This is a genomic window from Rhizobium sp. BK512 (assembly GCF_014194915.1).
GTDB lineage: Bacteria > Pseudomonadota > Alphaproteobacteria > Rhizobiales > Rhizobiaceae > Rhizobium.
Window position 1 is genome coordinate 2,046 of the sequence record NZ_JACIAS010000001.1, and the last position, 108,635, is coordinate 110,680.

Below are 108,635 nucleotides of genomic sequence, written 5' to 3' on the forward strand. Positions count from 1 at the left end.
GGAGGAAGATGGCGGGTGCGGTTGGCGCCCGGAGCCCCCTCATCCGCCCTTCGGGCACCTTCTCCCCGCGGGGTAGAAGGGGTGTCGCGGCAAGGCCTTCCTTCCGATCAAACGTACTTCTCCGGATATTGCGGCTGCCCCCTTCTCCCGGACGGGGAGGAAGATGGCGGGTGCGGTTGGCGCCCGGAGCCCCCTCATCCGCCCTTCGGGCACCTTCTCCCCGCGGGGTAGAAGGGGTGTCGCGGCAAGGTCTTCCTTCTCATCAGACGTTACTTCTCCGGATATTGCGGCTGCCCCCTTCTCCCCGGCGGGGAGAAGGTGCCCGAAGGGCGGATGAGGGGGCTCCAGGCTCAACCTTGTCAGTCGTTTGACAGGACCCGGGCGCTCACTCCGGCTCCGCGCCACGAATTCCACCGGCCGGAGATCGACCCAAACACATCATCGCCACGCGAGTATTTCTCCATCACGCACCCTTCCTGACGCGTCTCCGCAACAATGCTAAAGTAAAATCCTCAAGCAATAGTCTGTGGGCCAAGTATCCGGAGGGGGATAGAATGAAGCTGACAAGAAAACAGTTCGGCATCGGCATGGTTGCCGCAGGTTTCGGGGCGGGAATGACTGCGCAGGCAACCGAAGTGCCGGGCCAGGCCGCCAAGCCTCCGGCCGGGAACAAGCCTGCGGAAAACCTGCCGACGACGCCGATGGCGGCGCATCAGGCGAGCTATTTCTTCAAGAATTCCGCCTTCGAATATGTGCTCCTGACCAGCCTCGGGCGCGCCTATCACCAGGGCGGCAATGTCGGCAAGGTTCTCTATCTCACCCGCCAGATCGAGGACGGCAATTTCGACAGCGCCTACAGCGCGATGATGTCAGCCGGCGACGAGGCGCTGACGATTGCGCAGGATTCGCTCTCCGGCGGCCACAAGGAAAGCGCCCGGCAGGCACTGCTCTGGGCGCAGAATTATTATGACAGCGCCACATACTTCGCCGATGGCACCGGCGATCCGACGAAGATCACCGCCGCCTGGCAGAAGATGGACGATTGCTGGCTGAAATCGCTTCCGCTCTTCGATCCGCCGATCGAAGAAGTGAGCATTCCCTATGAGAATACGGCGCTGCGCGGCTTCTATTTCCGCGGCAAGGGCACTGCGCAGAAGCGCCCGCTGCTGATCCTCGTCAATGGCAGCGATGGCTCGGCTCTCGACATGTGGATGATGGGAGCGGCCGGCGGCACCGCGCGCGGCTATGATTGCCTGACCTTCGACGGGCCGGGCCAGGGTTATGCGCTCTGGAAACAGGGCATGCCCTTCCGCCCGGATTTCGAGCATGTGGTGACACCGGTCGTCGATTTCGCGCTGACGCTGCAAGGTGTCGATCCCGCGCGCATTGCGATCCAGGGCATCAGCCAGGGCGGCTATTGGGTGCCGCGCGCCGTCGCCTTCGAAAAACGCATCGCCGCCGCGATCGCCGATCCCGGCGTGACCGACGTCTCCGCCTCCTGGACCGCCAGCCTGCCGCCGCCGATGCTGGCGCTGCTGAACGCCGGCAGGAAGGACGAATTCGACGGCTATATGGCCAAGATGCTGGACCCGGCGACGAAGAACGCGCTTGCCTTCCGTATGCGACCCTATGGCACCAGCTCCTATTTCGACGCCTTCAAGGCGACGATGGCTTACCGGCTGGATGATGTGGCTGACAGGATCACCTGCCCGATGCTGATTACCGAGCCCGCCAACGAGGCCTTCTGGCCGGGGCAATCGCAAAAGCTCTACACGATGCTGACGGGGCCGAAGACGATGGCCGCCTTTGCGGTATCCGACGGGGCCGATCTGCATTGCGAGCCGGGCGGATACGGGCTGAGGGATCTGCGGGTATTCAACTGGCTGGACAAGGTTCTGGCGTGAGAACCGGGTTCTTTCGAACGATTGAGCCTCAGAACGACATCACCGCGCGGAACACCTGGCCACCCAGCGGCGTTTCCCCATCTTCACCACCGGAGGAGGGTTTCCCATGAGCATTTTCAACCGCATCAAGCGCGCCATTTTCGGCGAGGCGCAAGCCACCGAGGCCGCAGCGCCCGCCGCTCCCGCCAGCGCAGCACCCACGGCAAGCGCACCGGCTTCGGCCGCGCCCGCTGCCCCCTCGCCGGCGCCGACCACCAATCCCTCACCTGCCCCGGCCAAGGCGCAGCCTGTCGATATCGAGCAGATGCTGAACGCGGCCGTGAAGAAATCCGGCCAGAAACTCGACTGGCGCCATTCGATCGTCGATCTCATGAAGGCGCTCGGAATGGATGCGAGCATGGCGGAGCGCAAGGAACTGGCCGGCGAACTCGGCTACACCGGCGATACCGGCGACAGCGCGAAGATGAACACGTTCCTCCACAAGGCGCTGATGAAGAAACTGTCGGAAAACGGCGGCAAGGTGCCGGCAGATCTCCTGGACTGAGTGCGAGCCGGACCGAGCGGCAGATGGCGTCGAGGCCCGGCACGGCGCCATCAAGCTCAAATCCGCGGGCCTGGCACTGGAGTGTTTTGAACCCGGGTTCAATCGTCTCCAAAATCTTGCGGCACAGATATTGGGATCGACTTTCGCGCGCGCAGAGCCTAGATTAGCGTAAGGTATTACCTTTGACTAAGGAGGCTCCTGTGGCATCGCCGACCTCGCTGAAGCTCGATGACGAGCTGAAGAGCCGCGTCCAGCATCTGGCCGAAGTCCGCCGCCGCTCCTCCCACTGGATCATGCGGGAAGCCATCGCGCAATATGTCGAGCGCGAGGAAAAGCGCGAGGCTTTGCGACAGCAGACACTCGACGCCTGGGATGAATTTCAGGCAACAGGACTCCACGTCACAGGCGACGAGGTCGAGAAATGGCTTTCCAGCTGGGGAACTGACGACGAGCTGCCCGCACCCGAATGCCACAAGTAATCTTCTCGCCGGCAGCCATCCGAGACCTTCAGCGGCTGCGGGATTTCCTGTCATCGAAAAATCCGTTGGCCGCGAAGCGGGCGGGTGAGACGATCATTGCAGGTGTCAGAACACTCGGCCTGCATCCGCATAAGGGCCGCCTCATTGAGGACTTAGCCGAGCAATACCGCGAATGGCCCATCGATTTCGGAGACAGCGGATATGTGGCCCGCTACCGCCTTGACGAGAAGACGGTGACGATCCTCGCGGTGCGGCACCAGAAGGAAGCCATGTTCTGATACGGGCGACCTGGCGTTTGCCGTGGCGAGATCAGGTTTCCCTGAAACAAGGTCCGCCCAAAACGGCTACGCCAGCCCGAAGGCCTTACGCGCCGTCGAACAGGCGTCGTCGCCGGGAAGGCATGTGCGGCAGACGTCCGGCCTGAGGCCGTAGATCACGCATGATACTTGCGAACCGACGGTGCCCGAGAGCGCAGAGCAACGCTCTCCATCACAGCGCATGCCGGTCTGATCTGCCGAAACGAAATGCGCCGGCAGCAGATCGAGGTCCTCTTCGCTCTCGGTGGTGAACCTCGGCCATTCGCTCGAATAGGAACAGCACGCGCCGCAGGCCTGACAGTCTAGCTCTGTTGATAGGGTCATGGGTGGCTCTTACCACTGTATCGGCCAAGGATGCAAAGGCATCGGTGCAATGGAGGGCCGGCAACCAGGAACACGTTGGTCTTCTGAGCACCCACGCGTCGTCGCCGGTGGCAGTCACGTCGCCGGCACCGGAAACAATACCGGCAGCCTCACTTCGCTTTCAGCGGCACCGGAAAATCGTTGCTGAGGTCGGCCAGGCACAGTTGAAAATCGATCGCCGTATCCTTCGAACGCACCCGTTCCCCGTTCGACTTGACGTCCGTCACGTCGAGTTCGATCGGAACGGTGATCATCCTGTCCCCGTAGAACTGGTTGAAGGCAACACTGATCGCGTGAGAGGAACTCGTCGCTTCCATGAGGATTTTCAGCGCCGGGTCGGTTTCGAGGAGCATCGACGCGCTCCCGGGCACCCTGGTGCCATATGGTTCCGAGCGCTTGTCCGGGTGGCTCTCCGTACCCGCCCCGATAAGATAGGCCTGCGAAGGCGCCGATGGCGTGAAATGGATCTCGCCATCCTCTCCCATCCAGGCCTCATCGACGATAAGGGTCAACGCAATACTCCAGAGGGAAGCTACGCCAGGCGTCTTCACGAAGAAACGGGTTTTGAGCAGATCGAGAGAGCCGGTCACCCGAAGATACTGTCCTGACCGATAGACATGATCCCTCGTGATCGCGACAAACGTATAGCTGCAGCCCCCAGTCCTGCCATCCTCCATCACCTGTGGTTCAGCCGCTGCATTCACCGTACCGTTCATGATATCGAGTAGCTCGCTCGCCTTTGCCGGCGCCACGGCGAGGCAGGCCGAAAGCAATGTCCCGGCCAGCGAAATCCACTTCATGCCAATCCCCCACCCTTGATGACGGCGCACCATAAATGCCCGCGGCTTGTAGTCCAGCCCCCTCACAGCGACCACAAAAGAAATGCGCCCACCCATGCGGGTGATATCCACGTGCTTGTCCGAGGCGTAAAGTTTCTCCGGCCCTGATATCAGGAGCAGCAAGAGGAGGACGCAATGCCGACCATCCTGGCTCATCACGACGTCAAGGACGTCAAACACTGGCTCGCCTCGCCCCGTCGCAAGCAAGTTTTCGAACCGATCGGCTGCACGAACATTCGCACCTTCGTCGATCCGCAATCGTCCAACAAGGTTGGCCTCGTCATGGACGTTGCCGACATGGGCCGGCTGGCGGAATTCATGAAGAGCAGGCAGGCGGCGGAGGCAATGGAATATGACGGCGTATTGCCCGAGACCCTGGTGATCCTCGTTCAATCCTGACCAGGCAGCCGAGTTCGATCCGTCAGGGATCGATCCGTACTGTCGGCGCACCGCGCCGGCAATCGATCCCCTCCGCCCATGCATCCTTTTTCCGCTTCGAACGTTTGAACTCCGTCAGCAAGAAGGAGACCGAAATGGCGAGCACGACAGGCAGGGACGCCATCGAAGGCATGGACGAGCTCAGGGACGCGAGCGAGCCGATGCTAGCCCCCGAACGTGAAAAGACCCCCGAACAGGAAAAGACCGATCAGCACGCAAACGCCGAGGGTTTTGCGAGCGAGGCCGAATACAAGGCCTATCTCGATGCGGTTGCCGAAGATGCGCCGGTCGAGGAAGTCATCGTCGATATCGAGCGCGCGGCAGCACGCGAGGAGCTCGAGCGGCAGATCGAGGATGTGCGTTACGAGATCAACAATCTGCGCGCCCGACTGCATATCGTTCGCCATCAGGCGGGCACCGTGGTCGAGCAGAACCTGCGCTGGGCTGATGCCAGCGCCCATGCACAGCTCGGCGATTACCCCTGGCTGAAACTGTCGGGCGCCATGGCCGCAGCCTTCCTCGTCGGCAAGGCCCTGCAGCAGCTGCCCTTCGGCTCACTGGTGAGCGCGGCTGCACCGATGCTGATTGCGGCGGCGCGGGAGAGAAGACGGTAGCGGGCGAGCTGCCCTGACCGCCCTGGCCCGACGACGGTGAGGTTGAGCCCGGAGCCCCCTCATCCGGCCCTTCGGGCCACCTTCTCCCCGCCGGGGAGAAGGGGTGCCGCTGCAACGCCTCGGCATCCCGTCAAGTCGTCACATCAGAGATGGTGCCGCCGGTTTCCCCTTCTCCCCTTGGGGAGAAGAGCGGATGAGCGGGCTGCGGGCGCAAACCTCCCCCAAGCCTATCCCAGCACCATCACCGCCGAAACTTCCGCCGCGCTGCCCGCATCACGCTTTCCGCAAGGATCACAAGACACCCGACCATGAGCAGCACCGCCCCTGCGGCCGGACCAATCAGTGCCGTTTCCACGGCGAGGCCGACGCCGAGCACCAGGAGCAGGCTGAACAGCGCCAGCGCCCCGTCATCGATGAACATGCCGATGAGTTCCTTGACGGCGATCCTGAGAATGTTCATCGGGCGGGCTCCATATGCGTGTCGTGATATTGGCGCAGCCGCTGCACGGCGATGAAGGAAAAGGCGGCGAGCAGGGCGAAGATGCCGATCAGCGAGAAATCCTCGCCCGGCCATGGGGCACCGATGCCCTCGCCCACCCAGAAGATGCCGAAAGCCGTCAGCAGCAGCCCGACCGTGAATTTCAGCGTGTTCTCCGGCACCGAGGACAGCGGCTTGTGGACGAGGAAGCCGATGACGAGCACGGCGATGCAGGCAATCAGCGCGCCGGCGCTCGCATAGGGCAGCATGCCGGGCCGCGCGCCCGTGGCGATCACGATGAACACCACTTCGATACCTTCGAGCAGCACGGCCTTGAAGGCGGCCGTGCCGGCGAGGAAATCGGCGCGCCGGTCGGCAGATTGTCGGGCCAGTGCATCGGTCTCGGCGGCAAAGGCCTTTGCCTCGTCATGCAGCGCGATGAAGCCGGAAGCGCGCAGGATCGCCTTTCTCAGCCACCGCATGCCGAACAGGATCAGCAGCGTGCCGATGGCAAATTGCAGGATATCGATCGGGACAAGGCCGAGAAGCGGGCCGAAGGCCAGCACCAGAACCGCCAGCACGAAAAGCGCCAGCCCCGTGCCGATAAAGGCCGGCCGCCAGCTCTGCGTGACGCCGACCGCAAGGATGATGGTGAAGGCTTCCACGACTTCCACGAAGGAGCCGAGGAAGGAGGCTGCCATTGTCGAGGTTATGCTAGTTATCGTCGTCATCGTCTGCTCGGTTTTCCTGGGTCTCGATCCGGACTGGCCGGTTCCACGGCAAGGAGAATGCCAGCAGCAATCCAGCCATGTCTATCGCACTTATGGCTCGGTAGACACCGGCTTTGTCGGGCGGGAAGATTGCCGGGCCGGGAGGATCGGCATATGGCGGGCGCAGGTCCTGCCAAGGCTGTAGGTCAAGGACCTGTCCTGCCCTTTTCCATAACCTGCAAATCCGTAAGCGCCCCCCTCGCCCTGCACGCCAGACGCATGACAGGGCGAGGCGGGCACATCGGGCAGCCCTCAACGCAATGGCTCTCCCGGGCTGCCTTCGATCTCGGGTTCGTAGTTGAAGCTCATGTAGATGACGATGAAGATGATGATCGCGAGGAACATCAGGCTCGTATAGATCGTGCCGAGCCCGAGGCCGCCATAGTCCGATGGCTGCGAGAGATAATCGCCGAGCGAAGCGCCGAGCGGCCGGGTGAAGATATAGGCGAGCCAGAAGGCCAGGATGCCGTCGAGCCTGAGCGCGAAATGCGCGAAGGCGATGGCGGCGATGATGGCGCCGAAGATCAGGCCCGTGGTGATGTAGCCAAAGCCGAAGACTTCGGAGATCAGGTCGCCGACCGCCGTCCCCAGCGCGAAGGTGAAGAGCACCACCAGCCAGTAGAAGGCTTCACGCCGCGCCGTGAAGATCGAGTGGATCGACAGCGTTCCCTCCCTGGCCTTCCACAGGATGAAGGTGATCATGAGCGCGATCGAGAAGAAGATGGTCGAACTCAGCAGCGGCACGCCGAAATTGTCGGTGAGATTGTCCGTCACCAGCGTTCCGACGACGCTGATCAGCACCACCGCCAGCCAGTAGACCGAGGGGACGTAGCGCCTCTGGGCGAACTGCAGCACGATGGCGCCGATGAGGATCGCCGTCATGATGATGGAGGTGACCGTCAGGCCGAGGCCCATATTGACCGCCAGATAATCGGCGGCGGTCTCGCCCATCGTCACCGCCATCAGCTTGATCAGCCAGAAATCGACGGTGACGCGCGGCACGCGGTTGATGTCATCGGCAGGCATGTTCGCCAGCCTGTCCGTTCGTCTTTCTGCCATTGGATCTCTCCTTGCAGCTTGCGTTCGGGTCACTTGCCGATCAACGCCATGGCTTCGGTCAGGAACTTGTCCGAGCGGGTGTCGTCATCGGCGTTGCAGCGCTCGACCGCTTTCGCTTCGAGATCGTTGACCCGGGCCATGTCGGCATCGCTGAGCGTGGCCTTCGCCTTGGCCGCCCGCATGTCCCTCAGCATGTCCTCGCAGGGCACGGTCGCGGCATGGGCGGGCATGGTGACGGCCATGAGGCCGGCGACGGCGATGACGACGGCATTGAGACGTGTCGTGGGGGGCGTCTTCATGAGATAACTCCTTGAATGCGGCGACCGGCGCCGCCTGCTTGAACAAAAGTGGCTTCACGTTTTTCGCCACCCTGTCCGAACTTCTAGCCGACGGCCCATACACGGCCTTTGCCGGGAAGATACGGTTTCGTAAGAAAGGTCGGCCGCCGGAAAAGCCGGGATCGGACCGGTGCCGCCTGCTTACGAATCCGTAAGAATTCGATAAGGTGGCGGACACAATTCTGCGCGAATTGTGCGGCGTGAGAGTAATCTTCCGATCGTGAAAGGTTTGAACAGGCCATGCGCATTCTCGTCGTCGAGGACGATCAAAGGACGGCCGATTTTGTCGCTCGCGGCATGATCGAGGCGGGCCACGTCTGCGACGTCATCGACGACGGGCGCGACGCACTTTTCCAGGCGACACGGGAGCCATATGACGTGCTTGTCGTCGACAGGATGGTGCCGGGCCTCGACGGGCTGTCGCTGATCAAGGCGGTGCGCGCCGCAAGGATCGGCACGCCGGCGATTTTCCTCACCTCCGTCAGCGGCGTCGACGACCGCGTCGAAGGGCTGGAGGCCGGCGGCGACGATTACCTCACCAAGCCCTTCGCCTTTTCCGAGCTTCTCGCCCGCGTCAACGCGCTGGCGCGCCGCCCGCCCGTGCAGGACCAGAAGACGGTGCTGCGCGTGGCCGATCTCGAACTCGACCTGGTGCGCCGGCAGGTAACCCGGCAGGGCCAGGCGATCGAGCTGCAGCCGCGCGAATTCACCCTGCTCGAAGTGCTGATGCGCGGCGAAGGCCGGGTGCTGACCCGCACCATGCTGCTCGAACGCGTCTGGGATTTCCATTTCGATCCGAAGACCAGCGTCGTCGAAACCCATGTCAGCCGGCTGCGCGCCAAGATCGACAAGCCTTTCGACATTCCGCTGCTCCATACCGTGCGCAATACCGGCTACAGCCTGCATGCGCCGCGCTAGTCTCCGGGAAATCCGATGCTGATGAGAGGATCGGACCGAAAGGTGTATGGCGGTTTTCGGACAATCCGATGCTGAAACAAAAAGCCGTTTCCGGGAAAAGCTCCAGGCTGCTGCGCAGCACGCCCTTCCGGCTGGCGCTCGCCTTCGGCCTGCTCTTCATCCTGGCCTTTCTGGTGGCCGGCATCATCACCTACCAGCTCCTGAAGCGCGATCTGGCCCAGGCGCTCGACGATTCCGTGCGCGAGACCTATTCGGTCGTCGCCTCCACCTATTCACCGGCCGATATCGAAGACCTCGTCGCCGCCGTCGCAGCCTATGCCCGCCTCAACAATGCCGAGGACAGTATTTTCCTGCTTTCGGGCGACAAGGGTAAGCGGCTTGCCGGCAATGTCTCGCCCTTTGCGGCGCAAGACGGCCTTTCGACCATCGAGTCCGGCGACATCGGCCAGAAGGGCGATGATCGCATCCGCATCCTGGCGGGCACCGTCGGCGGCAACCGGCTGATCGTCGGCGAGAGCTTTGCCGAAACCGAGGATCTGGAACGGATCGCGCTGATGAGTTTCGGCTGGGCGACCGGCGGCATCGTCCTCCTCGCCTGCGGCGGCGGCGCCTTTCTCGCCGCCCGCGCCCAGCGCCGGCTCGACGGCATCGAGCGGGCGATGAGCGACGTTTCGGCCGGCGATCTTGCGCGGCGCATTCCCCTCGAAGGCAATGGCGACGATATCGATGTCGTCGCCGCCCATATGAACCAGGCGCTGGACCGGCTGTCGGCCCTCGTCGAGGGCATGCGGCAGGTGAGCGCCGATATCGCCCATGACCTGAAGACGCCGCTCAACCGCCTGAAGATGACCGTCGAGCAGGCGATCGAACAGGGCGGGCGCGGCGAGGATGTCCGGCCGCTGCTGATCGACGCCCGCGAGGAAAGCGACCGCATCAATGCCACCTTCGAGGCGCTGCTGCGCATCTCGCAGATCGAGGCCGGCGCCCGCAAGGCGCGCTTCCGCCCGGTCGACATCAGCGACATCATGGCTTCGGTTGCGGAAATCTACTGCGGCGTTGCGGAGGATAACGGCCAGACGCTTGACTTCGCCGCCAGGCCCGCCTCCCCCTGCATGGTCAATGGCGACCGCGAACTGCTGACCCAGCTCTTCGTCAACCTCGTGGAAAACGCCATCAACCATTGCCCGCCGACGACCAGGATCACCCTTGCCCTGCAGGCCGGCGATGACGGCTTTGCGGCCGGTATTTCCGATGACGGCCCCGGCATTCCCGAAGCCGAGCGCGAACTCGTCTTCCGCCGCCTCTACCGCCTCGACAAGAGCCGCACGACATCGGGCAGCGGCCTGGGCCTGAGCCTCGTCAAGGCAATCGCCGACCTGCACGCCGCCCGCATCACGCTCGCCGACCGCCACCCAGGCCTTGGTGTTACCCTTGTTTTTCCTGCGCAATACCAGGGGTGAAACTGGCAAAAGCCGGGCTCTCGTTGGAGCTTCGCGGTCCTCAACTCTCTCGCCAAGTCAGATAAAAGCAAGGTTGAGGCCGGAGCCCCCTCATCCGCCCTTCGGGCACCTTCTCCCCGCTGGGGAGAAGGGGTTGCCGCACCGTCCGCTCCGCATCGGACCGTCAAACGCGCCGCAAAGGGCGCAACAGGTTTCCCCTTCTCCCCGCCGGGGAGAAGGTGGCCCGAAGGGTCGGATGAGGGGGCTCCGGGCTCAACCGCGCTTTTGTCTGACCTCGTAAGGCAGGATGGGGGTGGCGCGCTCTCCCATCACCCCCGCTCGCTCTGCACCTCATCTGCCGTCCTCGCGATAAACCGCTTCGAGACCAGCCAGCAGCCGAGCGCCCAGAGTGCGCCGGCGACCCAGCCGGCGAGCACGTCCGTCGGGTAATGGACGCCGAGATAGATGCGGCTGAGGCCGATGATGACGGCGAGGAAGATGCCGGCCGCCATGACGAAGATGCGTGTGGCGCGGTAGCGCTGCGTGCGGGCGAGCAGCGCGCCGAGCGTGAGATAGGTGACGGCGGAGACCATCGCATGGCCGCTCGGGAAGCTCATGTCGCTGACATCGACGAGATGCGGAACGATATCGGGCCTGGCGCGGGCGACGATGATCTTGAGTGCCGTGCTGGCGAGCCAGCCCGACAGGACCGAGAGAAACAGGAAGACGGCAATCCCGGTCTTGCGGTCGAGCAGCAGATAGACGGTCGCAAGCGCGGTCAGGATCGTCAGGACGGTCACGCCGCCAAGGCTGGTAATGTCGCCCATCGCGTGGGTGAGCCATGACGGGCCGATCGGCAGGCTGAGATCGCCAGGCTGGCGCAGCCACAACAGGATCGTCTGGTCGAAGCCGAGCGTTTCGCCCTCCAGCACCTCGCTCGTCAGCCGCTGCAGCAGGAAAAGGCCGCCGGCGATGCATGCGAAGGTGATGAGCGTCATCGGCTCATACTGGTTCAGCCAGGTCTTGATACGCTGCTGCATTCTTCTCCCGTCACACAAGATTACGCGCCCGGAAAGTTCCGGCGCAGGAACCCATCAACTGTGTGCAGCGGCTTGATTTTGCAAGGGGTGGCTGCCTCCGGCCGGCCCTCGCCGGCGAGCGGCAGGCCGATCAGAGCCGGATGGCCGTTTCCTCCTTCGCCGTGCGGATGACGATCATGGTGAAATAGCGGGCGACATTGTTTTCATCGCGGAAAAGCCGTTCGCACAGCGCATCGAATTCCTCCATGTCGCGCAGGCGCAGCATCAGCACGACATCGGTTTCGCCCGTGACGGAATAGGCTTGCGAGACCGCCTCCTCGGCGACCGCGATATCGAGAAAGCGGCGCATATGCGTCTCGCCGTGCAGCTTCAGTTCCACCGTCACCAGGGCCTTGATCCCGCGTCCGGCCTTTGCCGGATTGAGGATCGCGACGATACGGTCGATGACACCCGATTTGCGCAGCCGCTGCACGCGGCGCAGGCAGCTGGAAGGAGCAAGACCCACCTCGTCGGCCATGTCGATATTCGTGCGCGAGGCGTCGCGTTGCATCAGGTTCAGGAGTTTGCGGTCGATGCGATCCATTCCCGGAGCATAGCGGTCGAACCGGCATTTGCAATAAAATTGCAAGGCACTGCAATCTTTGACCGCAAATTCGAAGCGAACGGGTCTAGCAGATCGGGGCACCACAAAAGGGGTCTCCGATGTCGTTCCTATCCTTCGTGAAGCGCAATACCAGCCAGACACTCGGCATCTACTGGGTGCTTGTCCGCATCACCGTTCCGATCGCAATCCTGACCGAGATCCTGTCGCGGATGGGTCTGGTCAAGGCGGCAGCACCCGCCTTCGCGCCGGTCATGAACCTGATCGGGCTTCCGCCGGAACTGGGCCTTGCCTGGCTGACGGGCATGCTGGTCGGGATCTGGGGCGCCGTCCCGCTCGTCTTCACCCTCGTTCCCGCATCCTCGCTCAGCGTCGCCGACGTGACGGTCTTCTCGGCCCTCATCCTGTTTGCGCACGGCCTGCCGATCGAGCAGAAGATCATCCAGAAAGCCGGCCCGGGCATGATCGCGACCACGGTGCTGCGCATCGCGGGCGGCCTGCTCTATGCCTTCATGCTGCACCATGTTCTCTCGGCGACGGGCTGGCTGTCGGCGCCGGTCGATCCCGTCTGGCTGCCGATGGGCGCGACACCCGGCTGGGGCGATTACCTCTGGGGTCTTGCCGAGACCATGATGTGGATGCTCGTCATCCTGCTTACCCTCTCCTGGACGCTCGAGATCCTCAAGGTGACCGGGCTCATGGAATGGATGATGAAGGCGCTTTCGCCCGTGCTTCGCCTTGCCGGCATCCGCGGCGAGGCCGGACAGCTGACGGCGATCGGCCTGTTCCTCGGCATTTCCTACGGCGCCGGCCTGCTGATCCGCGAGGCGCAATCGGGGGCGATCTCGCCGCGCCAGATCTTTCTCTCCTGCGTGTTCATGGGTTTTGCCCATAGCGTCATCGAGGACACGATCGTGGTGATGTCGCTCGGCGCCGACCTCAACGGCGTCCTGGCCGGCCGGCTCGTCTTTGCGGTTGCGGCCTGCGCGGCAATCGCCGCCCTGCTTCGCCGCCTGCCCGACAAGGCATTCTTCGCCCGGATGTTCCGGCCGGCGACCATGGAGACCGAACGGCGATAGGCATCGGCAAGTCCGGCGCGGGCAGGTCCCGCGCCGATCACGTCGGGTTCACCGAACTTTGAACTCACCTCTTCATCTACCGCTTTCTCGACCTTCGTATAGTTACAAATCCCGGCCAACGCGGTGATCTTGATGGGACGGAAGAACAGTCACTCCTGGATAGCGGATGGTTGGCCATGGATCGAGACACGCCCTGTCAGCGCATGAACGGCCACGCGCCGTTGCAACCGATCCCCCGTCCAGGCTCCGCGAAATCCCTGGCATCCCTTCCCTCCCGACCGCGCCATCCTCAAATCCGCATAGAGAAGAACCGCATGCACAAGACAGTGCTGGCCGCCGCCGCAGCGCTTGCCGTTTCCGCCGTGCCCTCGCTTGCCGCCGGAAAGGAACCGCTGAATGATCGAGCCGCAAACCAGATCAGGACGCAGTTCTCCACGCTGATGGATCTCGCCAACCAGCACGATTTCAAGGGCCTGCACGCAATGTTCTGGCAATCGCCCTCTGCGCTCCTCGTCGCCAAGAGCGCCATTCCCGCCGAAGGAAACTGGGCGGGTTTCTGGGGCAACGAAGCGATCGACCGGAAACTGCACGACATCGGCACATCCGGCCCGGTCGTGCTCGAGCCGGACTACACGAAACTCAAGGTCGTCGGCCTGACGCATGATGTGGCCGAATCCTACGCGCCGATGAACATCACCGTCTCCTATGCCGGCCAGGACGGGACGCCCAAGCCCTTCCTGATGATCATCGACTGGATTCATGTCGGAAAGGACTGGAAGGTTGCTTCGGAAATCATTCTGCCGGTGCCGCCGGCACCTGCCGCCAAGGGTTAGCTGCCCGCAAGACTGAAACCCTCCCCCAACCGCCGCCCGTGCCGCCTGCCCCCCGTTCACGCACGGAGCGACAACAGAAAGGACCTCGAAATGTCTGCAATGACCAGAACCCTCTTCGTTTCCCTCGGCCTCGCCCTGATGTCGGCACCGCTCGCAGAGGCAAAGACCATGTCGCCGGCGGCCGTCGCAACGATCGGACAGCACAAGCTGCTGACGGATGCCGATGGCCTGTCGCTTTACACCTACGACAAGGACCAGCCCGGAAAGTCCGACTGCACCCTGCTCTGCGCTCTCGCCTGGCCTCCGTTCGAAGCACCGGCCGGCGCCAAGGCTTCCGGCCCCTGGAGCGTCATCACGCGGCCGACGGGCGTCACCCAGTGGGCCTATAACGGCGCGCCGCTCTATACCTATCATTTCGATTCCCAGCCGGGAGATGTCCATGGCGACGGCGCCGAAGGCGTCTGGCATGTCGCCCGGCCGTAACGGCATCGCGCCGGACCGTGGATGACGTGTCCCGCACTGGCAACAGGGCAAGCACAATCGGCCGCATAACGCCCGACAAACTTGCCCTGCCGCGCAAATCGCTCCAATGATGGAAAGCTCGATTCCGCGCGCAGACGCTCCAGATCAGCGCCTGCGCATCCCCCGAAATCAGAGCCTCCGGAAAAGGGACGCGAATGAAGAAGCTACCCGGCGCCGTTCTTGCACTTGCGATCGCCGTCCATGGCGCCGGGGCACGGGCGGACGATGCGGCACCGCCCTCCTACGCCGATACGACACTGACCGGCGACTGGCACGGCTACCGCAACTGGCTGCGCGACCAGGGCGTCACCTTCACGATGTCCCAGACCAGTGACGTGCTCGGCAACGTCTCGGGCGGCCTGAAACGCGGGACGGCCTATGACGGTGTCTTCCAGCTGCAGGGTGATTTCGACATGGACCGGCTGGTCGGCTGGACCGGCGGCGCCATCCATATTTCCGGTTATGCGATCCAGGGCCAGGGCCTGTCCGGCAAGGATATCGGCAATCTCCTGACAGTCACCTCGGTGGAAGCCGATCCCGGCTTCCGGCTCGGGGAATTCTATCTCTCGCAGAGCCTCATGGACGACAAGGTGACGGTCAGGCTCGGGCAGATCCTGGCGGACCAGAGTTTCGCGATCAGCAATACGGCGAGCCTTTTCGTCAACTCCACCTTCGGATGGCCGGGCATCTTTGCCGCCGATCTTCCCGGAGGCGGACCGGCCTATCCCTTCGCCGTTCCCGGCGCGCAGATCATCGTCAAGCCTGACGACGCCTGGACGCTGCAGGCCGCCGTCTTCAATGGCAGCCCGACCGGGTCCGACCCCGACGGCAATGCCAATGGACTGGGATTTCCGCTGGGCGATGGCGTCCTGGCGATTGCCGAGGCAGGTTATGCCTATATGCCCGCAAAGGGCGGGACCGGCCTGCCCGGCACCTACAAGATCGGCGCCTGGTACAATTCCGAAGAATTCGACAGCCTGACCACCGCATCGAACGGCGTCTCGCTCGCCGATCCGCTCTCGAGCGGCAGCCCGCGCCGGCTCTCGGGCAATTTCGCGGTCTATGCCGTCGTCGACCAGACGCTCTGGCAGGAGCCGGGAAGTTCGGACAATGGCCTCAACGGATTTTTCCGGATTGCCGTGGCGCCGCAGCAGGAACGCAACAGCATGAACTGGTATTTCGATACGGGCCTTGCCTATAAGGGGCTTCTGCCGGGCCGCGACGACGACACCGCCGGCATCAGCTTCGCCTATGCCAGCATGAGTTCGGGCATGTCGGATCAGGTAAAGGCCGAAAATGCCTTCAACGGCACATCTCAGCCGGTGCCGAGTTCCGAAGCCGTCATCGAAGCCACCTATCAGGCGGCCGTCACGCCATGGATGACGGCGCAGCCATTCTTCCAATACGTCATCCGTCCCGGCGGCAATGCAGCCGATCCCGACAAGCCGAACTCACGGATCCAGAACGCGGCGATTTTCGGCCTCAGAGCCGTCGCGTCTTTCTGAGAGAGTCATCGGGCCCTGTGGCTCGGCCCGCGCATCCGGCAGGCTGAAGCGGCGCCCGTTCACCGGGCGCCGCCTTTCTTTGATGCGAGCGGCTTTTACACGAGCGGTCCGCGGCCGGTCGCAATCAGGTCCTCTTCCTCATCGCGCTGGTGCCCGCCGAATGCGGCGGCCGCAGCGGCGATGAAGGCGCCGACGAGCAGCGAGAGCGAGCCGATCAACGCCGAGGTCGCAGCAGCCTTGCGGGCCTTGTCGGCGGCAGCCTGTGCCGCAACCTTGGCATCGTCGATCTGCTTCAGCACGGTATCGACCCTGGCGCGGGCATCGGCCTCGGAAAGCCCTGTCCGGGCCGAGACGATGCCGGCAATATAGGTCTTGTCACCATCAGGCACCGAGCCGTTCGCAGCACCCTGCAGCAGGATGCGGGAAATCTCGGCCGTGGCCGCGCCATTATCCTCGCTGGCACGATTGGAGATATTCTGCGGCCGCAGCAGCGCGTCAGTGAAATAGGCCGTGGCCATGCCGGGGCCGGCCGTATCCGTATCCGACGCCGAGGCTGCCGCGGCAGACCCGCCTGCCACACCGGCTGCCATTGCAGCCTGGCCGGCCGCACTTGCGCCGGCACCCGCAAGCGAGGTCAGCGACGACGCCAGGAAACCGGCGACGAAGACGGTCGCGAGCGCCCAGCTGAGGAAGCCATGGGCCGTATCGCGGAAGAAGACCTCATTGGTGTGGATGACCGCCCATTTGGTCCGAAGACGCCCGGTCAGGTAGCCGCCAAGCGCCGACGAGAGCCACTGGACCACGACAAGCCAGATTGCCGCAGTGATGCCGACTGTCGCAGCCGAGCTGCTTTCGCCCGACCAGGGAGAGACCATCGTCAGCCCCACGCCGGAACCGAGCAGCAGCAGGATGAGCGTAATGCCCGTCGCCGCCACGGCGCCGCCGACGATCGGGCCCCAGGCAATGGCAGGCTTCGAGGATTCGACTGGCATCGCACCTGTGCGATTGCCGGCGATGACTCTTTCTTCAGCAAGAGACATGGCAGCCTCCTATCGCATGAAGAGCACGAGCAGGATGACGATCGGCAACGGGATGCCCAGAAGCCAGAGAAGAATACCGCGACCCATTTGAAAATCCTCCGTGAATTGAATGTGTTCGCGAGAACCGAACGCCACCGAATACTGTTTGTTCCCGAGGCGGAAGCGGCGTGGGTGCGTGGAAGTTTGCCCGTGCGGTTTCTTCGAGACAGAAGCGGCTAAGCGAATGCGCCCGCGGCCGCACGTGGCCCGAAGGGCCGTATCACGAGGCTGCGGGCGGCAGGCCGCAACACCGGCCCGCAGATCGGCCGACGCAATCCTCAACCTTCATGGAACTGGCGACTCCGCCCCGCGTTCCCATTTCAGTAGAAAGGAATATTTCATGGCCCGTAAGACAAAACCGCTCGTCGAAGTCGCCGCCAGAACCGAGGAAGGCCGCGTGCCGCTCGGCATCATGAACACCAAGCAGGCGCTCGACCTGCCCGAAGAGCTGGATGTGGAGATCTCCCATCCGGACGAAGAGGCCGGCGCGACGGATAACTTCATCGACAGGGACGAACTGCGCAGGGTCCGGAGAAAAGCCCATGGCAAAGCATGAGCATGAGCAAAGCGACCGCGAGCAGGTCTGGAGGAAGTTCCGCAAGGCGGTGAACATGACGCCGGCCACGCTCGAGAAATGGCTGACGACCGACGAGAGCAAGGCGAATGGCTGGCAGGAGGAAGGCGGCAACGAAACGATCGGCCATCACTCCGGCCGCCGGATCGTCGAGATCAGGCACAAGAAGAAGGCCGACCTGACCGAGGCCGACTATGCCCACATGCGCAAGGTCGTCGGCTATGTGCATCGCCATCTCGCCCAGGGCGGGCCGCAAAAGGACAAGGAGCATTCCCCCTGGCGCTACTCGCTGATGAACTGGGGCCATGACCCCCTGGTCAAACACTGATGCACCCCGTGCATCAGTGTTTGATCCAGCGACCCACTACCCCAGGGTCAAGGCGCAGCCTTGATCCCTAAGTCAGGCGCCGCCTTGATCCCAACGTCAGGGCGCAGCCTTGATCCCCATCGGCATTGTCAGAAAATCTATCTTTATGCCGTTCAAGAAATTGCCCGAAAACATCGCTCCAGGTGAGATGCGACCAGCGGCGAACCCTGCATCCTCGGATGACCGTAAGTTCGAAGGCTTCATTCGACCGAACATGTACCTCAAGCGCCGTTTTTCCGTGAAAAGAGCGCCCTCATGATCTTGAAGAAATCCTTGATCAGCCGAATGTAGGTCCAATGGTTTGGATATTCGTCATATGACACCTCCCAAGGCGGCGTGCGCGGATCTCTTTTCTGGCGCCTGACACCCCAGGGGCCGACCTTGTCGCCTCCTGATTTCCGGATCGCTCTCTTGAGTGCATCAATCTCGTCGCGCTCTGTCGGCATTTAAACTCTAAACACTCCGAAAGTCATGAGCCGCTCAACGTCGGGGCCGCAGGCGGAAAATTCCGGAGTTCGGTAGCAACTGCCACCAAACCAAGTTGCGTCATTTGGCAGGTTTGCGCCGGAAGCGGACATTACGGTATGGCTCGATCCAGGTATGGCTACTGTGGGTTTATGAGGTCGTCAGGGTCGAAATTGTATCCGCCGCTAAGATTTTGCTGTGCGCACTTTGAATGAGCCCAAAAAGTTTGGATAGGTTGATTTTCTCCCGAAAACCAAAGATTTGAAATTTCAATTGCCACCGCTTTGACGTCGTGTTCGTCGATCGTTTGCTTGCAAAACCAGCAACTGAAATCACTCATTTCCCACTCCGTCCAACGCTATTGAAGTTGCGTAAATCCGGATATCACTTTTCGGATTTAGGGCAATCGGAAGTCCGCTTCGGGCCGACTGCGGCCTTTGGTGGCAACTGCAACCGAAGGCCGGAAAATGCCTTTACGACAGCGCAGTCTCGCTCTCAAAAATAGAAGCTAGTTATTTTACGAAGTGTCAGACAACAGCCAGAGTGAAGGCGCGGCTTGATCCATACTCAAGCTTCCGCGCCCCGCGAAAGCCTCGCCTATTGATACCCGTCATACGCGAGCTATTTCGCCGTCATGGATCATCTCTTCGACGACGACACGCATCACAAGAGCCTGCGCGCGGGATTGCGCCGCATCGAGCGGGGTGACGGCCGCAAGGCCATGCTGCTGCAATTCATCTTTACCGTCATAGACATCGCCATCCTCGCCTTCTTCGTGCTCGGTCCCTATTTCCGCGCCGCCCCCACCTATCTCGTCATCGATTACGTCATCGCCGTCTGGATCGCCGCCGAGATCGCGGCGCGCGCCGTTGCGGCCCCCTCGCTGCGCAGCTGGATCCTGCGGCCGATGACCTGGATCGATTTCATCGTTCTGGCGACGCTGCTCTTTCCCGATGCGCTCTTCAACTTCGCCTTCCTGCGCGTCATGCGGCTCTGGGCGATCGGGCGAAGCCCGCTGCTGAAGGAGGCGCTGCGCCGGATGAGCTGTGGCTATGCGCTCGATGTCGTGCGCGCGGTGATCAATTTCCTGGTCTTCCTCTTCCTCGTCACCGGCTTCGTCTACACCTCCTTCTTCTACAACCAGCCGGGCGGCGAAGGTTTTGTCGACGCGCTCTATTTCACCGTCGCGACCGTGACCACGACTGGCTTCGGCGACATCACCCTGCCCGGAACGCTCGGCAAGCTGACCTCCGTCGTGACGATGATCGTCGGCATCTCGCTCTTCGTGCGGCTGGCCCAGGCGGTGGTGCGGCCGCACAAGGTCACCTTCGCCTGCCCGCGCTGCGGCCTGCAGCGCCACGATGCCGATGCCGTGCATTGCAAGGCCTGCGGCGAGATCCTCAACATTCCCGACGAGGGCACGTAAGCTGCTGCCCGCCCAAAAAACGACCGCGCCGCGGAACCGCCTGCCTTCCCTATCGTTAGGATCAAAGCCCCCTGAGATCCGAAGGATAGAAAATGAGCGTTATCAGTGAGTTCCAGTCATTCATTGCGAAAGGCAACGTCATGGACCTGGCCGTCGGCGTCATCATCGGCGGCGCCTTTGGCGGCATCGTCAAGTCTCTGACCGATGACATCATCATGCCCGTCGTCGGCGCGGTCCTCGGCGGCTTCGATTTCTCGAATTATTTTTTCCCGCTCTCTTCCACCGTCAATGCGCCGACCCTTGCGGCCGCCCGCGCCCAGGGCGCCGTCTTCGCCTATGGCAGCTTCATCACCGTCGTCATCAACTTCCTGATCCTCGCCTGGATCATCTTCCTGATGGTCAAGGGCGTAAACTTCCTGCGCGCGCAGGTGGAGCACCAGGAAAAGACCGGGGAGGCCCCGCCCGCCCCGCCGCCGGCCGATGTGCGGCTCCTGACCGAGATCCGCGACCTGCTGGCGAAGAAGGCGGCGTGAGACGGCAGGCCGGCAGCCCGGCCCTGCCGGCCGCAGCCCAAATGCAATTCCGCTAAATCAGCGGGTGATATCGGGCAGGATTTGGGTCTATACCGGGGCTGCCCCCGAAATCGCCTCCCGAGTCCGCCATGCCACTTCCCTATCGCAATTCCCGGCTGCTCCGCCGTTCCCGCGTCATCTGGGGATCCTTCTCGCTCTGGCGGCCACGGCTGGTTTTCTGGTGCGGGGCGCTGGCGATCGGCCTTGTCAGCGTCGGTTTTGCCAGGCTTGCCGATCTCGCACAAAAGGCCTTTGCCGGCCTGACGGCATCGGGCGAATGGTCGTTCCTGCTGCCGCTCATTGTCAGCCCGCTCGGCTTCATGCTCTCTGCCTTCCTTGCCATCAGACTGTTTCCCAATTCGCAGGGCAGCGGCATTCCCCAGGCGATTGCCGCCCGTCACCTGCGCGAGGAGGAAGACCGCTCGCGGCTGCTTTCGCTGAGGATCGCCGCCGGCAAGATCGCACTTACCGTTCTCGGCCTTTTCTGCGGCGCCTCGATCGGCCGCGAAGGACCGACGGTGCAGGTCGGTGCCTCGATCATGCTGGCGGTGGCGCGTTTCGGCGGCATGGCGCAGGCCCGCGGCCTGATCCTGGCCGGCTCGGCTGCCGGCATCGCCGCCGCCTTCAACACGCCGCTTGCCGGCATCGTCTTCGCCATCGAGGAGATGAGCCGCACCTATGAATCGCGCGCCAATGGCGTCGTTCTGACCGCCGTCATCCTCTCCGGTCTCGCAGCCCTCGGCCTTGCCGGCAGCTACAACTATTTCGGCGAGGCCTCCGTTTCGCCGGCTGGCCTCAGCGACTGGGGCCTCGTTCTCGCCTGCGGCATCGGCGGCGGCGCGCTCGGCGCCGGCTTCAGCGGACTTGCCCTGCATTTCGGCCAGCGCATCCGCCGCTGGGCGCAGCCGCAGCCCTTGCCGCGCATGGTGGCGCTTGCCGGCCTCTGCGGCCTGGCGGTCGCCGGCATCGGCATCGCCTTCGGCGGCACGACCTTCGGCACCGGCTACGAACAGGCGCGAAGCGCCGTCGAAGGCCACCCGCTGCCGCTCCTCTTCTTCGCCGGCAAGCTGGTGGCGAGCTTCCTGTCCATGCTCTCGGGCATCCCGGGCGGCATCTTCGCCCCTTCGCTCGCCGTCGGCGCCGGTTTCGGCAGCACTGTCGGTCTGGCTCTCGGCACCAGCATCGCGCTGGCAGCCATCCTCGGCATGACCGGCTATTTCTCCGGCGTCGTGCAGGCGCCGATGACGGCCTTCGTGATCATCCTGGAAATGACCGGCGACCACCAGGCCGTCATCCCCATCATGTCCGTCGCCATGCTCGGCTACCTCACCTCCCGCCTGCTCTCGCGCGAGCCGCTCTATCACGGCCTCTCCCGCGTCTTCATCGCCGCGGCGGTGCGGGCACGGCGGGCAGTCGAACGCGAAGAGGCCGCGGCCTGAGGGCGCGCGTCGCGACGCATCCTTGAACCAAACCCCGCCCTCGCGAGTTCTTCCCGCAACCGAGGGAGAAACATCATGTCCGCAGGTCTCATCGAAGGCTTCCAGCAGCGTCGCCTCCCCGGCGATGGCCTGGAGATCGACGCGCTTGTCGGCGGAAACGGCCCGCCGCTGCTGCTCCTGCACGGCTGGCCACAGACGCGCATGTGCTGGTCGCGTGTCGCGCCTGCCCTTGCCGCGCATTTCACCGTCGTCATTCCCGACCTGCGCGGCTATGGCCGCAGCGACAAGCCCGAAGGCAGCGCCGATCACGAGACCTATTCCAAGCGCGCCATGGCCCGCGACCAGATCGCCACCATGCGCGCACTCGGCTTCGAGCGCTTTGACGTCGGCGCCCATGATCGTGGCGCCCGCGTCGCCTACCGCCTTGCTTTCGATCATCCCGAAACCGTCACGCGCCTTGCAAGCCTCGACGTCATCCCGACGGCCGACATGTGGGCGCGGATGGGCGCGAAGGAGGCCGTTTCGGCCTGGCACTGGTCTATGCTGGCCCAGCCGGACGGACTGGCGGAAAAACTTGTCGGCGGTGATCCGGAATGGTTCGTGCGCTACATTCTCGCGCATCAATCCGCACCCGGCTTCATCTTTCCGCAAGATAATCTCGCCGACTACCTCGCCTGCGCCCGCGACCCGCGGAGCATCCACACCTGGGCCGAGGACTATCGCGCCGGCTGGACGATCGACCGCGAGCTCGACGAGAAGAACCGCGGCTGGAAGCTCGACATGCCGCTCCTGATGCTCTGGGGCGAGCGCGGCACGCTGAAAGGCAGGGATGGGCTCGAGCCCTGGCGGGCCTGGGCCGAACAGGTGGAGGGTGAAGCCCTGCCCTGCGGTCACTTCATTCCCGAGGAAGCACCCGATGCCGTCATCGCGCATTTCACCCGGTTCTTCGGCGCGGCGCGCTGACGGCCACCATCCGTGCGCGCCGCTGCCATGAAAGCGCCCAGCTTCAGAAGGCCGAGCGGATGGTGCCGCCATCGACGCGGAGCGTCGCGCCGCTGATATAGCCGGCATGATGGCTTGAGAGATAGATGACGGCAGCTGCGATCTCATCGGGACGGCCGAGACGGCCGATATCGTTCGGCACCATCTCCTTGACGCAGCCGCTTTCGATGTCCTCCCAGCGATCGCCCCAGCCATGCGCGGGCGCGATCTTTTCCAGGAGATCCCGCACGGCCGGCACGAGGATCGCGCCGGGCGACACGACATTCGACGTGACACCGGTATCCTTCAGCCGCCGCGCCAGCGAGACCGCGAGATTGTGGCGCGCGGCAAGCGACGCTTCGTAATCCGGCTGCATCGGGATCGGTTGCGAGGCCAGGCCGCCACCGATCTGGATGACCCGGCCAAAGCCGCGGCCGACCATTGCCGGCACCAATCCCCGGATCATCCTGACGGCCGAGACGACGTTGATCTGATAGGTCTCCTCCCAATTGGCCGGTGTTGCCGAATGCCAGTCGAGATGGTGGTAATGGCCGGCATTGTTGACGAGAATATCGATATCGCCGCCGGCAAGCGCCTGGCGGATAACCGCTTCGGCCCCTGCGTCATCGGCGAGGTCGCCGATCGCCACATCCGCCCTGCCGCCGGCCGAAACGATGGCCCCGGCCACAGCCTCGGTGCGCGCCCGGTCGCGGCCGTGCACCACGACGGCAGCCCCTTCCGCCGCAAACATCTTCACCATCGCCTCGCCGAGCCCCGAAGACGAGCCGGTCACGAGAGCCCGCTTGCCGGAAAGCTGCATATCCATTGTCTTTCTCCATTTGACGATCTTGGATGAGACAAGAATAGGCGCTAGAGATTATCCCGATTAGCCGTTTAAATCGGGACGAACCATGCCGATATTCCGCACAGTAGAGGGCGGTGGATTCACCGAAATCAGGGCGGCGATCGCCGTTGCCGAGCATCTGAGCTTCCGCGCCGCCGCCGATGCGCTATCGATGTCGCCAACGGCGCTGAGCAGCAACGTGCGCGCGCTGGAGGACCGGCTCGGCATCCGCCTCTTCAACCGCACGACCCGCAGCGTCTCGCTGACCTCGGCCGGCGAGGAGTTCATCGCCAGCGTGGCCCCTTCGCTGGCCGCCATCGAACAGGCCATGCAGGCTGCCGGCAGCCACGGCACGCGTCCCTCCGGCACATTGCGCATCAACAGCTCGGTCACCGGCGCCCATGAAATCCTGACACCGCTGATACAGGCCTACATGGCGCGCCACCCGGCCGTACAGGTGGAGCTGTCGAGCGAAAGCCGGCTGGTGGATGTGGTGCTGGAAGGCTGCGACGCCGGCATCAGGCTCGCCGAATCCGTGCCGGCCGAAATGGTGGCCGTGCCCCTGCCCTTCGGTCTCGATTTCTGCGTGGTGGGCGCGCCCGGCTACTTCGCCGATCACCCGGCGCCGCGCACGCCGCTCGATCTGGCGGCACACAGCTGCATCCGTTCGCGGGCATCGGGCGGCGGCATCTACCGCTGGGAATTCGAACAGAATGGCGAAACGCTGGAGATCGATGTGCCGGGCGCGCTGACGCTCGACGACCAGTCACTGATGCTGAAGGCCGCCATCGCCGGCATGGGGCTTGCCTATATTTCCCGGGCGATCGCCGCCGAGGCGATCGCGACCGGCAGGCTTGTGACCGTGCTGGAAGACTGGGTGGCGGGCTCCTCACCCCTTTGCCTCTACTACCCGCGCAACCGCAATACTTCGGCGGCACTTCGGGCGCTGATCGATCTGATCCGCGCAGACAGCGGCAGCCGCGGCTGAACCTGGTCGACACTGTAGGGTCTCCGTGCTGCCAGGCTCAGAAGCGGCAAGGCCCAGCGCAGGCCATCCCATTCCGGCGCATCGAGCGGATCGGCGAGCGGGTCTTTCCTCTGCCGGCGGCTATGCCTGTGAAGCTCGTTTGCGAGCATGATCCAGTTGAGAAGCATCGTCCTGCCTCCATCTATGACAGATGCAACTGAGCTAAGGCGCGAAGCCCGGCAAAGGTAGACGCGCGGATAAAAGGGGGTTTTCATCCGTGAAAGAGGCAAGCTGGGATGACCTGCAGCTCTTCTTCCATGTCGCGACATCGGGCGGCCTGACGGGTGCTGCCGCGCGCACGGGCCTCAGCGCCCCGACGATCGGCCGTCGCATGCTGGCGCTGGAGCGGGCGACCGGACGCACGCTCTTCCGGCGCGGCCCGACCGGCTATCTCCTGGCCAGCGATGGCGAGATGCTGTTCGAGCGCGTTCTCGTCATGCAGGAAGCGGCCGAGGCGATATCGGACTGGCGCGGCGACGTGCTGACCCTGCCGATCGTCTCGACCGGTGCCGATGCCTGGACGCTACGCTTCATCGCCGATCATCTATCCGAAGTCTGGAGCCCGAAAGACGAGTTCCGCATGTGCTACAAGGCGCTCGACACCGGCCAGGACCTGACCTATCGCGAGGCGCATCTCGCGCTCATGCACGGCAGGCCGGAGCGCGGCAATTTCGCCACGCGCCGCTCCGTCTCCGTCGCGCACGCAGCCTATCAGGCCGCCACCTTCAGCGCCGGCAATCACAACTGGATTTCACTGGGAACCGAGATTGCGACAACACCCGCCGACAAATGGACCTTCGAGCAGCCCGACCATTGGATCACAAGCTGGACGAACACGCCGCTGATGCTGCCCCACCTCATCCGCGGCGGCGCCGGCCGCGGCCTGCTGCCCTGTTTCATGGGCGATGCCGACCCCGGTCTCGTTCGCGCCGGGCCTGTGATCGACAGCCTGACCTATGACATCTGGATCACCGTGCACGAGGACGAGCGCCAGCGGCCCGAAGTGCGAACCGTCATCGACAGGCTGAGTGCGCTGTTTGCCGCTCATGCGGGTCTGTTTGCCGGCCGATGCGGGCGCCATTGAGCGCCATTACAAGGCGGCCGGAGGCGCTCCATGTCGCGGCCATTGCGGCGGCTGCACCGCCGGATGCGTGAGGCCCTCCTCTTCGGCCTCGTCATCGCAGGCCGTCCGCAGCTTTGACGCGCTGCCCTCGATCTGGTCGAGCAGGGTTTGAACCTCGTCGAACCGGCCGAGAAGGCGATGGGTGAGTTTCCTGAATCTCCGTCTGGACATGGTGAACTCCTTTGATCCGGAACGCCGCGGATCAAAGAAAGTTCGGCGGGCTCCGCTCTGCCATGTGGCTTGCCGCCGGCAATCCGCCGTCGCGGCGGAAAGCCCCCGGCGTCGCTCCGGTTTCCCGCTTGAAGACGCGGTTGAAGGCGGCGATCGATTCATATCCGACGGCGCGGGCGATTTCGGTAAGCGGCAGCTGCTGATCCTGGATGAGGCGGCTTGCGCGATAGATCCGCCATCCCGTGAGATAATCGAGCGGGCTCTGGCCGACCACCGCCTTGAACCGCGCGGCAAAGGCCGAGCGCGACATGCCCGAGAGGCGGGCGAGCGTTTCCACCGTCCAGTGCTTTTCCGGCTCGCCATGCATGGCGTGGATCGCCCGCTCCAGATTGGCGTCACCGATGGCCGCAAGCCAGCTGCGCGTCGGTCCGCCAGGCATGGCCGAATAGGCGCGCACCGCATGGACGAAGAGCAGCTCGAACAGCCGGGCGATGACGGCATCCGAGCCGAGGCCCGGCGCTTCCGTCTCGGCCGCCAGAAGCTCCAGCACCGACTGGAAGGCCAGGCTGCGGTTCTGGTCGAGCTTCAGGTGCAGAAGCGGTGGCAGCACTTTCGTGAGCGGGCGCGCCTCCAGCCTGTCCATCTGGAACATGCCGCTGACGAAGGTGGTGACGGCCCCGCCGCCACCGACCTCGATCCGGTTTCCGACCCTGAGCCTCTCCACCTCGACGCAGGGCATCGGCAGGGAATCCTCATGGTCGTACATGCGGTAGGGCTCCTCATCCAGCATGATGAAGACATCGCCGCTGCGCAGTGCGATCGGCTCCGGATGGCTGTCCGTCGTCAGGATGCCGGAGCCGCGCACGACGAGCACGAACTTCACCACCGGCTCTCCCGAAGAGGCCCAGGCCCAGGGCGCGCTCGCCTCCAGCCGGGTGAAGGTTGCCTGGCGGATGCTGAAATCCCCCAGGATTTCCGTCAGTGGGTCCATTTTCATCCTCCACTTTGGACGAACGAGCAATAATCGTGGACGTTCGAAGCTCATACGTCCTCACGTCCGCACCCTATATGGACGGAAACAAGGACGGAGAGCAATGACAAATCCAGTTTCCACTGAACAGACAGATCCGATCGGCGAGGTCAGGCGGGCCAAGGCGCGCTATTGCCGCTTCATCGACACCAGGCAATGGGACGATTTCGCCGCCCTGTTGCTGCCCGATGTCGGCATCCGCATGGTCGACCCCGATGGCGGCCTGATCGCCGCCTTCGACGACAGGGATGCCTTCATGGCGGTGACGACGGCCTTCCTGCAGGGCGCGCGCTCCAGCCATCACATCCACAATGAGGAGATCGACCTGATCTCCGACAGCGAGATATCGGCGGTCTGGGCGATGGAAGACATCGTCGTCAACGCCGCACCCGCCCCCGGCCAGCCGGCGCGCATGCACGGCTACGGTCACTACCACGAGACATGGAAGCGGACGCCGCAGGGCTGGCGCATCGCGCGGCTTGAGCTGAAGCGCACCATCCTCGAATTCAACGACAACCAGGAAACACAGCCATGAGCAAGACACCGATCCGCGTCGGCATTATCGGCGTTCACCCAGACAAGGGCTGGGCGACCATCGCCCATATTCCCGCACTCGCGCAGCTGCCCGAATTCCGCCTGACCGCAATCAGCCACAACAGGCCCGAGGTCGCCAAGGCCGCCGCCGAGAAATACGGCGTTCCCCATGCGCTCGGCTCCGCCGATGAACTGATCGGCCATCCCGAGGTCGATCTCGTCGTCATCAGCGTGAAGGTGACGCATCACCGCGAGCTGGTGGAAAAGGCCGTTGCCGCCGGCAAGGCGGTGTTTTCCGAATGGCCGCTCGGCATGAACCTTGCCGATGCCACGGCCATGCGCGATCTCGCCCGCGACAAGGGTGTGGCCACCAGCATCGGCCTGCAGACGCGCGCCGTCCCGGCCTTTGCCTATATCAAGGATCTCATCGCCGAAGGTTATCTCGGCGAAGTGCTCTCGGCCACCATGGTCGGCTCCGGCATCACCTTCGGCGAAAGCATGAGCGAGACCTTCGCCTATACGCTCGATCCATCCAGGGGCGTCGGCATGCAGAATGTCGTCTTCGCCCATTCGATCGACGGGCTGACCGATATGCTCGCAAGCCGCTTCGAAACGGTGACCGGCAATCTCGCAACGCGGCGCAAGACCACCCGCATCGAGGAAACCGGCGAGATCCTGCCGATGACCGTTCCCGATCAGCTCGTTGTCAGCGGCACGCTGGAAAACGGCACCGTCGTCGCCGCGCATTTCCGCGGCGGCCTGTCGCGCGGCACGAATTTCCGCATCGAGATCAACGGCACGAAGGGCGACCTGATCCTGACGAGCCCGGTCGGCTATGTCGGCATCGGCGGCTTCACGCTGATGGGTGCGACGGGCGAGGAAACCCTGCACGAGCTGGAGATCCCTGCCCGCTACGGCGCCGACCGTTTTTCCGAGGGTCCGTCGCAGAGTGTGGCGACCGCCTATCTCAGGCTCGCCGCCGATATCGTTGACGGCACGCATACCAGCCCCGATTTCGACGATGCCGTGGCGCTGCACCGGCTGATCAATGCGATCGAGACAAGCGGCGGCAAGCCGCGCAAGCTTTGAAGGAGAGAGAAGATGAAAGCTGTCATCATGAGCGGCCCCGGCGGTCCTGACGTACTGCAACTGACCGAGCAGCCGGAGCCGGTCGCCGGCCCCGGCCAGGTTCTTGTGGAGATTGCCGCAGCCGGCGTCAATTTCATGGATATCGGCGCGCGCCGCGGCGGGCTCTGGAAGGAGATGCCGAACCCCAAGATCATGGGCGTCGAAGGCGCCGGCCGGGTGCTGGCCCTGGGTGAAGGCGTGACGGAGTTTCGGCCGGGCCAGCGCGTCGCCTGGGTCTATGCGCCCGGAAGCTATGCCGAGCGCATCGCAATTCCCGCGGGCTCGCTGGTGCCGGTGCCCGACGATATCGACGACAGGACGGCCGCCGGCGTGATGATGCAGGGCCTGACCGCCAGCCATTTCGCGACGGATTTCTACCCGGTCCAGCCAGGTGACACGGCCCTCGTCCATGCAGCCGCCGGCGGTCTCGGCCTGTTGCTGACGCAGATTATCAAGTCGCGCGGTGGCCGGGTGATCGGCCGCGTCTCCAGCCCGGAAAAGGCGGCCATCGCCAGGCAAGCAGGCGCCGACCACGTCATCGTCGATCCCGCCGGCACCTTCGCCGACGAAGTGCTGAAGCTCACCGGCGGCGAAGGCGTAGACGTCGTCTATGACGGATCGGGACCGGAAACCTTCGCCGGCTCGCTCGCCTCGCTGCGCCGCTCCGGCACCTTCTGCTGGTTCGGTCCCGTTCTCGGCGGCCCCGGCCCGCTCGACATCATGAGCCTGCCGAAAAGCATCAAGATCGGCTATGCCGTCTTCGCCGACCATATCCACACGCCCGAACTGCTTCGCCGGCATACGGCCCAGCTCTTCGAGTGGATCTCGCGAGGTGAGATGACAGTGCATATCGATGCTGCGTACCCGCTGGCCGAAGCGGCAGGCGCGCATGCCGCGATGGAAAGCCGCGCCACGAAGGGCAAGCTGCTGCTGATACCGTGATGGACCTGTGGCGGGCGGACCGAAAAGGACGCGCCCGTCACGCCGTCGCCGAACCGCGCGCCCCGACAGGATTGCGCCGGAAGAGTTCGCCGACCAGCCAGCTGTCGAGATAGGCGCGCACTTCCACGATCGTTTCACCCTGGAAGCGGCAGAGCCAGCAATAGCGGTTGTCGAAGCGCATGCCGTCGCGGGCTGTCGCCATGGAGCGGAGCTCGACGATCGCCCAGTCACCGTCGATGAGGATGTTTTGCGTGGAGAGCCGGGTGCCCTCGGGCAGCACCTTGTGCAGCTTCTCGAAAGTGGCGGCGAAGAATGCCTGCTTGGAGCGGTAATGGCCGGCAAGCGGATGCGTGCCCATGACCGTCCAGTCCACACCGTCGGCGACATGGGCGAAAAAGCCCGCGCCATCGCCTTGTTCGAGATGCGAAAAGAGTGCCGCGACATGCTCTTTGTTCATGGCACTTCCCCCTGAGCGGCCGGAATGAACAATGACCTGATGAGAACTGATCGAACCCGATGGAACGGGAATGATGCAGCCATCGATAGCATGAGTTAGGAAGTGCTGAAATAGCGCGCACCTGCCGCCAGGCGGGAACGAACGTCGTTCGGGCAAGTTATCCGGGCAACAATCACCTGATCGGATCGCCCGATGCGAATGCTGATGATGTTAATCCTGGCGCTGATGATCGCATCCGTCGTCGGCATACTGGCGGTGCAGATGTTTGGCGCCGGCAGCGCCAAGGGCGACAAACCGCCGGCGGTCATCCAGCAGCCGGAGCCGAAATAGCGCCCTCACCTTCCGGCCCTTACTTGGGCTCCAGCCGCGCCATCACCCGCTCCGTCAGCCGGTCGCATTTCCAGCCGGCGAAGGGAAAGGCATCCATTGCCACCGGCCCGATCAAAGCGTCCAGCTGGCGGCGCAGCAGGGCGCGGGCGCGATGCAGGCGGCTGCGCACGGTTTCGGGCTTGAGCGACAGCATTTCGGCGGTTTCCTCGACGCTCATTTCCTCGATCACCCTGAGGATGAAGACGAGCCGGTATTCTTCCGGCAGGCTGTCGGTGGCCTCTTCCACGAGTTTCAGGATCTGTCGCTGCGCCATGGTGATCTCGGGATTGTCGATGGGCGAACCGGTGGGAAAATCGACGACGCGGCTTTGCATCGCCGCCGTATCGACGGAGACTTCCGGCATGCGGCGTTCCCTGCGAAGGCGGCCGAGCGCCTCGTTCATGACGATGCGCGTCAGCCAGGTGGAAAAGGCGCTGGCGCCCTGGAAATCGGCCAGGTGCCGGAATGCCTTGAGATAGGCATCCTGCAGCGCGTCTTCCGCCATCGCATCGTCGCGCAGGATGCCGCGGGCAACGCGGAAGAGCCGCCGGTTATAGCGCCGCATGATGGCGCGGAAACCCCTGATATCGTTCGCCAGCGCCAGCGCCACCAGCTCGGGGTCGCTTCTATCCGCCAGCGATATCTCTGCCTGGAACGTCATGGCTCATCCTTTTTCCGCATTGGATGCCGGGGCAAGCCAAAGGTTCCCGGCATCGCGAAAAAATCTTTCGGGAACGCCAGCCCGATACCGGCATCCAATCCTGCGTAGGAAACATCGACCGGCACCTATCAGCCGGATGGAGGACCAGATGCACAAACACCTTATCGCCGCCCTCGCCGCCATGGCGCTCTCCGCGCCCGCAGCCCTTGCCGCCGGGCCAGCCCCCACCGATCCGCAGATCGCCCATATCGCCTACACGGCCGGCGTCATCGACATCGAGGCGGCCAAGCAGGCGGTCGAGAAATCGAAAGACAAGGAGGTCGTCGCCTTCGCCAAGGACATGATCCGCGACCACGAGGCCGTCAACAAGCAGGCGCTCGATCTCGTCAAGAAGCTGAAGGTGACGCCCGAGGACAATGATACCAGCAAATCGCTGAGTGCCGATGCGAAAAAGGAGCGGGAGAAACTCTCCAAACTGAAGGGCGCCGCCTTTGACAAGGCCTATGTCGACAATGAGGTCGCCTATCACAAGGCGGTCAACAACGCCCTGAAGACGACGCTGATCCCGGCCGCGCAGAACCCGGACCTGAAGAGCCTGCTCGAAACCGGCCTGAAGCTCTTCGAAGGCCATGAGCAGCATGCCGAGCATGTTGCCTCGATGCTGAAATGAAGGTCACGAGTTTCATGACCGCCATGGCGATCCTGCCTGGACTTTGCCTTGTGGCCGGCCTTTCCCTTCTTGGGACGGCCGCAAGCGCTGCCACGATCGAGGTGACCATCGAAAAGCTGGCGTTTGGGCCGGCGGTGGTAAAGGCGCATCCGGGCGATACGATCCTCTGGCACAACAAGGATGTGATGGATCACACCGCGACCTCGAAAGGCAATTTCGATGTGGTGATCCCGGCGGGCAAATCGGGGTCCCTAGTGGTGAAGGGGGACGGAGCGTTCGACTATCTCTGCCGGTATCATCCGAACATGAAGGGACGGATCGAGGTGGGGCGGTAGGGGCAGCCTTGGGCGCTTGCCAGGAATTTTTGGCCGTCAGCCCGGTCGTTTGTAAGGAAACCCCTCCCCAACCCCTCCCCACAAGGGGGAGGGACTAACCCGGCGGCACTTCCAAAACGCCTGACATGGGGAGAACGGCTGCGGCAGCTTAAGCCCCTCCCCTTTGTGGGGAGGGGTTTGGGGCGGGGTCTTCGTCACGAGCTCTAAGCAAACTGTTTCCCCCCATGTCACCCCCACAACCATTCATCCCCCACCCTCCTGCCATCAAGCCAAATCGGCCGGATGGTGGATGATCATCCGTTCCGGCCGCACCGCCACCAGGATCGGAAGACCCCATGTGCATGTTCTCCTCGCCGCCGAAAGCCGAGCCGCCGCAGGCGCCGCCCGAATACGCCCAGCAGAAGACGCCTGATTATGCGGCTGCCCAGTCCGCTGCCGCGCGCCGCGCTTCCGACAAGGTGAAGGGCGCGCCCTCCACCATTCTCACCTCGCCTTCGGGCGCGCCGCCGCTTGCCGATACGCAGTCACCCCTGCTCTCGGGCAACAGCCTCAAGAAGACGCTGCTCGGGCAGTAAGGCGGAGAGATCAATGGAAAATCCTCGTCGCGACAACGAGACACAGATTGCCTATCACCGCCGCCGGCTGAATGAGCTGAAGGAGGTTCGCCAGCCCTGGGAGGCCGAATGGCGGGCGCTCGCCGAGCATATCGAGCCGACGCGCCTCAGGCTGCATTCCGGCCGCGAAGGCCCGCGCTCGCGCGACAAGATCGTCGACAGCACCGGCACCCATGCCTACGAGACGCTGAAATCGGGCATGCATTCGGGCCTGACCTCGCCCGCCCGCCCCTGGTTTCGCCTCACCACATTCGATCCCGATCTGAAGAAGCTCGACGCCGTCAAAGTCTATCTCGCCGCCGTGCAGGACAAGATGCGCGAGGTCTTTGCCGCCTCCAATCTCTACCGCGCCTTCCATATCGGCTATGGCGATCTCGGCCAGTTCGGCCAGTCGGTGGCGATCCTCGTGGAAGACGAAGAGACCGTCATCCGCGTGCAGCAGCTGGTGCATGGCCGCTTCTGGATCGCCCGCGATCACAAGGGCAAGGCGACCACGCTCTACCGGACCTTCCGCTGGTCGGTGCAGCGCATCATCGAGCGCTTCGGCTACGACAATGTGCCGGAGCGGGTAAAGAGCCTCTATGACAGCTCCAGATATGGCGAATGTTTCGATGTCTACCACGCCATCGAGCCGCGCCACGACCGCGACCCCAAACTGATCGACAAGCGCAACAAGCCGTACCTGTCCAATTACTGGATCGACGAGATCGGTTCGGAACTGCTGGAGGAAAGCGGCTTCGACAGCAACCCCATCATCGCGCCGGCCTGGGAATTGTCCGAGGACGATCACTATGCGCTCTCGCCCGGCCAGAAGGCGCTCGGCGATATCAGGATGCTGCAGCTGGAGCAGATGCGAAAGCTCGAAGGCATCGACAAGAAAGTGCGCCCGCCGATGAACGCGCCGACCTCGATGCAGAACAGCCCGGCCTCGCTGCTGCCGGGTGCGGTGAACTATGTGGATGACCCCACCGGCAAGGGCTTCCGGCCCGCGATGGAGGTGAACCTCAGCCTGATGGAGCTGCGCGAAGACATCCAGGAAGTGCAGAACCGCATCGAGAAGACCTTCTTTGCCGATCTCTTCTTCGCCATCACCAATATGGAAGGCGTGCAGCCGCGCAACCAGTTCGAGCTGACCCAGCGCAAGGAAGAGCAGCTGCTGCAGCTTGGCCCCGTGCTCGAAAACGTCTTCGGCGACCAGCTGGGACCGACCATCGACCGCACCTTCGATATTCTTGCCGCCCGCGACGAGCTGCCACCGCCCCCGCCGGAGCTGCAGGGCACGGAGCTGAAGGTCGAATATATTTCCACGCTGGCGCAGGCGCAGCAGGCGGTGGCGACAGGAGCGATCGAACGCGGCGTCGCCTTCATGGGCCAGGTCTCGGCGGTGAAGCCCGAAGCGCTCGACAAGCTCGATGTCGACGAGGCGATCGATCTCTATTTCGATGCGATCGGCGCGCCGCCCTCGATGATCCTTGCCGATGACAAGGTGGAGGCGATCCGCGCGCAGCGGGCACAGCAGATGCAGGCGGCGCAGACCGCACAGATGGCCTCGCAGGTGGCGCCCGCGCTGAACCAGGGCGCCAAGGCGGCGCAGGTGCTGGCCGATGCCAATGACAACCCGAATGGCGCGGCCCTGCTGCGCCAGCTGGGTCTCGCCTGATGGAGCAGTTTAAGGATCAACCATCCATCCCCCAAAACCTGGGACGAGACGAAATCACCGCGGCCTTCCGCGATGTCTTCGCCAGCGCATCCGGAAAGCGCGTGCTCTTCTGGATGCTGGAACAATGCGCGATCTACCAGGAGGCCTATGCCGGCGAACTCGTCAACGCCACGCACTACACGCTCGGCAAGCAGGGCGTCGGTCGCCGGCTGATCGCCGAGCTCGACCGCATCGACCCGACGCTCTATCCGCGCCTGCTTCTGGCGATCGCGGATCTCAAGGCAAACGACAAGGCAGCGGCGGCAAGCCGCGCCGCAAGCGAGGAAGGCGAAGAACATGACGTTGATGCTTAGGATCGGCAGGCCGGAAATGGCGATGAGTGCCGAAGGCCCAAATAGCGGCGGCAATGGCAGCGGCGGCGGCGAAGATGTTGCACCCGAGAGCGTTCTCTTCCCCGAGGATGCGCCATCACCGGATGGTGATAGGGACAGCAATGGTACGACCGAAAACCGGAACGACACCACCGATCAGACCGGCGACGACCCTGCCGACCGCGTGCCTGACGATGGCCGCTATGCCCTGACCATGCCCGAGGGCATCGAGGTGGATCAGGAACTGATCGACGCGCTCGGCCCCGATTTTCACACTCTCGGCCTGACGAACCGGCAGGCACAGCAGCTCGCCGATCGCTTCATCGAGATCCAGGGCCGGCGCGGCAAGGCGGCGGGTGAAGCCTGGGCCGGCCGCGTGCAGGGCTGGGCCGACGAAGCCCGCAAGGACCGCGAGATCGGCGGCGCGAAATGGACGGGCACCGTGGGCTCGGCGCAACGCGCGCTTTCCCGCCTCGGCACCCCGGCGTTGCGCGAATATCTCAATTCCAGCGGCGGCGGCAACCACCCCGAGATGATCAGAATTTTCGCAAAGGTCGGATCGATGATCCAGGAGGACAACCCACCGAATGGCGGCGCGGGCGGAAACGGCAGGAAAGCCGAAACCGCGCACCTGATGTTTCCCAAAGACGCACCGAAGGGCTGATAAGACATGGCCACCATTGGCAGCTACTACCCCAACCTCGTTGACGCATTCAAAGGCTCTGCCGAAGGCGCCGTCATCGAGCTTCTCTCCCAGCAGAACCCGATCCTCGACGACGCGATGGCCGTCGAATGCAACATGGATGCCGTGCACCGCCATATGGTGCGCACCGGCCTGCCCTCGGTCTCCTGGGGCCGGCTCTACCAGGGCATCAAGCAGTCCAAGGCGACAATGCAGCAGGTGGACGACACGACCGGCTTCGTGCATGCCCGCTCGGAAATCGACATGCGCCTGCTCGATCTCGCACCCGACAAGGCCAAGGCCCGCCTCGTCGACACCATGCCCTTCATCGAGTCCCTGAGCCAGGAAATGGCCTCCGGCCTCTTCTACCACGACACGGCGACGACGCCGGAGAAGTTCAAGGGCCTGTCCGCCCGCTACTCCGCCTATAATCCAAACCTGCCGAATGTCGCCCAGCCGAACATCGCCAACCAGGTGGTCAATGGCGGCGGCACCGGGGCCGACAATACCTCGATCTGGTTCGTCACCTGGGGCGACCATGCCACCCACCTGCTCTACCCGAAGGGCACCAAGGCGGGCGTCAAGATCGACGACAAGGGCGAGCAGCGCGTGCTCGATGCCAATGGCGACCCCTACTATGCCAAGGAAACGCTCTATACCTGGCATATCGGCGCTGCCGTGAAGGACTGGCGCTACAATGCCCGCGTCGCCAATATCGACGTATCCGACATGATGGCCGGCACGGTCGATCTCTGGTCGCTCCTGCGCAAGGGCTACTACCGCCTGCAGTCGCGCCGCCTGAACGCCAAGGCGAGCCGCATCGCCATCTACATGAACAAGGATGTGCTCGAAGTGCTCGACGTGCAGTCCTCGGACCGCGCGCTGACCTCCGACCGGCAGAACACCGTTCACCTGACCACGCAGTTCGTCGAAGGCCAGGAAGTGAAGTTCTATCGCGGCATCCCGATCCGCGAGACGGACGCCATCCTCAACACCGAAGCCGCCGTTCCGGCGCTCGCCTGATCGTCTCTCGCAAGCCTGCCGTGACGAGCGGCAGGCAACCCTCTTTTTCGTGAAAGGCACTTCTCATGATTTTCGACCGGCAGACGTTGCTTTCGGACGCGCAGGTAATCACCGCAACCGGCCCCAGCACCAATGTTATCAATCTCGGCCCGATCAAGGCCGGCCTCACCCGCGATATTGGCAAGGGCGAACCGATCCCCTTCCTCATGCAGGTGGTGGAAGGCTTCAACAACTTGACGTCGCTCGCCGTCACCATCCAGACCGACGATAACGAGGCCTTCGCCTCGCCAAAGGCCGTCATCACAACGACCCTCAACCTCGCCGATCTCAAGGCCGGCAAGATCATCCCGCCGAGCCATATCCCGCGCGGCACCGATGAGCTCTACCTGCGCCTGCTCTACACAGTGACCGGTACTGCGCCGACCACGGGCAAGATCACCGCCGGCTTCACGGCTGGGGTTCCCTCGCATGGTTGATGTCGTCGCCACCGAGCGCGGCTATTTCGGCAGCATCCGGCGCGAACCCGGCGAGCGTTTCAGCTTGCCGGACGCGCTCTGGAAGGACGAAAAACGCCGCCCGACATGGGTGCGGCTCGCCCGATCCGGCGACAAGGCCGGCGGCAAGGCGGAAGCGGAACCGGCAGGTAAAAAGCCGGTCGCCAGGCCCGCCGCACCTCCCGAGCCTGATGGCAACGGCGTGCAGGAAGCGCTTGGCGGGCCCGCCCCGGACTGGGTGCCGCCGGAAATCCGGAACTCCTCCCAGCCTGGCGACTGACACCCGCTCGACAGGCCACCTCTGGAGCGCCGTGCGTTCATGCTCACGCAGGAAACACGGCTCCAGCTTTCTATTTGACGCATCCGGCTTCCCAAAATCGCATCCGGTTTTCGGGCCGATGCTGCAGCGGCTTTGGCCGCTCTTTTTCTGTTGAGCGAGGAACAGTGCCGATGGCGAAACTCTACAATATGCAGCGCGTCCAGGGCGTCGTCATCGTCGCCGACGGCACGCAGATGTTCAACAACCGTCCTGTCATCGGCATCCGCGATGTGGGCGATAGCATCCTCTTTGCCGACAACAAGCTCGTTCTCGGTGTCGAGATCATCAGCGATGGCGCGACCATCCATAACGACCTGCCCGTGCTCGGCGCCGTCATGATATCGGATGGGCGCAGCCTCTACGGCAATGCGCCGGTCATTCCCGTGAAGGGCGCAAATATCGCCGTACCGCTGCCGGCCCTGCCGCTCGCAGCCGGCGCCAAGGTCATGGGCCTCGGCCACAGCTTCATCGGCCTCGGCGCTGCGCAGACCTATACTGCCGGGCAGACGGCAACGAACGGCCATACCGGCTTCTACGAGAATGGCCGAACCGTCCTCTCCTGGATCAAGGCAGCCGATGGCCGGTTCAACCTCGACATGTTCGCAGAGCTCGCCCACCCCTTCTTCGCGCCGAGTTCCTTTGCCGCCTTCTCGGGCGCCATGGGCGGAAAATCGGGCGATTGCCTCTTCCCCGTTCCCGGCCTCGAAGCACAGTTTCCCGGCACGCTGGCGCGCACCGCCTATGCTCTCGGCCAGAAGCCCGACATCGTCTATATCGATATCGGCTATAACGATATCGTCCGAAACCGGACGCTTGCGCAGATCGTTGCGGACCTCGACACCCAGGTGCAGCGCATCGTCGATGCCGGCATTTACGTGATCCTGCAGACGCTGAGCTGGACCAGCACGCTCGACGATCAGCCCGGCACCGACGATCCCGCCTGGCCCGGCATTCTCGACGGCATCAACGCGTGGATCGTAGCGCAGTCGGGCCGAGAAGGCGTCATGCTCTGCAACACGCTTGCGCTCGACGGTCCGGCTTCGGGCATCTCGCCGGCCATGTTCGTCGACGGCCTTCACCCCAAGCCCGACCTGATGGCAAAACGATCGGACATTCTCCTGCCGATCCTTCAGGGCATGGTCTCGGCCGGCGAAACGCGCTCGCTCGACCCGCTCGCCGCCTATAACATCTTCCCGCCGAAGGGCACGCCCGGCACCACAGGCGCCAAGACCAACGTCACCGGCGATGTCGCCACCGGCATGCGCCTGGTGCGCGGCACCGGCACCTCGACCTATGTCGGCAGCAAGGAAGTGCTGGCGACAGGAAACGAGAAGCAGGTCATTACGATCACGCCTGTCAATGACGCGGCTGCCGTTCATACCGTGACCTATGGCCTTCCTGCCAATCTCAGCCTCGCCACGCTCGGTCTCGTCGCCGGAGATTGGCTGGAGATCCAGATCCCGGTCGAGCTCAACGACTGGGCCGGCTGGGACTACCTCGACAGCTCCATCCGCGGCCCGGTCCAGATCGGCAACACGGTGACCGTCACCGGCGGCGGCTGGACGACGGGCAACTACATCGGCGGGCGTGGACGTTCCCTCATCTGCGGCTCGAAACTCTTGCTGCCGACGGGGCTGACGATGACGAACATCCGGCTCGATAACCTGCTGATCTTGAGGCACTTGTGCAATACGGGCGGAACAGGTGTTGCCAAGATCGGGGCGCCGGTCATTCGCAAGATTGGCAGTCCGAGGACGGCTTGGGAATTGGCGGCATAAGCTCATCATTAAGAGCTCGAAAAATGCTCTGGGGAGTCAATCCTCGCGGCGCAGATTTGGAGAGTAGACGTACGACCCCGGCGGATACTGTTCAGCGAACTCCCTCGACGTCAATTGATGTGTAAAGCTGTGCGTTTTATACTAGCCGGCAAGCAGCTTAGCGCCCATGCTGTGCGACAGGAGAAACTTGTGTCAAGGCGAGCAGCTCTGCAGGGCAAATGCAAAGGTCTGATTGAAAACCTTTGGCCCCGGTTAGTGATCGCCGGCGCCCTCGTATTTTGTCCTGTGCCGCTAAGCATCCCGCTTCTGTGGCTGTATGAAGGGGAACTGCATACTAAGACTTCCGTCATCAAGGCTGCGGAACAACCGTTGCTTTTTTATCTTACTATTATGATCGCCGTTTGCAGCGGCTTCGCGTGGACATGTCTCTGCGTGGAGACCGCAATAAAACGCGTTAGATTGCAATCGAGACGCTAAACTAGGTCGTGTTGACAAAGTAAGGCAGCCATATCTTTGCCGCCGCTATCGTCAGGAATGCGGCGAATGACGTTTTGGTCTTGTCGTAGAGGGTTGCGATCCGGCGGAACTGTTTCATCCGATTGAACATCCGTTCGATGCGATTACGGTCCTTGTAAGCATGATAGTCGCAACCAGGAGGGTTCTTGCGCCCTGCGCGAGGTGGAATAACCGGTCGTATGCCGTGAATTAGAAGCTCTTGACGGATGCTGTCGGCATCATATCCCCTGTCCGCGAGGAGACGACGAGGCCTGTTCACTGGCATTGCGAGAAGATCGGCAACTGCGAGATAGTCGGAAGTTTCGCCGCCCGTCAGGACAAAGCCAAGAGGGCGCCCACCCGAAGCACATGCAACATCCCATTCATGAACTGGCGACTATCATGGGAGGGGCGGGACTTACGTCCACGCTCTGCAGGAAGAAGCGGCTTGACGATCTGCCATTCCGCGTCGCTCAGGTCTCCACGTGCCATCACTGCCTCCTAAACGGCAGCGTTGAATCATAATTTGAGTGCCGTAGGAATCCATGCAATCTGATGACACACGCTAGAGCCTGCACCACAATCCTGGAAATACGATGGATCACCAAGTTCTCGAAGAAATCGCCAAGACGCTGAACGCAGATGCCTGCAACTATGAGGTTTTCTTGCGATACTTTGAAGTGCCTTTGCTGAAGCCAGCCCGCAAAGACATCATCATCAAAACAGTCTTGGGGGCAGATGCAACACTCGGCGGTATCCAAGAGGTCGAAAAAGCATCCGTTTGGCCCAATCTGAAAGATGCGCTGCTCTACGTGGGCGATAATGGCGCTGGTCCAGCGGCTGCTACAATGCAATCCGAAAGGTTGCTCGCCTTAATGGGGGTTCTCGAAGACGAGGTTCGCAATCTTGTAGATGCTGCAAGCACCACTGAATCATTTTGGTTGCAGGGCGGACACCCCGCATACCCTGTTTTTTGGGACTTCGCCTACCTTATCTCCGGGAAGGCGGGCGCAAGCATTCTCATAGGGTCAAGCTCCGACTAGGTAAGACTTTGTCAACACGACCTAAGGCGAACCTACTCCAGCGCTTTTCGTCAGTAGTCGCCAGCGGCGATCTGTAGATCCACCGCCCGATCATCGATTGACAGTAGAACGTGAAGACCTCTAGCTAGCCCCATGATGAATGCACGTTCAAAAATCCGCCAAATGCCAATCGACCAGCTGTGGGATGACGACGGCTTCTTTGGCACGAAGCTCCGAGATTTAACGCTCGAAGAAGTGGATTTGATCGTTAAGACCGGGCCGGTCCGCTGTGTCGAAGCCAGTCTCGGGTCACCGTTAAACTGGATTTCCAACGAGGATTTCAAAGCGTTTTGGCGGTTCGCGCGCCCCAGTATCGCTAAGGAGGACAGGATTTTTCTTGATGAGTATTCGGGAGGCTTCGCTTACGGGGCATCTGAATGGCTAGGAAGATCTGGCGAGAGCATCGTCCTTCTCGAAAAGTTCCACTGATATGAAGCCGTGCCTCACCGGGCACTCTTGGCTCACCGTCAGCCGCCGGCAACGCCCCGCAATCTAGCCGCTGTGAAATTCGAGACCGGTCATTGCTCTTGCAATTGGATACTTTCTTCGGCTGGCATATTCAGGTCTGCGTCGTGGCGCCTCGTAATAGTCGAACATTCTCGACATGCTCGCAGCCTCGTTGCCTGGCGGCTCGCAGCACCGCTGAAATCAGCTGACCGATCCCGGCACTCCTACCGACATCTGCCGGCCAGAGCCTTCCTGCCGAAGAGCCTTGCGATGGAAGCGACGCCCGCATGCCAGGCAACGGATGCGGCAGAAGCTCGGCGAACGACGGGCTGCGGGCCGGCCTTCGGGCGGGAGCGAGGTGTCGGTTGGCTCTCATCTTTCATGGACCCAGCCCCGCCTTCCCGCATGTCTGCGCGTCCGGGCGAAATCGCTTCCTTGACGATCCTGCCCTCTGAAAGCTCGCGCTTGGTCACAACAGCGGCCTGTATCAGCTCGTCGATGTCGTGAACTTGCGGCTCTTCTTCAAAAAGCCGCTCGAGCTCTGCTGCTTCCTCAAATAACTGCTCGATGCTCATTCCATCTCACTCCGGAAACTTCAACCGTGAGGCAGCGGTATCAGGCTGCAAATTTCACGTAAATCGCGCAATGCATCGCGCTCGGGAGAAAGTCTGATCAAGGTCAACCGGTAAGGTTAAATACCTGCCGCCCCACCCTTTTTTGCCTGTCTGGGGGTCAATGCCCGCCGCAGATCGTCGGCGGGCGGCGCCATCCGCGCCTCAACGAAGCCCGCCAAGGGGTGTTTGGCGGGCATCTCAGGAGAAGGATTTGAAAAGGGCGCTTCCGGTCAGGGAGAGACACCCTTTTCGTACTGACTCTGGAGGCATCAGTGGAGGAACAATTAATGCGCCGATCGCCATCTTCAATCGGACTAAAGTCCCACATGCCACCATCATCTTGGGCGAGGATCAGCGTAACCGGTGTGCCGGTCACACATTGACCGAAATCCATGACCGACGCGCAGGCCATGCGTTATTTGCGGATTTCATCCATCCTGACTGCCGAGTGCTCGGTTGTGTCAAGCGCTACATGGGGACGCCACCATAACCGTAGCGGAATTGCATTTCTTCGCTCTTCATTCGCTTTTCGATCAGCATCAAAAATCCCGCCGCGCTGGCGGTAGGCAAATGTCTGAGCCTGAGTCCGAGCCGAATGTTGCCCCGGATCGTGCCCGGATGCCTGAACCGGAACGCCTCACTTCCCGCAACGCCTATGCAGGCGTCCATCTTTCGATCGGCCGTCCACGGCAATCTATCGTTGACGATCATCCGAACGTGATTGTTCGAATAGGCACTTCCAAAACGAGATCGGCAATGCCCTCAAGGGTAGCGTGATCGACGTCTGACATAGTGGGATCGCATTGCTGCGCGTTAAATGCCGCTGATCAGCAAATAAGGATGGTCTTGGATCACCGACCGCACCCTTTCTTCGAACCGGTCAAGGAAGGTCAGCAGGGCTTTCCGATGGAATTTATGTTTACGCGGCATCAATCCCGCATATAGAGCGTACCTGCCGACTATCGCACTGAAGGGCACATTCCCCCTCACGTCGCGACGGAGTTCGTCAAGTCGAGCGAGAATGTCTAGCCAAGTATCTCGCCCTATCCATGTGATGCCCCAGTGACGAAAGGCTTTCGACCAATCAGGGAAGGAACGGGCTACCAAGCCTTCGATGAGCAAGAAAGCTTCTTCTCGTATGTTGAATTCGGCCGGGTTTAAGCGATCATGGCTGAATTGACCGAGAAAATCGTGCGCGCAAGGAATGAAATCAAAGGTGAGCCCGCCTCGCGGCCCATCTACAAAGCTATAGTCAATTGACATAAGAAAAGCGGGCACCGCGTGCCGCATCTGTGGCGATCACCCGCAATAACAGCAAGGGTGTCCGGTATCAACTCTTGCATCAAGCCTGCAGCAAGTGGCCGACGCCTACCTTTAGCCGCCGCCGAAGCGGGCAAGCTTCCGTGAGGAACGGTGGAACCGCACGGCCGAAGCGATTGAAGGGTCAAGGAGACGCGCATCGGCCGCGCGATCCACCCGCTATAGACTGCAAAGGTGCCGGAAAGTTCCCGTCAGCCCTTGCCTCTGGCAGCAAATACCAGCGCTTTCAGCTGATCGAAATTATGGACGCCCTGACGGTACAGTTCGATCGTGATCGCGGCGATGCGCACCGTCTCCTCGTCATCCTTGTCAAGCTGGAATTCCGCCTTCACGGCATCCAGTACGCGCTGGCAAATGGCGAGGTCTTCCGATGTCATCGGTTGATCGCGCCCGCTTACGTGACGTTCAATCATTCGATCCCTCCACTATGGAAATCGGGATTCGAGATAATTTGTGATCGCGGATTTTCAAGCGGGTTTCGCCGGAATATGTAGGGCAGGCAGAGACCCGACCCCTCGTGCTGACCGGGCCTCCCCCATACCACCTCATAAGGCTGAGCATGGCGGCGGGTCCCTACCCCCTTCACCGCTATCAGTCAATCGCCGGCGCGTTCCCTCTGGTCAGTGAAGAACGGTAAGGGCCGTAACGCCCGCTTCGTCCGCGGCCCGGATGATGGCGCCCCTGAGCTGGTCAGGATCAGCCCTGCCGGTCATCACGTCCAGGCAGGCCTTCACGGCCGCCAGGAACTCCTCCCCGTCATCGGACGGCCATTCCCTCATCAGCGCGTTGGCGGCTTCCCCGACCGTTCGGACAATCAAACGCCTGTTTCCATCCTTGAAGACAAGGATGACAGGATCGAACGATGCAGAAGTGTCCCATTTCATTACGCTTGGTTCCCGACCAACTAACATATCGGTAACCTTGCAAAACTCGTGCCGCTGCACGCGGTGGTTTGGCGACTGCCCTCGACCGCCCGTCGCGCAACGAAAAACGGCCGGCAAAAACCGGCCGTTTCAGATGCGGTAACTTCGTTTCTCAGACCAGGAGCGAGCTGTTGATCAGGATATCGCTATGGTCGAAGAAGGTCTTGTTGACGCCGACGAAGGCGATGTCCTGGGCGGCATCCTTTCCGGCGCCGTCGTGATCGTAAGAAAGCACGCCGGTGGCGGCATTATAGGTGAGCACCGCATGATCGCCGCTGACCTTCGGACCGTTCTTGACGAGCACGAGGAAGGCATCGTCATCGACAACGCCGTTATTGTCCTTGTCGAGGCCGGTGAAGACGGAGCCGAGCGAGATCTTGTCGTCGGCATCGAAATCCCAGATCGAATCCTTGTTGGCAGCGCCCATTTCGTTGAAATGGAACGTATCGGCGCCACCCTTGCCGTAAAGGCTGTCATTGCCGGCGCCGCCGGCGATGATGTTGGCGGAGGCGCTGCCGGTGATCATGTTGGCAAGGCCGTTGCCGATGCCGTTGATGGCAGTGCCGGACAGCCGGAGGTTTTCGACATAGGCGTTGTCGTTGAGATTGACGCTGACCGAGGCCCAGATCGTATCCGTGCCGCCGCCCGCTGCTTCGTTGAGGACGCGATCGCCGGCATTGTCGAAGACATAACCGTCGTCGCCTGCCGAACCATAGATCCTGTCCGCACCGGCGCCGGCATCGATCCAGTCCTTGCCCGATGTGCCGTAGAACGTGTCGCTGCCTGATGAACCAACGATCGTCACGCGCTCCACCGAGGTCAGCGAAACGGTCGAGTGGTAGCCGTCGGCGCCGAGGATGTCATAGATGACCATACTGCCGGTTGCAGTTGCGGTGATGTGCTGGGCGAGGGAGAAGTCGAGCGCGGCAGAGTCGTTGCCGTTCTGGCCGTCAAAATATGCCGATTGACCATGAACGAAGGCCATAGGGTCTTCTCCTCCCCCAAGGCCCTGCTTATACACCAGCACGTCATCGCCAGTACCGCCGGTGATGAAATTGCGGGAGTGATCGCTCGTGACGAGGAATGTGTCGTTGCCTTCTCTACCGTCAAGCGTGTTGTCGCCCGCGAAGCCGTTGAGGATGTTGTTACCATCGCTTCCGGAGATACGATTGTCGCGGTCGTTGCCGTAGCCTGAAGCATTGCCCTCGAGCAAATTGAGGTTCTCGATATTGGTACCGAGTGTGTAGGTTAGCAGCGTTGTGCTGACGGTATCGTAACCGCCTAAACCAAAGTCTATGCCAAGATCGATAACCTGATCGCCGACATCATCAACGACGTAGGTGTCGGCCTCGTTTCCGCCGATCATTATATCAGCGCCGGCCCCACCATTGATGAAGGCGTTAAGACCCTCATAGACCTTGATGTAGTCATTGCCGGCACCAGTGAGGATGTTCGCGAAATTTGCCCAGGTCACTTCGATATGATTATCGCCGTTCCCTCCATAAATGCTGAGGTGGTCGGCAATCACGTCATGGGTATTGAGCGGCGCATCAGATAGCTGGCCGTTAAAGAAGGCCTGATTCATTGTGTTGTCGCCGCTAAAATACGACGACCAAGGTCCCGTCCCAAGAGTAAGTCCAAGCGATGTATCAAAAGAACCAATCGCCAGCGAAGTATCGGCGGACCCGCCCGTAAATGTCGTGCCGTCGATAAATTGACCGAAGTATTCGTCGTCAGTCTGAGTAAGAATGATCGTTCCCATTAAATCCTCACAAGAAAATTGTGCGAAAAGGCGATTTCTTTTACGGTTTGCAACCACACGCCAAAATGCCATGTGGGAATTCTTAGCGGAGTGACTTGAGACATCTCGGCACAAGGCAGATCGCGGCTGACGCCTGCCCATCACTCAGAAACGGCCGGCGAAAGCCGGCCGTCTCCAATGCGCTAATTGCGTTCCTCAGACCAGCAGCGAGCTGTTGATCAGGATGTCGCTATGGTCGAAGAAGGTCTTGTTGACACCGACGAAGGCGATGTCCTGGGCGGCGTCCTTGCCGGCGCCGTCGTGATCGTAGGAGAGCACGCCGGTGGCGGCATTGTAGGTGAGCACCGCATGATCGCCGCTGACCTTCGGGCCGTTCTTGACGAGCACGAGGAAGGCGTCGTCATCGACTACGCCGTTATTGTCCTTGTCGAGGCCGGTGAAGACGGAGCCGAGCGAGATCTTGTCGTCGGCATCGAAATCCCAGATCGAATCCTTGTTGGCAGCACCCATTTCGTTGAAATGGAACGTATCGGCGCCGCCCTTGCCATAGAGGCTGTCATTGCCGGCGCCGCCGGCGATGAGATTGCTGCCGGAATTGCCGGTGATCATGTTGGCAAGGCCATTGCCGATGCCGTTAATCGCAGTGCCGGACAGCCGGAGGTTTTCGACATAGGCATTGTCGTTGAGATTGACGCTGACCGAGGCCCAGATCGTATCCGTGCCGCCGCCTGCTGCTTCATCGACGACGCGGTCGCCGGCATTGTCAAAGACATAGCCGTCGTCGCCAGCCGAGCCATGGACCGTGTCGGCACCGGCGCCGGCGTCGATCCAGTCATTGCCCGACGTGCCGTAGAACGTGTCGGCAGCGGCCGAACCGATGATGTTCACGCGCTCCACCGAGGTCAGCGAAACGGTCGAGTGGTAGCCGTCGGCGCCGATGATATCGTAGACGACCGCATTGCCGTCCACCGTTGCAGTAACGGACTGCGCAAGCGAGAAGTCGAGTGCAGCATTGTCGGTGCCGTCCTGACCATCAAAAATTGCCGACTGGCCATGGGGGAATGCAAAGGGATCTTCTCCGCCTCCCAGGCCCTGCTTATAGACCAGTGTATCGTCGCCCGTGCCGCCGAAGATCGAATTGCGCGAAAGGTCGCTTGTGACGAGGAATTTGTCGTTGCCTTCGCGACCGTCGAGATAGTTTGTCCCCGCGAAGCCATTGAGGATGTTGTTGCCGTCGCTGCCGAACATCCAATTATCGAGTTCATTGCCGTAGCCAGACGCATCACCTTTCAGAAGACGCAGGTCCTCGATGTCGGCCCCGAGAGTGTAGGTCGAGAGCGTTGTCGAAACGCTATCGCGCAAACCAAATTTGCCGCCAAGCTCGATGACTTGATCGCCGACATTATCGACCACATAGGTGTCGCTCTCCTCTCCTCCAATCATCGTATCGGCGCCGGTGCCGCCATTGAGGATGGCGCTTCCATATGAGCCACTGACCTTGATGTAATCGTCGCCCGTGCCCGTCTGGATGTCCGCAAACTGCGAAGCGGTCGCTTCAATGTGATCATCACCGTTGCTTCCATAGACGTTCAGGTTCCTGGCCGTCACGTTGGCAATCAGCGGTCCATCCGAGAGCCCACCGGAAAAGGAAGCTACATACATTGCAGAATCGCCGGAGAAATATTGAGTTGACGACGGCTCTGACCCAAGAGTAACGCCTAGGGACGTGTCGAAAGAACCGATCGACAGGAAGAATGTATCGGATGTTCCCCCAGTAAATGTTGTTCCGTTGATGAACTGGCCAGAATAAGTGCCATTGCTATCGGTAAGGACAAGCGTACCCATTAAAACCCCACAAAAAATCTGCGAACGCGGGATTTCTTCCACAGCCACAACCAGAAGTCAAAGTCTTAGTTAACGTATACTCAATACTGTCGCAACGCGGCAATATTTTAGTTCATATAAATGTATCGATAATATATGGCGCCACCTTACCCCTAAAAATGAAGGGCAACCCGCTTCCTGCGGTGGAGAAATACAGCAATATCGTACTCCGAACACTAAAATCGGATCGTCATTAACGCGGCTTCGCCTCAAGTCCGAGACAAGTCCTGCCGACCTGCCTACCGCAGCCCAGCCTCCTCAAGCGAAGACCTCAAGACAGTGTACCCATCCGGCGAAAGATGCAGTTTATCAACGGCATAATTCGCGCAGCCCTGCTTGGCGAAGCCGCATGTCAGCTCATCCTCGTCGATCTTGACGAGCGTCACGCCGGTCTTTCCAGCAAGGTCCCGTTCGATGTCCGCATTCACTTCCAGACGATCCCTGGCGCGGAAGGTGAAGCCCGATCCGCGCGGAAGGATGGGCACGACATAGATCGGGCTGTCGCTCCAGCGGCTTCTGAGCGCATCGACGACCGCCACGACACCCTGCGAAACTCCGCAGGGGGCAAAGGAGCCATCCCACAGGTTGTTGGTTCCGATGATGAGGACGATGTTCTTGGGCTGGATGGCGGGCGGCATCTCCTTCAGGCGCCAGAGGAGCTCCTGGATATGGTCGCCGAAGATACCGAAGTTTCCGACGCTTGCGGCCCCGAAATCCCGCTTGAGATTGGGACCCCAATTCTCCGCCAGCGAATCCCCGAAGAGCGCCACGTCGAGTGCGCCGGAGATTTTCTGCTGCTGGCGTGCCTTCATGACCCGGGCGGGAGACTGTTCGATGACAGGGGTTTGCGCGACGAGAGCCTGAACGGGATCGCAGGCCGGGGCGGCGTTCGCCTGGGATGCTGCGCAGAGCATTAGTCCGGCGATCGCCCAAGGGAGCCACCGCGTCAGAAAATCCGTCATGTCGAGCCTCGCTGCCGAAGCGTGTCGCGCTCAGTCACTGGGCCGCCACGCTTCAGGTTTCTGCTTTCCGCACGCCGTGACCGTGAACTGGCGGCACACGTCTGCGCGCCGCACTTTAACGTGCGGATCTTGCCGCGATTATGATGTAGCCGATAAATAAAGGCGCGGTCGCGATCTCCGTGATCCGCTTGCCGCGCTTTGGATCCTTGTTACACACGCTTCTGCGCAACATGCTTCAGAAAAGAAACCACAGGAACACGGCCAGCAGCAGCGCGGCGGCGGCGAACTTCAGGATCGTGGCAGGAGCGAGCGGAGGCTTCCTGCGGGCGACGACATATGGCTCGATGATATTCTGGAAGAAAATGTCACGGTCTTCGGGTCGAGCGGCCATCAACTGTACGTAGCGGGATTTCGTGATGCCGCTTGCCTGGCCGCTGCCGCCATCGGCGTACAGGATCTCGAGGCTCCGGTCGCTCTCATTGTACTTCACCTTCCGTACCTTGTGACATTCAAAGGAAGTCCAGGTCATTGTGGCGTCCAAATAGAATTGCTCCCGATACGAAGGACTATTGCTCACCTGCGCCATGCGATAGCCAGGTGATCCCCATAGTTACTGATGATGCTGAGCTTGACAAATTGCCCATAATAGTTACTTGCCACCGCCTCTTTAGCTGCAATGCTAGGCCAACACCCCGTTTATAGCCGGGATGTGACGCTTGTTATATCTTTCGACGGAGAGCCGGGGTAGGAGATGGGCGGAACGATCCGGGTTCGTCTCCTGCTGGATTTGCAGCATCGGCAGCGGGCAAGCGAGAGTGGGCAGCAGGAAAGCCCACTGGAGTTTGCGCACCGCAACCGACAGAGGAAAGCGGTGCCCAGGTGAAGACCTCACCTGCTACGATACTCGATGAAGCCAGTGCACTATCTCTTGATCATCTTCATTGCGCCGCCGCTCATTGCGCTTGCGCTCGGGATCGTCGTGATCGTCTCGTCATTCCGCGGCGAGCAGGCTGACCCGCGCCCGACGGGAACGATCGGCGTCCGAAAGGGCGGCAGGATCGGCAATCCCGGCTATGTGCTTCCGCCGCCATCGGACGGTGACTTTCAATAGTACTGTAGCCACCCCTCGCCCACCGCCGCTGGCGCGGGCTCTCAGGATCTGCGCGCCAGCGGCGGCAGAGTTATGAAGGCATTGTCGGGATCGTAGCTCGCCTTCGGCTTGCCCTTGCCGGGCTTGAGCAGCCCTGGTGCCAGGTGCCCCTTCGGGCCGAAGAGATAGGCGCTTCCCGCGCAGAGATGGGCAAGCGCGCGGTAATCGAAATAGCGGAACGTGCTGTCGGCAAGGAAGGCCGCCTCGTTATAGGCAGTGCCCTTGATCTCGGCAAAGCGCGTCTCGGTCATATAGGCGTAGAGCGCCTTCTTGTTGAGCGATGCGCCGCTGCAGAGCGTGGCGAGCGAATTGGCGAGCTTCACCACTCTCAATGTCTGGGCATCCGGGTTGTCGAGCGGCTTCATCGCCTCGGCGACATAGTGGTTCGTCGCCGGGTCGTTCGTCATGGATTTCTTCCAGAAGGCCGGCACCTCCTCGGCTGCGGCGGAGCCCGGAGAAACAAGGCCCGCGGAAGCGATCGCAAGAAGCGCGATGAAGAGACAAAGTCTGAAATGATAGGTCACGCCATCCCCCGTTCGGCATGTCGGCCGCGCCATCGCAAGCCCTGCGGAAATGCCCGTCAGCGCTGCTTCAGTTCGAGCCGGATCCTGTAGAAATTTGCGGCATCCGCCATCGCCTTCACGTCGCATTGCTTTGTGCCGACGGCGACTGTCGCGATGTCGCGGACATCGGTGGTCAGCCAGATCGGCGCCTCGCGCGTATAGGAGCGGCCGGGCAGCGCCCGCCAGTTGGCGAAGAAGATGCCGATCTCCTCGCCGGCCGCATTGAGGAAGGTCGCGACGACGCAGACCTGGTCGTCATCGTCAGGATCTTCGTTCTTCAGCGTGATTCGCGACATGACGGAATTCGTCTTCGGGTCGGCGCGGAAAGAGAAGCTGTAATATTGCGGCCGCTTCCAATCCCATTTGTCCTCGACGAGCTTGCAATATCCATCCTCGGAGGAAAGGCATTCTTGCGCTGCCTGGACGCGCCAGACATAGTTCTTCCATCCGTCCTCATCGGGAATGGGGGCATGGTCGCTGGTCAGGAGGCCAAGGGCGATGGAGAGTTGTTTGAGGGTCGGCATAACGGGATGCTCGCCGGATTCGCCGCACCGCGCAAGCCCCTGACACCAGGGGCCTTCGGGCCGGACCAGACGATCCGGCCTTCTATCCTGTCAATGTGTTGCGGGCGCGCTCACGACAGTTGACCGCGCTTGCCGGTGACCATGCGAAACATCTGTTTTGCGCGTCCATCAGCACCTTCGGCCGAGCGCGGATAGGCATCGCGGATATGGCGCGTGTAATACCAGCCGGGCGACGTGGCCGTGATCAGGTTTTCATAGACGACCGGCGGCACGTTGAAATAGCGGCGGTGGCCCTTGAGGCGAATCTCGATGTCGAGGACCCCTGTCGACGGGTCGTAGGCAACGGATTTCACGAGTTTTGACGAAAGTTCCATCGTTGCTCCATATGCTGCGTCGCACAATGGAACCATGGTTAAGATAATAGTCAAGCCTTTGTAATGTTTCAGGACACATTACCTCACAAACCTTGCCTAACGTGAAGCCTGCTCTAAAAGGCCGGTCCGCAGGCAGTTGCCGCCCTGCAGCATTTCGCCTCACCCGCTGCTTGCGCCAAAATCCGTTTTCCGTTGTGCCCACCCTAGTTCTCCCGCTATATAGGAGGAAATGCAAAATCTCGGAGACAAGCATGCGGCAGGAAGATATCGAGGAAACCGTCGCCGAGAGTGGCTACAGGCAGATTCGTGCCGACATCATCTTCGGCCGGCTTGCGCCGGGACAGAAGCTGAAGCTCGAAAATCTCAAGAGCGCCTATGGCACCAGCGTCAGCACGCTGCGCGAAATCCTGAACCGGCTGACCTCGGAAGGCCTCGTTGTTGCCGAAGGGCAGCGCGGCTTCGAGGTGGCGGGCGTTTCCGTCGCCGATCTCAGGGAGATTGCCGCACTCCGGCTGCTGCTCGAGGAACATGCGCTGGAACAATCCTTCGAACAGGGGGATGTGGAATGGGAGGCGCAGCTCGTTTCGGCCCATTACAAGCTGGCGCGCATGGAAAAGGTCATGGCGACGGGCGATACCAGCCAGGCCGAGGACTGGAAGCGCTATGACTGGGAGTTTCACCAGGCGCTGATTGCCGCCTGCGGCTCGCGCCTGCTTATGGAAACGCATTCGGCCGTCTTCGACAAATACCTGCGCTATCAGATGGTGGCGCTTTCCTATCGCGGCAACGTGGCGGAAGAGGAGCACCGGCAGCTGCTGGAGACCGCCCTCAAGCGCGACAGCAAGACCGCCAAGGAGATCCTGCAGCGCCATATTCAGGCGGGCGTCGAACACGCGCTCGGCCGGGGGCTGCTGTCGGCCCTGCCCGCGCAGGCCAGGGGATGACGGCCTGATGCGCAGCGAAAAACCCGTGCCGAAAATGGCAAGCGAAGCCTCCGAGACGATCAGCGACGTCGTCTTCCGGCAGGTCCGGCAGGATATCATCTCCGGCGCGCTGGCGCCCGGCACCAGGATCAAGCTCGAGCAGGCGCGCGAACATTATTCGATCAGCGTCTCGTCGCTGCGCGAAATCCTGAGCCGCCTTGCAATGGAAAACCTCGTGCTCGCCGAGGGCCAGCGCGGTTTCGAGGTGAGCCCGGCCTCGATCAAGGAGCTGGAGGAGCTTGCCGATCTCAGGACAGTGCTCGAAACCCATGCGATCGGCCTTTCCTTTGCCGCCGGCAACCTCGAATGGGAAGGCCGCATCGTCGCCGCCCATCACAAGCTGGCAGCCGCCGAGCGGAAGCTTCTGGCAGGGGACGCCTCAAGGACCGTCGACTGGGTGCGCTATGACTGGGAGTTTCACCAGGCGATCGTCTCCGCCTGCAATTCGGCGACGCTGATGGCGACGCTGTCTTCGGTCTTCGACCGGTTTCTGAGATATCACATGCTGGCGCAGAGTTTTCGCGGGCAGGCCGTGGTGGATGATCACAAGCTGCTGTTCGAGCTGGCGCTGAAGCGGGATGTAGAGGGTGCCAGGGCGGTGATCGTCAGGCACGTGCAGAGCGGTGTGGCGCATGTGCTGAAGAGTGGGCGGATTGGGTGAACGGCTCGCGGTTGCGGGATTGTCGGTGCTAATGGCGGCCAGTTCAGCGGCTGGAGCCCCCTCACCCTAACCCTCTCCCCGCTGGGGCGAGGGAACGTGCCATACGATACCTCGAAGAACCCGCGACGTCGCGGCTTCCCCCTTCGCCCCATCGGGGAGAAGGTGCCCGAAGGGCGGATGAGGGGGCCATTGACGCGAATGGCCAGAATAAAGAAATTGCTCCACAAAAGGCGGCGCCAATCTGCAACGCCCTCACCTCATTGCTTACCGCGACGCACCCTCACCCCGCGTCCCTCGGCACCCCCTCCGGCCGCATTTGCTTCTTCAGCGCTGCAATCCTGAAAATCGCATTCGGCGCCCCATAGCCGCGATAGCTCCGCCGCTCCACCACCTCGAAGAAGAAGCCCTCCCCGTAAGTCCCGCTATAGAGCTGGAAATACTCGCCCTCCCCATCCCGATCATAGAGGATGTTTTCCGCCTTCAGCCGCTCGGTCAGCTCCGGCTCGAGCCCGAAGCGGGCTTCCACATCGTCGTAATAATTGGGCGAAATCGGCAGCGGCTTGAAGCCTTTCGCGCGCAGGCGCTCGGCCGTGGCGAAGATATCGTCAGTGGAAAAGGCCAGATGCTGGATGCCGGAGCCGAATTTCTCGGCGATGAAATGGCCGGCGAGCGTGCGGCGGTTTTCGGCGCCGTTCATGGTGATGCGAAGCGTGCCCGCCTCGTTCTCGATCACCTGGCTGCGCACCACCCCTGATGGGTCGATGATGTCGACGACAGGAGTTTTCCGGGTTTCGAAGATCGAGGTGTAGAAGAGCAGCCAGGTCAGCATCTCGTCATAGGAGACCGTCTGGGCAATGTGGTCGACCTGCAGAAGGCCGGCATCCCCGGCGTGCTTTGCATCGCCCTCCGCGCTTTTATCCTGCACCGGCTCGAAATCGATCTCTGAGAAGCGGCCGAGCGGGCTTTTCTCGTCGATCAGATAGATCAGCCCGCCGCCGACACCGCGGATCGCCGGAAGCTGCAATTCGCCCTCGACGACGGCCTGGGTGAAAGGCTCGGCATCGAGCGCCAGCGCGCGCGCATAGGCTTGCGCCGCATCCTCGACGACGAGCGCCACCGCATAGGCGAACGTGCCATGCACGGCATAGGCGGCATTGGCAAAACCCTCGGGATCGACATTGATGAGGATACGGATATTGCCCTGCTGGAAGAGCGTCACCTTCTTGGAGCGATGCACCGCCGCCTTGCTGAAGCCGAGCGCTTCGAGAATGCCGACAAGCTCCACCGCCTCCTCGTCATCGGTCGCGAATTCGATGAAGCCGACGCCCTTGACGGCGGCGCGCGCGGGCATGTCGATGCCGACTGACGTCTCCACCTTGCGGCGGATCTGGTCGGCCAGATAGATCAACGAGCGATGGCCATCGGCGGCGATTGCCCGTGTCGAGCCGCCGCGGAACTGGTCGTTGAAGATCTCCAGCGAGAAGAAACCGTCATAGCCTGTGGAGGCGACGGCCTCGGTAAATTCGGTGACGGGAAGATCGCCCTCGCCCGGCATGTTGCGGAAGTGCCGCGACCAGTAGAGCAGGTCCATATCGATCAGCGGCGCATCGGCAAGCTGCACGATGAAGATCTTCTCTTTCGGGATCGAGCGGATGGAATTGATGTCGATCTTGCGCGACAGCGAGTGGAAACTGTCGAGGATCAGCCCGACATTCTCATGATCGGCGCGGCGCACGATCTCCCAGGCATCGCGATGGTCGTTGACGAAGCGGCCCCAGGCAAGCGCTTCGTATCCCACTTTCAGCCCGCGTTTTGCCGCCCTCTCCCCGAGCTCGCGGAAATCGGCCGCCGCCCGGTCGATGCCGCCAAGCGCCGCCTGAGAGACATTGGAGCAGACGAGCACCATGTCGGTGCCGAGCTCCTGCATGATATCGAACTTGCGCTCGGCCCGGTCGAAGGTGCGGCTGCGCAAACTCTCCGGCATGCCCTCGAAATCGCGGAAGGGCTGGAACAGCGTGATGGTGAGCCCGAGATCGCGCGCCATGCGGCCGACATCGGCCGGGCTGCCGTCGAAGGCCAGGAAGTCGTTTTCGAAAATCTCCACGCCGTCGAAGCCGGCGCGCGCGATCGCTTCGAGTTTTTCCGGCAATTCGCCTGACAGCGTCACCGTCGCAATCGAGGTCTTCATACCAAGCATCCTCCTCGTTCGGGCCGCGATGGACAAAGCCATCGACCCTCCTGAGGGCATTATGGCGAATGTCGTGAGGATTTCAATTCAATTGATCAAATCAAAAGTCTCATATGATTTTCAAAAACTATGTTGATTTATGAGCGCACCTCTGGCAAACATGATGAGAACAGTCGGGAGAGGATGACTGTGAGGCTGCTTTTGGGCGGCCGCCAAAAAGGAGGAGAATTCCAATGCTGAAGTCGTTGCTGACGCGGCGTGGCGCCATGCTGGGTGCCGCCGCTCTTGTGGCCGCCATAGGTCTTGCCAACCCGGCCGCTGCCGTTACCCCCGATGAAATCAAGGCCCGCGGCAAGCTGATCGTCGGCATCCAGGGCGACAACCCGCCATGGGGTTTCGTCACCAGCGCCGGCAAGCAGGATGGCTTTGATGCCGATATGGCTGCGGCCTATGCCAAGGAACTCGGCGTCGAAGTCGAGTTCGTGCCGCTCGAAGTCAACAACCGCATTCCGGCGCTGACATCGGGCCGCGTCGACGTGCTCTTCGCCACCATGGCCATGCTGCCGGATCGCGCCAAGGCGGTGCAGTTCAGCCAGCCTTACAATGCCAATGCCATCGTGCTGATCGGCCCCAAGAACAAGTCGATCAAGACCAATGACGATATGGCGAACCTGACCATTTCCGTCGCCAAGGGTGCCGCACAGGACACGCAGGTCACCAAGAATGCGCCGCCGACCGCCACCATCCGCCGCTTCGACGGCGATGCGGCGAGCGTCCAGGCGCTGGTTTCCGGCCAGGTCGATGCGCTCGGCGGCAACATCTTCTACATGGACCGCGTGGAGAAGGCCCGCCCCGGCGAATTCGAAAACAAGCTGGAATTCCAGAAGCTCTATAACGGCGCCTGCACGCGTCTCGGCGAAAAGGAACTCAACGCCTCGATCAATGCCTTCATCGACAAGATCAAGGCCAATGGCGAGCTGAAGGTGATCTACGACAAGTGGATGAAGGTGCCGGTTCCGGAATTCCCGAAGAGCCTCGAAGGCATTTCGTTCACGGCCGGCTGAGCCATAGCCTCTGACAATCCGAGCATGAAGGCGGGCATTTCGATGCCCGTCCACGCCACCCCCATGCCCAAGACCAAGCAACCAGCTTTGCCCCGTTCGAGGTGCGCGACATGACCAGAACCATCTTCGTCCTCAACGGACCGAACCTCAACCTGCTCGGCGAGCGCGAGCCTGCCATCTACGGTTCCACCACCCTTGCCGATATCAGGGGGAAATGCCTGGCGAAGGCGAAGAGCCTCGGTTTCGAGATTGATTTCCGCCAGACCAATTTCGAGGGCGAGCTGGTGGAAAGCGTGCATCAGGCCCGGAAAGATGCCTGCGGCATCATCATCAATCCCGCCGCCTATACCTTCACCTCGATTGCACTTCTCGATGCGCTCAAAACCTTCGATGCGCCGAAGATCGAGCTGCATATTTCCAATGTCCATGCCCGCGAGGAGATCTACCATAAATCCCTGGTCTCGCGTGTCGCCACCGCCATCATGATCGGCTTCGGCGCGCGCGGCTATGAGCTGGCGATCGAGGCGATGGCCGGAATGGTGGGAGCGGCGAAAGCAGCATGAACTATCAACTGGATTTCACGCCCGTCATCGATGGCCTGCCGAGCCTGCTTCTCGGCTGTCTCGGCACGTTCCTGCTGGCGCTCTGCGGCATGGTGCTTGCCGTGATCATCGGCATCGGCGGCGTGGCGCTGCGGGATTCGCACATCAAGGCGCTGCGCTGGCTGGTGATCGGCTTTGTCGAGCTCATCCGCAACACGCCCTTCCTGGTGCAGATCTTCTTTCTCTTCTTCGCCCTGCCGCTGATCGGCATCAGGCTCGCCCCGACGCCGACGGCCATCATCGCGCTCGGCATCAATGGCGGCGCCTATGCGATCGAGATCATCAGGGGCGGCGTGCAATCCATTCCCAAGGGGCAGATGGAGGCGGGCCTCGCGCTCGGCCTGCACAAGGTGCAGGTGTTCCGGCTGATCATCCTGAAGCCGGCGCTGAGGGCGATCTACCCGTCGCTGACCAGCCAGTTCGTGCTCCTGACGCTGTCGACCAGCATCTGCTCGGCGATCTCCGCCTATGAGCTGACCTCGGTGGCGCAGCGCATCGAATCCGACAGTTTCCGCAGCTTCGAGGTCTATTTCACCATCACCGTGTTCTACCTCGTCATCTCCTGGCTGATGATGCGCCTCTTCGCGCTCTTCTCGGCCCGTTATTTCACCTATCCGGTCAAGTGAGGGCACCATGGGCAGCGAAGAATTCATCTTCCTTCTGATCGGCCTGAAATGGACCGTTCTTCTCTCCGCCGTCGGCTTCGTCTGCGGCTGCCTCGCCGGCCTTGCCGTCGCGCTCGCCCGCACCTCGGGCATGCCGTGGCTGGAGCGGCTGACTTCGGCCTATATCGCCGTCTTCCAGGGCACGCCGCTCTTGATGCAGCTCTTCGTCACCTATTACGGGCTCGCCCTCATCGGCTTCAAGCTCGACGCCTGGGAGGCGGTGGCGATCGGCCTCACGCTCCATGCCAGCGCTTATCTCGGCGAAATCTGGCGCGGCGCAATCGAAGCCGTGCCGCGCGGCCAGACGGAGGCGGCCAAGGCGCTGAGCCTCAAATATGTCTCGCGCATGAAGGATATCATCCTGCCGCAGGCGCTGCGCATTTCGCTGCCGGCCACGATCGGCTTCCTGGTGCAGCTCATCAAGGGCACCTCGCTCGCCTCGATCGTCGGCTTCACGGAGCTGACGCGGGCCGGCAACATCATCTCCAACCAGATCTTCCAGCCGCTCACCGTCTTCGGCATCGTCGGCATCCTCTATTTCCTGATGTGCTGCCCGCTGACCATCCTCGGCGCCCGCCTGGAGCGGCGCTTCAACGCGGCCCACGCGCGCTGATGCAGCGCCCTCACGAATTGGACCAGAGACCATGACATCAGCTCCCGCTCCATCCCCCAATCAGAACATGATTGGCGAAACCATGATCACCATGAGCCATGTGGAGAAATGGTACGGCGCCTTCCAGGCCCTGCACGATATCAATATCGATGTGCACAAGGGCGAGCGCATCGTGCTCTGCGGCCCCTCGGGAAGCGGAAAATCGACGCTGATCCGCTGCATCAACCATCTCGAGACCTACGAAAAGGGCGAGATCCGCGTCGGCGGCATCCTGCTCGGCAACCAGGCCAAGGCGATCGACGCGATCAGGCGCGAGGTCGGCATGGTCTTCCAGCAGTTCAACCTCTTCCCGCACCTGACCGTGCTGCAGAACTGCATGCTGGCGCCGATGCGCGCACTCGGCGTCGCCAGGGCCGAAGCCGAAGAGCGGGCGCGGACCCTGCTGGCCCGCGTAAAGATCTCCGAACAGGCGGAGAAATATCCGGTGCAGCTCTCGGGCGGCCAGCAGCAGCGCGTGGCGATCGCGCGCGCGCTCTGCATGCGCCCCAAGGTGATGCTCTTCGACGAGCCGACCTCGGCACTCGACCCTGAGATGGTCAAGGAAGTGCTGGATACGATGATCAGCCTTGCCGAGGAAGGCATGACGATGATCTGCGTGACCCATGAAATGGGCTTTGCCCGCCAGGTCGCCAACCGGGTGATCTTCATGGCAAGCGGCGCGATCGTGGAAGAGGCGCACCCGGCCGAATTCTTCACCAATCCGCGCCATGAGCGCACCCGCAAATTCCTCGGCGAAATCCTGCGCAACTAGCCCTGAGCGAAGACCGGGAGAAGCTCCATGTCAAAACGCCCCCTTGCTATCGCCGTCATGGGCGCCGGGCTGATCGGCAAGCGCCATATCGAAGGCGTGCTGGCCGAGCCGCGCACCACCCTTGCCGCCATCATCGACCCCTCGCCCGCCGCCCGTGACGAAGCCCGCGCAAACGGCCTGCCCTGGTTTGCAAGCCTTGCCGAAGCGCTCGCTGAAAACCGCCCGGATGGCGTCATCGTCGCCACCCCCAACCAGCTGCATGTGGCAAATGCCGACGATGTGGTGGCAGCCGGCATCCCCGTCCTCATCGAAAAGCCAGTTGCCGACGATGCGGCGGCCGCAGCCGGCCTTGTCGGCCGCGCGGAGCAAGCCGGCGTGCCCGTCCTCGTCGGCCACCACCGCCGCCACAACCCGATCATCCGGGAAGCCAAGCGCCTGATGGAAAGCGGCCGGCTCGGCCGCATCCGCTCGATCAACGGCAGCTTCTGGGTCGCCAAGCCCGATGACTATTTCGAGGTGACATGGCGCCGCGAACCCGGCGCCGGCCCGATCTTCATCAACCTCATCCACGATGTCGATCTCTTCCGCCATCTCATCGGCGAAGTCGAAAGCGTGCATGCGATGGAAAGCAATGCCGCCCGCGGCCATGCGGTCGAGGATACTGCCGTGGTGCTCCTGCGCTTTACAACCGGCGCGCTTGCCACACTCAGCGCCACCGATGCCGTGCCCTCGCCCTGGAGCTGGGAGCGCAGCTCGGGCGAAAACCCCGGCTTCCCCAGGGAAAACCAGTCCTGCTACCAGATCGGCGGCACTGAAGGCGCGCTCACGATCCCCGATCTCACCCTCTGGAGCAATGAAGGCCGCCCCGACTGGCGCGAGAAGCTGACGCAAGAGCGCCTGTCCGTTACATCAGCCGACCCGCTCACCCTGCAGCTCCAGCATTTCTGCGATGTCATCGAAGGTACGGCCACACCCCTCGTCAGCGGCCGGGAAGGCCTCGCCACGCTCGAGGTCATCGAGGCGATCAAGGCCTCCGCCAGCACCGGAAGGACTATATTCCTAAAAGGCAAATCCCATGATTAGCGGCACCACACGGCTGATCGCCCATCTCGGCTACCCGACGGAAAGCTTCAAGGCGCCGCTGATCTACAATCCCTATTTCGAGGAACAGGGCATCGACGCCGTCGTCGTGCCCATGGGCTGCCGGCCGGAAGATTACCCCGCCTTCCTGAAACTCGTCTTCCGCCTCTCCAACATCCACGGCGCCCTCATCACCATGCCGCACAAGATCCCGACCATGGATCTGCTCGACGAAATCTCCACCAACGCCCGCGTCTCCGGCTCCTGCAACGCCATCAGGCTCGGTGCCGACGGAAAACTGATCGGCGACATGTTCGACGGCGAAGGTTTCGTGCGCGGCCTCAAGCGCAAGGGCCAGACGATATCAGGCGCCAAAGCCCTCCTCATCGGCGCCGGCGGCGTCGGCTCGGCCATCGCAGCGTCGCTGGCCTCCGCCCAAATCGGCCACCTCGCCCTCCACGACGACAACAGGGCCGCGCTAGACGGCCTGAAAACCCGCCTCAACACCTGGTACCCGGCGACACGGGTCACGACCGGCTCCAGCGATCCCGACGGCTTCGACATCGTCATCAACGCCACACCGCTCGGCATGCGCAAGGATGATCCGCTGCCGCTGGATGTGAGCAGGCTTTCGCCTGCGACTTTCGTGGGTGAAGTGGTGATGAAGGAGGAGATCACGCCGTTTCTGGCGGCTGCGCGGGAGCGAGGGTGCCGGTATCAGGTGGGGACTGATATGCTGTTTGAGCAGATACCGGCCTATCTCGAGTTCTTTGGGTTTGCGACGACCACCGCGGAGCATTTGCGGCGGGTGGCGCGGTTGTAGAGTGCGGCTGGCAAAGCGAAAGTCAGTTCGGGACTGAGGTCTGCCATGCCCCGGCTCCGCGATCACGAGGTTGCCGTGCGCCAGACCTCGCCGAAGCCAATCCTATGTCTTTGAATGGGCACTCATCCAATGAGGCCAGACACGCTCTTTGGTTAGGCCAAATCCGCCTCAGAAGATGCATTTACCCTGTGGCTTTATCACAAGGCTCATGAAGCCTTGATCAGGACAGTGATTTGCTTTTCCCGAAGAGCTTCGCGACGAATGCGAGCGCCATGTGAAGGACCGTGGATACGACGGACGGACGGCGAACGATCGGCGGCAATCCAACCTTCACGCGAGAACGAGGCGTCAGTTGCACGGTGTCATGCATCGACCACCCGTCCGCCTCGCGAACTTTGACCAGACCCAGCGCTTCTGCCTCTTTGACAAATTTGTCTTCCGAGATTGCGATGCCGGAAAGCTCGCCGCTGTTGGCGGCAACCTTCTGTATCAGATCGTCAATACCTTGAAATTGCTGTTTCTCTTCGAACAGCTTCTCGATGCTCATTTATACCCCACCCCATAATCTCAACCCAAGGACAGCGGTATCAGGTTGTGATTTGCACGTAAACCGTGCGACGCAGCAGAGGTTGTAAAAAGTCTGGAATCTGGAAAAGGTCAACCAGTAAGGTTAAGACCGCACCGCCCATCATCCAATGTTGGCCCGCTCGGTGGGCACACTGGAAAACATGTGACCCCATCGCCCGATCGTCAAAGAATGGGGTCTTTCACTGCGATCAAAACGGCCGCCATAGATTGCTCAACTGCCCGAGCCGTTAAAATGCCGGCTCTCTGGACAGACTCCAGAACGGAACGACGCGAGCTCGGAACGCGTCCCAGAGCGCCTCTTCTCCGAACTTCTTCTTAAACTCGAGTTCAGAAGGGAATAGAGGGACTAACTTCATGAAAACGATAGACTCGTTACCGTTATCGAGCCGTGGCATGATGACCTCCCCGCTGGAGAACAGGAACGTGTGGATCGAGCCCGGCCCCTCCAACAGAAAGGGTATGCTGACAGTATCGCCGACATTGGGCGGCGATTGTGAGCCATTGCCGGCTACCGCGACCTCAGCCATGGCCGTGACGATTTCATCAACCTCAGGGAGAAGGCCGATGAAAAACTCGCAACCCGAATTACCTGATCGCTGCATAGAACGTGCGCCATCCGTCGCGTACAGCGCGACCCCTTCTGGATTGCCTTCTGCGCGCCACTTGTAGATGTGAAGGACCTGACCCTGCTGCGTAGTGAAGCGTGCGATGCGATCAGGTTCACCATACCTGCTTTCATAATAGGTTCTGATGTCCATTGTCGCATCCAGACCAAAGATTGATGGGTGGCGAACCCACTCCGTCTCGACCGGAGGCCTCCAGCACAACGACTGGCGCTCTTCCCCTGAGCTATGGGTCGCCACGCGCAGATCTAGCAGATTACCGCGCGCCCTCAATCCATTTGGTGGGGTTGCTTGCAGGAGCGTGATTTTCATTGGAACTTCGACAGTTCTCGGCATGCTTGCGGACAAACTGCCGCCACAGGGCGTGACGCGGCTTTCACCAATCACCACCCTCGGAAGGAGCAGATCTTTTCTGGCAGCGGCGCGGGAGAAACGGTGCCGGTACCAGGTGGGGACGGATATGCTATTTGAGCAGATACCGGCTTATCGGGAGTTTTTCGGGTTTGCGACGACGACTGCGGAGCATTTAAGGACGGTGGCGCGATTATGACCGCGCGCGCGTGGCGCAAAGGGCTCCGATCTATGGAACTCCAATCCGCGAAGTTCGAATAAGAGCCGATGCGAGACGTCTTATGCTTAAAGCATGAAGAGCCTCCACCGGAGCGATCATTCGTTCGCCGACGCCCGCATTGTTGACATGCCTCCAAATTTCAACTCAAGATATACATGCTTGGAGGCATTGAATTGATTCATATTGAAATTGAACGTAACATTGCGGAATTGCATAAGAACGGCCGACTTGATGAAAGCGTTCTTGCGGCACTACTGCCGAATGGGATCCCCCACGACTTTGAAGGTTTCTTATTCGATTACAAATTTTTCGTTCGACAAGAAAAAACCAAAGAAGACGAAGACCACATCGCGGATCTCGTTCGCGATTTCGTCTCTTTCTACAACTCGATGGGCGGCTACATTCTACTTGTTTTCCCGACTGATGTTGAATCGGGAGTAGAAAAATTTGTTAGTGACAACGATAAGATAAATCAGCACATAGCGACTTATATTGGGATGCCTCTCGGCATCAAGAGCTACAAAGGGTCCGCCGCCATTGATGGTATTCCTCGCAGCTACATACTTCTTTACATCCCTAAGAGGCGAGGCACAGAGAAGCCTAAGGCTTTCATTCGCAACAGTCGGAATTTAGGAACTGCGGACAAACAGAAATTCATAATACGCCGGGGCGACATTTACTGCAGGTACGAGCATGAGTGCCGTTTAGCAAACGAAGATGTAGAACTACTAACGTTCCTGTTCTCCGAGAGAGAGCCTTCCACAACTGCGCTATTCTCGACAAAGATCGAAAACAATCTTCCACCGAGAGATCCAAACCTCATCCAATTCGTTGGGAGAAAGGAGTACCTAGAGGCCCTTTGGCAATGGATAAGTGAGCCAAGGCGCCCCATTAAGGTACTGACCGCTGCCGGTGGCTTAGGGAAGACCACAGTCGCGTACGAATTTGCCACTCAAATCCTGGATCGACCGGGATCAGGCTTCGAGAAGATCGTATGGCTATCTGGAAAAAAGGTAACTTTCGCATCACTCCTCGGGCGTATGGTTTCGACGACACGGTGTGATTTTGAGAACGTCGGGCAGCTCCTAGAAAACCTGCTGCTACAGGTCGGATCTCCGCCGGACGAGATTCAACAAGCTTCCGATATTGAGGACAAGATCTCTCTCTGCATCGAAGCCTTCTCGGCATTGTCGATCCTCTTGATTGTGGACGATGTTGACTCCCTTCCACGCGACGAACAGAACGATCTCTACTCCACAATCTCGCAAATTATCATCGCCGCCAACGTCCGGAACGACAACAGCAGGGTTCTTTTCACGTCGCGACTGGAGTTGCTAACCGGCCGAGAACAGCGCATCTCAATGCGTGGCTTCGAAGGTATGGATTTCAACGACTACGTCGCTGTCAATATTGAGTACCTGATAAGAGACGAGAAGCAGGCCAAAAAGATTGGCGAGAATAAAACCAAGATCTTGGACGCATCGGCGGGATCGCCGATCTTCATAACATCTATTATTCGCCTTGTTTCATTGGGGCACGAACTGAGCCAAGCAGTAGCAGATTGGCGAGGAAAGAACGGCGAACAAATCAGAGCTTTTGCGTTCGAACGAGAAATCGATCAGCTCACGGTAACTCAGAAGGAAATCTTGTACGCGATGCAATTGCTGTCGCGAGCTCGTATCGATGAAATCAAGGAGATATGTGAACTTACATCCGTCGAGCTCGAGACTGATCTGGCAGGCCTGAAGGACTACCATCTCTACGCTACCAAGGGCGATCCGGCCTCTGGCACGGTCTTGGAGGTACCCGAACCAATCAGGCTCATGCACGACGTAACTCGGGGGAAGATTCCGGAAGATCGACGGAAGCTGATAGAGCGAGCGTGTTTAGCGGCAAAGACCGGCAACGAGGATCCGGCACGCTATATTGCGATAACAATATCCCAGACAGTGCGGCACTGGAAAAACGGGGACTATGACGTTGCCGAGTCCTACTTAACGGGAGAGATACAGAAAAATGGCAAGATCGGAGAATTCTACTGCCTCCGAGCACGGACAAGACTCGATTTGAGAAATCGAAAGCCGGAACAAATCGAGTCAGATTTCGAGCAAGCGGAAAAATATGGCTGCAATCCATTCGATCTTCTGAAGTATTGGTACATCTTCAAGCTTCGGAGTGGCGACTGGAGAGGACTGTACCGACTTCACAAAAGAAAATCAGTCATGGCTGAGACGTTTCCTGTCTTTAACTGCTGCAACGTTATGGCCGCGATACGTATCGCGGACAAGATTGTCGACCGCACACCATCAGAGGCACGTCAGTATTACGCGGATGCCCTCAAGTCGGCGGCAGACTACATCACCAGCGGCAAGAGTATGGGTTATTTCCATCAACTCCGAGCATTAATGAACGAAGCCGCTGTCGGATATATCAAATCCGTCCGCAAAGAGCGCGACGTCTCCACGCAGGACTTACAGATATTCAGATTCGTGGTGTCTTGCTTAGACTTCAACTTGGCACCGACATTTCTTCTTCGGATTGGACTAACGAGCCTCGACAGATGGATCTCCAATCTCGCCTACGGCAGCGAAATCCAACATCAGCGCGTCACCATCATTGACGACCTTGATAAGGTGTCACGGTACTTAGGAAGGCAAAATACTGTTCGCTTCGCGTTGACCGCAGAATGTGAACGGATCCGCGCCAAAATATAAAAGAACTTTCTTCGGCCCTGCTTTTGTGCGGCAAATACGCAAGTTAGTTGTGAGCGATTTACTTGCCCACCCCAACGCACGATGGCTAGATCTCTGAGACAAGCGCAGAGACGAGGGCGGAGGGGGTTGTCGCCTTGCATCCGTCAACAGCTTCCCACACCCCTCACCTACAACTTACACCCCTTCGAAAGCGCCGCACTCTCCATCGCCGAAACCTTGCCCTTCGACACCGCGACCTCGCCTTCCTTGTCCCCGCCGGCAACACTGCCGATCGGCACGCCCACCAGAAACACCCCGAAAGCATCGCCATTGGCGGCCGAGATCTGCTGCTTCGACAGGTCGTCGAGCTTCTTCTTTTCCGTCGTGTGGAGCTGGGCGATCTGCGGGCAGCCGAGATTGGTATAGGCCTGCATCGGGATGTCGGCCTGGACGATGGCGTCAGGTCTTTTCGCGCAAGCGGCGAGTGTCGCGGCAAGAGCCACGGCGAGAATGAGTTTTTTCATGATGTAACCCCAGTTAGCGGCCGATTTCTAGCATCGCCGCCCGTGTGGCGCGAGTAACTGGGAGGAACAACCACAGGAGAATTATCTGACGCCGCCGGCGGCTTTTCGGCCACCGGCCCTGCCTTTCAGGTGCACCCGCCCCTCGGAGAGGCCCTCAAAGTGGATTGATGTAATTCATGATCGCCACCTGCCGCAGCACCACCCGGCGGATGATGTGGGTCGCCTTCACATGGTCGGTGAAGATTGCCGCCGTGCCGGTGGCGCCGGCCGGCAGGCTGGCGGCGAAGGCCTGGTCGTCGAGGCGCACGCGCACGACGAGCGGCGCGGTCAGGATCGCCGATGGGGCGATGGCGCTGCCGGATGTCTGGGTCTGGCCGCTGGCGACGGCCTGGATGACCGTTTCCACCTTACCGGTGAAGATGCGGCCGGGCGCGAACTTGAAGGTGATTTCCACGGCCTGGCCGGGCTCGATATAGCGGGCATTGATCTGGGCGATCTCCACCCCGATAAGCGTATCCGACGTATCGATGAAGGCCATGACGGGCGCAAGCGGCAGGCTGGAGACGCGGGCACCCGAACGCAGCGCCAGATTGGTGACATAGCCATCGGCCGGCGCGCGCACCACCGTCTTGTCGAGATCCCATTGGGCGCCGGCGATTTCGGCGGTCAGCTGCTCCACCTCCGCCTGCCGCTGCTCGACATCATAGGCGCGCCCCGCCCCCGTCGTCTGCAGACGCGTGGTTTCTTCCAGCCGCTGCCGGTTGAGGCCGAGCTGCGCCTTCAGCGCATCGAGCTTGGCCTGATAGGGCTGCGGATCGATCTTGAACAGGGTGTCGCCGGCCTTCAGGGCCACGTTCGCCTTGACCGGCACATCGGTCACCTCGCCCGCGACATTGGGCACGATCGCCACCGAATTGCGCACCACGAGCGCATTGCCCTGCGGCGCGCCCCAACCCATGGGAATGAACAGGCCGACGAGCAGAAACAGGAAGACCAGGATGGGCGAGATCTTCCAGAACAGGTTGAACCTGACGATATGCAGCTTCACCAGCAGGAAGAGGATCACGAGATAGGTGTTGAGCAGGACGACGATCATGGCGCCTGCTCCGGCGCCGCCTTGCGGGGAATATCGACATAGGCCCAGATGAGAACGAGCGGCCAGAGCGCAAAGCCGAGAAAGAGCGTCACCCAGCCGCCGACGGTGACCGCCTCCTTCCAGGGATGGTCGCGGCGCCTGGCGATCATGCCGGGTAGCATCGCCATAAAGACGACGACGAAGACCGTGCTGGCGATCAGCACGATCAGCACGATCCAGGCGAAGATATCGATGCCACTCATCCCTCACTCCGTTGACGATACCAGACGGCATTTTTACCAGGACAAACCGGCTTCCCGGACGGCGTCCTCGAAAGCGATCCTCGCCAGGTAGCTGGGCGACCAGCTTTTCAAGACATCGCCGCAAGTGGCGACGGCATGGCGATAGGCCGCTTCGCGCACCGGCCACCCGTCTGCCAGGCGGGCCAGCGCCTGCCTTGCCGAACTCACGAACTCGAAGCCGTCGTGCTCGGCACTGCGAACGAGCACGCATACGTTCCACGGACCGGGACTGAGATCATCGCCTCCACCATCCTTGGCCATGGCGCTCACCAGTCGTTCGGCGGGCGCGGCTTGCGCAGGCGCACGCGCATCCACCGCACCGGCGCCAGCAGCAGGCACGCCCCGACGAAACCGAGCGCCAGGAATTCCACCCAGCCGCCATAATGAAAGCCGAGCCCCTCGAACATCGCATTGAGCAGGACGGCGCCGGCCACGCCCGCCACGACATCGACAATCAGATGGGCATGCGCATGCATGAACTTGTTTGCCATCCACCCGGCCATGCCGCCGATCAGGATGGCGCTACCCCAGTCGACCGGTCCTTCGTTCATCGGTCTTCTCCATCGGCGTTCGCCCGGACGATAGCGCGGTCGCATGCCGTGGGAAGTACGTAACGGTAAATGCGGGGCCTCATTTACGTTGCAATCGAGTATTGCGAACATCCGGCGGCCGCCGGCGCACGGTCGTGACGAGCCGTAATCGGCGGGCAGAAGGCGCCGGCTCGCTGCCGGAAGAGCCGCTTCATCTACCCCCTGCAACGGAATGATGAGGGGCGGCCGGCGGGCATGCGCGGGCCGGTTTCGGCCTAACCCTTTTGGATGAATTGCGAATCGTCCGAACCTCGACGAAAGTAGCTAGGCGGCGGTAGTAGGATTACTTGGACCGAAACCGATGCGGGGGGCTTGCCGAGTATCGAGTGGAAGCCCTTCAATTGTTGATGCCTGCGCCGTGCAGAGCGCGGGTGAATGATCAATGGCCGCTTCCGCCTGAAGCGGCCATTATCGTATCGGCAGGCCTTGAGGCATGCTCCGGCCCGTCCGCCGCCTGCATCGCGCAGCCATCCAGAATCGCAAGTGAGGGTCATGATCGGAGACGCGCGGCCGCCGGGCGGGGCCGTGGTATCGCGAGGAAATGAGACAGGGAAAGGCTGAAATCTGCTGTGAATTTGAAGCCAGTTATAGGGCCCGCCACGCCATACGTTCGCGAGCCTCTATACCTGCTCAGTCCGCCAAAACGCGTTTAGCGCGCGAAATAACCATGAATAAAGGCCGAAGTCGCGTGAAAAGTGTGTGACACGGCCGACCGGGCAATATCCTGTTCGGCACGCGCCAATTTTCGCAGATCTCCGCGCGCCGTCATCCGATCGCCGCCCTGCGCCCGCCGCTCGATACCGCCTGCAGCGCCTCCCCGTGATGGCTGTTCTTCTCCGCATCCTGCACCGCTGCGACCCGCGACGGACCGGAAGAGGAAGCCCTCGGGCGCGCCGGGTAACTGAGGTCGCGCCCGCCCTTCCCGCTCTTGCTGGACGATCGCCGGAGGGATCGCCTGATGGCATGAAGGCGAGGCGTCAGCGCCCGCTCGCCCTCGGTCTGGATGCAACCAAGGGGAGTACTCCTATCGGTGCCTTGTGTAACCCGTCAAAAAGCGGTTAGCTGCGGCGGTTGGGTACGCTCATTCCGCATGGTCGAGTGCGCCCGCATGTCGAGGCCCGGCATGTGGCGGCCCCGCATTTCGAGGCCCCGCATTTTGAGGGAAGTTCCGTGGGCTGGTCCAAACCCTTAAGGCTGCATCTCGGCGTCCTGGTCGTCGCATCGCTGCTCTGCACGTCGATGCCGATCATCTGGCTGGCCTTCAGCCGCGGAAGCGAGGCCGCCGTCAGCGCCGGCGTGCAGCAGATGCGCGGCATGAGCCTGCGGCTGATCGAGGGATACCGCAATACGCTGGAGGGCGGCATGGAAGCGGCGGCGCTCGCCTCCACCCTGCCCCAGCTCGCCTCGCCGCCGCCTCAGGATATCAAGGCAAAGCAGGACTTCTTTCTGGAGGTTCTGCGCAACGTCCCCAATGCGACCAGCGTCTATACCGGCTATCCTGACGGCTCCTACCTGCAGGTCATCAACACCGCAAGGCAGGATACCCGCCGCACGCTTGCAGCCCCCGACGGGACGGCTTTCGCGATCCGCACCATCGCCGGGCGGCAAAGCGCCGATGTCGTCTCGACGCTGCAGTTTCTCGACGGCGAGACAAGGCCTGTCGGCGAGCGGAAGGTGGACTACGCCTCCTTCGATCCGCGCCAGCGCCCCTGGTATCAATCCGTCGTCCAGGATGGCATGCCGGTCTCCGTCGGGCCCTATGTTGCGGGAACGCTGGGTGTCCCGACGCTGACGATCGCAGCGCCCATGCGCGACGATGCCAAGGTGGTGGTCGGCATCAACATCCACCTGGAGACCATCAGCCGGCTGCTCGACGCGCGCGGGATCTCGCCGCGTGCGCGCGCCTATATCATCGATGCCGGCGATGATCTCATCGCCCATTCCAACCCCGATATCATGAGCAGGATCATCGCCATCTGGTCGCGAACGTCAGGCACGCTCGACGCCACGGCCAACGGCTTCGAGACGAGCATCGAGACCGTGGCGAGGCTGAGGCGCGATCCGGCCTTTGCCAATGGCGGCCTGGCACGCATCGAGCTCGACGGCGAAAGCCATCTCGTGCAGATCGCCCCCGTCAGCGTCTCCGGCCTGTTCAAGGGCAGCACGGCGGTGATCATCGTGCCGATGGAGGATCTGGTGGCCGAGGCCAACCGGCTGCTCCTGCACAATCTGCTGATCGCCGCGGGCTTGGTGCTTGCTGGTGTCGCAGCTTCGGTGCTGTTGTCGCGCATGGTCAGCCGCTCCCTCTATCGGCTGGCCGACGAGGCCCGCAGGATCGGCGATCTCGATGTCGGCGAGAAAGCCGTCTCGCACTCCTTGATTACCGAGATCAACACGCTGGCGACAGCCCTTGCCGCCAGTCGCCACGCCATCAGCCAGTTTGCACTCTATGTGCCGCGCGAGGTGGTCCGACGCATCGTCAGCCCCGGCGGCCGGGCCGTCGTCAAGGCCACGCGCCAGGATGTGACCGTGCTCTTCACCGATATCAGGGATTTCACCGCCATATCGGAGCAGCACTCGCCCGAAGACGTGGTCGATACGCTGTCAGCCTATTTCGAGCTTCTGAACACCATCGCCGAGCGCCATGGCGGCACGGTGGTGCAATATCTCGGCGACTCCATCTTCGTCATGTGGAATGCGCCTGTCGAAGATCCGGCGCACGCCGAACACGGCTGCCGCTGCGCCCTCGCCATGCGCGCCGCGATCGATGGCCTGAACGACGAGAACGCCAGAAACGGCCGCCCCGAACTCATCACCCGCTTCGGCCTCCACACCGGCCCCGCCGTCGTCGGCAGCTTCGGCGCCGCCTCGCGCCAGCAGTACACGGCCATGGGCGACACGATCAACGTCGCCTCGCGGCTGGAAGGCCTGAACAAGGAATTCGGCACCTCGATCCTGACGAGCGCGGCGATCCACGACGCGGTCGGAAACCGATTCGGCTTCCGCCCGCTGGGGCTGGTGCAGGTGAAGGGGCGCGCGGAGAAGGTGGACCTGTGGGAGCTTGTCGGGGAGAGTGGCGGCGACGGCAATTCCAGCCAAGGTGCATAGCGGCAGCGCAAGAACACGGGCGTTTCCGGGGAGCCGAAATCATGCAATCCTGTTGAAAAGCTTCACCCAACGTACCGAATCTGTTCCGATTTCAAAATTGACGCTGAGTAGAACGGATCAGTAAATACGATCCTACGAGGAGTGTCCATGCTGAGATCAGTGTCGTTGGAAGCAAAGCGGTACCCTTCGTTGGGTAGATGCATATTTTGTGAAACCTCCACCAAGCCTCTCACCGACGAGCACATAGTTCCCCGGGCGTTATCAGGAACAGGCGAGGTGATTTTCGAGGGTGCGTCCTGCAATGACTGTAATAACCACGCCAACAGGACCTATGAACAGAGGGCCTGGGAGAATGATTTTGTTGGGGTTCGCCATATCTTGGAGCTAAAGCAGAACAAGCGGCGGCGCGGAAATACCAGGCGAATGCCGAAGGTGTCTTTTAATCAGACCTCTGGTGACCAGCTGCCCGTGAACGCGTTCACCGATACGCTTCCTGCCAAAAACTATCCGCCGATCTACCAATATGCAGTGCACGAACCAGCCGGAAGGCTGGTTGGGATTGATAAGCGAGAAGGTGCCGATTCGTTTCGACTAGGTCTTGTTCATCTTGGCTTGCGGAACTTCACCCCAGCTCATGTAACGACGAGAATGCCGCTAATCATGGGGCTGAGTGAGATGGTGGTGGCTAAGATGGCCTATTGCTACGCGATTGCGGAGCGAGGATTTAATGAATTTGATACAACTGATCTGCTCGACCTATTGATGGGGCGCCGCAGTGATGTCTTCAATTTCGTTGGGCGGCCGCTTTATGATGAGCATCTTGCAATGCTCAGGCTGCATAAGTTTTATTTTCGCAAGCGCGGAGAGCTCAACACGGTAATCGTCCATCTCTTTGCTTCGTTTGGCGGTCCGAAGCATGAGGTCGTTATTGGCGCAGACCGGTAAAGCCCGATCTTCCTCATCGCTTGACCGGAATAAATAGCCACCTTCGACGTGGCCCGCGAACCCCGCCTCAGACAAGCTTCTTCGCCTCTGCCTTCGTATGCTCATGATACTTGTTCTCCCGCGCCTTTCCGAACAGCTTCAGGCTCTCCAGATGCTCGCGCTGGGCGCGGTAGAAATCGTTGAGGAACAGCATCTCCTGGCCGGGCTTCACGGGATCCTCATAGCGGATCCTTCTCGTAATCGTGCGCACGATCTTGATGATCTCTTCGGTGTTCGGCTTCTTCGTCGTGTCGCGCAGCACATCCTCCAGCGTCTGCAGCTCGTATTTGCCGTAGATATCGAGATGCTCGGGCAGGAATTCGAACGCCGGCTGCGACGAAGCCTTGGCAGGAGATGACAGAGCGAGGTCTGACAGCAGCACGGAGCGCGGATTGTCGACCACCAGCGTGCCGGCGATCATGTCGCCGATACGTTGCCGGCGGCGGTTGGCGAGCGGAACGATCACCACCACCAGGAGCCAGGCGGCCGTCAATCCACCTTCCAGCCCCGACTGTTCGCCGATGGTGCCTAGAAGGCCCATCGGAGCGAAGATCTCCACCTCTTTCATCAGGTTGCGCGCGGTCACCTGATGCGGCGTCAGGCGTCTGCCATCGACGTTGATGACGCGGATGCCGGTTATCCGCTTTCCGAGCGTGCGCCCGTTCCAGATCAGCTCCGAGAGCACGTAATAGGGTGTCCGCAGCAGAAAGCCCATCAGGGTGATCAGGACCGTCATGGCGCTAAAGGGCAAGACCCCCGTGAAGATGACGGCAAGCGCGATAATGATGAAAAGCAGGGTCGTGAAGATGATATCGAGGATCTGCGCGCCCAAACGCGCTCCGATCGAGGCGATCGCGAAACTGATCGGCACGCCCTCCGGCGGAATGAACTGCATGACGCGCTTGCCGTCAGTCATCGTCTGGTCCGGCTGCTTCATCTGGCGGCCCCATGCTTGGCCTTGCCTTCGCGCCCTGCAAGCGAGAGCCATGCGACCCAGAAGACACCCATGCCCCAGCCGATGCCGATCCGCCAGACCGGCTCCTGCACCAGCTGGCGCAGGAAGCCTTCGATAAACGCTGCCACGACCAGCATCAGGGCCGCGAGGATTGCGAGCTTGACGGCATCATGCCCCTGGTGGCGCAGAGCCTCTTTGCGGGTTCTCGCCCCCGGAAGAAGGACGGCGAGCCCGAGCCCCGCTCCGCCGGCGCAGGCAATCGAGATCGCCGCAAGCTCGGTGACGCCGTGGATGGAAAGCCAGGCGAAGGCATCGTAGCCGAGCCCTTTCTGCCGGAACATCGCGAAGAAGGCGCCGAGCATCAGGCCATTGTAGAAGGTCAGAATGAAGCTCGGCACCGATGCGAAGACGCCGAGCGCGAAGATCATTACGGCGATCCCCGTATTGTGGGAAAAGAGATAGGCCGAAAAGGCTGCGAGCCCGTCGCTCTCATGCCGTTCATTGCCGTAGATCGTCGAGCGCAGGTAATCGGCCGACGCATCCGGCGTGCGCAGATCGGCGAGCTCCGACGGCACGAACGTATAGAACCAGCTCGGATCGCTGCTGCAGAGCCTGTATCCGGCAAGAGCGCCGAGAACGAGCGCCAGGAAGCCGATGAAGAGAGGCAGGGCCGAGCGGCGCACCGCCTGCGGAATGCCCTTCAGCAGCAGGCGGGAGATCAGCCCGCCGAGGCTTTCCTGCGGCGCATAGACGACGAGATAGGCGCGCGCGCAGAGGCTTTCGAGATAGGCGACCAGCGCCCGATCGAGCGAAATATCGCGCGCGACGCTGAGCGAATTCATCGCCTGCCGGTAGCCGGCCGCAAGGTCGCGCACCTCGTTATAGCTGAGTGCAGCAGCCCCACCCTCCTCCGCCCGGCTCACCAGCTGGTCCAGCTGGCGCCAGTGCGCCTCGCGTTCCAGCCGGAAGCGGGCCGAGCGCAGGAGATCGTTCTGCACTCCGCCGGCATGGAGCGTCGCGCCACTATCCATCCTGGGGTCGATGCGCAGATCCGTCATATCATCTCGCGGGATTTGATTTCGATGTAGCGGGCAATGAGATCCGATGTCAGCGCCTCGGGCGTGCTGTCGAGGCAGAGCACGCCGAGACGCGAAAGCTTCTCCATCACGGCCCGCCGCTCCTGCACGATCTGCCGTGCCGCGACAGAGCGGGCGATGGCATCGAGCGTCGTCTCCTCCGGCTCCACCAGCTCTGCCAGGACAGGATCGCGCAAGGCGACGTAAACGATGAAATGGTGCCGCGCGAGCACCTGCATATTCTCGATCATCAACTCCGCCGTGATGCTGTCCACGAAATCGGAGAATATCACGATCAGCGAGCGCCGCTTGAGACGGCCGGAAAGATGCGTCAGCCCCAGCGTATGGTTGGTCTCCTGGGTTTCGTAGGCGAGATCGGCGCAGATCGTCTGCAGACGTGGAAACGCCGCACGCCCCGGCAAGGCAGGCTGGAAGAGGCGCGGACGGCTGTCGAAACTGTAGAAGCCGACGAGATCGCCCGCGAGCCCTCCCGCCCAGCACATGGCGAGCGCCGCATTGATGGCGCGGTCGAGCTTGGTGAAGCCGCCGACCTGCTCGGCCATCAGCCGCCCGGAATCGACGCAGAGAATGATCTGGTGGTTTCGCTCCGCCCGCATCTCGCGCACCACGAGATTGCGCATGCGCGCCGAGCGCTTCCAGTCGATGCTGCGCGGATCCATGCCGGCGGCAAATTCCCGCAGCTGATGGAATTCCGATCCCTCGCCGCGCAGCCGCAAATCCTTCTGGCCGGCTTCCAGCGGCAGGATCTGCGTCTTGACCGCGCCCGACAGCACCGGCGAGATATCGGGAATGACGGCGATCTGGCGCCCCACCGGCAGCCGCACGATCCTGTCGATCAGCCTGAGGCGCGACGGCCATTTCAGCCAGAGTTCACGCACCGAAAACTGCCCGCGCCGCGTCAGCTGCAGATCGAAGGATGCCTTCACCGGCCCGGTTTCGGCGCGCTCCATGCGCCTCTCGCCGATGACGAGCTCCGGCGCGGCATCAAGCCTGAGATCGATCCCCTCGGGCAGCTTGCCCTTCTGCCTGTCGATGACAACAGTGAAAGGAACCGCGTGGCCGACAAAACCCTGCGGCGGCAGATCGACATCAACAGCCATCCGGCCAGACAGCGCCGACAAGACGAGATCGCCCGCCGTGACGACCGCCAGCGCAACCCAGAGGAAGACCAGCGGCATGCTCATGTCGCGCCACCACACGCTGACGATAACCGTCAGCGCCGCCGTGGCAAGAACAAGCGCGATCAGGTGCGAGGACGGCCGCATTTACCGGGGCGCATCCACGCGGTTCCGGAGGCTGCGCAGCACATCGTCAGGCGTGCGCCCGTCGATCTCTGCCGAAGGCGACAGCACGATGCGGTGGCGCAAGGCCGGTGTCAGCAGCGCCTGCACATCGTCAGGCAGGCCGTAGTCCCGACCCTCGAAGGCAGCCCGCACGCGCACGGCGGCAGCAAGCGCATCGGCGGCACGGGTCGATGCGCCATAGAGGATATCGGCATCGGAGCGCGTGGCGCGCACGAGGTCGACGATATAGGTGAGGATCGACTTGTCGAGATGGATCGCATCGATCAGCGCCCGGCCGGCGGCAAGCGCCTCGCTCGTCACCAGCGGCCGGATGCCGGCTTTGCCTATATCTGATTTCAGCGCCTGATCGGCATGGCGCGACAGGATCGAGATCTCCGTCTCACGGTCGGGGAAGTCGACGACCAGCTTGAACAGGAAACGGTCGAGCTGCGCCTCCGGCAGCGGATATGTGCCCTGCTGCTCGATCGGGTTCTGCGTGGCGAGCACGAAGAAGTCAGGCCCGAGCTGATAATCGACGCCATCGAGCGTCACCATCCGCTCGTTCATCGCCTGCAGCAGCGCCGATTGCGTCTTTGGCGGCGCGCGGTTGATTTCGTCGGCGAGAAGGATGTCGGTAAAGACCGGTCCCTTGGTGAGATGGAACTGGTTGGTCTGGAAGTTGAAGAGATTGACGCCGAGCACATCGCCCGGCATCAGGTCCGGCGTGAACTGGATGCGCCGATAATCGAGCGCCATGGCAGCCGAAACCGAGCGGGCAAGCAGGGTCTTTGCCGTGCCCGGAGGTCCCTCGACGAGGCAGTGCCCGCCCGAGAATATCGAGATCAGCACGAGATCGATGATCGCATCCTGTCCCTGCACCACCTTGCCGATCTCGCCCCTGACAGCGGCGATGAGATTGCGAAATTCACCCAGATCCAAAGTCGACGCTCCCTAGCGATTTCCTGAATGTTTCAAGATTGCGGTGCAGATCCGCTGATTTCATCAAATGCCCGCGGTCAATCAGCGCCTGAGCCGACGAATGCAGCGCCTGCGCCGCCGCGTGATCGCGGCGCGCCAGACGTTTGAACAGCCGATCTATGCCTGCCTCGTTTCCGGCTCCGGGGCCGAAGAGCAACTGCGCCTTGTCCGCAAGCAGATGGAGCACGAACTGCGACACCATCCGCCCGTCATTGCCCGACAGGCGAAGCAACCTGGCGGTTGCTTCGATCGCCGCAGATTTCGACAGTTCTATATTTCCCGAGGAATCCTTGAGCGGCGGTCCGAAACGCCAGAACCCGCGCCAGAAGCAGATTGCCACGACAACGAACAGGGTTCCCCAGATGGCGGAGAGCGGATAGGCGAAGAAGCGCTTGAGATCGGAGCCGGAACGCTCATAGCTGCGCCCTTCGTCCACCGGTTTCTTGTCATCAAGCGGCGCGCCAGTCGTGTCGATATAGACCGGCCGCGCCTCGCCGACGCCACGCAGATACTCGAAGAGGGCCACGGCAAAGCTGGCATTGTCAGCGAGCGCCAGCCCGTGATTGGTCACGAGATCGGGGTCGGACAGCAAATAGACGTCGGGATTGTCATCGCAGCGAACGAGCAGCGCGCCCGACGGCATGCCGACGATCTCCTTGCAATCGTCCGACAGGCTTTCCCGATCGAAGGTCTGCGCCTGATACAGGGCGATCTTCATCTGCTGGAACTGTTTCAGGCCGACCTGCGCCTCCTCGAATTCAGGCGCGTTGCGCGAGAGATGCTTGCTGGAAAGCTCGACCCTGTTGAGCCTCTCCTGTATGGCGGGCAGAGCCAGCAGGTCCGACTGGCCTGCAATGCCATCCCTCAACACGCTGCCGCGCCATTTCGGCATGACGATCAGCGTCGGCAGACCGTGGTTGACCGCTTCGTAGGCCCAGTCTTCCGGAGACACATCGCCCGTTTTCTCTTCTCCCGCGGGTGCGGCGGTCTCGATCTCCGATATCGGCAGGAAAAGCATGCGCACGGAGATTTCCGCCCGCGCCCTCACGAAATGCGGATCGGAGCGAATAACCGGAATGCCCTTGGCTTCCAGCCAGACCTGCAGCCCGCGGCTGCCGAGCGGCGAATGATCGAAATCATTGTCCCGCGGCATCCCGAACAGCGCCAGCGCCGCAAGCCCGACCAGAACCAGCAGGATGAGAACGGGCGCGGCACTACGCATGGCTGAGCCTGCCTACCGACAGCAAAGCGCGCGCCGAGTCGAGAAGCGTATCGAAATGCCCTTCCTGCAATGTGCGGCCGCCATAATGCACGAGCTCCGCCTCGGCCAGCAGATGTTCCAGCCGCTCGCGGTCGGGCATGGTTGCCGGCAGGCGGGCAAAAACCGCCCGCTCCGTATCCGAGCGGAAAAGCCGTGTCCCCGTCGCGTCAGCCGCGTGCAGCAGGCAGTGCCGGAGCAGCAGCACCAGGGCCTGCCGGCGATCGGCCATGGCGGCAATCCGCGACAGGAAATCATTCGGCCTTTCCTCGACCGCAGCGTCCGATGTGCGCCAGCTCTCCGGCGCCTCCCCCTGCCGCTTCTTCACGTCACGCGGCGCAGATGAGAGCAGCACCCCGCCATTGCCGAAAAACATTGCAAGGCCGATGATGACGACAAGGGCGACCAGCACCAGTACGACTGCCAGCGAACCGCCGACGGCTGGCTCCTGCGAAGAAAACGAGCGGTTGTCACGCGATAGCGCCGCATCCGGCACGCGCTTCGACTTTTCGACACCATCATGGCGATAGGTGAGCTTGCAGCGCACGCCATTCAGCGCGCATTGCGCGGCATATTCGCTGCCGACGATACTGAGAGGCCGGTCCGCCTGCTGACCGCTGCTGTCCTGCGCCAGCGCAGGATAAAACTGGGCCGAGGCGGCCAGCGATAGCGCCAGCAACAGGCCAATATGACGGAGGATGCGGCTCAGGTGAAAACCTCCGCCCGTGGTTCCGCAATCAGCGAATTCGGCCCGTATTTGTTCGGACCTTCCGTGCCCGGAAGCAAGCAGATCACGATCACCGCAGGTCCGGCAAGGATCGCCAAACCCGGAATGGCACAGAGAAGAACCAGCGTGCCATATCGGGAGCTCGAAATACCGCAATCCTGGAAACGTCGCGCGTGAAGGGCCGTTTGCGGCGACAAGGTCGCCAATAGGAACAGGATCAGGATGGTCATCATGACTTCTGCGATCTGCGAAAGTCCGTCAGGACCATCCGTCGCCTCGCTGACCGTAACAAGCAGCGGGACATACGCAGCCAGCAGCGCCCAGTAGAGCAGTTGGAACCACCAATATTCCGAACGGGAGGCGCGACCGGAGAAGATCGCGTACTTCTTCGACAGAACCGTTCGGACAGATTCAGCAAACCCCATTTGAAATGCCCACTCCCAGCCCTAGGCGAAAACCTCGGCCCTGCCCTCCGGGCGCAGCGGATCCTGCCCGTATTTGTTCGGACCTTCCGTACCCCTGAGCGCCGAAACGATAAGAATTCCTATGCCCGCACCGCGACCGATATAGGGAACAAAGCTCAGAATGACTGCCACAAAATACCACCAACCGGACATGTTGCGATCATGGAAGCGGCGAACATGAAGGGCTGCCTGCGGCAAGAACATTGCAAGTATGAACAGTCCAATCACGACAATAATAAACGTAGTCGATGACGAATATCCGTCAGGCCGGCGCGTCGCGTCGGTGACCACACCGAACAGCACAAAAAGGGCAAGCAAAAGCCCCCAGAAAAACAGCTGAAACCACCAATATTCTGAACGGCCGGCGCGACCGGAAAAGGTCAGATATTTCCTCCTCAGAACCGTCCGGACAGATTCAGCAAACCCCATCGAAATGCCCCATTTCCGCTTACCCCAAGCGCCCCCACGTCAACCCATCCCACTGGAATGGCAGTCGTTTCGGATAAAAAGTGCTACAATTCAAACGTGGGGATTGCAACAACACAGTTGTATCGCCTCGCATTTCAAAGAAATAACGATCTTGCGTTGTTTTTCTGCATCGCAGTATCGCTCGAGACCAATTTGCCGGGAACGCAGCTCTCGGCAAGTCGATATTGCGGGTAAACCAATGCCCTAGGCAAAAACCTCCGCCCTTACCTCAGGACGCAGCGGATCCGGCCCGAACTTGTTCGGACCTTCCGTGCCCCTAAGCACGGTAATGACGAAGCCCGCGAGGCCAGCGACAACATTGAGGTAGGGAATGAAGTTTGCGATAAAAATCGCGAGATACCACCAGCCCGAGATGTTGCGATCATGGAAGCGGCGAACCGTGAGGGACATCTGCGGCAACATCATTGCGAGCACAAACAAGCCGGCGATGACCCCAATGGCAATGAGCAGTGACGACGGTCCATCCTGACCATTGGAACCGGCGGCCAAAGCAGCAAAAATTCCAAGCCCGACCAGCACCAACCCGTAGAACAGCTGAAACCACCAGCACTCCGAGCGGGAGGCCCGACCGGAGAAGGTCGCATATTTTTGCGTCAGAACCGTCCGAACAGCTTCGGTAAACCCCATAAAATGCCCCCATTTCTGCTTGTTGCTAGCGTGGTGACCTCTCACCATCGCCTTGGAATGACAGTTGTTTCGAATGAGAAACAGCTACGATTCAAACGCAGAAATTGCAATAAATCAGTCGTATCCGTCACTATTCAAAAATGAAAACGCTTTTGCGTTCAATTTCTTCACACAGCTGGAATTAGGCCGTCGATTCCATCGGAAGCGGGCCGCCGCGCCGATTGCCCTGCCCTCCTGCGAAAGGCAAAACAGAGTCAAGGTGGCAATAGCGCAGCCAGCAAACCCAACATTCCCGATGGCGATGCCTTAGGCGAAAACCTCGGCTCTCACTTCCGGACGCAGCGGATCCGGGCCGAACTTGTTCGCGCCGACAGTGCCCGGAAGCACGCTGATCACGAAAATGGCGATGCTCGCAATCAAACCGACATAGGGAACCAGCCCCAGGATCACCAGCGCGAGGTACCACCAGCCGGAAATGTTGCGATCATGGAAACGGCGAACCTGAACGGCCAATGCCGGCAGAATAGTTGCAAGCACAAACAGTCCGGCGATGACCATGACACCAATGGCGAGCGACGAAAATCCGTTCTCACCACCGGCAGCGGCCGCGATCCCAATGCCCACGATCCCAAAGGCGAACAGCGCCAAGCAATAAAATAGATAATACCACCAATATTCAGACCGGGAGGCCCGGCCGGAGAAGGTTGCATATTTTTCTCTCAGAACTGTGCGAACAGCTTCAGTAAACCCCATTTGAAATGCCCCCATTTCTGCTTGCCGCGAGCGCGGTGACGACTCACCATCGCCTTGAAACGATAGTCGTTTCGTAGGACAAAGTGCTACAATTCAAACGCAGAAATTGCAATAAGTCAGTTGTAGCTCTCCGCGATGTGAGAAAAGCAACGATTTTGCGTTGAGTTTTTTCATCTCCAGGGCCGACGATGCCTTGAAGGCAATGGCGAAGTACAACCGGAATTCTTTCAACGACGTGCCCGCCGTTGCCGATATGGTATTCTCGGCCACCACCGGCTGACGTTAGGGATATTGCCGCAGCCAGGTTTCTTTCGGGGAACTATCCGGAGGCGCTGTCGCTTCTGGAAAAAATGGCCGAGCCCGGACCTCGCCCTTTCAAGCCGCCACGTCGAAGACGCCGACGGCCGATCCTCACGACAGCGCGAATATCCTCACCTCGCGCGCGATGCCCTGCAGCTCCTCCATGCGGGAGGCAGAGGTGATGCCGCTGTCGCGCAGCATTTCCGAGACCTGCTCGTTGCCGACCACCGCCTCCGTCGTCAGGATCACCTGCGGTTCGGCAAGGCCCTGCACGCGCGAGGCGATATTGACGGTCTGGCCGAAATAGTCCTGCCGGTCGTTCATGCTGACGGCAAGGCATGGTCCCTCGTGGATGCCGATCTTCAGGAGCAGATCCTCGCTGCCGCGCTCGGCATTCAGCCGCATCATCGCCTCGCGCATCCTGAGCGCTGCCGCCACCGCGCGGTCCGGGCTCGGGAAGGTCGCCATCACCGCATCGCCGATGGTCTTGACCACCGCCCCGGCCTCGGTGGCGACGATCTCGTGCAGGACACGGAAATGGGTGCGCACCAGGTCGAAAGCGGCGAGATCGCCCACCCGCTCGTAGAGAGCGGTGGAGCCGCGCAGGTCGGTGAAAAGGAAGGTCAGGCTGGTGATCTTCAGGCGCTGGTCCACATCGAGCGTGTCGGTGCGGTAGATGTCGCGAAAACTCTGGTTGGTCAGCAGGCGCTTGGCCGTCAGGAAGGGCCGCCTGCGGCCGAGAATGTCGTGCATCTCGTCTGCCGCGATACAGACATTCGGCAGCACGCGGCGATCGGTGTGATTTTCCAGCGTCAGGCGCAGCACGCCGGGATGCATGACGAGCGTATCCTGCTGCGCATGGCCGTGGCTGAGGACCATCGAGAGGTTCTGTCGTTCGCTGGTCGGCTCGCCCTTCACATCGATAAACTGCGCCGAATGCGTCACCGCATCGAAGATGATGATGAATTCCGCCGGCAGCTGCAGCGAGACGAAGGCCTTCTCGCCGGGATCGAGCTCGATCATTTCGAGGAGGATCCGCGCAAACCTTTCCTCGAGATCGTCAGGCAGGTCGACACCGGAGGAGAAGAAGATCTGCCGGTAATATTCGAAGGGCGGCAACCGGTCCGGGTCGTGGCCGGCAATCCGGCGCACGCGCGGACTGACGGTGAAGGTGACCTCGACCATCTCGTCGAGCGTCGGCTCGTATCCGGCCGCACACAGCGCGCAATGATAGGCCTCCCGGTCGACGGCCTTCAGGGTGGCGCCGGTATCGAGCACGCCGCCGCATCCCGGGCAGAGAACATTCCAGGTCATCTCGAAGGCGCCGATGCGGGCCGCGTGCAGAAAGGCCGCGATCGACCTTTCTTCCTCGAGATCGTGTGCCTTGGCGAAGGCCAGCGCATTGATGCGGTTGAGGTCGCGATCGGCGCCGTGCCGGACGATATTCTCGATGCACTCGACCGCCTGCGGATCGGCCGCCTGTCTCAGGGCCGAAAAGAGAACGTCCACTTCGCTCATCGCACAGGTCTCCGTGCACGCAACGCCACGGCTGATGATGCCGTATCAGGCTGAAATTATATCACGGAACGTGCTGATAGAAATCGGTATGGCAGGATGCCGCGCAATACCCGATCGAATGCCGGATTTTTTCGAAACCATGTGCCGTCCGGCTCTCGAAATCCGTGACATCGGGCTGTCGCCCGTCACAATCTCCCGCTAGAAGGTCAGGCCCGGATCGGGCAAGGGAGACCAGAAAGTTGCAGCAGCGAAAGTCACTGAAGATTGCAGCCGTCCTGACGGCCGTCGCATCCCTGTGGTGCACATCCCCTCTGCAGGCGCAGGACCCGGCTGGCGACCGGGCCTGGTCGAAGGATCCGGCCAGCCATTGCGAATTCGTCTCTCCCGTGTCCCTGACGGCAGGCCCGACATATTGGACCGGCGCATGCCCCGGAAATAAGGCGTCCGGCCCGGGGATGCTGCGTCGCCGCGACGGCGATCGCGCCGGGCCCGCCTTTTATGGGGATATGCAGGCCGGCCTGCCCGTCATCGGCGTGATCGACGACGAAGGCTACCGCGTCGGCAAGTTTAAGGATGGCGATATCGGGGGCGATGCGGAACTGGATCCTCAGGTCAGGCTCGACGCGTTTCGCGCAGCCGCAAAGGCCGCCCGTGACGTAGCCGGCCTCTACGCCAGACAGGGCAATGCCGCCTCGTCCCGCCACTATGAAAGCGTGGCGAAACAGCTGGACGAGCAGATCGAATGAAGGCCCGGCGCCTCGGCTCTGCGGATTGAGATCCGCCTCGTCACATATCCTCGGTAAACGTCTCGACCGTGATCTCGAAGACGACGATCTGCGGCCACCCGCTGCGGCTGGACACCATGGTCTCCTCCGAAACCATCGAGATCAGGAAGTCGCGGCCGATTGAATCACGGTACTGGCTGGCGGGCGAATCCCACAGGCAGCAGGAGCGCTTGAGGCGGTTCAAACCCACGGCCTTGATGAGATAGGCCTCGGTTGCAGCCGCAAACCGGCCGGATACGCGGTATGTCGCCTCAAGCGGCTTGCCCTGCCGATCCGGCGCATAGTTGCAGCCGGCGAATTCGACATGAGCAGGCTTCTTCCTGATCTGCGCCAGGAAATCGCCGCAACCCTGCGCCGTCACCGACCTGGGCGCGGACGCCGCCATCAGCGGTGGCTGAAGGATATTGCTGAGCGACCATGTGGCAAGAAGACAAGCGGCAAACTTCATGACCAGCCCCGTCCGGACACCCGATGCCGGCATCGAGCCTTATAGCGGACAATCGGGTCGGGGACAGATAGGCCGGTCAGGGCGCGTAGCGGCTGAACACGAAGTCGCGGTCCTTGACGACCGAGTGACAGGTAAAACATGCTTCGGGCATTGCTTTTGCGGAGGGCTTGCCGTCGTCGAACTCGACATATCCCCAGCCGCCTGTCGAAGCATATTTCTTCGCGTCCTTGACCATGAACTGCACGCCGTTCTTGGGCAACCCGGCAACGAATGACTGGGCAGCGCCAAAGGCCGCCTCGCTCTCTTCCAGCGGGTGATAATCCCAGGCCAGGCGCCCGATGATGGTGCCGTCGGGATAGGTGGCGGCCCCCTCCCGGAAGGCTTTGATCGCGATATCATTGCCGAGGATGGCCCTGATATCGTTGAGCTTGCCTTCCTCATGCGCCACGGTGATCAGCGGCCAGTCGCGGTAGCCGGCAGGCAGCTCCGACAGGGCCGGCGCACGTCCCTCATCGGCCCCGGATGCGGCGGCATTGTAACCGACGAGGCCGGTAACCAGACCAACGGCCAGTGACACCACGATAATCTGCTTCATTGAATGCTCTCCTGCGATCAAATGCGGAGCAACATTCGCAGATATTGCCGCGGCCGAAATCATACCTTGATATGGTAGAACAGTCCCGCTGCAAGTCTAAGGGCGCTGCTGACAGGCGTGAGTGCCGCGCCGGTTCCGCCGCTGAAGCGGCGTATTTCCTCAGCCACCCAGGGCGACCGCGATTGCAACCAGGAACAATCCGAGGCAGGTCATGGTGATGCCCGCATAAAACGGACGGCCGCCCGAAAACCGGGCCCACGCATAGCCGGTCACGAACAGCAGTGCGATCAGAAGGAAGTTGCTCGCTCTCAGGGCGCGGTTGGCATCGTCGATCAGAAAGAACGGGACGACCGCAGGGAGGGCGGTGGCCGAGACCAGTATAAAGATCGCAATTGCCGCCGACAGATCGTCTCTCGTCAGCGGCACCCCCACCGGCTCGGCACGGGTTGTGAGCGCCAGCAGCGACCGATAGAGCGCCTCCGCGTCGGCAGGCTTTGCGGAGAGCGGCGTGCCTTCGATCGGAAACTCCTTCGCGAGCACCGCGAGTGCGGCGCCTTCGTCCCTCGCCGTCTTGACCTGCCGGAACAGGCGCAGACGCCTGCTCCTGAAAAACGTCGTTCCGAGCGTGAACAGGACGGCGTCGATAATGCCCCAGGCGAGATTGCATCCGATTGTCGCAACGACGAGGTCGCGCACGACCAGTCCTTCCTCACGCAGGACGAGCCTCGAACCGATCGTCCAGGTCAGCGCCATGATCAGCCCGAAAAGCACCTCGCCGAGCGCATCGCCGGGATCGAGATTTTCGAAGATGGAAAAGATCCCCGTAGGCTTCATGGAATGGCTCCGGGCAGGTCGCAGCCCGGGAACTATGATCGAAGTGGCGGATCTCTTCATTGCGTTGAATCAAGGCCGAGACAACGAGCGCCTGGAAAGCGGGGTTCGGCATTGCGTCGGGAACTGGCGCGCGCCCCCGTCCCGTGTGCGTGTCCTACAGTAATATACGTAGCCGTTGAGCCATTTCATGCATAATGGCAGGGTCGATCCCGGTCGGTTGGCCGCCATCGAAGATCGGGCGAAATCCTGAAGCGCGGTCCTCCGCGGATGATCTTATCGCTACTTGTTCTGACGCGGGATCACCCGTGCGTGCGCCTACCCAAGACATGGACCTTCCGATGGGGATCGGAAGCATGTCGAGAGGAGTGAGGCAATGATGCGCGGCAGGGCGCAATACGAAACAGGCCTGCCGCGTGGCCAATGACCAGAGCAATGCCGCCTGCAGACAGGACAAGCGCCAGACCAGGCAGAGCGGCCGCAAGACTGTGCGCGACCTGAAATACTGAGATCTGGCCCTTCGGGCACAGCAGCTGGAGCGGCCGGAAACTCGCAGTCCCGCCCTTCAGGCGCACTGAGATCATACCGCGCCGATCCGCAGCGAGGACGGCGCGGCATTTGCCGGGCGGGGGCCCGGGCACTGGGGGAAAATCATGGGCTGGAACCGGCTCTATAGCTTGAAGAGCTACATCAAGTCATCGCTATGGCTGGTGCCATTCATTGCCCTGCTCCTCTATATCATGGCAATCCGCGTTGCCTCTCTGCTGGAGCCCTGGCTCGTCTCGATCGAAGCATGGCCATGGGGCATAGAAGGCACCCAGAGGCTGCTCGAAACGATCGTCACGATGACGCTCACCTTCGTCGTCTTCACCTTCGGCTCGCTGCTGGTGGCGATCCAGATCGCAGGTGGCCAGCTGACGCCGAGGATCATCGCGACGACCCTGCTGAGCGACAACGCCATTCGCTTCACCGTCGGGCTTTTCACATTCACCCTGCTCTTTGCAACCGGTGCGCTGATGCGGCTGGAAGCCGCCATCCCGCAGGCCATCGTGGAGATCGCCGGCCTTCTCGGTTTTCTGTCCATCGCCGCCTTCCTCTATCTGATCGACTATGCCGCCCGCCTTCTGCGGCCGGTGAGCATCATGCTGCGCGTGAGCGAGCAGGGCCGCGCGGTGATCGAGGATGTCTACCCTGCAATGGCGAAAGCCGAGGCCGACGCCGCCCCTACTTACCTGCGCCCCGGCAACGAGCCGGACAGAGTCATCCTCTACCGGGGGCGGCCCGCCATCATCGTCGCCGTCAACAAGGATGCGCTGCTGGCGCAGGCCGAGAAGACACGCTCCGTCGTCGAGCTGGTTCCGCGCATCGGCGATTTCGTCGCCTCCGGCGAACCCCTCTTCCGGCTCTACGGCATCCTGTCGCCGGACGAAGGCAAGCTGAGATCGTTGATTGCCTTCGGGCCGGAACGGACCCTTGAACACGACGCGACATTCGCCTTCCGGATCATCGCCGACATCGCGATCAAGGCGCTTTCGAAAGCGATCAACGATCCAACGACGGCCGTGCTCGCGATCGATCAGCTGCAGCGCCTGCTCTGCTTTGCCGGCAAGCGCGATCTGGGCAAGGAAGCGATTTTCAACTCGGCCGGCGAATTGCGGCTTATCTGCAGGACCCCGGACTGGGAGGATTTCGTGAAGCTCACCTTCAGCGAGATCAGGCTCTACGGCGCCGAGAACTTTCAGATCGCCCGCCGCCTGCGTGCCGTGCTGGAATATGGGCTGCAGGTGCTGCCCGAATTCCGCCGGCCTGCTCTCGAAATGGAAATGGCTCTGCTCGATCGGCGGCTCGCCCAGATCTACGACTTTCCGGAGGATCTGGAACTTGCCAAAATGCCGGACACGCAGGGCCTCGGCGGTTCGAAATCCCTTCCCCCGAAAGCGCAGCCTGCAACCGGCTCGGTCACCCCTTTTCGTCAATAGCGATCGACGCTGTTGCGACTGTGCCGATCCGGACGGCGGGTTCGGGATCTCCGCCGGTCCGGCCTTCCCTCGGGTTTTCGCGCTTACTGCTGGATATCGGGCTCGACCAGGCGTGCGAGATTGCGCAACGACTCCTGCCAGCCGAGATAGCAGGCTTCCGGCGGGATGAGATCCGGAATGCCGGCCTGCACCACATTGAGTTCAGTGCCGACCGAAACCTTCGTCAGGGTCACGGTCACGTCCATTTCACCGGGCAGGTTGGCATCGTCGAACTTGTCGGTGTAGCGGATCCGCTGGCCGGGAACGAGCTCCAGATATTCGCCGCCGAAGGAATGGCTGTGGCCGGTCGTGAAGTTGCGGAACGACATCCTGTGCGTTCCGCCGACGACGGGCTCCAGATGATGGACCGTGCAGGTAAAGCCGTTTGGCGGGAGCCATTTGGCCACGGCATCGGCTTCCAGGAATGCGCGATAGACCTTGTCCGGCGTGGTCGCAAGGACGCGGTGAAGTTTGATTGTGCTCGGCATGATGATCCTCCTTTGGATTGAACTTTGGCAATGCCTCTAGGACGGCCCTCGTCCTCCCGATCCGACATTGCGACTGATTTTTTTGTTTCCGCTCCTTCGCCGATCATAGGGCAACCGTTCAAAAACACGACGGTAAAAAAAGCTGTTTTGATTTTTGCAAATCGATTTGCAAATCGATTTTTTGTGTGTTTTGATGCGCTCATGAGCACGATAGGCAAGGTCGCAGAACGAGCAGGAGTATCGCGGACGACAGTCTCGCATGTGCTCAATCATGCCGATCGCGTCTCCCAGGCGCTGCGCGAAAAAGTGCTCGCGGCGGTCGAAGAGCTCGGCTATGTGCCGAACCCGCAGGCCCAGAGCCTGCGCACCGGCAAGACCAATCTGGTCGCCATGCTGATCCCCGATATCCGCAACCCCTTCTATCCCGAGCTCGTCAAGACGGCGCAGTCGGAGATGGAGGCAGCCGGCCTCGACATGCTGATCTTCAATACCGACGTGCCGGGCGGCCATTCGCAGGAGCACGGGCGCGAATATCTGCGCCAGATCCGCAACCGCCGCATTGACGGCCTGATCGTCGGCGACTTCGCCCTGCACGGCATGCACGACGCTCTCTTGGGCATCGACCTGCCGACGGTCTTCATCGGCGACCTGCCGAACCAGGCCGTCGACAGCCTGAAGATCGATGATTTCGGCGGCGGCCGGCTGATGGGGCAATATCTGGCCTCCAAGGGACATAAGCGCATTGCCCATGTCACCGGCCCCTCCTTCTTTGCCGAAGCGATGGCGCGGGCGGCAGGCTTCGAACAGGGCCTGCGCGATGGCGGCGTCGAGCCCGATCCTGCCCTGCGCTTCGAGGGCAGCTATCTCGGTCCGTCGGGCCAGGCCTCCGTCGAGTGGCTGTTGGAGCACCACAAGGGCGCCCTGCCCTCGGTCGTCTTCTTCGCCAACTTCCTGATGGCCTCCGGCGCGCTTGCCGAGTTCTACGATCGCGGCATCAGGATACCGCAGGATATGGCGGTCTCCGTCTTCGGCGACCAGACGCAGCTCGAATATGTGCGCCCTCGCCTGACCCGCGTCGGCCGCCCGCCTGCAGCCCTTGCCGAGCGTGCCACCGCCATGCTGCTCGAGCGCATGTCAGGACGCTATGACGGACCGCCGCGCTCGGAAATCATTTCCTGCAGCCTTCAGCCTTTCGATACCGCATGAACAAAAACCGCCTGCTTGCCGGAAGAGGAGCCGGCCTGCAGGTCCATCAACGGGAGGAAGACATGACCGATATCAAGACGCCTGCAAAGGGCATTTCCCGCCGGCAGCTGATCCGCAAGGGTGCGCTGTTCACCGGTGCCGGGCTTGCCGCCGGCCTGACCGGCTTTCCCTATATCAACCGGATGGCGGTGCGCGCTCAAGGCACGCCACTGAAATTCTGGCAGTTCTATGCGCCGGGCGGCCAGGTGGCCAGCCAGGTCGACTGGTTCACCCAGATGATCACCGCCTGGAACGACAGCCACGAGCAGAAGGTGGAGCTCGAATACGTTCCGAACGCCGAATATATCAACGGCCCCAAGCTCGCCACCTCCTTCGCCTCCAATGAAGGCCCGGATATCTTCCTGATCTCGCCCGGCGATTTCCTGCGCTACTACAATGGCGGCGTGCTGCAGGACCTGACGCCGCATATCGATGACGCCACCAAGGCGGATTTCCCCGAAAGCGTCATCGCCAACCGCATGGTGGACGGCAAGATCTACGGCGTGCCGATGGAAGTCGAGCCGATGGCCATGTATTACTCGGTCAAGGCTTTCGAGGAAGCCGGTCTCAACGAGAACGATGTGCCCAAGACCTGGGACGAGCTGCTCGAAGTCGCCAAGAAGCTGACGACGCCGAACCGCTACGGCGTGCTCTTCGAGACCACGCCCGGCTATTACCAGAACTTCACCTGGTACCCGTTCCTCTGGCAGGGCGGCGGCGAATTCCAGACGAAGGATGGCAAGAGCGCCTTCGATTCACCGGCAACCGTACAGGCGCTGAAATTCTGGCAGGATGCCGTCAACAGCGGTGCCGCGCCCCGCCAGGTGCTCGGCAATGGCGCCAACGATACGGTTGCCAATCTTGCCGCCGGCTATTGCGCCATCCAGAATGTCGGCATCTGGGGCATTTCGCAGCTCGCCGGCAATGCCAAGGATTTCGAATACGGCGTCTTCAGGCTGCCGACACCGACCAACGGCAAATATGTGACCGTCGGCGGCGGCTGGGCCTTCGTTGCCAATGCCAAGGGCAAGAGCCCGGATGCGGCTGCCGAATTCTGTGCCTGGGCGCTCGCCTCCATGGACAAGGGTTCCGTGCAGCGTGTCGCCGACTGGTGCACCAAGGCGAAATCCGACATGCCGCCGCGCAACAGCGCGCTGAAGGCCGGCGGCGATGCCTTCACTGCGGCAATATCGGCACCTTCGCTAAAGATATTCACCCCGGGACAAGGGCTGAACCGCGGGTGCCGCCGGAAGTCTACAAGATCATCTCCGACGCCATCCAGCAGACCCAGCTTGGCGGCGCCGATCCGCAACAGACGGCGACCGCAGCTTCCCAGCAGCTCGACGCGTTCCTCGCTTCCTATAGCGGCGCGCCGATCCTCTAGCTGAGAAGCGGGCCGCACGCGAACCTCGCGTGCGGTCTTTCGGGAGATGCAGATGGATACGGGTATGAGCCCACACCAGAACAAGCCGGATCAAAGCCGGACCGATCCGGGCACGCCCCTTCGCCGCAAGGGCCTGTCGGCCAAGCATCGCGAATGGATCGCGGGCTATCTCTTCGTGCTGCCGGATGCGATCGGGCTGCTGATCTTCCTCGGCCTGCCGATGGCGCTTTCGCTGGTGCTGGCACTCTTCGAGGTCAACGGCTTCGGCGGCTATCGCTTCGTCGGCTTTGCCAATTTCCTGCGCATGGGCAAGGACCCGCTTTTCTGGCAGGCGGCCCGCGTCACCGCGCTCTATGCCGTCCTGCTCGTGCCGCTTCTCTATGTCTGCGGCCTCGGCCTTGCCCTTCTCGTGCAGAAGACCAACCGTTTCAATGCCGTCATGCGGGCCATGTTTTTCGCGCCGCACATGGTCAGTCTCGTCGTCGTCGCCGTCGTCTGGCAGTTCATGGTGGTCGACAAGATCGGCGTGATCAACAAGCTGACGCCGCTTCTCGGCATATCGGGCGTTTCCTTTCTCGGCGATCCGCAATTTGCCCTCGTCACCGTCGTCTTCGTCAGCCTCTGGTTCCTGATGGGCTTCTACATGCTGATCTTCTTGGGCGGCTTGCAGGACATCCCCAAGGAATATTACGAAGCGGCCAAGATCGATGGCGCAAGCCCCTATCACTGTTTCTGGCACATCACCCTGCCGCTCCTGAAGCCCACGAGCTTCTTCGTGCTGATGGTCTCGATGGTGGCGGCTGTCGCCGGCGCCCAGGCCTTCGACATCATCTACGTGATGACCAAGGGCGGGCCGGCCAATTCCACCTCGGTGCTGATCGTCTACATCTACCAGCAGGCCTTTTCCTTCGGCGCCTTCGGTTATGCCGCCGCCATGTCCTCGGTGCTGGTCGTCGTCCTGATGCTGGTCACCGCCATCTTCTTCGTCATGACCAAGGGAGGCCGGTTCAACTATGACTGAGGCCCGCGCTTCATCCTATCCTTCCAACTCGCAGGTGACGATCGTGCGCGTCCTCTGGATGCTCGTGACATCGATCCTGGCGCTGATGATCCTCTTTCCGCTTCTGTGGATGGTGTCGATCGCCTTCAAGACACCGGCCGAATCCTTCTCCGCCAACCTGATCCCCGAACATCCGACCCTCGAAAATTTCAAATATGTGCTGACCGGTGTTCCCTTCATCCGCTACATGGCCAACAGCTTCTTCGTGTCGGCGAGCGTGACTGTGATCGCGCTGTTCTTCCACACGATGGCGGGTTATGCGCTGGCGCGCCTGCGCTTTCCCGGCCGCGAGGTGATCTTCCTCGCGATCTTCTCCACCTTCCTCGTGTCCCTGCCCGTCATCATCGTGCCGCTCTTCGTGATCGTGCGCGCCATGGGCATGCTGAACACCTATGCCGGGCTGATCGTGCCGGCGATCTTCAATGCCTTCGGCATCTTCCTTCTCAGGCAATATTACCTATCGCTGCCGCGCGAGATCGAGGAAGCGGCGATCGTCGATGGCGCCGGCTACTGGCGCATCTACTGGAGCATCATCCTGCCGCTCAGCCGGCCGATCATGGCAGCACTCGCCATCCTGTTCTTCCTGGCCAACTGGAACGCCTTCCTCTGGCCGCTGACGGTCGCCTCCAAGGCCGATCTCTGGGTGGTCCAGGTCGGCATCGCCAATTTCAAGAGCCAGTATTCCGCGTCATGGAACTACATGATGGCGGCCTCCACGATCGTCGCCATCCCGACCCTCGTGCTCTTCATCATCTTCCAGCGCCAGATCATGGATTCGCTGAAAACCAGCGGACTGAAATAACATCGAGAGGAGATTTGAATGACCCAGGCTGGCATTTCGCCGCTGCGCGGGCTTGCGACACTGAGAAAGGCGAAGACGCGCCGCTTCTCCAGCTACGACCGCACCGGCGGCAATGACGACAGGCTGCATATCGAGCCCGGCAAGACCGTCGTCATCGCCGAACATGCGGGCGCCGGCATCGTCACGCACATCTGGGCGACGCTTGCCTGCGAGAGCGAAAGCTTCCTGCGCAAGATCGTGCTGCGCGCTTACTGGGATGGCGAGAACAGCCCGAGCATCGAGGCGCCGATCGGCGATTTCTTCGGCATGGGCCATGGGCAGACAGGCAATTATGCCAGCCTGCCGATGCAGGCGAGCCCCGAGGACGGCAAGGCTTTCAACTGCTATTTCCCGATGCCCTTTGGCAGCCACATGCGCTTCACCATCACCAATGAAGCCGAACACGACCTGCTCTTCTACTACTATGTCGACCTCGAGCTGCATGACCGGCTGGAAGACGGCCTCGGCCGCTTCCACGCGCAGTACCGACAGGCGCGCCCCAAGGGCGAGAGCGAGGCGGGTCTCACCAACGAACAGTTCCTCTTCGGCGGCGAGACGACCGACGGCAAGCAGAACTATACGATCCTGGAGGCCGAAGGCCACGGCCACTATGTCGGCGTGCTCTTTTCCGTCTATTCGCGCCGCCGCTCCGATGTCTGGGACTGGTACGGCGAAGGCGACGACATGATCTTCATCGATGGCGAGCCGGGCCTCTCCGTGCCGGATACCGTGCGCAAGCCCGATCCGCGCATCGGCCCGAAAGCGGCGCTGATCGAGTCGCGCGGCGAAAGCAGCCTAGGGGCCAACGACGCCTGGCCGCCGACCCTGCACGGCACCGGCACGGAAGATTATTTCAACACCGCCTGGTGCCCGACGCAGGACTATAGCGGCCCCTATCACGGCATCATCTCCGCCGGCGGCCCGAACTGGACCGAGCCGGTGACGCTGTACCGCTGGCACCTCGAAGACCCCGCCATCTTCCAGAAGCGCATCCGCGTGACGATCGAACACGGCCACGCCAACCGCCGCTCCGACGACATCTCCTCCGTCGCCTTCTGGTACCAGGCCGAACCCCACAAGCCGTTCGATACATTGCCCGCGATGGAAGAGCGCGTTCCGACGTTTCGGCGACCCTACCAGAACTGGAACGCGGCAGCGGCGGCAGCGAAGAGGGGTGGCGCCTAGATGCAGGCGCGTTCCCACGACCGGGGCCATTGGCGGCGGACGGCCTGAACCCGTCACGAGCCAATGCCCGGTTGCCCGCCGGTCCGGCTTGCCGCTAATCTTGCCGCATGCCGCGAAAGAGAAACCAAGACGTCACCTCCTGTTATGAGGCGCCAGCGCCGGATATCTGCCCGCTCTGCGGCCGTGTCGTTCCGGCCGAGCAGCGCGACGAACACCATCTCGTGCCCAAGAGCCGCGGCGGACGGGAAACGCAGGTCCTGCACCGCATCTGCCATCGCCAGATCCACGCACAGTTTTCCGAAGCGGAACTGGAGCGTTCCTATGCAACCGTCGAGGCCCTGCTCGCCCATCCCGCCATCCAGACCTTCGTCGCCTGGGTGAAGAACAAGCCGCCGGGCTTTTACGACGGCACACGGCGGAGCAACCGGCGGCGGGAGTAAGGCGGCGGTTGCTCCGCGCTTTCATCGCCGCGCCGGCATCTCGTCTCTCCCGTTTATCCCTAGCCCCGGCGGATGCCGAGCAGCTTGTAGTGCTCGCTGCCGAGATCGCCGTTCTTGGGATAGTTCTGGTAGCAGACCCTGTTCCCCTGATTGCCGCCGAGGATCTTCAGCTTTGCGCCGAGGTCCTCGACGAAGAACCCCACATGGCCGTTCGTTCCGCCTGCCGGACCGCGGGCAAAGACGGCGATGTCGCCTTCCCTGGGATTGTCGCTGGCATCCTCTCCCCAGTCCTTCCAGCTTCTCGCATCCTGCCGGTCTGTGCCGATCATGCCGGCCTGTTCGACGCAGTAGTTCACGAAGGAGGAACACCAGGCGACGCTGTCGTCGGTTCCGGACCAGTGATTGGTGGTCTTGTGATACATGACGATGCGCGGGTTGTTGGCGCTGCCGGGAACCTCGGCGACACCCTCTGCCAGTTCTTCCCTGGCCTTATCGTAGGGCGTGGCACCCACCGTGGATGCAAGCGGGAACCCGCCCGACAGCACCTTCAGGAAGGTTGCGTGCGTGTAGCCGTCTGCAGCGCCGTCGCCGTTCAGATCGACCTTGGCCCAGTCGCCGTTGCGCTCCAGGATGGTCAGCGGCGTGCCGAGCGCAAGCACCTTTTCGACTGCGAAACTCTCGCCCGGCCCACGGCGCAGGTTGAGCCCGCCGGTGGCGCTGACTTCCGCCAGTTCGGAATGGATCTCGACCGCAGCCGCAAGCAGCGGCGAAGCGCCGAGCATCGGGGCCTCGGAAACCGCGCTGGCGCGGAACTGGCCGAAATCCTTCCATTTTCCGCCGACGATATTGCCGTCGTAACCGACCCCCTTGTAGGCCAGCGGCGGATGCGCCTGGTAGAGCGCCCATTGGTCGGTCTTCAGCATGTCCTTCGTGCCCGACCAGCCGGTTGCCGCTGCCAGCCAGACGAAGTCCGCAAAGCCTGCCTGGCGAACCGCGGCACCGACTGCACCCGAACCATAGACCCCGACACGATGACGGCCGAGCAGCGCCTGCGACACAGCCTGGAAATAAGCCCTGATCGAGGCCAGGTCCGGCGCCTTGTAATAATCGTGATCGACCGAGAAGTAGATCGCCGAATTCCTCGGCTGCCCGTAGCTCTCGGCAAGATCGAGGGCACGGGCTGCGTCCCTCGCACCGGACTCGGCATCGAGATCGCCAATATTGCCGCCCGCACCGCCGCGCTGCTGAAAGACGATGGCCAGCGACAGGCCCGCATCGAGAATGTTGTCGTACTCGGCCTTTTCGATCCGCTTCTGCGGCAGCTTGTTCGAATTGGTATGGTTATAGTAGCGAATAATGGTTTCGACGCCTTCGGCTTTCAGTTCGTTGGCGTATTGGCCCAATTCCCATGGGCTATCGATGACCTTGTGCATGTCGATTCCCCCAAAACGATTTTGAAAAACTGGCTGAAGCCAAATAGAATTACCAGATACACTTATAGGGTGCAATATATATTGCAGAATATCTTTTCACTTCTTCGCCAGAACCTGAACGAAATCTTGGAACTATACTGGCGCAACAGGACAGGATATGCCGGCACTACCTGCCCTTGCCCTTCCGGGCCCGCTTGCCCGCCACCTCGACGAGCCGCCGGAAAGTCGGGCATTCCATATGGGAGGGCGCGGCGCATTCGGCGACGTGGCGCAGCGTGTCGCTGAGCGCGGTCAGCTCCCGGATCTGGCGATCGATCTCGTCGGCCTTCTGGTGCAGCGCGGCGCGCGGCAGGTCCGGCGCGCCGGTCCTGCCGAACATGCCGGATATTTCCTCCAGCGAGAAACCGGCCGTCTTGCCCATGGCGATCAGCTTCAGCTGCAACAGCACATCAGGCGCAAACTGACGGCGCAGCCCATGGCGGAAGACCGAGGTGATGAGCCCGACCTCCTCGTAGTAGCGCAGCGCCGAAGGCTTGATTCCGCTGCGTGCGGAGACTTCTCCGATATCCAGAAATTTCATGCTTGACCTCAAGTTGGCTTGAATTCGTAGCCTGCTCCTGAACGACATTTCAAGCAAGAGGACATCGATATGGATCAGGCGGAAATGAATGGATCGGAGCGAAGGGAAAGACGCGGCGCCACACTGGCGCTCTCACTTTCGATGCTGCTCGCCTCGCTCGGCACCAGCATCGCCAACATCGCCCTGCCCGATCTGGCAAAGGCTTTTTCGGCACCCTTTGCGGAGGTGCAGGGCGTCGTCGTCAGCTATCTCGCAGCCTTGACGATTTCGGTCGTCGTCGCCGGCCGGCTCGGCGATCTCTATGGGCTGAAGCGCATGCAGCTTGCGGGCCTTACCCTCTTTGCCGTGGCTTCGCTGCTTTCGGCAATGGCACCCGATCTGCCGCTGCTGATGGCGGCCCGCGCGGTTCAAGGCGTCGGTGCGGCCTTCCTGATGACGATCTCGATGGCGCTGATGCGCGAGACGGCAAGCGAAGCCCGCATCGGCCGCGCCATGGGCCTGCTCGGCACGGTTTCCGCCCTTGGCACGGCGCTCGGTCCCTCGCTGGGCGGCGCGCTGATCCCGCTTGCCGGCTGGCGCGGCATCTTCTGGGTGCAGGTTCCGCTGGCGGCACTTGCGCTGATCCTGGCGATCGCGGCGCTGCCGACTGACAGGGCCAGGGGCAAGGCACGCCCGGCGAATATGTTTGCCGTGATGGAAAGGCGCCTCCTCCCCAATCTCATCGTCAATATCGTGGTGGCGGCCGTGATGATGGCGACGCTGGTGGTCGGCCCCTTCTATCTCGGCCTGGCACTCGGTCTGAAGGCAGCTTCGGTCGGCCTCGTCATGTCGGTCGGCCCCGTCATCTCCATCGTCAGCGGCGTGCCATCCGGCCGGCTGGTCGATGCCTGGGACGCGCGCACCGTGCTTTCGATCGGCCTTGCCCTGCTCGCCGCCGGCGCCTTCCTCTTGGCGATCCTCCCGCAGATCCTGGATGTAGCGGGCTATATTGCCGCCATCATCGTGCTGACGCCCGGCTATCAGCTTTTCCAGGCCGCCAACAACACCGCCGCCCTTGCCGATGTGCCGAAGGAGCGGCGCGGCATGGCCTCCGGCCTGCTCGGACTGTCACGCAATATCGGCCTGATGGCGGGCGCATCCCTCATGGGCGCGGTCTTTGCCTATGGCGCCGGCACCGGGGATTTCATTCATGCTGCACCGGCGGCGATTTCGGCCGGCATGCAGCTCACCTTCCTGCTCGCCGGCGGGCTGATGATTGGCGCCATGGCAGTCGTCTTCGCTGGCGCCTCTGAGCGGAGATCGGCCAGAGCGTGACAATTGCCGACCTGCCTCGGGCGGAGCGACCAACGCCCGGGGCCGCCTTTACCAAAGCGGCCGTACCGACATGCCGTCATCGGCGATTATCGAGCTGCCTGTCATGACGTCCGACAGGTCCGACCCTTCCAAAAACCTCTTGCAGGTGCAACCATATGACGCTGACGACGAGGACGCATTGAAGCGCGATACAGCCTTCGGAGGAATTGATGCATTACACACTTCATGCGGCGCCCGGCTCCTGTGCTTTTGCGCCTCACATCCTGTTGGAGGAAATAGGGAAGCCCTATTCGCTGGCGTTAATGTCTCCAGGCCATCCAGAAACCAAGACTGAGGAATTCCGTCGATTGAACCCGAAAGGGCGAATCCCTGTTCTTGCTGCCGAGAATTTCATCCTCACGGAAGCGCCGGCAATCATGTTGCACCTCGGTCTGGAAAATCCCGATTCCGGGCTCCTGGGAACGGATGCGATCGACATCGTCCGTTCCGTCGAATGGTTTAACTGGCTGTCGAGCGCGGTTCACGCCGTCGCCGTCCGGATGATCTGGCGTGCCGACTTTTTCTTACCGGATGAATCGATGCACCCGCCGCTGGTAGACAAGGGAAAAGAGCATTTGACCTCCGCTTTTGCACTTGTAGAAACCAGATTGAAGGACCGGGTTTTGGCAGTCGGAGAGCATTACTCGATTGTTGATCCCTATCTACTCGTATTCTTCAGGTGGGGAAATCGCATGGCAATTGACATGCAGAATGCCTACCCTGCCTGGACCTCCCATGCTCGTCGCCTGGAGGGCCGCGCGGCAGTGCAGCGAGCCATATCGCAGGAAGGAATTTCCCTCTGGAAGTAGAATTTCAGTTGCATCATGCGAAGATTGGCAAGGCAGCTCAGGTAAATACGGCAATGCAGACGGCGGTCCAGAGCAACCCCGTCCCCAGTACCATCGCTCGCCTGGCGACGGCGACCTTGTCTGGCTCGTCCTCCGCCACAGGCGTGGTCACGATCCAGGGCACGCAACCAAGTGCGGCAAATCCGAGGACGGCGACGATCAGCACGAGATAATCGACGGCACGCCAGCTCCCCTGTTCATAGACACCCCAGTAACCCAGAAAGGCCATTCCGACCGCAAACATGGTGGCGGATGCGGAGCAGAGCCCCGTGACCGACCCGGTAGGCGCACGCAAATTGCTTTTTTCACGTGTCTGCGAATTCATGAGGCAATATCCACACCGGTTGGCTGTCCCGCGGCGAATATGTCAGGAATCGAGCGCGGCGTGAAGCGCTGGCGACCTTCTGGAATGGCCGCGAACTTCCCCGCCTCGGGCGGCGCGACCACCGCCCGAGACCAGTGCGGCTAGAGCAGCCGGACCGACATGCCGCCATCGACGATCATCGGGCTGCCGGTCATGAAGCTCGACTGGTCCGACAGCAGGAAGAGCGCTGCCTGCGCGATCTCCTTCGCTGCGGCCATCCGCTTCATCGGATGCAGGCCCGAGATATAATCGAGGAATTCGGGGTTGTTCTCTCCACCTGCCGGCGTGATCGTTCCGCCGGGAAGCAGGCTGTTGATCCTGATGCCGTCGGCCGCGTAATCGGCGGCGACCGATTGCACGAGACCGATCAGGCCCGCCTTGGAGGCTGCGTAAGCCCCCATGCCGGGCAGGCCGCCATTGCTGTATCCGACGAAGGATGAGGTGAAGACGATCGAGCCGCCGCGCTGTGCCTTCATCACAGGCAGCTGCGCCTTCAGCGCGAAGAAGGCGCTCGTCAGGTTGGTGGACATCACCGCCTCCCAGTTGGCAGCGCTCATCTCCGAAAACGCCGCCATCTCGCCGACAATGCCGGCATTGTTGAAGGCGCCGTCGAGCCGGCCATAGGCATCGAGCGCCCGGTCGACGAGCGCCTGCGCATAGGCTTCATCACGCACGTCACCGGCCAGAGACGTTGCCATGCCGCCCATTTCGATGATCTCGGAAACGAGCTCCGAGAGGGTCTGCGCCCGCCGCGCACCGAGCACGAGCTTTGCGCCCTTCGCCGCAAACAGCCGGGCGGCGGCGGCCCCGATGCCGCTGCTTGCACCTGAAATGATGATGACCTTGTCTTCGAGTTCCATATCCGAGCCTCCTGTTTTCATGGCAACGGAGGCGTAGGAAATATGAGAAGCGGCAGCCACCCGATTCCGGATCGGCGGCCCGCCACCCGACGAGGAACCCGTTAACCATCTCCCGCTCTCTAGGACTATGGTCCGACGAATGACAGACCTCGGTCCGATGCACGCTCCGCGTTTCGCGCCTAACATCGTTCTCATCCTGATGGCCGCTTTCCAGAGTCGGCTATCTCACGATTTTCGATGAATTATCCTGCGAGGGAGACCCGGATGCGTATCGCAACTCTTGCGTCCATAGCCGCACTTTCGATTGCCATGGCTTCCAGCCCGCTGACGATCACCGGCACCGATATTGCCGCCATGGCAAAGGGCGGTGGAAACGGTGGCGGCAACGGCGGCGGCAACGGCGGCGGCAATGGTGGAGGTAATGGCGGCGGCAACGGTGGCGGTAACGGCAGCAGCAATAGTGGCGGCAATGGCGGCGGACAAAGCGGCAGCCACGAGAACCGCGGCCACCAGTCCAGCAATTCGAAGACGGGCAATTCGAAGACGGGCAACTCATCGCACGACAATTCGAAATCCGAAAACGAAGCCAGGGGCAAATCCGGCGAAGCGAAGACAAAATCGCTGGCAGCGAAAAACTCGCCTCCCGAGATCAAGCACAAGAACCTGACCTCCGAGTTCAAGGGCCTCAACTCTCTCAACCGCAGCTACAAGGCCTATCTGCACACGTCCGATCCGAAGATGACCGCGATTGCTGCCTACGCGGTTGCCTATGCCCAGTTCGAACTCGACAACGGCATTGAACCCTCGGTCGACGATCCCGTCCTCGGCGATGACGCCTTGGAGGATGCGCTCGCTTCCGCCACGCGTCATGGCGAAGTGAGCCCGGCAGTCCTCGCCGAGGCCAAGGCCATTCTCGGCGTCGGTGACGCCGACGGCAAGATTGACCAGATCCGTGAATCCCTGTCCGACTCCGCCCCGACCTCGGCAGGGAATTAACGGCCGCTCGATCCGCCGGGCGGCATACCCGGCGGATCGATTGCACCTGTCATGGGTTTTCCCACGGGCAGGATAATTTCTTTCCCCTCGCAATTCCCCGTCGCCGCGCCGACGTGCGCCAGAGCGCCACGAATCTCCTTCGACTAGCTTTGCAAGGGCGGCGCCGGCGCAGATGCCGCTTCAGGAAATCTGCTTTGCAAGGAGCGGAACCGCTCTGTCCGCATCGACGAGCAGCCAACCAAGCTTTTCGTAGAAGGCCACCGCATCCGGTGCGGCGTGAACTTCCAGCTGCGTGATGCCTCTGTCGGTGGCGAGCCGTTCAAGAGCCTCCATCATGGCTCTGCCAATTCCCTGCCGCTGATATTGCGGAGTGATTGCGACGAGGCGCACGGTTGCAGGGGCGCCACCCACGAGCCCGATATCCAGCCGCACGGTGCCAACCGGGACATCGTCGTAGATGAACAGCAGCGGAAGATGATTTTCCCGATGCTCGTCCGGATGATCCTCATCATAGCCAGCCTGGCCACGCAGTTCGAAGAGAACGTGACGTCTGATCGCGTGGTATGCCTGCCACTGGTTTCTGTCCTGCACCTGCAGCAACTGCATTTTTATCGCCTGCTTGCCTCAGTCATTTTGATCGCAACCGTCATCTACGCATGGATTTGCCGTAGCGTACTGATCCCACCCTGTCCTGCAATAGACGCCTCTGGCCAACATCGGGCAGCGACCCATGAACCGATATTGTCTCGTCACGACCGCCTGAGCCTTGTCCGGTATCGAGCCGAAACCGGAAAAACCCGCAAAAAACCTCTTGAGCCGGACCCAGCGTCATAGCTTAGAAACGGTTCCGACACATCGCGGGAGGCCTGATGGACGCCAAGGGACGGGAAGAAAGCTGGCTGACGGCGGCGCAATGCGCCGAGCGGATCGGCATCACGGTGCGCGCGCTGAGGCTCTATGAGGAAACCGGGCTCATCCGGCCGCCGCGCACGGGAAAGAACTGGCGGCTTTATGGCACAAGGGAAATTGCACGGCTCACCGAGATCCTGGCGCTGAAGCGGCTGGGGCTCAGCCTGCAGGACATCGCCCGGCTGCTCGCCGGCCACGCGACCGATCTCGACCGCATGCTCGCCATGCAGAACCACGCCCTGCAGGAGCAGCTGACCCGCACGCAGCACAGCCTCGCCATGACAGACGCGCTGCGGGCGAAGATGACTGCAGGCGACATTCTCTCGATCGATGAACTGCTGAAGCTCGCAAAGGACACGAACATGACCGATACCTCAGCCGATGCCATAGCCTGGCGTCGTTATGAGCAGGCGCGACCGCGCACCGAACAGAAGATCGACCCTGCGCTCTATGCCGATTATGCCGGACACTATCATCTGGATACGTCGGCCTATGTGGTAAGGCTGCGCGACGGGCGGCTCTTCACGCGCTTGACCGGTCAGCCGGAGCTAGAAATCTTCGCCGAGGATGCCGACCGCTTCTTCTACAAGGCGGTTCAGGCACAGATCACCTTTACCCGCAACGAAAGCGGCGCTGTCACCGGCCTCGTGCTGCACCAGCACGGCTATGAACAGGCAGCATCCCGCATCGACGAACGCGCCGCGACCGATCTGGAAGAGGCGATTGCCACGCGCATCCGCGACAAGCAGCCGGTGGAAAACAGCAAGGCGCTGCTGGAACAGGTCATCGAACAGCACCAGCGCGGCGAACCCGACTATGAGCGGATGAGCCCGCCGCTCGCCGCCCTCGCACGCGAACAAGCTGCCATGATCAAGGCCGATCTCGATCGCATGGGGCCGCTCAGGGACATATCCTTCAAGGGCGTGACGGCGGAAGGCTGGGATGTCTACGACGTAGCCTTCGACAACGGCCATCTCGAATGGAGTTTCGCGCTGGCGGCAGACGGAAGATTCGGAGGCATCTTCATTCGCCCCTCGCTGTGATCAGTCACGGGGCAGACGTCCCTGCCCCGCCTCAAGCCTGCTCCTCGATCGCCGCCTGCGCCACTTGCGCCACCCCGCTATTGATCCGCGTGGCGATCAGATGTCCGACCGCCACCGCCCCGATGCAGAGCACGACGGAGGCCGCGACATTGATGCAGGCCCGCACCGTGGCGCCCGAGCGCAGCAGGTCGAGCGTCTGCAGGCTGAAGGAAGAGAAGGTGGTGTAGCCGCCGCAGAGGCCGATCATCACGAAGAGGCGCATATTGTCGGAGACCGGAAAACGGCCATTGGCGAGCGTCAGCGTGCTGAACAGGCCGATGATCAGCGAGCCCGTGACATTTATGATAACGGTGCCCCAGGGCAGATCGCGGCTGATGGGCATGGCGAGGACGGATACGGCGTAACGCGCGAAGGTGCCGAGGGCACCGCCGGCCATGACGATAAGGCAGGTATAGAAGGACATGCTCGCTCCAAAACATCAGGGCGGGCAATAAAAAACCCGCCTTGCGGCGGGCTCCGGACAGATTCCCACCGCGGCTAAACACGGTAGGAGTCATCAGCCTTGTGGGCGGTTTCGGGGGCACTCCATCCCCATCGGTTTGATCTATAACGCGAGCTGCGGTGAAGTGGCAAGGGGCTGACTTGCGTGACAGTGCAGGCTCGAACCTCCCCATTCCTGTTTCCTCATGCGGGCACGAGAGCTGTCAAAGAGATCCGGCAGCGGCGCGCCAGCGCGGCGAGAGACTCATCTACCATGGGAGTGGAAAAAAATCTTTCCTGGCCAAGGACTTGGGCAGGCTGGTCGCTTTGAGATCTCTCGTGCCAGCACGAGGAAACAGGGTGGCGGTGTCGAATGCAGCTCCTTCTGTTGCACCTTCATCCCCCCATTCCCTCCCCGGTCTTGCCCGAGGAGGGAACGAGGTAAGCGCCGGCCGCCGCCCCTCGCGTTGCAGCCGGCGGGGTAACTCATGCGCGCATGGTCTGCCGGGCCGTCTGGGGACCGAACTCCGAGGCGATCTCGCTCACAAGATCGGCCGGGAAGCCGCCTTCGCGGGCGTGGCGGTAGACGGTTTCAGCGCTGTCGGCCTCATGCACGCAGTAGATCTTGTCGCCGGCGACATAGCTGGTAATCCAGGTATAGGGCCGGTCGAGGCCCTCGACGACCTGGTTCGACTTGGCGGAAATGTTGCACAGGTCTTCCGAGGTGAGCTTGCTTGCGCCGGGAATATTGCGTTCGATAAGATATCTGGGCATGGCGACCTCCTGTTCGCATCCATGTTGACGAAACGGACGCTAGGCCTATGCCGGGGTCGGCGCATCGGGATATCTCCCCATTTTCTGGCGCTCGCCGCCCTATTTTGACACGCTCCCCTATTCCCAGCCGCCGACGATGCTGGCAATAATCCGCCATGCGGCTAATCGAGCGCGCCCCCAATCTCGATCATCTTCAGTCGTTGTTGCGCGAAGCCGCCGACGGCAGTGGCAGGGTCGTGCTTCTGGAAGGGGAAGCGGGTGCGGGAAAATCCTCCCTTGCCGCAGCCTTCGCCGGCGCCGTGCCCGAGGATACCCGCGTTCTCTCCGGCGCCTGCGAGAATTTCGGCACGGCCGAGCCGCTCGGCCCCTGGCGCGATATTGCCCGGCAAGCCCGCTGGTCGCTGACAAGGGTCACGGGCGGCAACTGGATCGCCCTTTTCTCCGAAGTGCTCGATCTACTGACCGATGGCGGCCGGCCGACCTTGCTCGTCATCGAGGATATTCACTGGGCCGATGACGCCACGCTGAACCTCATCCGCTATATCGGCCGGCGCATCCGCCACACCTGCCTGCTGCTGGTCGCAACAGCGCGGAATGACGATACGCCGGGCCAGACGCGGCTCAGGCGGCTGCTGGCCGATATTCCGCCCGCCCACTGGCTGCGCATCACCGTCCCGCCGCTGTCGAAGGCCGCCGTGCTGGAGCTTGCCGACAGCAAGGGCCTCGATGGCGAAGCGATCTTCAGCGCCACCGGCGGCAACGCCTATTTCGTCAGCGAGCTCGTGGATTGCGCCGGCAGCGACAGCCTGCCTCCATTCAGCCGCGACCAGCTGCCGACAACCATCCGCGATGCCGTGCTGGCGCGCGCCGATATCCTTGACGAGCATGACAGGGAAGCGCTCTGGGCGGCCTCAACCTCGCCCGATGCCTTTGCGCCCGAACTGATCGAGTCGATCTGCGGCAGCACCGCCCGCGCCTCGCTCGAGGCCTGCACCGCCTGCGGGCTTCTGGTGCCAGCCGGTGGCAAGGGCAGCAACCTCCTCATGTTCCGCCATGAGATCGCCAGGCAGGCCATCGAGCAATCGCTGCCGCCGCTGCGCCGCCGGGCGCTGCATGAAAAGGCGCTCGCCTATTTCCGCGACCGGCCGGAGGCCTCGGTCGCGCGCATGGTCCACCATGCCAACGAAGCGCAGGACATGAGCGCGATCTCCGAGCTCGCCCCGAAGGCTGCGGCCGATGCCGGCAGGCTCGGCGCCCACCGGCAGGCGATGCGCCATTACGAGCTGGCGCTTGCCCATGCCGGCGACCTGAGCGATGCCACCCGCGCCTGCCTCTACGAGGGCTATGCCTTCGAATGCCACCTGACCGGCCAGATGGAACGGGCCATTGCCGCCCAGACAAGCGCGCTTGCGCTCTACCGCGCGCTCGGCGACATCAGGCATGTCGGCGACAACCTGCGCTGGCTGTCGCGGCTGAGCTATCTTGCCGGAGACCGCAAGGGCGCCGATGCCTTCGGCCGCGAGGCGGTTGACGTGCTGGAGCAGGCAGCAAGCCCCGCCGAACTCGCCATGGGCTATTCCAACCTGTCGCAGCTCGGCATGCTGGCCGGTGACGCCGAAACCGCCACACTTTACGGCGAGCGCGCGATCGCGCTGGTGACATCGGACGACATCGCCAGGCCCGAGGTCCTCTGCCATGCGCTGAACAATGTCGGCACCGCCATCTGCTGGCGCGAGCCGGACCGTGCCCGCCAAACGCTCGATCAGGCGCTGGCGATCGCTCTCGACCACGGCTTCCAGGAACATGCTGCCCGTGCCTTCACCAACCGCGCCTGGGTGGAAATCCGGCTCCACGCATTTGATGCCGCCGAGGATGTGCTGACGCGGGGCATCGCCTATTGCATCGAGCATGACCTCGATACATGGCGCGACTACATGCGCGGCGAGCTTGCGGAACTGCTGACCGTCCTCGGCCGCTGGGACGAAGCAACGGCCGCGGCGCAAGCCGTGGTCGACAACCAGAACGCCCCGGCGCTATGCCGCTACCCCTCGCTCGTGGCGCTGGCGACGCTGAAAACGCGGCGCGGCGAACCATCGGACGAGCTCTTGCAGGAAATGGCGAAATTCCTCGAAAACACCTTCGAGTTCCAGCGCCTGTCCGCCCATGCCGCATTGGTGGCCGAGCGCGCCTGGCTCGGCCTCTGCGACCGGGAGGAAGCGCTTGCCGGCCTGCGGCAGGCCGCTTCCCTCTGCAGCGACGATGCCGCCGGCTCGATGATCGGCTTCTGGGCGCATATTCTCGAAGAAACCGGCCTTGCGCCTGACGGCGACGATGGCGACGCAGCCGTGATCGCCACGCTGAGAGGCCGATGGCAGGAGGCTGCCGATATCTGGACCGACCGCCGCGCGCCCTATCTCACCGCCCTCGCCTTGCTCGACGGCGACAATGACGCGCTCTACCGGGCCCTGGCGACGCTGGAGGCCCTCGGCGCCACTGCCGTCGTCACCAACGCGAAGGAACTGATCCGCAAGCGCGGCGGCCGGCTTGCGACGCGCGGCCCCCGCGCCAGCACCCAGGCCAACGCCGCCGGCCTCACGACACGCGAAATGGACGTGCTGCGGCTGATCGACGAGGGCCGCTCCAATGCCGAGATCGGCGCGCGCCTGTTCGTCTCGGCCAAAACCGTCGATCACCACATCTCCTCGATCCTCGCCAAGCTGAATGCGAAATCGAGGGGCCAGGCGGCGGCTGAGGGGCGCAGGCTGCGGCTATTGCAGTAGAAAGGACGCCCCTGCCCGGACCGCGCCGTCCATCAGGATCACTCCGCAATGCGGCCAGCAACAGGCATTGCCAATACAACGCCTCGCGCAATGCCGATAAGATTTTCCAGTCCGGACGTATTGCAAACAAGCTCGAATGGAGGGTTTTTATTTGCGACTGCCGAGGTGTTCAAAAATCTATAGATTGACCTAAAGTTTTCCGACCGCGCAGCGAAAGTATAGCAAGATTAATTATTAAAAATTATCTTGACCGGCACCTTCCGCGATAGTTTAATTGTAAAATGCCACCCCACCGGGAGGCTGGACATCGAAACGGGGGCTTGTCGCATGAGCAATAAGAGCCGCGTGATCCTCTTGGCCGCATTTTCATCCTTCCTTGGCCCATTGGCGGCCAATGCGGCGAACCATCCATATCAAGGCATTTGCGAGGCCTCGGCCGCAGCTATGGTCGACAAGTCGCATATGGCCGTCGCGAGCGATGATTTCTCCGCGATCATGATCTATGAGCGGGGGAAGCCTGAGCCGGTGGCGAAGTTCCCGGTCGACGATGTCACCGACATCGAAGGCGCCGCTCGCATCGGCGACACCATATTCTGGCTCACATCCCATTCGCTGAACAGCAGCGGCGAAGACAAGAAAAAGCGCAAGGAACTGTTTGCAACGACCGTATCGGCCGACGGGACATTGTCCGGTTCCGGCGAGGTCTACCGCAATCTTCGCGCGGATATGGCCGCAGCGCTGAAGCTCAGCGAGGATGATTTAAAGACCCACGTCAACATCGAGGGCCTGGCGGCGACACCGGAAGGACATCTCCTGATCGGCCTGCGCGGACCCGTGCCCGATAATCGCGCCATCGTGCTCGAGCTCGCCAATCCGATGCCGCTGGTCAAGCTGGGCACCGGGGACACGGGCTCTCCCATAATTACCCAGGTCGTCACGATGGACCTTTCCGATGGACCGGGAACGACCGGCCGCGGCGTGCGTGACATTGAGCGTGTCGGCAACCGCTATCTCGTGCTTGCCGGCTCCGAACCCGATGGCGGCAATCCTCCGCCCAAGCTTTTCTGGTGGGACGGAAATGCCGATGGCCGCGTGACACCGGGTCCCGATGCGGATTTCTCGGGAATGACGCCGGAAGCGATCATGGTCTGGAACGATCACGAGGGCGAAATCCTCAGTGACAGCGGCGGCGCGATGATCAAGGGAGTGGCCTGCGCCGACAAGGATCCACCCAAGGACGCCTTCTTTCCGGCCATCGATGTGAAATTCTGAGTTTCGCCAGTGTTTGATCCGGCAAGGCAAGTGCCATCGGGAGGGGAAAGGCATGGCTTACATTTTGTCCGTCGGCGCGTTCGGCAACGACGTCCGCCGCCTTCAGGAATATCTCAATCAGGAGCTATCGGCGTCCTTGGGCACGGACGGCTCCTACGGCGGGAAAACCAAGGAAGAGGTCATCCGCTTCCGGAGGAAGTTCGGGCTTCCGGAAAGTCCGACATTTGACGACCAATGTTTCGCGATTTCCGAAGCGCATGCCGATATCAAACCCGATTTCGATCCGGACCCGGCAAAAAAGGGTATCGACTGGCCAAAGAAGAAGCCGGGCCTGTCATCGCCAAGCGCTGCGGACATGCAGTCCAAATGCGGTGTCATAAAGTTCAATCATAGCCCGGTTTCCGGCAATCCGGAGCACATCACGATCACCAACGGTTTCGAGGCGAGCAATATAACGACTGTGAACATTCCGGAGCTCAAAGATTGCGTCATTCCCCTGGATTCGGGCGTCACGAAAACCGACGGACGCATCCGTTTCCACAAGAACCACACGACGCGGCTCGCCAAGCTTTTCTCTGAATGGGCCGCGGCCGGGCTGGCAAACCGGATCCTGACCTTCGACGGCAGTTTCAACGCCCGCCTGAAGCGGGGCAAGACGAAAGCTGTTCCGGAGAATTTATCCAATCACGCCTGGGGAACCGCCTTCGACATCAACGCGACGTGGAACGCGCGCGGAACCATACCCGCATTGATGGGAGACCGCGGCTGCGTGCGCGAGATGGTGGCGATTGCCCATGCCAATGGATTTTACTGGGGCGGTTATTTCACCACGAAAGACGGCATGCATTTCGAAGTTGCCGCCGAAAGCCTCTGAGCTCTTCTTTCAGATGTCCTCGGCCTGCCGCCTCAGCCGGCCTTGTTCCCATCACTGCCCGTGTGGCCCGCGATCTCGAACAACTGCGGCACGGCCGGGTTCCTGGCGGCGCGGGGCGCGCAGAGCACGACATCGAATTCCGGCGCATCATCGAGCCTCCGCGATATCACGCCCTCGGCCAGATCATCGCAAAGCGATTGCGGGATCAGCGCCACCCCCAGCCCCTCCTGCACCAGCCGGATGATCGTGTGCTGCAGGCGCGGTTCGAAGGCGAAATGCGGGATGACGCCGCCATCAGCGCAATAGAGGCCGATCGCCGAGCGTAGTGTTGGCGCCACGCTTGCGGGCGCGGCGATCAATTTTTCACCCGAAAGCGACTGCGGCCCGATGGTTTCGGCCTCAGCCAGCGGATGGTCTGATGGCACGATCAGGCACAG

The 108,635-nt window shown here is 61.7% G+C and carries 122 protein-coding genes, 1 pseudogene and 1 riboswitch (1 of these 124 only partly in view); of the genes and pseudogenes, 64 read left to right on the top strand and 59 right to left on the bottom strand.

The window, feature by feature from the left end; all coding sequences use genetic code 11:
* The first annotated feature begins 554 nt into the window (after nt 1-554).
* From FHX06_RS00015 to FHX06_RS00030, 4 genes are all read left to right on the top strand, one after another.
* Nucleotides 555-1,904 carry an alpha/beta hydrolase family protein gene (locus FHX06_RS00015; RefSeq protein ID WP_183877595.1) on the top strand — a complete coding sequence of 450 codons (1,350 nt, stop codon included), beginning with the start codon at nt 555-557 and terminating at the stop codon, nt 1,902-1,904.
* Between the two features lie 106 nt (nt 1,905-2,010).
* Nucleotides 2,011-2,448 (top strand): DUF3597 domain-containing protein, encoded by a 438-nt coding sequence (locus FHX06_RS00020; RefSeq protein WP_183877596.1) that lies wholly within the window; start codon nt 2,011-2,013, stop codon nt 2,446-2,448.
* A 200-nt stretch (nt 2,449-2,648) separates the two neighbouring features.
* Nucleotides 2,649-2,927, top strand: coding sequence for a CopG family ribbon-helix-helix protein (locus FHX06_RS00025; RefSeq protein ID WP_183877597.1), 279 nt, complete (start codon nt 2,649-2,651; stop codon nt 2,925-2,927).
* Entirely contained in the window at nt 2,915-3,205 is a 291-nt protein-coding gene (locus FHX06_RS00030) for a type II toxin-antitoxin system RelE/ParE family toxin (protein WP_183877598.1), read from the top strand. The genes FHX06_RS00025 and FHX06_RS00030 overlap by 13 nt, the downstream gene beginning before the upstream one ends.
* Before the next feature lie 66 nt (nt 3,206-3,271).
* On the opposite strand, the gene FHX06_RS00035 is transcribed toward FHX06_RS00030, so the two are convergent.
* Nucleotides 3,272-3,568, bottom strand: a complete 297-nt coding sequence (locus tag FHX06_RS00035; RefSeq protein WP_018114409.1) for a YkgJ family cysteine cluster protein — start codon at nt 3,566-3,568, stop codon at nt 3,272-3,274.
* 149 nt (nt 3,569-3,717) lie between these two features.
* Nucleotides 3,718-4,518, bottom strand: a complete 801-nt coding sequence (locus FHX06_RS00040) for a hypothetical protein (RefSeq protein ID WP_183877599.1) — start codon at nt 4,516-4,518, stop codon at nt 3,718-3,720.
* A gap of 63 nt (nt 4,519-4,581) precedes the next feature.
* On the opposite strand from FHX06_RS00040, the gene FHX06_RS00045 reads away from it, so the two are divergent.
* The gene (locus tag FHX06_RS00045; protein ID WP_018114411.1) at nt 4,582-4,845 is read left to right on the top strand and encodes a hypothetical protein; all 264 of its coding nucleotides are present in this window, start codon (nt 4,582-4,584) and stop codon (nt 4,843-4,845) included.
* Between the two features lie 134 nt (nt 4,846-4,979).
* Entirely contained in the window at nt 4,980-5,498 is a 519-nt protein-coding gene (locus tag FHX06_RS00050) for a hypothetical protein (protein WP_183846470.1), read from the top strand.
* 241 nt (nt 5,499-5,739) lie between these two features.
* On the opposite strand, the gene FHX06_RS00055 is transcribed toward FHX06_RS00050, so the two are convergent.
* The 4 genes from FHX06_RS00055 to FHX06_RS00070 form a co-directional block, all read right to left on the bottom strand.
* Nucleotides 5,740-5,958 (bottom strand): hypothetical protein, encoded by a 219-nt coding sequence (locus tag FHX06_RS00055; RefSeq protein ID WP_183877600.1) that lies wholly within the window; start codon nt 5,956-5,958, stop codon nt 5,740-5,742.
* A complete protein-coding gene (locus FHX06_RS00060) occupies nt 5,955-6,707 on the bottom strand; it encodes a COG4280 domain-containing protein (protein ID WP_183877601.1) in 753 nt (250 codons plus the stop codon). Before FHX06_RS00060 ends, FHX06_RS00055 begins: the two co-directional genes overlap by 4 nt.
* A 291-nt stretch (nt 6,708-6,998) precedes the next feature.
* Nucleotides 6,999-7,805 carry a hypothetical protein gene (locus tag FHX06_RS00065; RefSeq protein WP_183877602.1) on the bottom strand — a complete coding sequence of 269 codons (807 nt, stop codon included), beginning with the start codon at nt 7,803-7,805 and terminating at the stop codon, nt 6,999-7,001.
* 29 nt (nt 7,806-7,834) lie between these two features.
* On the bottom strand, nt 7,835-8,104 hold the full coding sequence (locus FHX06_RS00070) for a hypothetical protein (RefSeq protein WP_183877603.1): 270 nt from the start codon (nt 8,102-8,104) through the stop codon (nt 7,835-7,837).
* A gap of 279 nt (nt 8,105-8,383) precedes the next feature.
* On the opposite strand from FHX06_RS00070, the gene FHX06_RS00075 reads away from it, so the two are divergent.
* Entirely contained in the window at nt 8,384-9,061 is a 678-nt protein-coding gene (locus tag FHX06_RS00075) for a response regulator transcription factor (RefSeq protein WP_112543412.1), read from the top strand.
* Between the two features lie 68 nt (nt 9,062-9,129).
* On the top strand, nt 9,130-10,521 hold the full coding sequence (locus FHX06_RS00080) for a sensor histidine kinase (RefSeq protein WP_183877604.1): 1,392 nt from the start codon (nt 9,130-9,132) through the stop codon (nt 10,519-10,521).
* 308 nt (nt 10,522-10,829) lie between these two features.
* On the opposite strand, the gene FHX06_RS00085 is transcribed toward FHX06_RS00080, so the two are convergent.
* Both FHX06_RS00085 and FHX06_RS00090 read right to left on the bottom strand, forming a co-directional pair.
* On the bottom strand, nt 10,830-11,540 hold the full coding sequence (locus tag FHX06_RS00085; protein WP_112543413.1) for a phosphatase PAP2 family protein: 711 nt from the start codon (nt 11,538-11,540) through the stop codon (nt 10,830-10,832).
* A 130-nt stretch (nt 11,541-11,670) separates the two neighbouring features.
* Nucleotides 11,671-12,123 carry an Lrp/AsnC family transcriptional regulator gene (locus tag FHX06_RS00090; protein WP_183877605.1) on the bottom strand — a complete coding sequence of 151 codons (453 nt, stop codon included), beginning with the start codon at nt 12,121-12,123 and terminating at the stop codon, nt 11,671-11,673.
* Between the two features lie 119 nt (nt 12,124-12,242).
* On the opposite strand from FHX06_RS00090, the gene FHX06_RS00095 reads away from it, so the two are divergent.
* The 4 genes from FHX06_RS00095 (at nt 12,243) to FHX06_RS00110 (ending at nt 16,080) form a co-directional block, all read left to right on the top strand.
* A complete protein-coding gene (locus tag FHX06_RS00095; RefSeq protein ID WP_183877606.1) occupies nt 12,243-13,220 on the top strand; it encodes a nucleoside recognition domain-containing protein in 978 nt (325 codons plus the stop codon).
* Nucleotides 13,221-13,534: 314 nt separating this feature from the next.
* Nucleotides 13,535-14,053, top strand: a complete 519-nt coding sequence (locus FHX06_RS00100; RefSeq protein WP_183877607.1) for a hypothetical protein — start codon at nt 13,535-13,537, stop codon at nt 14,051-14,053.
* 90 nt (nt 14,054-14,143) lie between these two features.
* Nucleotides 14,144-14,536, top strand: coding sequence for a hypothetical protein (locus tag FHX06_RS00105; protein WP_049800935.1), 393 nt, complete (start codon nt 14,144-14,146; stop codon nt 14,534-14,536).
* A 194-nt stretch (nt 14,537-14,730) separates the two neighbouring features.
* Nucleotides 14,731-16,080 carry a carbohydrate porin gene (locus FHX06_RS00110; protein ID WP_183877608.1) on the top strand — a complete coding sequence of 450 codons (1,350 nt, stop codon included), beginning with the start codon at nt 14,731-14,733 and terminating at the stop codon, nt 16,078-16,080.
* A 95-nt stretch (nt 16,081-16,175) separates the two neighbouring features.
* On the opposite strand, the gene FHX06_RS00115 is transcribed toward FHX06_RS00110, so the two are convergent.
* Nucleotides 16,176-17,120 carry a hypothetical protein gene (locus tag FHX06_RS00115; protein ID WP_018115874.1) on the bottom strand — a complete coding sequence of 315 codons (945 nt, stop codon included), beginning with the start codon at nt 17,118-17,120 and terminating at the stop codon, nt 16,176-16,178.
* Nucleotides 17,121-17,499: 379 nt separating this feature from the next.
* On the opposite strand from FHX06_RS00115, the gene FHX06_RS00120 reads away from it, so the two are divergent.
* Both FHX06_RS00120 and FHX06_RS00125 read left to right on the top strand, forming a co-directional pair.
* Nucleotides 17,500-17,715, top strand: coding sequence for a hypothetical protein (locus tag FHX06_RS00120; protein ID WP_112972518.1), 216 nt, complete (start codon nt 17,500-17,502; stop codon nt 17,713-17,715).
* Nucleotides 17,702-18,061, top strand: a complete 360-nt coding sequence (locus FHX06_RS00125) for a DUF3140 domain-containing protein (protein WP_183877609.1) — start codon at nt 17,702-17,704, stop codon at nt 18,059-18,061. The genes FHX06_RS00120 and FHX06_RS00125 overlap by 14 nt, the downstream gene beginning before the upstream one ends.
* 643 nt (nt 18,062-18,704) lie before the next feature.
* Here the strand turns inward: FHX06_RS00125 and FHX06_RS00130 are convergent.
* On the bottom strand, nt 18,705-18,905 hold the full coding sequence (locus tag FHX06_RS00130; protein ID WP_183877610.1) for a hypothetical protein: 201 nt from the start codon (nt 18,903-18,905) through the stop codon (nt 18,705-18,707).
* Between the two features lie 294 nt (nt 18,906-19,199).
* On the opposite strand from FHX06_RS00130, the gene FHX06_RS00135 reads away from it, so the two are divergent.
* The 4 genes from FHX06_RS00135 (at nt 19,200) to FHX06_RS00150 (ending at nt 22,965) form a co-directional block, all read left to right on the top strand.
* Nucleotides 19,200-19,991 (top strand): potassium channel family protein, encoded by a 792-nt coding sequence (locus tag FHX06_RS00135; protein WP_018115869.1) that lies wholly within the window; start codon nt 19,200-19,202, stop codon nt 19,989-19,991.
* A gap of 92 nt (nt 19,992-20,083) precedes the next feature.
* Nucleotides 20,084-20,524 carry a large conductance mechanosensitive channel protein MscL gene (mscL, locus tag FHX06_RS00140; RefSeq protein WP_112972521.1) on the top strand — a complete coding sequence of 147 codons (441 nt, stop codon included), beginning with the start codon at nt 20,084-20,086 and terminating at the stop codon, nt 20,522-20,524.
* A gap of 128 nt (nt 20,525-20,652) precedes the next feature.
* Entirely contained in the window at nt 20,653-22,002 is a 1,350-nt protein-coding gene (locus FHX06_RS00145; RefSeq protein ID WP_183877611.1) for a chloride channel protein, read from the top strand.
* Between the two features lie 75 nt (nt 22,003-22,077).
* Nucleotides 22,078-22,965 (top strand): alpha/beta fold hydrolase, encoded by an 888-nt coding sequence (locus FHX06_RS00150; protein WP_183877612.1) that lies wholly within the window; start codon nt 22,078-22,080, stop codon nt 22,963-22,965.
* A 43-nt stretch (nt 22,966-23,008) separates the two neighbouring features.
* Here FHX06_RS00150 and FHX06_RS00155 read toward each other — a convergent pair whose 3' ends face one another.
* Nucleotides 23,009-23,809 carry an SDR family NAD(P)-dependent oxidoreductase gene (locus FHX06_RS00155; RefSeq protein ID WP_183877613.1) on the bottom strand — a complete coding sequence of 267 codons (801 nt, stop codon included), beginning with the start codon at nt 23,807-23,809 and terminating at the stop codon, nt 23,009-23,011.
* Between the two features lie 85 nt (nt 23,810-23,894).
* Between FHX06_RS00155 and FHX06_RS00160 the strand changes: the two genes are divergently transcribed.
* Together FHX06_RS00160 and FHX06_RS00165 are read left to right on the top strand one after the other, a co-directional pair.
* The gene (locus FHX06_RS00160) at nt 23,895-24,815 is read left to right on the top strand and encodes a LysR family transcriptional regulator (RefSeq protein WP_113017298.1); all 921 of its coding nucleotides are present in this window, start codon (nt 23,895-23,897) and stop codon (nt 24,813-24,815) included.
* A gap of 256 nt (nt 24,816-25,071) precedes the next feature.
* Nucleotides 25,072-25,938, top strand: a complete 867-nt coding sequence (locus tag FHX06_RS00165; RefSeq protein ID WP_183877614.1) for a LysR family transcriptional regulator — start codon at nt 25,072-25,074, stop codon at nt 25,936-25,938.
* Between the two features lie 6 nt (nt 25,939-25,944).
* Here the strand turns inward: FHX06_RS00165 and FHX06_RS00170 are convergent, their stop codons facing one another.
* Together FHX06_RS00170 and FHX06_RS00175 are read right to left on the bottom strand one after the other, a co-directional pair.
* Nucleotides 25,945-26,148: a hypothetical protein gene (locus FHX06_RS00170; protein ID WP_018115862.1), complete on the bottom strand. Its 204-nt coding sequence runs from the start codon at nt 26,146-26,148 to the stop codon at nt 25,945-25,947.
* 31 nt (nt 26,149-26,179) lie between these two features.
* Nucleotides 26,180-27,139 (bottom strand): AraC family transcriptional regulator, encoded by a 960-nt coding sequence (locus FHX06_RS00175; protein WP_183877615.1) that lies wholly within the window; start codon nt 27,137-27,139, stop codon nt 26,180-26,182.
* 103 nt (nt 27,140-27,242) lie between these two features.
* Here FHX06_RS00175 and FHX06_RS00180 point away from each other — a divergent pair, with 103 nt between their 5' ends.
* Genes FHX06_RS00180 through FHX06_RS00190 form a run of 3 tightly spaced genes read left to right on the top strand, consistent with a single transcriptional unit; the run spans nt 27,243 to nt 29,782 of the window.
* Nucleotides 27,243-27,713, top strand: coding sequence for a nuclear transport factor 2 family protein (locus FHX06_RS00180; protein ID WP_183877616.1), 471 nt, complete (start codon nt 27,243-27,245; stop codon nt 27,711-27,713).
* Nucleotides 27,710-28,801 carry a Gfo/Idh/MocA family protein gene (locus tag FHX06_RS00185; protein ID WP_183877617.1) on the top strand — a complete coding sequence of 364 codons (1,092 nt, stop codon included), beginning with the start codon at nt 27,710-27,712 and terminating at the stop codon, nt 28,799-28,801. The genes FHX06_RS00180 and FHX06_RS00185 overlap by 4 nt, the downstream gene beginning before the upstream one ends.
* A 12-nt stretch (nt 28,802-28,813) precedes the next feature.
* The gene (locus tag FHX06_RS00190; RefSeq protein ID WP_183846505.1) at nt 28,814-29,782 is read left to right on the top strand and encodes a quinone oxidoreductase family protein; all 969 of its coding nucleotides are present in this window, start codon (nt 28,814-28,816) and stop codon (nt 29,780-29,782) included.
* Nucleotides 29,783-29,819: 37 nt separating this feature from the next.
* Here the strand turns inward: FHX06_RS00190 and FHX06_RS00195 are convergent, their stop codons facing one another.
* Nucleotides 29,820-30,239: a nuclear transport factor 2 family protein gene (locus FHX06_RS00195; protein WP_183877618.1), complete on the bottom strand. Its 420-nt coding sequence runs from the start codon at nt 30,237-30,239 to the stop codon at nt 29,820-29,822.
* Between the two features lie 198 nt (nt 30,240-30,437).
* Between FHX06_RS00195 and FHX06_RS35985 the strand changes: the two genes are divergently transcribed.
* The gene (locus FHX06_RS35985) at nt 30,438-30,569 is read left to right on the top strand and encodes a hypothetical protein (protein WP_281413313.1); all 132 of its coding nucleotides are present in this window, start codon (nt 30,438-30,440) and stop codon (nt 30,567-30,569) included.
* 19 nt (nt 30,570-30,588) lie between these two features.
* Here the strand turns inward: FHX06_RS35985 and FHX06_RS00200 are convergent, their stop codons facing one another.
* Nucleotides 30,589-31,269, bottom strand: a complete 681-nt coding sequence (locus FHX06_RS00200; protein WP_113212827.1) for an RNA polymerase sigma factor — start codon at nt 31,267-31,269, stop codon at nt 30,589-30,591.
* A gap of 148 nt (nt 31,270-31,417) precedes the next feature.
* Here FHX06_RS00200 and FHX06_RS00205 point away from each other — a divergent pair, with 148 nt between their 5' ends.
* From FHX06_RS00205 to FHX06_RS00250, 10 genes are all read left to right on the top strand, one after another.
* Nucleotides 31,418-31,939 carry a DUF4142 domain-containing protein gene (locus FHX06_RS00205; RefSeq protein WP_029616571.1) on the top strand — a complete coding sequence of 174 codons (522 nt, stop codon included), beginning with the start codon at nt 31,418-31,420 and terminating at the stop codon, nt 31,937-31,939.
* Nucleotides 31,936-32,274, top strand: coding sequence for a cupredoxin domain-containing protein (locus FHX06_RS00210; RefSeq protein WP_246715451.1), 339 nt, complete (start codon nt 31,936-31,938; stop codon nt 32,272-32,274). The genes FHX06_RS00205 and FHX06_RS00210 overlap by 4 nt, the downstream gene beginning before the upstream one ends.
* Nucleotides 32,275-32,609: 335 nt before the next feature.
* Entirely contained in the window at nt 32,610-32,849 is a 240-nt protein-coding gene (locus tag FHX06_RS00215; RefSeq protein WP_018115852.1) for a hypothetical protein, read from the top strand.
* Nucleotides 32,850-32,862: 13 nt separating this feature from the next.
* Nucleotides 32,863-34,548, top strand: coding sequence for a portal protein (locus FHX06_RS00220; protein WP_183846511.1), 1,686 nt, complete (start codon nt 32,863-32,865; stop codon nt 34,546-34,548).
* Nucleotides 34,548-34,901: a hypothetical protein gene (locus FHX06_RS00225; RefSeq protein WP_183877619.1), complete on the top strand. Its 354-nt coding sequence runs from the start codon at nt 34,548-34,550 to the stop codon at nt 34,899-34,901. Before FHX06_RS00220 ends, FHX06_RS00225 begins: the two co-directional genes overlap by 1 nt.
* Nucleotides 34,885-35,583: a hypothetical protein gene (locus FHX06_RS00230; protein ID WP_183877620.1), complete on the top strand. Its 699-nt coding sequence runs from the start codon at nt 34,885-34,887 to the stop codon at nt 35,581-35,583. The genes FHX06_RS00225 and FHX06_RS00230 overlap by 17 nt, the downstream gene beginning before the upstream one ends.
* 6 nt (nt 35,584-35,589) lie before the next feature.
* Nucleotides 35,590-36,624: a major capsid protein gene (locus FHX06_RS00235; protein ID WP_018115848.1), complete on the top strand. Its 1,035-nt coding sequence runs from the start codon at nt 35,590-35,592 to the stop codon at nt 36,622-36,624.
* A 65-nt stretch (nt 36,625-36,689) separates the two neighbouring features.
* Entirely contained in the window at nt 36,690-37,100 is a 411-nt protein-coding gene (locus FHX06_RS00240; protein ID WP_113115976.1) for a Bbp16 family capsid cement protein, read from the top strand.
* Nucleotides 37,093-37,398, top strand: coding sequence for a hypothetical protein (locus FHX06_RS00245; RefSeq protein ID WP_113115975.1), 306 nt, complete (start codon nt 37,093-37,095; stop codon nt 37,396-37,398). Before FHX06_RS00240 ends, FHX06_RS00245 begins: the two co-directional genes overlap by 8 nt.
* 170 nt (nt 37,399-37,568) lie before the next feature.
* Nucleotides 37,569-39,215, top strand: coding sequence for an SGNH/GDSL hydrolase family protein (locus tag FHX06_RS00250; protein ID WP_183877621.1), 1,647 nt, complete (start codon nt 37,569-37,571; stop codon nt 39,213-39,215).
* Between the two features lie 478 nt (nt 39,216-39,693).
* On the opposite strand, the gene FHX06_RS00255 is transcribed toward FHX06_RS00250, so the two are convergent.
* On the bottom strand, nt 39,694-40,047 hold the full coding sequence (locus tag FHX06_RS00255; RefSeq protein WP_246715478.1) for a transposase: 354 nt from the start codon (nt 40,045-40,047) through the stop codon (nt 39,694-39,696).
* Nucleotides 40,044-40,202 carry a transposase gene (locus FHX06_RS35505; protein ID WP_246715452.1) on the bottom strand — a complete coding sequence of 53 codons (159 nt, stop codon included), beginning with the start codon at nt 40,200-40,202 and terminating at the stop codon, nt 40,044-40,046. The genes FHX06_RS00255 and FHX06_RS35505 overlap by 4 nt, the downstream gene beginning before the upstream one ends.
* Before the next feature lie 104 nt (nt 40,203-40,306).
* Here FHX06_RS35505 and FHX06_RS00260 point away from each other — a divergent pair, with 104 nt between their 5' ends.
* Both FHX06_RS00260 and FHX06_RS00265 read left to right on the top strand, forming a co-directional pair.
* Entirely contained in the window at nt 40,307-40,753 is a 447-nt protein-coding gene (locus FHX06_RS00260; protein WP_112543190.1) for a hypothetical protein, read from the top strand.
* 132 nt (nt 40,754-40,885) lie between these two features.
* Nucleotides 40,886-41,221 carry a hypothetical protein gene (locus tag FHX06_RS00265; RefSeq protein WP_183877622.1) on the top strand — a complete coding sequence of 112 codons (336 nt, stop codon included), beginning with the start codon at nt 40,886-40,888 and terminating at the stop codon, nt 41,219-41,221.
* Between the two features lie 242 nt (nt 41,222-41,463).
* Here the strand turns inward: FHX06_RS00265 and FHX06_RS00270 are convergent, their stop codons facing one another.
* From FHX06_RS00270 to FHX06_RS00305, 8 genes are all read right to left on the bottom strand, one after another.
* The gene (locus FHX06_RS00270) at nt 41,464-41,814 is read right to left on the bottom strand and encodes a hypothetical protein (protein WP_183877623.1); all 351 of its coding nucleotides are present in this window, start codon (nt 41,812-41,814) and stop codon (nt 41,464-41,466) included.
* Nucleotides 41,815-42,666: 852 nt separating this feature from the next.
* Nucleotides 42,667-43,143: a hypothetical protein gene (locus FHX06_RS00275; protein WP_183877624.1), complete on the bottom strand. Its 477-nt coding sequence runs from the start codon at nt 43,141-43,143 to the stop codon at nt 42,667-42,669.
* Between the two features lie 221 nt (nt 43,144-43,364).
* Nucleotides 43,365-43,586, bottom strand: a complete 222-nt coding sequence (locus FHX06_RS00280; RefSeq protein WP_112543187.1) for a hypothetical protein — start codon at nt 43,584-43,586, stop codon at nt 43,365-43,367.
* A 207-nt stretch (nt 43,587-43,793) separates the two neighbouring features.
* The gene (locus tag FHX06_RS00285) at nt 43,794-44,057 is read right to left on the bottom strand and encodes a DUF982 domain-containing protein (RefSeq protein ID WP_018115841.1); all 264 of its coding nucleotides are present in this window, start codon (nt 44,055-44,057) and stop codon (nt 43,794-43,796) included.
* 151 nt (nt 44,058-44,208) lie between these two features.
* Nucleotides 44,209-45,681, bottom strand: a complete 1,473-nt coding sequence (locus FHX06_RS00290; RefSeq protein WP_246715453.1) for a calcium-binding protein — start codon at nt 45,679-45,681, stop codon at nt 44,209-44,211.
* Between the two features lie 372 nt (nt 45,682-46,053).
* The gene (locus FHX06_RS00295) at nt 46,054-47,520 is read right to left on the bottom strand and encodes a calcium-binding protein (RefSeq protein WP_246715454.1); all 1,467 of its coding nucleotides are present in this window, start codon (nt 47,518-47,520) and stop codon (nt 46,054-46,056) included.
* A 461-nt stretch (nt 47,521-47,981) separates the two neighbouring features.
* Nucleotides 47,982-48,704, bottom strand: coding sequence for a GDSL-type esterase/lipase family protein (locus FHX06_RS00300; RefSeq protein WP_183877627.1), 723 nt, complete (start codon nt 48,702-48,704; stop codon nt 47,982-47,984).
* Between the two features lie 235 nt (nt 48,705-48,939).
* Complete coding sequence (locus FHX06_RS00305) at nt 48,940-49,233, bottom strand: hypothetical protein (protein WP_112543183.1); 294 nt, start codon at nt 49,231-49,233, stop codon at nt 48,940-48,942.
* A gap of 378 nt (nt 49,234-49,611) precedes the next feature.
* Between FHX06_RS00305 and FHX06_RS00310 the strand changes: the two genes are divergently transcribed.
* Nucleotides 49,612-49,815: a hypothetical protein gene (locus FHX06_RS00310; RefSeq protein WP_112972545.1), complete on the top strand. Its 204-nt coding sequence runs from the start codon at nt 49,612-49,614 to the stop codon at nt 49,813-49,815.
* A 41-nt stretch (nt 49,816-49,856) separates the two neighbouring features.
* On the opposite strand, the gene FHX06_RS00315 is transcribed toward FHX06_RS00310, so the two are convergent.
* From FHX06_RS00315 to FHX06_RS00325, 3 genes are all read right to left on the bottom strand, one after another.
* Nucleotides 49,857-50,378 carry a hypothetical protein gene (locus FHX06_RS00315; protein ID WP_312866371.1) on the bottom strand — a complete coding sequence of 174 codons (522 nt, stop codon included), beginning with the start codon at nt 50,376-50,378 and terminating at the stop codon, nt 49,857-49,859.
* 56 nt (nt 50,379-50,434) lie between these two features.
* Entirely contained in the window at nt 50,435-50,941 is a 507-nt protein-coding gene (locus FHX06_RS00320; protein ID WP_018115834.1) for a hypothetical protein, read from the bottom strand.
* A 110-nt stretch (nt 50,942-51,051) separates the two neighbouring features.
* Nucleotides 51,052-51,315, bottom strand: coding sequence for a KTSC domain-containing protein (locus tag FHX06_RS00325; RefSeq protein ID WP_112543180.1), 264 nt, complete (start codon nt 51,313-51,315; stop codon nt 51,052-51,054).
* A 251-nt stretch (nt 51,316-51,566) separates the two neighbouring features.
* Between FHX06_RS00325 and FHX06_RS00330 the strand changes: the two genes are divergently transcribed.
* Entirely contained in the window at nt 51,567-52,259 is a 693-nt protein-coding gene (locus FHX06_RS00330; RefSeq protein ID WP_018115832.1) for a GntR family transcriptional regulator, read from the top strand.
* A 7-nt stretch (nt 52,260-52,266) separates the two neighbouring features.
* Nucleotides 52,267-52,959, top strand: a complete 693-nt coding sequence (locus FHX06_RS00335; protein WP_018115831.1) for a GntR family transcriptional regulator — start codon at nt 52,267-52,269, stop codon at nt 52,957-52,959.
* A 280-nt stretch (nt 52,960-53,239) separates the two neighbouring features.
* Here FHX06_RS00335 and FHX06_RS00340 read toward each other — a convergent pair whose 3' ends face one another.
* Nucleotides 53,240-55,147 carry a bifunctional sugar phosphate isomerase/epimerase/4-hydroxyphenylpyruvate dioxygenase family protein gene (locus FHX06_RS00340; RefSeq protein WP_113015324.1) on the bottom strand — a complete coding sequence of 636 codons (1,908 nt, stop codon included), beginning with the start codon at nt 55,145-55,147 and terminating at the stop codon, nt 53,240-53,242.
* A gap of 233 nt (nt 55,148-55,380) precedes the next feature.
* On the opposite strand from FHX06_RS00340, the gene FHX06_RS00345 reads away from it, so the two are divergent.
* The 7 genes from FHX06_RS00345 (at nt 55,381) to FHX06_RS00375 (ending at nt 60,805) form a co-directional block, all read left to right on the top strand.
* Complete coding sequence (locus FHX06_RS00345) at nt 55,381-56,211, top strand: transporter substrate-binding domain-containing protein (RefSeq protein ID WP_018115829.1); 831 nt, start codon at nt 55,381-55,383, stop codon at nt 56,209-56,211.
* Between the two features lie 110 nt (nt 56,212-56,321).
* Nucleotides 56,322-56,774: a type II 3-dehydroquinate dehydratase gene (gene aroQ, locus FHX06_RS00350; RefSeq protein ID WP_113015323.1), complete on the top strand. Its 453-nt coding sequence runs from the start codon at nt 56,322-56,324 to the stop codon at nt 56,772-56,774.
* Nucleotides 56,771-57,439 (top strand): amino acid ABC transporter permease, encoded by a 669-nt coding sequence (locus tag FHX06_RS00355; RefSeq protein WP_018115827.1) that lies wholly within the window; start codon nt 56,771-56,773, stop codon nt 57,437-57,439. Before aroQ ends, FHX06_RS00355 begins: the two co-directional genes overlap by 4 nt.
* Nucleotides 57,440-57,446: 7 nt before the next feature.
* Entirely contained in the window at nt 57,447-58,091 is a 645-nt protein-coding gene (locus tag FHX06_RS00360) for an amino acid ABC transporter permease (RefSeq protein ID WP_018115826.1), read from the top strand.
* 82 nt (nt 58,092-58,173) lie between these two features.
* Nucleotides 58,174-58,902 carry an amino acid ABC transporter ATP-binding protein gene (locus FHX06_RS00365; RefSeq protein ID WP_113209076.1) on the top strand — a complete coding sequence of 243 codons (729 nt, stop codon included), beginning with the start codon at nt 58,174-58,176 and terminating at the stop codon, nt 58,900-58,902.
* 27 nt (nt 58,903-58,929) lie between these two features.
* Nucleotides 58,930-59,985: a Gfo/Idh/MocA family protein gene (locus FHX06_RS00370; RefSeq protein ID WP_183877630.1), complete on the top strand. Its 1,056-nt coding sequence runs from the start codon at nt 58,930-58,932 to the stop codon at nt 59,983-59,985.
* Nucleotides 59,978-60,805, top strand: a complete 828-nt coding sequence (locus tag FHX06_RS00375) for a shikimate dehydrogenase family protein (RefSeq protein ID WP_183877631.1) — start codon at nt 59,978-59,980, stop codon at nt 60,803-60,805. The genes FHX06_RS00370 and FHX06_RS00375 overlap by 8 nt, the downstream gene beginning before the upstream one ends.
* A 220-nt stretch (nt 60,806-61,025) precedes the next feature.
* Here the strand turns inward: FHX06_RS00375 and FHX06_RS00380 are convergent, their stop codons facing one another.
* Nucleotides 61,026-61,352 (bottom strand): hypothetical protein, encoded by a 327-nt coding sequence (locus FHX06_RS00380; protein WP_113146574.1) that lies wholly within the window; start codon nt 61,350-61,352, stop codon nt 61,026-61,028.
* 268 nt (nt 61,353-61,620) lie between these two features.
* Nucleotides 61,621-62,151 carry a suppressor of fused domain protein gene (locus FHX06_RS00385; protein ID WP_183877632.1) on the bottom strand — a complete coding sequence of 177 codons (531 nt, stop codon included), beginning with the start codon at nt 62,149-62,151 and terminating at the stop codon, nt 61,621-61,623.
* A 609-nt stretch (nt 62,152-62,760) separates the two neighbouring features.
* Here FHX06_RS00385 and FHX06_RS00390 point away from each other — a divergent pair.
* Nucleotides 62,761-65,301 (top strand): NB-ARC domain-containing protein, encoded by a 2,541-nt coding sequence (locus FHX06_RS00390; RefSeq protein ID WP_183877633.1) that lies wholly within the window; start codon nt 62,761-62,763, stop codon nt 65,299-65,301.
* 167 nt (nt 65,302-65,468) lie between these two features.
* Here the strand turns inward: FHX06_RS00390 and FHX06_RS00395 are convergent, their stop codons facing one another.
* The 5 genes from FHX06_RS00395 to FHX06_RS00415 all read right to left on the bottom strand — a co-directional run bounded on the left by FHX06_RS00395 (nt 65,469) and on the right by FHX06_RS00415 (nt 67,732).
* A complete protein-coding gene (locus FHX06_RS00395) occupies nt 65,469-65,804 on the bottom strand; it encodes a hypothetical protein (protein ID WP_018115818.1) in 336 nt (111 codons plus the stop codon).
* Between the two features lie 154 nt (nt 65,805-65,958).
* Complete coding sequence (locus FHX06_RS00400; RefSeq protein WP_112972557.1) at nt 65,959-66,900, bottom strand: HlyD family secretion protein; 942 nt, start codon at nt 66,898-66,900, stop codon at nt 65,959-65,961.
* Nucleotides 66,897-67,142, bottom strand: coding sequence for a DUF3302 domain-containing protein (locus FHX06_RS00405; protein ID WP_183877634.1), 246 nt, complete (start codon nt 67,140-67,142; stop codon nt 66,897-66,899). Before FHX06_RS00405 ends, FHX06_RS00400 begins: the two co-directional genes overlap by 4 nt.
* Nucleotides 67,143-67,175: 33 nt before the next feature.
* Nucleotides 67,176-67,442 (bottom strand): DUF982 domain-containing protein, encoded by a 267-nt coding sequence (locus FHX06_RS00410; RefSeq protein ID WP_113203843.1) that lies wholly within the window; start codon nt 67,440-67,442, stop codon nt 67,176-67,178.
* A gap of 5 nt (nt 67,443-67,447) precedes the next feature.
* Nucleotides 67,448-67,732, bottom strand: a complete 285-nt coding sequence (locus FHX06_RS00415; protein WP_018115814.1) for a GlsB/YeaQ/YmgE family stress response membrane protein — start codon at nt 67,730-67,732, stop codon at nt 67,448-67,450.
* Between the two features lie 1,209 nt (nt 67,733-68,941).
* Here FHX06_RS00415 and FHX06_RS00420 point away from each other — a divergent pair.
* Nucleotides 68,942-70,879, top strand: coding sequence for an adenylate/guanylate cyclase domain-containing protein (locus FHX06_RS00420; protein WP_183877635.1), 1,938 nt, complete (start codon nt 68,942-68,944; stop codon nt 70,877-70,879).
* A gap of 147 nt (nt 70,880-71,026) precedes the next feature.
* Nucleotides 71,027-71,824 (top strand): HNH endonuclease, encoded by a 798-nt coding sequence (locus FHX06_RS00425; RefSeq protein ID WP_113209038.1) that lies wholly within the window; start codon nt 71,027-71,029, stop codon nt 71,822-71,824.
* A 67-nt stretch (nt 71,825-71,891) separates the two neighbouring features.
* Here FHX06_RS00425 and FHX06_RS00430 read toward each other — a convergent pair whose 3' ends face one another.
* The 11 genes from FHX06_RS00430 to FHX06_RS00480 form a co-directional block, all read right to left on the bottom strand.
* Nucleotides 71,892-72,800, bottom strand: coding sequence for an RDD family protein (locus FHX06_RS00430; protein WP_113209037.1), 909 nt, complete (start codon nt 72,798-72,800; stop codon nt 71,892-71,894).
* Nucleotides 72,797-73,876, bottom strand: a complete 1,080-nt coding sequence (locus FHX06_RS00435) for a stage II sporulation protein M (RefSeq protein WP_113015312.1) — start codon at nt 73,874-73,876, stop codon at nt 72,797-72,799. The genes FHX06_RS00430 and FHX06_RS00435 overlap by 4 nt, the downstream gene beginning before the upstream one ends.
* Nucleotides 73,873-75,180 carry a DUF58 domain-containing protein gene (locus tag FHX06_RS00440; RefSeq protein WP_183877636.1) on the bottom strand — a complete coding sequence of 436 codons (1,308 nt, stop codon included), beginning with the start codon at nt 75,178-75,180 and terminating at the stop codon, nt 73,873-73,875. Before FHX06_RS00440 ends, FHX06_RS00435 begins: the two co-directional genes overlap by 4 nt.
* Nucleotides 75,181-76,137 (bottom strand): AAA family ATPase, encoded by a 957-nt coding sequence (locus tag FHX06_RS00445; protein WP_018115807.1) that lies wholly within the window; start codon nt 76,135-76,137, stop codon nt 75,181-75,183.
* On the bottom strand, nt 76,124-77,398 hold the full coding sequence (locus FHX06_RS00450) for a DUF4350 domain-containing protein (protein ID WP_183877637.1): 1,275 nt from the start codon (nt 77,396-77,398) through the stop codon (nt 76,124-76,126). The genes FHX06_RS00445 and FHX06_RS00450 overlap by 14 nt, the downstream gene beginning before the upstream one ends.
* Complete coding sequence (locus FHX06_RS00455; protein ID WP_183877638.1) at nt 77,391-78,113, bottom strand: hypothetical protein; 723 nt, start codon at nt 78,111-78,113, stop codon at nt 77,391-77,393. Before FHX06_RS00455 ends, FHX06_RS00450 begins: the two co-directional genes overlap by 8 nt.
* 26 nt (nt 78,114-78,139) lie before the next feature.
* Nucleotides 78,140-78,586 carry a DUF805 domain-containing protein gene (locus FHX06_RS00460; protein ID WP_018115804.1) on the bottom strand — a complete coding sequence of 149 codons (447 nt, stop codon included), beginning with the start codon at nt 78,584-78,586 and terminating at the stop codon, nt 78,140-78,142.
* Nucleotides 78,587-78,607: 21 nt separating this feature from the next.
* Entirely contained in the window at nt 78,608-79,054 is a 447-nt protein-coding gene (locus FHX06_RS00465; protein WP_018115803.1) for a DUF805 domain-containing protein, read from the bottom strand.
* A gap of 243 nt (nt 79,055-79,297) precedes the next feature.
* Entirely contained in the window at nt 79,298-79,741 is a 444-nt protein-coding gene (locus tag FHX06_RS00470; RefSeq protein WP_029616564.1) for a DUF805 domain-containing protein, read from the bottom strand.
* Nucleotides 79,742-80,047: 306 nt separating this feature from the next.
* Nucleotides 80,048-80,494 (bottom strand): DUF805 domain-containing protein, encoded by a 447-nt coding sequence (locus FHX06_RS00475; RefSeq protein ID WP_113015307.1) that lies wholly within the window; start codon nt 80,492-80,494, stop codon nt 80,048-80,050.
* 411 nt (nt 80,495-80,905) lie between these two features.
* On the bottom strand, nt 80,906-82,312 hold the full coding sequence (locus FHX06_RS00480) for an adenylate/guanylate cyclase domain-containing protein (protein WP_183877639.1): 1,407 nt from the start codon (nt 82,310-82,312) through the stop codon (nt 80,906-80,908).
* A 239-nt stretch (nt 82,313-82,551) separates the two neighbouring features.
* Between FHX06_RS00480 and FHX06_RS00485 the strand changes: the two genes are divergently transcribed.
* The gene (locus FHX06_RS00485) at nt 82,552-83,058 is read left to right on the top strand and encodes a hypothetical protein (RefSeq protein ID WP_183877640.1); all 507 of its coding nucleotides are present in this window, start codon (nt 82,552-82,554) and stop codon (nt 83,056-83,058) included.
* 40 nt (nt 83,059-83,098) lie between these two features.
* Here the strand turns inward: FHX06_RS00485 and FHX06_RS00490 are convergent, their stop codons facing one another.
* The 3 genes from FHX06_RS00490 to FHX06_RS00500 form a co-directional block, all read right to left on the bottom strand.
* Nucleotides 83,099-83,545, bottom strand: a complete 447-nt coding sequence (locus FHX06_RS00490) for a DUF4952 domain-containing protein (RefSeq protein WP_183877641.1) — start codon at nt 83,543-83,545, stop codon at nt 83,099-83,101.
* Between the two features lie 76 nt (nt 83,546-83,621).
* The gene (locus tag FHX06_RS00495) at nt 83,622-84,140 is read right to left on the bottom strand and encodes a cytochrome P460 family protein (RefSeq protein ID WP_018115796.1); all 519 of its coding nucleotides are present in this window, start codon (nt 84,138-84,140) and stop codon (nt 83,622-83,624) included.
* Between the two features lie 159 nt (nt 84,141-84,299).
* Nucleotides 84,300-84,974 (bottom strand): VIT1/CCC1 transporter family protein, encoded by a 675-nt coding sequence (locus FHX06_RS00500; protein WP_183877642.1) that lies wholly within the window; start codon nt 84,972-84,974, stop codon nt 84,300-84,302.
* A 650-nt stretch (nt 84,975-85,624) separates the two neighbouring features.
* On the opposite strand from FHX06_RS00500, the gene FHX06_RS00505 reads away from it, so the two are divergent.
* Nucleotides 85,625-86,950 carry a DUF2254 domain-containing protein gene (locus FHX06_RS00505; RefSeq protein ID WP_018115792.1) on the top strand — a complete coding sequence of 442 codons (1,326 nt, stop codon included), beginning with the start codon at nt 85,625-85,627 and terminating at the stop codon, nt 86,948-86,950.
* An 83-nt stretch (nt 86,951-87,033) separates the two neighbouring features.
* Here FHX06_RS00505 and FHX06_RS00510 read toward each other — a convergent pair whose 3' ends face one another.
* Nucleotides 87,034-87,477, bottom strand: coding sequence for an SRPBCC family protein (locus FHX06_RS00510; RefSeq protein WP_018115791.1), 444 nt, complete (start codon nt 87,475-87,477; stop codon nt 87,034-87,036).
* Nucleotides 87,478-87,678: 201 nt separating this feature from the next.
* Between FHX06_RS00510 and FHX06_RS00515 the strand changes: the two genes are divergently transcribed.
* From FHX06_RS00515 to FHX06_RS00540, 6 genes and pseudogenes are all read left to right on the top strand, one after another.
* Nucleotides 87,679-88,683: a LacI family DNA-binding transcriptional regulator gene (locus FHX06_RS00515; protein WP_183877643.1), complete on the top strand. Its 1,005-nt coding sequence runs from the start codon at nt 87,679-87,681 to the stop codon at nt 88,681-88,683.
* Between the two features lie 62 nt (nt 88,684-88,745).
* Nucleotides 88,746-90,106, top strand: a pseudogene (locus FHX06_RS00520) (ABC transporter substrate-binding protein).
* A 64-nt stretch (nt 90,107-90,170) separates the two neighbouring features.
* Nucleotides 90,171-91,127 (top strand): carbohydrate ABC transporter permease, encoded by a 957-nt coding sequence (locus FHX06_RS00525; RefSeq protein ID WP_409564326.1) that lies wholly within the window; start codon nt 90,171-90,173, stop codon nt 91,125-91,127.
* Nucleotides 91,120-91,968 carry a carbohydrate ABC transporter permease gene (locus FHX06_RS00530; RefSeq protein WP_113115941.1) on the top strand — a complete coding sequence of 283 codons (849 nt, stop codon included), beginning with the start codon at nt 91,120-91,122 and terminating at the stop codon, nt 91,966-91,968. The genes FHX06_RS00525 and FHX06_RS00530 overlap by 8 nt, the downstream gene beginning before the upstream one ends.
* An 18-nt stretch (nt 91,969-91,986) precedes the next feature.
* Complete coding sequence (locus tag FHX06_RS00535; protein WP_183877644.1) at nt 91,987-93,192, top strand: glycoside hydrolase family 172 protein; 1,206 nt, start codon at nt 91,987-91,989, stop codon at nt 93,190-93,192.
* A 107-nt stretch (nt 93,193-93,299) separates the two neighbouring features.
* A complete protein-coding gene (locus FHX06_RS00540; RefSeq protein ID WP_183877645.1) occupies nt 93,300-93,632 on the top strand; it encodes an HNH endonuclease in 333 nt (110 codons plus the stop codon).
* Between the two features lie 59 nt (nt 93,633-93,691).
* Here FHX06_RS00540 and FHX06_RS00545 read toward each other — a convergent pair whose 3' ends face one another.
* Both FHX06_RS00545 and FHX06_RS00550 read right to left on the bottom strand, forming a co-directional pair.
* Complete coding sequence (locus FHX06_RS00545) at nt 93,692-95,065, bottom strand: TIGR02594 family protein (protein ID WP_183877646.1); 1,374 nt, start codon at nt 95,063-95,065, stop codon at nt 93,692-93,694.
* Between the two features lie 166 nt (nt 95,066-95,231).
* A complete protein-coding gene (locus tag FHX06_RS00550) occupies nt 95,232-95,645 on the bottom strand; it encodes a helix-turn-helix domain-containing protein (RefSeq protein ID WP_113212397.1) in 414 nt (137 codons plus the stop codon).
* A 69-nt stretch (nt 95,646-95,714) separates the two neighbouring features.
* On the opposite strand from FHX06_RS00550, the gene FHX06_RS00555 reads away from it, so the two are divergent.
* Nucleotides 95,715-96,959 carry an MFS transporter gene (locus FHX06_RS00555; protein WP_183877647.1) on the top strand — a complete coding sequence of 415 codons (1,245 nt, stop codon included), beginning with the start codon at nt 95,715-95,717 and terminating at the stop codon, nt 96,957-96,959.
* A gap of 209 nt (nt 96,960-97,168) precedes the next feature.
* Complete coding sequence (locus tag FHX06_RS00560) at nt 97,169-97,807, top strand: glutathione S-transferase family protein (protein ID WP_183877648.1); 639 nt, start codon at nt 97,169-97,171, stop codon at nt 97,805-97,807.
* A gap of 37 nt (nt 97,808-97,844) precedes the next feature.
* Here FHX06_RS00560 and FHX06_RS00565 read toward each other — a convergent pair whose 3' ends face one another.
* Nucleotides 97,845-98,171 (bottom strand): hypothetical protein, encoded by a 327-nt coding sequence (locus FHX06_RS00565; protein ID WP_018115780.1) that lies wholly within the window; start codon nt 98,169-98,171, stop codon nt 97,845-97,847.
* Nucleotides 98,172-98,311: 140 nt separating this feature from the next.
* Nucleotides 98,312-99,070, bottom strand: coding sequence for an SDR family oxidoreductase (locus FHX06_RS00570; RefSeq protein ID WP_183877649.1), 759 nt, complete (start codon nt 99,068-99,070; stop codon nt 98,312-98,314).
* Nucleotides 99,071-99,334: 264 nt separating this feature from the next.
* Here FHX06_RS00570 and FHX06_RS00575 point away from each other — a divergent pair, with 264 nt between their 5' ends.
* A complete protein-coding gene (locus tag FHX06_RS00575; protein WP_183877650.1) occupies nt 99,335-100,066 on the top strand; it encodes a hypothetical protein in 732 nt (243 codons plus the stop codon).
* Nucleotides 100,067-100,246: 180 nt separating this feature from the next.
* Here FHX06_RS00575 and FHX06_RS00580 read toward each other — a convergent pair whose 3' ends face one another.
* Nucleotides 100,247-100,672, bottom strand: a complete 426-nt coding sequence (locus tag FHX06_RS00580; protein WP_210300357.1) for a GNAT family N-acetyltransferase — start codon at nt 100,670-100,672, stop codon at nt 100,247-100,249.
* Nucleotides 100,673-100,935: 263 nt separating this feature from the next.
* Here FHX06_RS00580 and FHX06_RS00585 point away from each other — a divergent pair, with 263 nt between their 5' ends.
* Complete coding sequence (locus tag FHX06_RS00585; protein ID WP_183877651.1) at nt 100,936-102,018, top strand: MerR family transcriptional regulator; 1,083 nt, start codon at nt 100,936-100,938, stop codon at nt 102,016-102,018.
* A 31-nt stretch (nt 102,019-102,049) separates the two neighbouring features.
* Here the strand turns inward: FHX06_RS00585 and crcB are convergent, their stop codons facing one another.
* Nucleotides 102,050-102,481, bottom strand: a complete 432-nt coding sequence (gene crcB, locus FHX06_RS00590; protein WP_183877652.1) for a fluoride efflux transporter CrcB — start codon at nt 102,479-102,481, stop codon at nt 102,050-102,052.
* A gap of 77 nt (nt 102,482-102,558) precedes the next feature.
* Nucleotides 102,559-102,620, bottom strand: a riboswitch (Fluoride riboswitch).
* 364 nt (nt 102,621-102,984) lie between these two features.
* Nucleotides 102,985-103,272, bottom strand: coding sequence for a DUF4242 domain-containing protein (locus FHX06_RS00595; protein WP_018115774.1), 288 nt, complete (start codon nt 103,270-103,272; stop codon nt 102,985-102,987).
* Between the two features lie 155 nt (nt 103,273-103,427).
* Between FHX06_RS00595 and FHX06_RS00600 the strand changes: the two genes are divergently transcribed.
* The 3 genes from FHX06_RS00600 to FHX06_RS00610 all read left to right on the top strand — a co-directional run bounded on the left by FHX06_RS00600 (nt 103,428) and on the right by FHX06_RS00610 (nt 108,198).
* Nucleotides 103,428-106,052, top strand: coding sequence for an ATP-binding protein (locus FHX06_RS00600; RefSeq protein WP_183877653.1), 2,625 nt, complete (start codon nt 103,428-103,430; stop codon nt 106,050-106,052).
* A 327-nt stretch (nt 106,053-106,379) separates the two neighbouring features.
* Nucleotides 106,380-107,324: a DUF3616 domain-containing protein gene (locus tag FHX06_RS00605; protein ID WP_183877654.1), complete on the top strand. Its 945-nt coding sequence runs from the start codon at nt 106,380-106,382 to the stop codon at nt 107,322-107,324.
* A gap of 52 nt (nt 107,325-107,376) precedes the next feature.
* Nucleotides 107,377-108,198 carry a M15 family metallopeptidase gene (locus FHX06_RS00610; RefSeq protein ID WP_183877655.1) on the top strand — a complete coding sequence of 274 codons (822 nt, stop codon included), beginning with the start codon at nt 107,377-107,379 and terminating at the stop codon, nt 108,196-108,198.
* Nucleotides 108,199-108,230: 32 nt separating this feature from the next.
* Here the strand turns inward: FHX06_RS00610 and FHX06_RS00615 are convergent, their stop codons facing one another.
* Nucleotides 108,231-108,635, bottom strand: the 3' end of a protein-coding gene (locus tag FHX06_RS00615) for a LysR family transcriptional regulator (RefSeq protein ID WP_183877656.1). It continues 492 nt past the right edge of the window; only the last 405 of its 897 coding nucleotides appear in the window; the start codon falls outside the window, past its right edge — the gene reads right to left on this strand; it ends in the stop codon at nt 108,231-108,233.

What these genes read in the sequence shown, in the direction of transcription:
- FHX06_RS00015 (WP_183877595.1), top strand. Translation starts at nt 555, where the DNA reads ATGAAGCTGACAAGAAAACAGTTCGGCATCGGCATGGTTGCCGCAGGT.
- FHX06_RS00020 (WP_183877596.1), top strand. Translation starts at nt 2,011, where the DNA reads ATGAGCATTTTCAACCGCATCAAGCGCGCCATTTTCGGCGAGGCGCAA.
- FHX06_RS00030 (WP_183877598.1), top strand. Translation starts at nt 2,915, where the DNA reads ATGCCACAAGTAATCTTCTCGCCGGCAGCCATCCGAGACCTTCAGCGG.
- FHX06_RS00035 (WP_018114409.1), bottom strand. Translation starts at nt 3,568, where the DNA reads ATGACCCTATCAACAGAGCTAGACTGTCAGGCCTGCGGCGCGTGCTGT.
- FHX06_RS00045 (WP_018114411.1), top strand. Translation starts at nt 4,582, where the DNA reads ATGCCGACCATCCTGGCTCATCACGACGTCAAGGACGTCAAACACTGG.
- FHX06_RS00050 (WP_183846470.1), top strand. Translation starts at nt 4,980, where the DNA reads ATGGCGAGCACGACAGGCAGGGACGCCATCGAAGGCATGGACGAGCTC.
- FHX06_RS00055 (WP_183877600.1), bottom strand. Translation starts at nt 5,958, where the DNA reads ATGAACATTCTCAGGATCGCCGTCAAGGAACTCATCGGCATGTTCATC.
- FHX06_RS00060 (WP_183877601.1), bottom strand. Translation starts at nt 6,707, where the DNA reads ATGACGACGATAACTAGCATAACCTCGACAATGGCAGCCTCCTTCCTC.
- FHX06_RS00065 (WP_183877602.1), bottom strand. Translation starts at nt 7,805, where the DNA reads ATGGCAGAAAGACGAACGGACAGGCTGGCGAACATGCCTGCCGATGAC.
- FHX06_RS00070 (WP_183877603.1), bottom strand. Translation starts at nt 8,104, where the DNA reads ATGAAGACGCCCCCCACGACACGTCTCAATGCCGTCGTCATCGCCGTC.
- FHX06_RS00075 (WP_112543412.1), top strand. Translation starts at nt 8,384, where the DNA reads ATGCGCATTCTCGTCGTCGAGGACGATCAAAGGACGGCCGATTTTGTC.
- FHX06_RS00080 (WP_183877604.1), top strand. Translation starts at nt 9,130, where the DNA reads ATGCTGAAACAAAAAGCCGTTTCCGGGAAAAGCTCCAGGCTGCTGCGC.
- FHX06_RS00085 (WP_112543413.1), bottom strand. Translation starts at nt 11,540, where the DNA reads ATGCAGCAGCGTATCAAGACCTGGCTGAACCAGTATGAGCCGATGACG.
- FHX06_RS00090 (WP_183877605.1), bottom strand. Translation starts at nt 12,123, where the DNA reads ATGGATCGCATCGACCGCAAACTCCTGAACCTGATGCAACGCGACGCC.
- FHX06_RS00095 (WP_183877606.1), top strand. Translation starts at nt 12,243, where the DNA reads ATGTCGTTCCTATCCTTCGTGAAGCGCAATACCAGCCAGACACTCGGC.
- FHX06_RS00100 (WP_183877607.1), top strand. Translation starts at nt 13,535, where the DNA reads ATGCACAAGACAGTGCTGGCCGCCGCCGCAGCGCTTGCCGTTTCCGCC.
- FHX06_RS00105 (WP_049800935.1), top strand. Translation starts at nt 14,144, where the DNA reads ATGTCTGCAATGACCAGAACCCTCTTCGTTTCCCTCGGCCTCGCCCTG.
- FHX06_RS00110 (WP_183877608.1), top strand. Translation starts at nt 14,731, where the DNA reads ATGAAGAAGCTACCCGGCGCCGTTCTTGCACTTGCGATCGCCGTCCAT.
- FHX06_RS00115 (WP_018115874.1), bottom strand. Translation starts at nt 17,120, where the DNA reads ATGTCTCTTGCTGAAGAAAGAGTCATCGCCGGCAATCGCACAGGTGCG.
- FHX06_RS00120 (WP_112972518.1), top strand. Translation starts at nt 17,500, where the DNA reads ATGGCCCGTAAGACAAAACCGCTCGTCGAAGTCGCCGCCAGAACCGAG.
- FHX06_RS00125 (WP_183877609.1), top strand. Translation starts at nt 17,702, where the DNA reads ATGGCAAAGCATGAGCATGAGCAAAGCGACCGCGAGCAGGTCTGGAGG.
- FHX06_RS00130 (WP_183877610.1), bottom strand. Translation starts at nt 18,905, where the DNA reads ATGAGTGATTTCAGTTGCTGGTTTTGCAAGCAAACGATCGACGAACAC.
- FHX06_RS00135 (WP_018115869.1), top strand. Translation starts at nt 19,200, where the DNA reads ATGGATCATCTCTTCGACGACGACACGCATCACAAGAGCCTGCGCGCG.
- mscL (WP_112972521.1), top strand. Translation starts at nt 20,084, where the DNA reads ATGAGCGTTATCAGTGAGTTCCAGTCATTCATTGCGAAAGGCAACGTC.
- FHX06_RS00145 (WP_183877611.1), top strand. Translation starts at nt 20,653, where the DNA reads ATGCCACTTCCCTATCGCAATTCCCGGCTGCTCCGCCGTTCCCGCGTC.
- FHX06_RS00150 (WP_183877612.1), top strand. Translation starts at nt 22,078, where the DNA reads ATGTCCGCAGGTCTCATCGAAGGCTTCCAGCAGCGTCGCCTCCCCGGC.
- FHX06_RS00155 (WP_183877613.1), bottom strand. Translation starts at nt 23,809, where the DNA reads ATGGATATGCAGCTTTCCGGCAAGCGGGCTCTCGTGACCGGCTCGTCT.
- FHX06_RS00160 (WP_113017298.1), top strand. Translation starts at nt 23,895, where the DNA reads ATGCCGATATTCCGCACAGTAGAGGGCGGTGGATTCACCGAAATCAGG.
- FHX06_RS00170 (WP_018115862.1), bottom strand. Translation starts at nt 26,148, where the DNA reads ATGTCCAGACGGAGATTCAGGAAACTCACCCATCGCCTTCTCGGCCGG.
- FHX06_RS00175 (WP_183877615.1), bottom strand. Translation starts at nt 27,139, where the DNA reads ATGGACCCACTGACGGAAATCCTGGGGGATTTCAGCATCCGCCAGGCA.
- FHX06_RS00180 (WP_183877616.1), top strand. Translation starts at nt 27,243, where the DNA reads ATGACAAATCCAGTTTCCACTGAACAGACAGATCCGATCGGCGAGGTC.
- FHX06_RS00185 (WP_183877617.1), top strand. Translation starts at nt 27,710, where the DNA reads ATGAGCAAGACACCGATCCGCGTCGGCATTATCGGCGTTCACCCAGAC.
- FHX06_RS00190 (WP_183846505.1), top strand. Translation starts at nt 28,814, where the DNA reads ATGAAAGCTGTCATCATGAGCGGCCCCGGCGGTCCTGACGTACTGCAA.
- FHX06_RS00195 (WP_183877618.1), bottom strand. Translation starts at nt 30,239, where the DNA reads ATGAACAAAGAGCATGTCGCGGCACTCTTTTCGCATCTCGAACAAGGC.
- FHX06_RS35985 (WP_281413313.1), top strand. Translation starts at nt 30,438, where the DNA reads ATGCTGATGATGTTAATCCTGGCGCTGATGATCGCATCCGTCGTCGGC.
- FHX06_RS00200 (WP_113212827.1), bottom strand. Translation starts at nt 31,269, where the DNA reads ATGACGTTCCAGGCAGAGATATCGCTGGCGGATAGAAGCGACCCCGAG.
- FHX06_RS00205 (WP_029616571.1), top strand. Translation starts at nt 31,418, where the DNA reads ATGCACAAACACCTTATCGCCGCCCTCGCCGCCATGGCGCTCTCCGCG.
- FHX06_RS00210 (WP_246715451.1), top strand. Translation starts at nt 31,936, where the DNA reads ATGAAGGTCACGAGTTTCATGACCGCCATGGCGATCCTGCCTGGACTT.
- FHX06_RS00215 (WP_018115852.1), top strand. Translation starts at nt 32,610, where the DNA reads ATGTGCATGTTCTCCTCGCCGCCGAAAGCCGAGCCGCCGCAGGCGCCG.
- FHX06_RS00220 (WP_183846511.1), top strand. Translation starts at nt 32,863, where the DNA reads ATGGAAAATCCTCGTCGCGACAACGAGACACAGATTGCCTATCACCGC.
- FHX06_RS00225 (WP_183877619.1), top strand. Translation starts at nt 34,548, where the DNA reads ATGGAGCAGTTTAAGGATCAACCATCCATCCCCCAAAACCTGGGACGA.
- FHX06_RS00230 (WP_183877620.1), top strand. Translation starts at nt 34,885, where the DNA reads ATGACGTTGATGCTTAGGATCGGCAGGCCGGAAATGGCGATGAGTGCC.
- FHX06_RS00235 (WP_018115848.1), top strand. Translation starts at nt 35,590, where the DNA reads ATGGCCACCATTGGCAGCTACTACCCCAACCTCGTTGACGCATTCAAA.
- FHX06_RS00240 (WP_113115976.1), top strand. Translation starts at nt 36,690, where the DNA reads ATGATTTTCGACCGGCAGACGTTGCTTTCGGACGCGCAGGTAATCACC.
- FHX06_RS00245 (WP_113115975.1), top strand. Translation starts at nt 37,093, where the DNA reads ATGGTTGATGTCGTCGCCACCGAGCGCGGCTATTTCGGCAGCATCCGG.
- FHX06_RS00250 (WP_183877621.1), top strand. Translation starts at nt 37,569, where the DNA reads ATGGCGAAACTCTACAATATGCAGCGCGTCCAGGGCGTCGTCATCGTC.
- FHX06_RS35505 (WP_246715452.1), bottom strand. Translation starts at nt 40,202, where the DNA reads ATGGCACGTGGAGACCTGAGCGACGCGGAATGGCAGATCGTCAAGCCG.
- FHX06_RS00260 (WP_112543190.1), top strand. Translation starts at nt 40,307, where the DNA reads ATGGATCACCAAGTTCTCGAAGAAATCGCCAAGACGCTGAACGCAGAT.
- FHX06_RS00265 (WP_183877622.1), top strand. Translation starts at nt 40,886, where the DNA reads ATGATGAATGCACGTTCAAAAATCCGCCAAATGCCAATCGACCAGCTG.
- FHX06_RS00270 (WP_183877623.1), bottom strand. Translation starts at nt 41,814, where the DNA reads ATGAGCATCGAGCAGTTATTTGAGGAAGCAGCAGAGCTCGAGCGGCTT.
- FHX06_RS00275 (WP_183877624.1), bottom strand. Translation starts at nt 43,143, where the DNA reads ATGCGGCACGCGGTGCCCGCTTTTCTTATGTCAATTGACTATAGCTTT.
- FHX06_RS00280 (WP_112543187.1), bottom strand. Translation starts at nt 43,586, where the DNA reads ATGATTGAACGTCACGTAAGCGGGCGCGATCAACCGATGACATCGGAA.
- FHX06_RS00285 (WP_018115841.1), bottom strand. Translation starts at nt 44,057, where the DNA reads ATGAAATGGGACACTTCTGCATCGTTCGATCCTGTCATCCTTGTCTTC.
- FHX06_RS00290 (WP_246715453.1), bottom strand. Translation starts at nt 45,681, where the DNA reads ATGAATCAGGCCTTCTTTAACGGCCAGCTATCTGATGCGCCGCTCAAT.
- FHX06_RS00295 (WP_246715454.1), bottom strand. Translation starts at nt 47,520, where the DNA reads ATGTATGTAGCTTCCTTTTCCGGTGGGCTCTCGGATGGACCGCTGATT.
- FHX06_RS00300 (WP_183877627.1), bottom strand. Translation starts at nt 48,704, where the DNA reads ATGACGGATTTTCTGACGCGGTGGCTCCCTTGGGCGATCGCCGGACTA.
- FHX06_RS00305 (WP_112543183.1), bottom strand. Translation starts at nt 49,233, where the DNA reads ATGACCTGGACTTCCTTTGAATGTCACAAGGTACGGAAGGTGAAGTAC.
- FHX06_RS00310 (WP_112972545.1), top strand. Translation starts at nt 49,612, where the DNA reads ATGAAGCCAGTGCACTATCTCTTGATCATCTTCATTGCGCCGCCGCTC.
- FHX06_RS00320 (WP_018115834.1), bottom strand. Translation starts at nt 50,941, where the DNA reads ATGCCGACCCTCAAACAACTCTCCATCGCCCTTGGCCTCCTGACCAGC.
- FHX06_RS00325 (WP_112543180.1), bottom strand. Translation starts at nt 51,315, where the DNA reads ATGGAACTTTCGTCAAAACTCGTGAAATCCGTTGCCTACGACCCGTCG.
- FHX06_RS00330 (WP_018115832.1), top strand. Translation starts at nt 51,567, where the DNA reads ATGCGGCAGGAAGATATCGAGGAAACCGTCGCCGAGAGTGGCTACAGG.
- FHX06_RS00335 (WP_018115831.1), top strand. Translation starts at nt 52,267, where the DNA reads ATGCGCAGCGAAAAACCCGTGCCGAAAATGGCAAGCGAAGCCTCCGAG.
- FHX06_RS00340 (WP_113015324.1), bottom strand. Translation starts at nt 55,147, where the DNA reads ATGAAGACCTCGATTGCGACGGTGACGCTGTCAGGCGAATTGCCGGAA.
- FHX06_RS00345 (WP_018115829.1), top strand. Translation starts at nt 55,381, where the DNA reads ATGCTGAAGTCGTTGCTGACGCGGCGTGGCGCCATGCTGGGTGCCGCC.
- aroQ (WP_113015323.1), top strand. Translation starts at nt 56,322, where the DNA reads ATGACCAGAACCATCTTCGTCCTCAACGGACCGAACCTCAACCTGCTC.
- FHX06_RS00355 (WP_018115827.1), top strand. Translation starts at nt 56,771, where the DNA reads ATGAACTATCAACTGGATTTCACGCCCGTCATCGATGGCCTGCCGAGC.
- FHX06_RS00360 (WP_018115826.1), top strand. Translation starts at nt 57,447, where the DNA reads ATGGGCAGCGAAGAATTCATCTTCCTTCTGATCGGCCTGAAATGGACC.
- FHX06_RS00365 (WP_113209076.1), top strand. Translation starts at nt 58,174, where the DNA reads ATGATCACCATGAGCCATGTGGAGAAATGGTACGGCGCCTTCCAGGCC.
- FHX06_RS00370 (WP_183877630.1), top strand. Translation starts at nt 58,930, where the DNA reads ATGTCAAAACGCCCCCTTGCTATCGCCGTCATGGGCGCCGGGCTGATC.
- FHX06_RS00375 (WP_183877631.1), top strand. Translation starts at nt 59,978, where the DNA reads ATGATTAGCGGCACCACACGGCTGATCGCCCATCTCGGCTACCCGACG.
- FHX06_RS00380 (WP_113146574.1), bottom strand. Translation starts at nt 61,352, where the DNA reads ATGAGCATCGAGAAGCTGTTCGAAGAGAAACAGCAATTTCAAGGTATT.
- FHX06_RS00385 (WP_183877632.1), bottom strand. Translation starts at nt 62,151, where the DNA reads ATGGACATCAGAACCTATTATGAAAGCAGGTATGGTGAACCTGATCGC.
- FHX06_RS00395 (WP_018115818.1), bottom strand. Translation starts at nt 65,804, where the DNA reads ATGAAAAAACTCATTCTCGCCGTGGCTCTTGCCGCGACACTCGCCGCT.
- FHX06_RS00400 (WP_112972557.1), bottom strand. Translation starts at nt 66,900, where the DNA reads ATGATCGTCGTCCTGCTCAACACCTATCTCGTGATCCTCTTCCTGCTG.
- FHX06_RS00405 (WP_183877634.1), bottom strand. Translation starts at nt 67,142, where the DNA reads ATGAGTGGCATCGATATCTTCGCCTGGATCGTGCTGATCGTGCTGATC.
- FHX06_RS00410 (WP_113203843.1), bottom strand. Translation starts at nt 67,442, where the DNA reads ATGGCCAAGGATGGTGGAGGCGATGATCTCAGTCCCGGTCCGTGGAAC.
- FHX06_RS00415 (WP_018115814.1), bottom strand. Translation starts at nt 67,732, where the DNA reads ATGAACGAAGGACCGGTCGACTGGGGTAGCGCCATCCTGATCGGCGGC.
- FHX06_RS00425 (WP_113209038.1), top strand. Translation starts at nt 71,027, where the DNA reads ATGCTGAGATCAGTGTCGTTGGAAGCAAAGCGGTACCCTTCGTTGGGT.
- FHX06_RS00430 (WP_113209037.1), bottom strand. Translation starts at nt 72,800, where the DNA reads ATGAAGCAGCCGGACCAGACGATGACTGACGGCAAGCGCGTCATGCAG.
- FHX06_RS00435 (WP_113015312.1), bottom strand. Translation starts at nt 73,876, where the DNA reads ATGACGGATCTGCGCATCGACCCCAGGATGGATAGTGGCGCGACGCTC.
- FHX06_RS00440 (WP_183877636.1), bottom strand. Translation starts at nt 75,180, where the DNA reads ATGCGGCCGTCCTCGCACCTGATCGCGCTTGTTCTTGCCACGGCGGCG.
- FHX06_RS00450 (WP_183877637.1), bottom strand. Translation starts at nt 77,398, where the DNA reads ATGCGTAGTGCCGCGCCCGTTCTCATCCTGCTGGTTCTGGTCGGGCTT.
- FHX06_RS00460 (WP_018115804.1), bottom strand. Translation starts at nt 78,586, where the DNA reads ATGGGGTTTGCTGAATCTGTCCGAACGGTTCTGTCGAAGAAGTACGCG.
- FHX06_RS00465 (WP_018115803.1), bottom strand. Translation starts at nt 79,054, where the DNA reads ATGGGGTTTGCTGAATCTGTCCGGACGGTTCTGAGGAGGAAATATCTG.
- FHX06_RS00470 (WP_029616564.1), bottom strand. Translation starts at nt 79,741, where the DNA reads ATGGGGTTTACCGAAGCTGTTCGGACGGTTCTGACGCAAAAATATGCG.
- FHX06_RS00475 (WP_113015307.1), bottom strand. Translation starts at nt 80,494, where the DNA reads ATGGGGTTTACTGAAGCTGTTCGCACAGTTCTGAGAGAAAAATATGCA.
- FHX06_RS00480 (WP_183877639.1), bottom strand. Translation starts at nt 82,312, where the DNA reads ATGAGCGAAGTGGACGTTCTCTTTTCGGCCCTGAGACAGGCGGCCGAT.
- FHX06_RS00490 (WP_183877641.1), bottom strand. Translation starts at nt 83,545, where the DNA reads ATGAAGTTTGCCGCTTGTCTTCTTGCCACATGGTCGCTCAGCAATATC.
- FHX06_RS00495 (WP_018115796.1), bottom strand. Translation starts at nt 84,140, where the DNA reads ATGAAGCAGATTATCGTGGTGTCACTGGCCGTTGGTCTGGTTACCGGC.
- FHX06_RS00500 (WP_183877642.1), bottom strand. Translation starts at nt 84,974, where the DNA reads ATGAAGCCTACGGGGATCTTTTCCATCTTCGAAAATCTCGATCCCGGC.
- FHX06_RS00505 (WP_018115792.1), top strand. Translation starts at nt 85,625, where the DNA reads ATGGGCTGGAACCGGCTCTATAGCTTGAAGAGCTACATCAAGTCATCG.
- FHX06_RS00510 (WP_018115791.1), bottom strand. Translation starts at nt 87,477, where the DNA reads ATGCCGAGCACAATCAAACTTCACCGCGTCCTTGCGACCACGCCGGAC.
- FHX06_RS00515 (WP_183877643.1), top strand. Translation starts at nt 87,679, where the DNA reads ATGAGCACGATAGGCAAGGTCGCAGAACGAGCAGGAGTATCGCGGACG.
- FHX06_RS00525 (WP_409564326.1), top strand. Translation starts at nt 90,171, where the DNA reads ATGAGCCCACACCAGAACAAGCCGGATCAAAGCCGGACCGATCCGGGC.
- FHX06_RS00530 (WP_113115941.1), top strand. Translation starts at nt 91,120, where the DNA reads ATGACTGAGGCCCGCGCTTCATCCTATCCTTCCAACTCGCAGGTGACG.
- FHX06_RS00535 (WP_183877644.1), top strand. Translation starts at nt 91,987, where the DNA reads ATGACCCAGGCTGGCATTTCGCCGCTGCGCGGGCTTGCGACACTGAGA.
- FHX06_RS00540 (WP_183877645.1), top strand. Translation starts at nt 93,300, where the DNA reads ATGCCGCGAAAGAGAAACCAAGACGTCACCTCCTGTTATGAGGCGCCA.
- FHX06_RS00545 (WP_183877646.1), bottom strand. Translation starts at nt 95,065, where the DNA reads ATGCACAAGGTCATCGATAGCCCATGGGAATTGGGCCAATACGCCAAC.
- FHX06_RS00550 (WP_113212397.1), bottom strand. Translation starts at nt 95,645, where the DNA reads ATGAAATTTCTGGATATCGGAGAAGTCTCCGCACGCAGCGGAATCAAG.
- FHX06_RS00555 (WP_183877647.1), top strand. Translation starts at nt 95,715, where the DNA reads ATGGATCAGGCGGAAATGAATGGATCGGAGCGAAGGGAAAGACGCGGC.
- FHX06_RS00560 (WP_183877648.1), top strand. Translation starts at nt 97,169, where the DNA reads ATGCATTACACACTTCATGCGGCGCCCGGCTCCTGTGCTTTTGCGCCT.
- FHX06_RS00565 (WP_018115780.1), bottom strand. Translation starts at nt 98,171, where the DNA reads ATGAATTCGCAGACACGTGAAAAAAGCAATTTGCGTGCGCCTACCGGG.
- FHX06_RS00570 (WP_183877649.1), bottom strand. Translation starts at nt 99,070, where the DNA reads ATGGAACTCGAAGACAAGGTCATCATCATTTCAGGTGCAAGCAGCGGC.
- FHX06_RS00575 (WP_183877650.1), top strand. Translation starts at nt 99,335, where the DNA reads ATGCGTATCGCAACTCTTGCGTCCATAGCCGCACTTTCGATTGCCATG.
- FHX06_RS00580 (WP_210300357.1), bottom strand. Translation starts at nt 100,672, where the DNA reads ATGCAGTTGCTGCAGGTGCAGGACAGAAACCAGTGGCAGGCATACCAC.
- FHX06_RS00585 (WP_183877651.1), top strand. Translation starts at nt 100,936, where the DNA reads ATGGACGCCAAGGGACGGGAAGAAAGCTGGCTGACGGCGGCGCAATGC.
- crcB (WP_183877652.1), bottom strand. Translation starts at nt 102,481, where the DNA reads ATGTCCTTCTATACCTGCCTTATCGTCATGGCCGGCGGTGCCCTCGGC.
- FHX06_RS00595 (WP_018115774.1), bottom strand. Translation starts at nt 103,272, where the DNA reads ATGCCCAGATATCTTATCGAACGCAATATTCCCGGCGCAAGCAAGCTC.
- FHX06_RS00600 (WP_183877653.1), top strand. Translation starts at nt 103,428, where the DNA reads ATGCGGCTAATCGAGCGCGCCCCCAATCTCGATCATCTTCAGTCGTTG.
- FHX06_RS00605 (WP_183877654.1), top strand. Translation starts at nt 106,380, where the DNA reads ATGAGCAATAAGAGCCGCGTGATCCTCTTGGCCGCATTTTCATCCTTC.
- FHX06_RS00610 (WP_183877655.1), top strand. Translation starts at nt 107,377, where the DNA reads ATGGCTTACATTTTGTCCGTCGGCGCGTTCGGCAACGACGTCCGCCGC.